This window comes from Pseudoalteromonas sp. Xi13, assembly GCF_003952205.1.
Lineage (GTDB): Bacteria > Pseudomonadota > Gammaproteobacteria > Enterobacterales > Alteromonadaceae > Pseudoalteromonas > Pseudoalteromonas atlantica.
The window spans coordinates 3542084-3657426 of the sequence record NZ_CP034439.1 but is presented as its reverse complement, the minus strand read 5'-3'; the positions used below and the strand labels follow the sequence as shown (position 1 = coordinate 3657426).

At 42.3% G+C, this 115343-nt stretch carries 81 protein-coding genes, 3 rRNA genes and 1 riboswitch (2 of these 85 running past the window's edge); of the genes, 44 read left to right on the top strand and 40 right to left on the bottom strand.

Going from position 1 to position 115343, the window contains the following annotated elements:
* From atpD to glmU, 3 genes are all read left to right on the top strand, one after another.
* Nucleotides 1–1379, top strand: the 3' portion of a protein-coding gene (gene atpD, locus EJ103_RS16440; RefSeq protein ID WP_004588076.1) for a F0F1 ATP synthase subunit beta. Its footprint begins 7 nt before the window's first position; 1379 of the gene's 1386 nt are visible here — the last part of the coding sequence; the start codon falls outside the window, past its left edge; it ends in the stop codon at nucleotides 1377–1379.
* Between the two features lie 13 nt (nucleotides 1380–1392).
* The gene (locus EJ103_RS16435; RefSeq protein ID WP_004588077.1) at nucleotides 1393–1815 is read left to right on the top strand and encodes a F0F1 ATP synthase subunit epsilon; all 423 of its coding nucleotides are present in this window, start codon (nucleotides 1393–1395) and stop codon (nucleotides 1813–1815) included.
* 248 nt (nucleotides 1816–2063) lie between these two features.
* A complete protein-coding gene (gene glmU / locus EJ103_RS16430) occupies nucleotides 2064–3422 on the top strand; it encodes a bifunctional UDP-N-acetylglucosamine diphosphorylase/glucosamine-1-phosphate N-acetyltransferase GlmU (RefSeq protein WP_126008684.1) in 1359 nt (452 codons plus the stop codon).
* Between the two features lie 28 nt (nucleotides 3423–3450).
* On the opposite strand, the gene EJ103_RS16425 is transcribed toward glmU, so the two are convergent.
* The gene (locus tag EJ103_RS16425; RefSeq protein ID WP_126008682.1) at nucleotides 3451–4293 is read right to left on the bottom strand and encodes a LytTR family DNA-binding domain-containing protein; all 843 of its coding nucleotides are present in this window, start codon (nucleotides 4291–4293) and stop codon (nucleotides 3451–3453) included.
* A 141-nt stretch (nucleotides 4294–4434) separates the two neighbouring features.
* Here EJ103_RS16425 and EJ103_RS16420 point away from each other — a divergent pair, with 141 nt between their 5' ends.
* The 5 genes from EJ103_RS16420 to rrf all read left to right on the top strand — a co-directional run bounded on the left by EJ103_RS16420 (nucleotide 4435) and on the right by rrf (nucleotide 13163).
* A complete protein-coding gene (locus EJ103_RS16420; protein WP_126008680.1) occupies nucleotides 4435–5646 on the top strand; it encodes an acyltransferase family protein in 1212 nt (403 codons plus the stop codon).
* A gap of 86 nt (nucleotides 5647–5732) precedes the next feature.
* Complete coding sequence (locus EJ103_RS16415) at nucleotides 5733–7526, top strand: choice-of-anchor I family protein (protein ID WP_126008678.1); 1794 nt, start codon at nucleotides 5733–5735, stop codon at nucleotides 7524–7526.
* A gap of 608 nt (nucleotides 7527–8134) precedes the next feature.
* Nucleotides 8135–9670: ribosomal RNA gene (locus tag EJ103_RS16410) — 16S ribosomal RNA — on the top strand.
* A 288-nt stretch (nucleotides 9671–9958) separates the two neighbouring features.
* Nucleotides 9959–12845: ribosomal RNA gene (locus tag EJ103_RS16405) — 23S ribosomal RNA — on the top strand.
* A 203-nt stretch (nucleotides 12846–13048) separates the two neighbouring features.
* A 5S ribosomal RNA gene (gene rrf / locus EJ103_RS16400) occupies nucleotides 13049–13163 on the top strand.
* The 16S, 23S and 5S rRNA genes sit together here, the layout of an rRNA operon.
* Before the next feature lie 356 nt (nucleotides 13164–13519).
* Here rrf and EJ103_RS16395 read toward each other — a convergent pair.
* Nucleotides 13520–14047 (bottom strand): sugar O-acetyltransferase, encoded by a 528-nt coding sequence (locus EJ103_RS16395; protein WP_126008676.1) that lies wholly within the window; start codon nucleotides 14045–14047, stop codon nucleotides 13520–13522.
* Nucleotides 14048–14240: 193 nt separating this feature from the next.
* Between EJ103_RS16395 and EJ103_RS16390 the strand changes: the two genes are divergently transcribed.
* From EJ103_RS16390 to EJ103_RS16370, 5 genes are all read left to right on the top strand, one after another.
* Entirely contained in the window at nucleotides 14241–17681 is a 3441-nt protein-coding gene (locus tag EJ103_RS16390; RefSeq protein ID WP_126008674.1) for a PKD domain-containing protein, read from the top strand.
* Nucleotides 17682–17865: 184 nt separating this feature from the next.
* Complete coding sequence (locus EJ103_RS16385) at nucleotides 17866–18630, top strand: DeoR family transcriptional regulator (RefSeq protein ID WP_126008671.1); 765 nt, start codon at nucleotides 17866–17868, stop codon at nucleotides 18628–18630.
* 46 nt (nucleotides 18631–18676) lie between these two features.
* Entirely contained in the window at nucleotides 18677–20497 is a 1821-nt protein-coding gene (gene glmS, locus EJ103_RS16380) for a glutamine--fructose-6-phosphate transaminase (isomerizing) (protein ID WP_126008669.1), read from the top strand.
* A gap of 112 nt (nucleotides 20498–20609) precedes the next feature.
* Nucleotides 20610–21797 (top strand): alpha/beta hydrolase-fold protein, encoded by a 1188-nt coding sequence (locus EJ103_RS16375; protein ID WP_126008667.1) that lies wholly within the window; start codon nucleotides 20610–20612, stop codon nucleotides 21795–21797.
* 206 nt (nucleotides 21798–22003) lie between these two features.
* On the top strand, nucleotides 22004–23302 hold the full coding sequence (locus EJ103_RS16370) for a DEAD/DEAH box helicase (RefSeq protein ID WP_126008665.1): 1299 nt from the start codon (nucleotides 22004–22006) through the stop codon (nucleotides 23300–23302).
* A gap of 100 nt (nucleotides 23303–23402) precedes the next feature.
* Here EJ103_RS16370 and EJ103_RS16365 read toward each other — a convergent pair whose 3' ends face one another.
* The 3 genes from EJ103_RS16365 to EJ103_RS16355 all read right to left on the bottom strand — a co-directional run bounded on the left by EJ103_RS16365 (nucleotide 23403) and on the right by EJ103_RS16355 (nucleotide 30623).
* Nucleotides 23403–26624, bottom strand: a complete 3222-nt coding sequence (locus EJ103_RS16365; RefSeq protein ID WP_126008663.1) for a S41 family peptidase — start codon at nucleotides 26622–26624, stop codon at nucleotides 23403–23405.
* Between the two features lie 154 nt (nucleotides 26625–26778).
* Complete coding sequence (locus tag EJ103_RS16360; RefSeq protein ID WP_126008661.1) at nucleotides 26779–28179, bottom strand: 5-methyltetrahydrofolate--homocysteine methyltransferase; 1401 nt, start codon at nucleotides 28177–28179, stop codon at nucleotides 26779–26781.
* A 32-nt stretch (nucleotides 28180–28211) separates the two neighbouring features.
* On the bottom strand, nucleotides 28212–30623 hold the full coding sequence (locus EJ103_RS16355; RefSeq protein ID WP_126008659.1) for a TonB-dependent receptor: 2412 nt from the start codon (nucleotides 30621–30623) through the stop codon (nucleotides 28212–28214).
* Between the two features lie 139 nt (nucleotides 30624–30762).
* Between EJ103_RS16355 and EJ103_RS16350 the strand changes: the two genes are divergently transcribed.
* A complete protein-coding gene (locus tag EJ103_RS16350; protein WP_126008657.1) occupies nucleotides 30763–31179 on the top strand; it encodes a MerC domain-containing protein in 417 nt (138 codons plus the stop codon).
* 448 nt (nucleotides 31180–31627) lie between these two features.
* Complete coding sequence (locus tag EJ103_RS16345; protein WP_126008655.1) at nucleotides 31628–32464, top strand: alpha/beta hydrolase-fold protein; 837 nt, start codon at nucleotides 31628–31630, stop codon at nucleotides 32462–32464.
* A 14-nt stretch (nucleotides 32465–32478) separates the two neighbouring features.
* Here EJ103_RS16345 and EJ103_RS16340 read toward each other — a convergent pair whose 3' ends face one another.
* The 6 genes from EJ103_RS16340 to EJ103_RS16315 form a co-directional block, all read right to left on the bottom strand.
* Nucleotides 32479–33381, bottom strand: coding sequence for a homocysteine S-methyltransferase family protein (locus EJ103_RS16340; protein ID WP_126008653.1), 903 nt, complete (start codon nucleotides 33379–33381; stop codon nucleotides 32479–32481).
* Between the two features lie 167 nt (nucleotides 33382–33548).
* Nucleotides 33549–33794 carry a DUF3297 family protein gene (locus EJ103_RS16335; RefSeq protein WP_024034014.1) on the bottom strand — a complete coding sequence of 82 codons (246 nt, stop codon included), beginning with the start codon at nucleotides 33792–33794 and terminating at the stop codon, nucleotides 33549–33551.
* 83 nt (nucleotides 33795–33877) lie between these two features.
* Nucleotides 33878–34882, bottom strand: coding sequence for a YeiH family protein (locus tag EJ103_RS16330; protein ID WP_126008651.1), 1005 nt, complete (start codon nucleotides 34880–34882; stop codon nucleotides 33878–33880).
* Nucleotides 34882–35877, bottom strand: coding sequence for a TauD/TfdA family dioxygenase (locus EJ103_RS16325; protein WP_004586031.1), 996 nt, complete (start codon nucleotides 35875–35877; stop codon nucleotides 34882–34884). The genes EJ103_RS16330 and EJ103_RS16325 overlap by 1 nt, the downstream gene beginning before the upstream one ends.
* Nucleotides 35878–35886: 9 nt before the next feature.
* Nucleotides 35887–36849: an aldo/keto reductase gene (locus EJ103_RS16320; protein ID WP_029773103.1), complete on the bottom strand. Its 963-nt coding sequence runs from the start codon at nucleotides 36847–36849 to the stop codon at nucleotides 35887–35889.
* A 216-nt stretch (nucleotides 36850–37065) separates the two neighbouring features.
* Entirely contained in the window at nucleotides 37066–37815 is a 750-nt protein-coding gene (locus EJ103_RS16315) for a GntR family transcriptional regulator (protein ID WP_004586029.1), read from the bottom strand.
* Between the two features lie 170 nt (nucleotides 37816–37985).
* On the opposite strand from EJ103_RS16315, the gene EJ103_RS16310 reads away from it, so the two are divergent.
* From EJ103_RS16310 to EJ103_RS16275, 8 genes are all read left to right on the top strand, one after another.
* A complete protein-coding gene (locus EJ103_RS16310) occupies nucleotides 37986–38753 on the top strand; it encodes a sulfite exporter TauE/SafE family protein (protein ID WP_241232285.1) in 768 nt (255 codons plus the stop codon).
* A 107-nt stretch (nucleotides 38754–38860) separates the two neighbouring features.
* Nucleotides 38861–40921 carry a TIM-barrel domain-containing protein gene (locus tag EJ103_RS16305; protein ID WP_126008649.1) on the top strand — a complete coding sequence of 687 codons (2061 nt, stop codon included), beginning with the start codon at nucleotides 38861–38863 and terminating at the stop codon, nucleotides 40919–40921.
* 101 nt (nucleotides 40922–41022) lie between these two features.
* On the top strand, nucleotides 41023–42762 hold the full coding sequence (locus EJ103_RS16300) for a solute:sodium symporter family transporter (RefSeq protein WP_206435486.1): 1740 nt from the start codon (nucleotides 41023–41025) through the stop codon (nucleotides 42760–42762).
* 212 nt (nucleotides 42763–42974) lie between these two features.
* Entirely contained in the window at nucleotides 42975–45401 is a 2427-nt protein-coding gene (locus EJ103_RS16295; protein WP_126008647.1) for a TonB-dependent receptor, read from the top strand.
* A 210-nt stretch (nucleotides 45402–45611) separates the two neighbouring features.
* Nucleotides 45612–47195, top strand: coding sequence for an alkaline phosphatase (locus EJ103_RS16290; RefSeq protein WP_054983876.1), 1584 nt, complete (start codon nucleotides 45612–45614; stop codon nucleotides 47193–47195).
* Between the two features lie 11 nt (nucleotides 47196–47206).
* Nucleotides 47207–48994, top strand: a complete 1788-nt coding sequence (locus EJ103_RS16285; RefSeq protein WP_126008645.1) for an alkaline phosphatase — start codon at nucleotides 47207–47209, stop codon at nucleotides 48992–48994.
* Nucleotides 48995–49155: 161 nt separating this feature from the next.
* Nucleotides 49156–49869, top strand: coding sequence for a hypothetical protein (locus EJ103_RS16280; protein WP_126008643.1), 714 nt, complete (start codon nucleotides 49156–49158; stop codon nucleotides 49867–49869).
* Between the two features lie 563 nt (nucleotides 49870–50432).
* Nucleotides 50433–50933: a hypothetical protein gene (locus tag EJ103_RS16275; protein WP_241232284.1), complete on the top strand. Its 501-nt coding sequence runs from the start codon at nucleotides 50433–50435 to the stop codon at nucleotides 50931–50933.
* A 116-nt stretch (nucleotides 50934–51049) separates the two neighbouring features.
* Here the strand turns inward: EJ103_RS16275 and EJ103_RS16270 are convergent, their stop codons facing one another.
* The 9 genes from EJ103_RS16270 to EJ103_RS16230 all read right to left on the bottom strand — a co-directional run bounded on the left by EJ103_RS16270 (nucleotide 51050) and on the right by EJ103_RS16230 (nucleotide 61832).
* The gene (locus EJ103_RS16270) at nucleotides 51050–52939 is read right to left on the bottom strand and encodes a monovalent cation:proton antiporter-2 (CPA2) family protein (RefSeq protein WP_126008641.1); all 1890 of its coding nucleotides are present in this window, start codon (nucleotides 52937–52939) and stop codon (nucleotides 51050–51052) included.
* Nucleotides 52940–53034: 95 nt separating this feature from the next.
* Complete coding sequence (locus EJ103_RS16265) at nucleotides 53035–53928, bottom strand: DUF4097 family beta strand repeat-containing protein (protein WP_126008639.1); 894 nt, start codon at nucleotides 53926–53928, stop codon at nucleotides 53035–53037.
* A 206-nt stretch (nucleotides 53929–54134) separates the two neighbouring features.
* The gene (locus tag EJ103_RS16260; RefSeq protein ID WP_086004321.1) at nucleotides 54135–56666 is read right to left on the bottom strand and encodes a TonB-dependent receptor; all 2532 of its coding nucleotides are present in this window, start codon (nucleotides 56664–56666) and stop codon (nucleotides 54135–54137) included.
* 590 nt (nucleotides 56667–57256) lie between these two features.
* Nucleotides 57257–58102 carry a DUF4198 domain-containing protein gene (locus EJ103_RS16255; RefSeq protein WP_126008637.1) on the bottom strand — a complete coding sequence of 282 codons (846 nt, stop codon included), beginning with the start codon at nucleotides 58100–58102 and terminating at the stop codon, nucleotides 57257–57259.
* A 34-nt stretch (nucleotides 58103–58136) separates the two neighbouring features.
* Nucleotides 58137–58646, bottom strand: coding sequence for a DUF2271 domain-containing protein (locus tag EJ103_RS16250; protein WP_126008635.1), 510 nt, complete (start codon nucleotides 58644–58646; stop codon nucleotides 58137–58139).
* Nucleotides 58646–59278: a PepSY-associated TM helix domain-containing protein gene (locus EJ103_RS16245; RefSeq protein ID WP_004586014.1), complete on the bottom strand. Its 633-nt coding sequence runs from the start codon at nucleotides 59276–59278 to the stop codon at nucleotides 58646–58648. Before EJ103_RS16245 ends, EJ103_RS16250 begins: the two co-directional genes overlap by 1 nt.
* A 122-nt stretch (nucleotides 59279–59400) precedes the next feature.
* Nucleotides 59401–59799: a YbaN family protein gene (locus tag EJ103_RS16240; protein ID WP_096740331.1), complete on the bottom strand. Its 399-nt coding sequence runs from the start codon at nucleotides 59797–59799 to the stop codon at nucleotides 59401–59403.
* A 128-nt stretch (nucleotides 59800–59927) separates the two neighbouring features.
* Nucleotides 59928–61247, bottom strand: coding sequence for a hypothetical protein (locus tag EJ103_RS16235; RefSeq protein WP_054983581.1), 1320 nt, complete (start codon nucleotides 61245–61247; stop codon nucleotides 59928–59930).
* Nucleotides 61248–61349: 102 nt separating this feature from the next.
* Nucleotides 61350–61832 (bottom strand): MarR family transcriptional regulator, encoded by a 483-nt coding sequence (locus tag EJ103_RS16230; protein WP_004586011.1) that lies wholly within the window; start codon nucleotides 61830–61832, stop codon nucleotides 61350–61352.
* Nucleotides 61833–62364: 532 nt separating this feature from the next.
* Here EJ103_RS16230 and EJ103_RS16225 point away from each other — a divergent pair.
* The 4 genes from EJ103_RS16225 (at nucleotide 62365) to EJ103_RS16210 (ending at nucleotide 68343) form a co-directional block, all read left to right on the top strand.
* Nucleotides 62365–63225 carry a D-hexose-6-phosphate mutarotase gene (locus tag EJ103_RS16225; protein ID WP_126008633.1) on the top strand — a complete coding sequence of 287 codons (861 nt, stop codon included), beginning with the start codon at nucleotides 62365–62367 and terminating at the stop codon, nucleotides 63223–63225.
* Nucleotides 63226–63246: 21 nt separating this feature from the next.
* Nucleotides 63247–63780: a PH domain-containing protein gene (locus EJ103_RS16220; protein ID WP_126008631.1), complete on the top strand. Its 534-nt coding sequence runs from the start codon at nucleotides 63247–63249 to the stop codon at nucleotides 63778–63780.
* Nucleotides 63773–65317 (top strand): PH domain-containing protein, encoded by a 1545-nt coding sequence (locus EJ103_RS16215; protein ID WP_126008629.1) that lies wholly within the window; start codon nucleotides 63773–63775, stop codon nucleotides 65315–65317. The genes EJ103_RS16220 and EJ103_RS16215 overlap by 8 nt, the downstream gene beginning before the upstream one ends.
* Before the next feature lie 206 nt (nucleotides 65318–65523).
* Nucleotides 65524–68343, top strand: coding sequence for a PD40 domain-containing protein (locus EJ103_RS16210; protein ID WP_126008627.1), 2820 nt, complete (start codon nucleotides 65524–65526; stop codon nucleotides 68341–68343).
* A gap of 84 nt (nucleotides 68344–68427) precedes the next feature.
* Here the strand turns inward: EJ103_RS16210 and EJ103_RS16205 are convergent, their stop codons facing one another.
* Complete coding sequence (locus EJ103_RS16205) at nucleotides 68428–69573, bottom strand: hypothetical protein (RefSeq protein ID WP_126008625.1); 1146 nt, start codon at nucleotides 69571–69573, stop codon at nucleotides 68428–68430.
* 48 nt (nucleotides 69574–69621) lie between these two features.
* Nucleotides 69622–70755 carry a PepSY-associated TM helix domain-containing protein gene (locus EJ103_RS16200; RefSeq protein WP_024033989.1) on the bottom strand — a complete coding sequence of 378 codons (1134 nt, stop codon included), beginning with the start codon at nucleotides 70753–70755 and terminating at the stop codon, nucleotides 69622–69624.
* 364 nt (nucleotides 70756–71119) lie between these two features.
* On the opposite strand from EJ103_RS16200, the gene EJ103_RS16195 reads away from it, so the two are divergent.
* Both EJ103_RS16195 and EJ103_RS16190 read left to right on the top strand, forming a co-directional pair.
* Nucleotides 71120–71734, top strand: coding sequence for a PQ-loop domain-containing transporter (locus EJ103_RS16195; protein ID WP_029773076.1), 615 nt, complete (start codon nucleotides 71120–71122; stop codon nucleotides 71732–71734).
* A 73-nt stretch (nucleotides 71735–71807) separates the two neighbouring features.
* Entirely contained in the window at nucleotides 71808–72596 is a 789-nt protein-coding gene (locus tag EJ103_RS16190) for a PhzF family phenazine biosynthesis protein (RefSeq protein ID WP_126008623.1), read from the top strand.
* A 42-nt stretch (nucleotides 72597–72638) separates the two neighbouring features.
* Here EJ103_RS16190 and EJ103_RS16185 read toward each other — a convergent pair whose 3' ends face one another.
* Nucleotides 72639–75149 (bottom strand): zinc-dependent metalloprotease, encoded by a 2511-nt coding sequence (locus EJ103_RS16185; RefSeq protein WP_126008621.1) that lies wholly within the window; start codon nucleotides 75147–75149, stop codon nucleotides 72639–72641.
* Between the two features lie 290 nt (nucleotides 75150–75439).
* Between EJ103_RS16185 and EJ103_RS16180 the strand changes: the two genes are divergently transcribed.
* The 5 genes from EJ103_RS16180 to EJ103_RS16160 all read left to right on the top strand — a co-directional run bounded on the left by EJ103_RS16180 (nucleotide 75440) and on the right by EJ103_RS16160 (nucleotide 83328).
* Nucleotides 75440–76624, top strand: a complete 1185-nt coding sequence (locus EJ103_RS16180) for an efflux RND transporter periplasmic adaptor subunit (RefSeq protein WP_054983590.1) — start codon at nucleotides 75440–75442, stop codon at nucleotides 76622–76624.
* An 11-nt stretch (nucleotides 76625–76635) separates the two neighbouring features.
* Complete coding sequence (locus EJ103_RS16175) at nucleotides 76636–79776, top strand: efflux RND transporter permease subunit (protein WP_126008619.1); 3141 nt, start codon at nucleotides 76636–76638, stop codon at nucleotides 79774–79776.
* A gap of 111 nt (nucleotides 79777–79887) precedes the next feature.
* Nucleotides 79888–79970, top strand: a riboswitch (cyclic di-GMP riboswitch).
* Nucleotides 79971–80065: 95 nt separating this feature from the next.
* Nucleotides 80066–80632 carry a hypothetical protein gene (locus tag EJ103_RS16170; protein WP_029772913.1) on the top strand — a complete coding sequence of 189 codons (567 nt, stop codon included), beginning with the start codon at nucleotides 80066–80068 and terminating at the stop codon, nucleotides 80630–80632.
* A gap of 161 nt (nucleotides 80633–80793) precedes the next feature.
* Nucleotides 80794–82869, top strand: a complete 2076-nt coding sequence (locus tag EJ103_RS16165; RefSeq protein WP_126008617.1) for a S9 family peptidase — start codon at nucleotides 80794–80796, stop codon at nucleotides 82867–82869.
* A 60-nt stretch (nucleotides 82870–82929) separates the two neighbouring features.
* On the top strand, nucleotides 82930–83328 hold the full coding sequence (locus EJ103_RS16160; protein WP_126008615.1) for a hypothetical protein: 399 nt from the start codon (nucleotides 82930–82932) through the stop codon (nucleotides 83326–83328).
* A 17-nt stretch (nucleotides 83329–83345) separates the two neighbouring features.
* Here the strand turns inward: EJ103_RS16160 and EJ103_RS16155 are convergent, their stop codons facing one another.
* Nucleotides 83346–84101 (bottom strand): LytTR family DNA-binding domain-containing protein, encoded by a 756-nt coding sequence (locus tag EJ103_RS16155; protein ID WP_126008613.1) that lies wholly within the window; start codon nucleotides 84099–84101, stop codon nucleotides 83346–83348.
* A gap of 242 nt (nucleotides 84102–84343) precedes the next feature.
* Here EJ103_RS16155 and EJ103_RS16150 point away from each other — a divergent pair, with 242 nt between their 5' ends.
* Nucleotides 84344–87286, top strand: coding sequence for a TonB-dependent receptor (locus tag EJ103_RS16150; RefSeq protein ID WP_029772910.1), 2943 nt, complete (start codon nucleotides 84344–84346; stop codon nucleotides 87284–87286).
* A 282-nt stretch (nucleotides 87287–87568) separates the two neighbouring features.
* Here EJ103_RS16150 and EJ103_RS16145 read toward each other — a convergent pair whose 3' ends face one another.
* Nucleotides 87569–88042: a Dps family protein gene (locus EJ103_RS16145; protein WP_126008611.1), complete on the bottom strand. Its 474-nt coding sequence runs from the start codon at nucleotides 88040–88042 to the stop codon at nucleotides 87569–87571.
* A 346-nt stretch (nucleotides 88043–88388) separates the two neighbouring features.
* Here EJ103_RS16145 and EJ103_RS16140 point away from each other — a divergent pair, with 346 nt between their 5' ends.
* Nucleotides 88389–88598, top strand: coding sequence for a hypothetical protein (locus EJ103_RS16140; protein WP_055015542.1), 210 nt, complete (start codon nucleotides 88389–88391; stop codon nucleotides 88596–88598).
* Here EJ103_RS16140 and EJ103_RS16135 read toward each other — a convergent pair.
* The gene (locus EJ103_RS16135; protein WP_004585990.1) at nucleotides 88595–89200 is read right to left on the bottom strand and encodes an alpha/beta hydrolase; all 606 of its coding nucleotides are present in this window, start codon (nucleotides 89198–89200) and stop codon (nucleotides 88595–88597) included. The genes EJ103_RS16140 and EJ103_RS16135 overlap by 4 nt on opposite strands.
* Nucleotides 89201–89217: 17 nt before the next feature.
* Nucleotides 89218–89754, bottom strand: coding sequence for a YaeQ family protein (locus EJ103_RS16130; protein ID WP_126008609.1), 537 nt, complete (start codon nucleotides 89752–89754; stop codon nucleotides 89218–89220).
* Between the two features lie 91 nt (nucleotides 89755–89845).
* On the opposite strand from EJ103_RS16130, the gene ylqF reads away from it, so the two are divergent.
* The 8 genes from ylqF (at nucleotide 89846) to fusA (ending at nucleotide 100271) form a co-directional block, all read left to right on the top strand.
* Nucleotides 89846–90790, top strand: a complete 945-nt coding sequence (gene ylqF / locus EJ103_RS16125) for a ribosome biogenesis GTPase YlqF (protein ID WP_054983594.1) — start codon at nucleotides 89846–89848, stop codon at nucleotides 90788–90790.
* 565 nt (nucleotides 90791–91355) lie between these two features.
* Nucleotides 91356–92597, top strand: coding sequence for a porin (locus EJ103_RS16120; protein ID WP_126008607.1), 1242 nt, complete (start codon nucleotides 91356–91358; stop codon nucleotides 92595–92597).
* Nucleotides 92598–92608: 11 nt separating this feature from the next.
* Entirely contained in the window at nucleotides 92609–93580 is a 972-nt protein-coding gene (locus EJ103_RS16115) for a tripartite tricarboxylate transporter substrate-binding protein (RefSeq protein WP_126008605.1), read from the top strand.
* An 11-nt stretch (nucleotides 93581–93591) separates the two neighbouring features.
* Nucleotides 93592–94059: a tripartite tricarboxylate transporter TctB family protein gene (locus EJ103_RS16110; RefSeq protein WP_004587461.1), complete on the top strand. Its 468-nt coding sequence runs from the start codon at nucleotides 93592–93594 to the stop codon at nucleotides 94057–94059.
* A 3-nt stretch (nucleotides 94060–94062) separates the two neighbouring features.
* Entirely contained in the window at nucleotides 94063–95604 is a 1542-nt protein-coding gene (locus tag EJ103_RS16105) for a tripartite tricarboxylate transporter permease (protein WP_064385956.1), read from the top strand.
* 11 nt (nucleotides 95605–95615) lie between these two features.
* A complete protein-coding gene (locus tag EJ103_RS16100) occupies nucleotides 95616–97238 on the top strand; it encodes a sensor histidine kinase (RefSeq protein ID WP_126008603.1) in 1623 nt (540 codons plus the stop codon).
* A 16-nt stretch (nucleotides 97239–97254) separates the two neighbouring features.
* Nucleotides 97255–97980: a response regulator gene (locus tag EJ103_RS16095; protein WP_004587464.1), complete on the top strand. Its 726-nt coding sequence runs from the start codon at nucleotides 97255–97257 to the stop codon at nucleotides 97978–97980.
* A gap of 206 nt (nucleotides 97981–98186) precedes the next feature.
* Complete coding sequence (fusA, locus tag EJ103_RS16090) at nucleotides 98187–100271, top strand: elongation factor G (RefSeq protein ID WP_126008601.1); 2085 nt, start codon at nucleotides 98187–98189, stop codon at nucleotides 100269–100271.
* A 355-nt stretch (nucleotides 100272–100626) separates the two neighbouring features.
* On the opposite strand, the gene mdoH is transcribed toward fusA, so the two are convergent.
* From mdoH to ubiE, 13 genes are all read right to left on the bottom strand, one after another.
* Complete coding sequence (gene mdoH / locus EJ103_RS16085; RefSeq protein ID WP_031289970.1) at nucleotides 100627–102588, bottom strand: glucans biosynthesis glucosyltransferase MdoH; 1962 nt, start codon at nucleotides 102586–102588, stop codon at nucleotides 100627–100629.
* On the bottom strand, nucleotides 102560–104179 hold the full coding sequence (locus tag EJ103_RS16080) for a glucan biosynthesis protein G (protein WP_126008599.1): 1620 nt from the start codon (nucleotides 104177–104179) through the stop codon (nucleotides 102560–102562). Before EJ103_RS16080 ends, mdoH begins: the two co-directional genes overlap by 29 nt.
* A gap of 325 nt (nucleotides 104180–104504) precedes the next feature.
* Complete coding sequence (locus tag EJ103_RS16075) at nucleotides 104505–107234, bottom strand: ExeM/NucH family extracellular endonuclease (protein ID WP_126008597.1); 2730 nt, start codon at nucleotides 107232–107234, stop codon at nucleotides 104505–104507.
* Nucleotides 107235–107364: 130 nt separating this feature from the next.
* Nucleotides 107365–108375 (bottom strand): porphobilinogen synthase, encoded by a 1011-nt coding sequence (gene hemB / locus EJ103_RS16070; RefSeq protein WP_029772896.1) that lies wholly within the window; start codon nucleotides 108373–108375, stop codon nucleotides 107365–107367.
* A gap of 12 nt (nucleotides 108376–108387) precedes the next feature.
* Nucleotides 108388–110235, bottom strand: a complete 1848-nt coding sequence (locus tag EJ103_RS16065) for a diguanylate cyclase (RefSeq protein ID WP_126008595.1) — start codon at nucleotides 110233–110235, stop codon at nucleotides 108388–108390.
* Nucleotides 110235–111020: a TatD family hydrolase gene (locus tag EJ103_RS16060; protein WP_126008593.1), complete on the bottom strand. Its 786-nt coding sequence runs from the start codon at nucleotides 111018–111020 to the stop codon at nucleotides 110235–110237. The genes EJ103_RS16065 and EJ103_RS16060 overlap by 1 nt, the downstream gene beginning before the upstream one ends.
* Nucleotides 111020–111550, bottom strand: a complete 531-nt coding sequence (locus tag EJ103_RS16055) for a hypothetical protein (RefSeq protein WP_126008591.1) — start codon at nucleotides 111548–111550, stop codon at nucleotides 111020–111022. Before EJ103_RS16055 ends, EJ103_RS16060 begins: the two co-directional genes overlap by 1 nt.
* 1 nt (nucleotide 111551) lies before the next feature.
* Nucleotides 111552–112292, bottom strand: coding sequence for a twin-arginine translocase subunit TatC (gene tatC / locus EJ103_RS16050; RefSeq protein WP_126008589.1), 741 nt, complete (start codon nucleotides 112290–112292; stop codon nucleotides 111552–111554).
* 48 nt (nucleotides 112293–112340) lie between these two features.
* Complete coding sequence (gene tatB, locus EJ103_RS16045; protein ID WP_232423994.1) at nucleotides 112341–112664, bottom strand: Sec-independent protein translocase protein TatB; 324 nt, start codon at nucleotides 112662–112664, stop codon at nucleotides 112341–112343.
* A gap of 11 nt (nucleotides 112665–112675) precedes the next feature.
* A complete protein-coding gene (gene tatA / locus EJ103_RS16040; protein ID WP_004587475.1) occupies nucleotides 112676–112930 on the bottom strand; it encodes a Sec-independent protein translocase subunit TatA in 255 nt (84 codons plus the stop codon).
* Nucleotides 112931–113009: 79 nt separating this feature from the next.
* Nucleotides 113010–114614, bottom strand: coding sequence for a ubiquinone biosynthesis regulatory protein kinase UbiB (ubiB, locus tag EJ103_RS16035; RefSeq protein ID WP_121638146.1), 1605 nt, complete (start codon nucleotides 114612–114614; stop codon nucleotides 113010–113012).
* A 9-nt stretch (nucleotides 114615–114623) separates the two neighbouring features.
* A complete protein-coding gene (locus tag EJ103_RS16030; RefSeq protein ID WP_126008587.1) occupies nucleotides 114624–115307 on the bottom strand; it encodes an SCP2 sterol-binding domain-containing protein in 684 nt (227 codons plus the stop codon).
* An 11-nt stretch (nucleotides 115308–115318) separates the two neighbouring features.
* Nucleotides 115319–115343, bottom strand: partial view of a bifunctional demethylmenaquinone methyltransferase/2-methoxy-6-polyprenyl-1,4-benzoquinol methylase UbiE gene (gene ubiE, locus EJ103_RS16025; protein WP_004587478.1) — the 3' portion only. The gene runs 731 nt beyond the window's last position; 25 of the gene's 756 nt are visible here — the last part of the coding sequence; the start codon falls outside the window, past its right edge; it ends in the stop codon at nucleotides 115319–115321.

Below are 115343 nucleotides of genomic sequence, written 5' to 3'. Positions count from 1 at the left end.
TAGGTAAGGTCGTCCAAATTATCGGTGCCGTTGTGGATATTGAGTTTTCTCAAGACAACGTGCCAGCCGTATATGACGCGCTAAAAGTAACAGATGGCGATTTAGCTGGTTTGACTTTAGAAGTTCAACAACAGCTAGGTGGCGGTGTTGTTCGTACTATCGCACTAGGTACTACTGACGGTTTACGTCGTGGCGCAGCGGTAGAAAATACAGGTGAAGCGATTCAAGTTCCAGTTGGTAAAGCAACGCTTGGTCGTATCATGAACGTACTTGGTGAGCCAATCGATGAAGCTGGCCCAATCGGCGAAGAAGACCGTATGTCTATTCACCGTGCAGCGCCTTCATACGAAGAGCAATCAAGTTCAGTAGAACTTTTAGAAACTGGTATCAAGGTAATCGACCTTGTATGTCCATTTGCTAAAGGTGGTAAAGTTGGTTTATTCGGTGGTGCCGGTGTAGGTAAAACCGTAAACATGATGGAACTTATCCGTAACATCGCAATCGAGCACAGCGGCTACTCAGTATTCGCAGGTGTTGGTGAGCGTACTCGTGAGGGTAACGATTTCTACCATGAGATGAACGATTCAAACGTACTTGATAAAGTATCGCTTGTATACGGTCAGATGAACGAGCCTCCTGGTAACCGTTTACGCGTAGCGTTAACTGGTCTTACTATGGCTGAGAAGTTCCGTGACGAAGGTCGCGATGTACTTTTCTTCGTAGATAACATCTACCGTTACACGCTTGCTGGTACAGAAGTATCTGCACTTCTTGGTCGTATGCCATCAGCGGTAGGTTATCAGCCTACACTTGCTGAAGAAATGGGTGTACTTCAAGAGCGTATCGCTTCAACGAAGACAGGTTCAATTACATCAATCCAAGCGGTATACGTACCTGCGGATGATTTAACGGATCCATCTCCAGCAACTACCTTTGCTCACTTAGATGCAACAGTAGTACTTTCACGTGATATCGCATCACTTGGTATCTACCCAGCGGTAGACCCACTTGATTCATCTTCACGTCAACTTGACCCATTAGTAATTGGTCAAGAACACTACGATACAGCACGTGGCGTTCAAACAGTTCTTCAGCGTTACAAAGAACTTAAAGACATCATTGCTATCCTAGGTATGGACGAGCTTTCTGACGAAGATAAGCAACTTGTATCTCGTGCACGTAAAATCCAGCGTTTCCTATCTCAGCCATTCTTCGTGGCAGAGGTATTTACAGGTGCGCCAGGTAAATACGTTTCACTAAAAGACACAATTGCTGGCTTTAAAGGCATTCTAAGCGGTGAATTTGATGACCTTCCAGAGCAAGCGTTCTACATGGTTGGCTCTATCGAAGAAGCTCAAGAAAAAGCTAAAAGCATGTAATTAGGAGGGTAGTATGGCAGCTATGACTGTACATCTTGACGTAGTAAGCGCAGAGCAGAGCTTGTTCTCTGGTCTAGTTGAATCGATTCAAGTATCTGGTAGTGAAGGTGAGCTTGGTGTTAATGCCGGTCACGCCCCACTACTAACTGCCCTTAAACCTGGTATGGTACGTTTAGTTAAGCAACATGGTGAAGAAGAACTCATCTACATTGCTGGCGGTACACTAGAAGTTCAACCGAACATAGTAACCGTACTTGCTGATACAGCTGTTCGTGGTGAAGACCTAGACGAGCAAGCCGCAGAGCAAGCTAAGCGTGACGCAGAAAGCCAAATGGCTAATGCGTCAGCAGCTGAATTTGATTATCAAAAAGCAGCTATGCAACTAGCAGAAGCTATTGCACAACTTCGCGTAATTCAGCAATTACGTAAAAAGTAAGCCTATCCGGTTTTTAAAAGCCCACGTTATGTGGGCTTTTTTGTGCCTGTAATTTGGCTTTACACTTATATCGGTTAGCAAAGCTAGTTACAATAAGTGTAATTATTATGAATAGTTTGTTTATGATAGATTCAGCCATTATTTTTTATAATACGGCTGAGTATGTATACATGGAGTGACATGCGTAATCTAGTTAAGCTACTTTCATTAACTCCTCACTAAAACAACGGAAAAAGGAAATTGTTTTAATGGCTCTAACAACAGTAATTCTTGCTGCGGGTAAAGGTACTCGTATGCGCTCTGCTCTACCAAAAGTACTGCATAAAGTGGCAGGTAAACCTATGGTGCAGCATGTTATAGATAACGCAAAGGCACTTGGTGCAACCACCACTAATTTAGTTTACGGGCATGGCGGCGAACTATTACAACAACAACTTGCCGATAACGACGTAAACTGGGTACTGCAAGCAGAACAACTTGGTACTGGCCACGCAGTAGCACAAGCAAGCCCTCATATTAATGATGACGACACTGTACTTGTTTTATACGGCGATGTACCCCTTACAAAGCAATCAACACTTGAGCGCTTACTAGCCGCAACACCTAAAAATGGTTTAGCTGTATTAACAGTTAATTTGGTTAACCCAAATGGCTACGGCCGCATGCTACGAGAAGAGGGCAAGCTTGTAGGTATTATTGAGCAAAAAGATGCAAGCGCTGAGCAGCTACTTATCAGCGAAGTAAACACCGGCATTATGGCGGTAAATGGCAAACTTTTAAAAACATGGTTAGGCAATCTATCTAACAATAATGCGCAAGGCGAATACTACCTTACAGATATCGTTGCTATGGCGCATAGTGAAGGTGTAGAAATCACCTCAGCACAGCCCGAACATGCAATGGAAGTAGAAGGTGCAAACAACCGCGTACAACTTGCAGGCCTAGAGCGTGCTTATCAAGCATGGCAAGCAGAAGAGCTAATGTTAAATGGTGCCACCCTAGCCGACCCTGCTCGTATTGATGTACGTGGCAATGTTAAAACAGGCGAAGACGTATTAATTGATATAAACGTTATTTTTGAAGGTAATGTAACCCTTGGCAATAACGTACAAATTGGCCCTAACTGCGTACTTAAAAACTGTACCATAGGCGATAACGTTGTAATAAAAGCGAATACCCTAATTGAAGATGCAAGCGTAGCGGCTAAATGTACGCTGGGCCCATATGCTCGCCTGCGCCCTGGTGCGGTAATGGAAGAAGACTCACACATTGGTAACTTTGTAGAGATGAAAAAAACCCGCTTAGGGAAAGGTTCTAAAGCAAACCACTTAAGTTACTTAGGCGATGCTGAAATTGGCGAAAAAGTGAATATAGGCGCAGGTACTATTACCTGTAACTACGATGGAGTTAATAAAGCAAAAACCATTATTGGTGATAACGCCTTTATTGGTTCAAATTCATCACTTGTTGCTCCTGTAAATATTGGTACAACAGCAACTGTAGGTGCAGGCTCTGTGATCACCAGTACCGTTGAAGATGAACAGCTTGCAATAGCACGTTCTAAACAGCGTAATTTAACGGGCTGGAAACGCCCGGTTAAAAAATAATTATAAAAGGCTACTTCGGTAGCCTTTTTTATTTCAGTTGAAGTTTAAACTGTTCTTTATAGCGCCTAGATAAGTTAAGCATCTTACCTGTAGTAAGTTTTATTTCACTATCGCCACTAGGTAACGGTGTTATAGATTCTATTCTATCTAGATTTACACCATGACTGCGGTGGATTCTACAGAAACCTTTCTCTTCTAGTTGCTCACTTAGCGCTGTAAGGGTCGTTCTTAAAGGGTAAATAGACGTGCCAATATACAAGTTTACATAGTTGCCCGATGATTCAAGCCAATCAACATCGTCTATTTTTACAATAAACTCTTTACCATGCTTTTTTACAAGCAACCGGTTTAGACTAGGTGTGGCTTGTTGCTCGCTTTCTTCTATAGAAGATGCCTCCCCAATTAATTGCTGAACGACATATTGATATACTTTTATGAGCGCAATAAAAAATATAAAGCTTATAGCATCTTTTTGGTATTCGTATATTAATTCAAACCAACTCAATCCAAAATCATAAGAGCGACCCCAAGCTAAATATACAAGCTTGCGACTGCCTACCATAATAGCAATATGTAACATGCTAAATATAATTGAAGCGCCAAAAAACATACCCAATGAAGCAGGTATTTTATGCCATTTAAAAGGTGTGTTATTCAAAAACCAAATTAAAGCCGGAAACATAAGCAAAGATCCTAGCGCGCTTGAATACTCCCATACAAATGGCTCCCAAATTAAAAATGTTAAATCTCCTGATCTTTTTATCTCCATGATTTGGGTTGTTGCATTTACGGTATTATTAATTAATACGTAAGCACACAGTAATACTGATGCGTATAAGGTTTGAAAACGCTGAAAGTGTTGTAGGTTCATAGTATGTGCTTATATTTATGTGGTGGGTTTATCCCTAAATACCACCGTTTATCACTATTATCTGTAATATAAGCACTTATGAATAGTTTTTGCGAGTCGTTTAAGTCCTACTAGTACCAATAGGTATACATTGGTTTTAGCATGAATAAACAATTACACGTAACAAACCGCCATTACTTTCTTGATTGGCTGAGAGTCATTGCGTTTGCTGTACTTATTTTTTATCACATTGGCATGTTGTACAGCGAAAACTGGGGCTTTCACTTTAAAAGCACTTATATATCTCACTACGTAGAGTATTTTTTGTTGGTGTTTGCTCCTTGGAGAATGCTACTGATTTGGTTTATATCTGGAGTAGCACTTCGCTTTATGCTCGATAAAGTGAGAGGTGTTAAATCAAATGCGTTATTTGTTTTAAATCGCTCTATTTTTATATTACTACCATTGCTGGTGGGGTTATGGTTAATAGTTCCCTTTCAGTTGTATGCAGAAATGTCGCAAAAAAGCGTAATAGACATAACGTATTGGCAGTTCTACTTAGCGTTTTTAGATATTAATAATGAGATTTTTGCTAATTACCAGTCTGGGGTATGGCCGCACGTAGACGTAAATCATTTATGGTATTTACGCTCTCTTTGGCAGTTCATGCTTATCATTATTTTATTTTCACTATTCATGAAGCTCCCTTTTTTTACGCCTTTACTCAAGTTAGGTAAAGTGAGGCTGCCATTACTGGTAAGCTTATTAGTCATAGCCATGTTGCTTACACATAACTACTTAGAGGGAGATGCTGTAAGGGAGGCTAACGGCTTTATATTTCTATTTATAGGGTTTCTGTTAGCCAAACACAATTATTTTTGGGCGAGCCTAAAACACTATTTTTGGGTGTTATGTGTAAGCTTTACCCTGCTGTGTATATACATATTAATGGCTTACCAAAACGTATTTGATTTACCTAGTTATATTTTTATTACTATATACAATATTCAAAGAGTATTGGGAGTGCTTACCATGCTTGCACTCGCACAGCATTTTTTAAACTTTAAAACTAATTACTTAAAAACATTTAATAGCTGGGTGTTTCCTTTTTATTTATTGCACCAAAGTGTACTCATAATCCTATGTTTTGTTTTGCAGCCTTTAGAGGTAGGTTCTTTTATTGAACCACTCTTGGTTGTTATTGGTACATGGTGTATTTGCGCGGTTATTACGTTAATAGTGACACGTATAGATATTTTAAGGCCTTTAATAGGTGTTAAAACTCAAAATAGCTATTCCCAGCCTTATAAATTATTAGGTTATACAGTAAGCCTTATTCTTGTATGTCCCTTAGCATTTAAACTCGTTTTTTAAGTTAAAAAAGCTTTATTAAAAGTGCAATAGCTTTGTCATACCTGTGTGTTGTTATTTTGTTCAATACCACACTAAGGAAAATAACAATGTTAAAAAGGTCTCTTATAGCACTTTCACTCATATCAATATTAACGGGTTGCTCACTAGATGGAGATGACGGCCAAGACGGCACGCAAGGTATCCAAGGGGAGCAAGGCACAGCAGGTCAAAATGGTACTAACGGCACCAATGCAAACTCTGCGTTAAATATAAGTTTAGTAGGCCGCGCTGTACTTAATGCCCAAAGCCCCGAAGGTGCAGCCGAAATAGTCGCATATCAAGCATCTAAAAAGTGGATTTACGCCATTAACAGCTCTGGTGATGAAGCCGTTGTTAATATTATACCCGCCGACACTTTTGATACGACGGCCCTTGTTCAAGATAACGAAGGGATAGTGAGTGCAACTAACCTAACATCAACCATTACCCTTACCTTAAACGACAACACCCCAGGCGATGCCAACAGCATAGCAATAGATGAAAACAACCAAATGCTAGCTGTGGCTATGGCTGCTAAAAATGTGGGCGAAGCGGGTCAAATTGCATTTTACGACATAAGCGGCGATGCACCCGCATTCATAAAAAATGTACCAGCAGGCTTTTTACCAGACATGGTGACTTTTAATCAAGACGGTACAAAAGTAGTTGTAGCCAATGAAGGTGAACCTAATGGCGATTACAGTATCGACCCAGAAGGCTCTGTAAGCATAATTAATATAGTAGAAGGTGTAGTAGCCGATACGGCAACTAATATTGACTTTACTACTTACAATAGTCAGCAAGCTGAACTTGAGTCTGATGGATTTGTGTTTGCTAACCCTACTGGGCGCACTATTAACGGAAATGTAATAAATACGACAGTAGCTATGGACTTAGAGCCTGAGTACGTCAGCATTTCTAAAGATAACAAATATGCCTACGTATCAATTCAAGAAAATAACGGTCTGGCTATTATTAACCTAGAAGATAATAGCGTAGAGCTAAAAGCGCTAGGCTTTAAAGACTGGTCAGATTTACAAATAGATGCATCAGATAAAGACGGCGGTGTTAATTTTAAATCGTACCCAGGGCTTTACGGTATGTATCAGCCAGATACAATCTCAAGCTTTAGCTGGAAAGGCGCAAATTTTATAGTATCGGCAAATGAAGGTGATGCACGCGAGTACTTCTTTGATGTAACAGATGAAGCAGACTGCGCAGCAAAGGGCGGCCTTGATTACGATGAAGATGATGGCTGTCTTGCCTATATAGATGAAAGCCGTGTTGAAGATTTAACGCTTGCAGCTAATTTTGACTACTTAAATAACGACGATGACGATATAGGCCGCTTGAAGGTAAGCACTGTAAAAGGTGATACGAATGACGACGGTCAATACGAATCGCTTTATGCCTATGGTGCACGCTCATTTACTATTTGGGACAGTAATGGGCTGGTGGTATTTGACTCAGGCGATGACATAGGTCGTATTACCGCATCGGTTCATGGTGAAGCCTTTAATAACAATGAAGATGAAAACGAAGGAGACACACGCTCAGATGATAAAGGCGCAGAACCCGAAGCGCTAACAATAGGTACGATAGACGAACGCACTTTTGCCTTTATAGGTCTTGAGCGCATGGGCGGGATTATGGTTTACGATATTACCAACCCTTACGATGTGCAATTTGAAGATTACTTTTATAACCGTGGTGTAATAGAAGGGGCAGATACAACCGGCGACCTTGCACCCGAAGGCATGGTGTTTGTACCTGCCGAACAAAGTGCGACAGGCGAGCCTCTGCTTATAATCGGTAATGAGATCTCAGGTTCTATAGCTGTATGGCAAATCGCAGCAAATTAAAACCAACAAAGCAGTACAGCGATTACTAAATGTACTGCTTTTTCTAACGCGCAAATATTAGCTGTAAAATAGCGGCTTAACATGCGCGTTTTTTAATCTAAAATCAGCCTGTAGGCCTTTATTAGTATGCGTTTCATACTAAATTCATTTATTTGTCAAAAAGCTGAAATAAAACATTGACCCCCGCTCGAATCTCCCTATAATGCGACCCCACTGAGACGGGAAACGCTGAAGCATAGCAAGGCACAACGGCTCAGAGAGTTAAGTAAAACTTCGGTTTTAAATCTTCTAAAAAGAAAGTTTAAAATTAAGTGTTGACTCAAAAAATAAAGGGTGTATTATACGCATCCCTAGCGACAACGTCGCAACGTTCTTTAACAATATAAAGCAATCATCTGTGTGGGCACTCGTACAGATTGAGTTCTAACAGCCAAGCTACTTAGGTAGTGAGGCAAACAAATTTAGAGTCTCAATTGAAACTGAGTGACCAACAGCAATAACTTACTTAGGTTTTACTTAAGGAAAGAATTGCAGCACAGTCAATTCAATATCGAAAGATATTAAATAAATTCAGAATTCATTGAGCTGTCGAAAGACACAAAACTTTTTAATTGAAGAGTTTGATCATGGCTCAGATTGAACGCTGGCGGCAGGCCTAACACATGCAAGTCGAGCGGTAACAGAAAGTAGCTTGCTACTTTGCTGACGAGCGGCGGACGGGTGAGTAATGCTTGGGAACATGCCTTGAGGTGGGGGACAACAGTTGGAAACGACTGCTAATACCGCATAATGTCTACGGACCAAAGGGGGCTTCGGCTCTCGCCTTTAGATTGGCCCAAGTGGGATTAGCTAGTTGGTGAGGTAATGGCTCACCAAGGCGACGATCCCTAGCTGGTTTGAGAGGATGATCAGCCACACTGGGACTGAGACACGGCCCAGACTCCTACGGGAGGCAGCAGTGGGGAATATTGCACAATGGGCGCAAGCCTGATGCAGCCATGCCGCGTGTGTGAAGAAGGCCTTCGGGTTGTAAAGCACTTTCAGTCAGGAGGAAAGGTTAGTAGTTAATACCTGCTAGCTGTGACGTTACTGACAGAAGAAGCACCGGCTAACTCCGTGCCAGCAGCCGCGGTAATACGGAGGGTGCGAGCGTTAATCGGAATTACTGGGCGTAAAGCGTACGCAGGCGGTTTGTTAAGCGAGATGTGAAAGCCCCGGGCTCAACCTGGGAACTGCATTTCGAACTGGCAAACTAGAGTGTGATAGAGGGTGGTAGAATTTCAGGTGTAGCGGTGAAATGCGTAGAGATCTGAAGGAATACCGATGGCGAAGGCAGCCACCTGGGTCAACACTGACGCTCATGTACGAAAGCGTGGGGAGCAAACAGGATTAGATACCCTGGTAGTCCACGCCGTAAACGATGTCTACTAGAAGCTCGGAGCCTCGGCTCTGTTTTTCAAAGCTAACGCATTAAGTAGACCGCCTGGGGAGTACGGCCGCAAGGTTAAAACTCAAATGAATTGACGGGGGCCCGCACAAGCGGTGGAGCATGTGGTTTAATTCGATGCAACGCGAAGAACCTTACCTACACTTGACATACAGAGAACTTACCAGAGATGGTTTGGTGCCTTCGGGAACTCTGATACAGGTGCTGCATGGCTGTCGTCAGCTCGTGTTGTGAGATGTTGGGTTAAGTCCCGCAACGAGCGCAACCCCTATCCTTAGTTGCTAGCAGGTAATGCTGAGAACTCTAAGGAGACTGCCGGTGATAAACCGGAGGAAGGTGGGGACGACGTCAAGTCATCATGGCCCTTACGTGTAGGGCTACACACGTGCTACAATGGCGCATACAGAGTGCTGCGAACTCGCGAGAGTAAGCGAATCACTTAAAGTGCGTCGTAGTCCGGATTGGAGTCTGCAACTCGACTCCATGAAGTCGGAATCGCTAGTAATCGCATATCAGAATGATGCGGTGAATACGTTCCCGGGCCTTGTACACACCGCCCGTCACACCATGGGAGTGGGTTGCTCCAGAAGTAGATAGTCTAACCCTCGGGAGGACGTTTACCACGGAGTGATTCATGACTGGGGTGAAGTCGTAACAAGGTAGCCCTAGGGGAACCTGGGGCTGGATCACCTCCTTATACGATTTAGAACTTATTTGTTCGTAGTGTCCACACAGATGATTGTTAGTTAGTTTTACCCTTTGGGTTTAACTGATTAATATGCTCTTTAAAAATTTGGAAAAGCTGATAATAAAATTCTGATAGATATTCGTATTTATCAAGAGTTTTCAAAAGTAAAAAAGAATGATAGCAGTATCATTCAGTGCCAATTTAATCATTTATGATTAATTGGTATCTACTTTAGTATTCAATATTAACTTCTGGCGAAGTTAAACTGTCACTAACAAAGACCCGTTTGGGTTGTATGGTTAAGTGACTAAGCGTACACGGTGGATGCCTTGGCAGTTGGAGGCGATGAAGGACGTATTAACTTGCGATAAGCCTAGTCAAGCTAGTAAAAAGCGCTTGAGACTAGGATTTCCGAATGGGGAAACCCACCTGCTTGCAGGTATCGTTAACTGAATACATAGGTTAACGAGGCGAACGCGGAGAACTGAAACATCTAAGTACCCGTAGGAAAAGAAATCAACCGAGATTCCGATAGTAGCGGCGAGCGAAATCGGAACAGCCCTTAAGCTTATTATGTGTTAATGGAAGGCTCTGGAAAGTACCACGATACAGGGTGATAGTCCCGTACATGAAAAGACATTTTAAGTGAAATCGAGTAGGTCGGAGCACGTGAAACTTTGACTGAATATAGGTGGACCATCATCTAAGGCTAAATACTCCCAACTGACCGATAGTGAACCAGTACCGTGAGGGAAAGGCGAAAAGAACCCCTGTGAGGGGAGTGAAATAGAACCTGAAACCGTGTACGTACAAGCAGTAGGAGCCTACTTGTTAGGTGACTGCGTACCTTTTGTATAATGGGTCAGCGACTTATATTTTGTAGCGAGGTTAACCGATTAGGGTAGCCGTAGGGAAACCGAGTCTTAACTGGGCGAATAGTTGCAAGGTATAGACCCGAAACCCGGTGATCTAGCCATGGGCAGGTTGAAGGTTGAGTAACATCAACTGGAGGACCGAACCCACTAACGTTGAAAAGTTAGGGGATGACCTGTGGCTAGGAGTGAAAGGCTAATCAAACCGGGAGATAGCTGGTTCTCCCCGAAATCTATTTAGGTAGAGCCTCGGACGAATACTTACGGGGGTAGAGCACTGTTAAGGCTAGGGGGTCATCCCGACTTACCAACCCTTTGCAAACTCCGAATACCGTAAAGTAATATCCGGGAGACACACGGCGGGTGCTAACGTCCGTCGTGAAGAGGGAAACAACCCAGACCGCCAGCTAAGGTCCCAAAGTCATAGTTAAGTGGGAAACGATGTGGAAAGGCCCAGACAGCCAGGAGGTTGGCTTAGAAGCAGCCATCCTTTAAAGAAAGCGTAATAGCTCACTGGTCGAGTCGGTCTGCGCGGAAGATGTAACGGGGCTAAACTATGCACCGAAGCTGCGGATTCATCTTAGGATGAGTGGTAGGGGAGCGTTCTGTAAGCGGTTGAAGGTGTACCGGGAGGTATGCTGGACGTATCAGAAGTGCGAATGCTGACATGAGTAACGATAATGCGGGTGAAAAACCCGCACGCCGGAAGACCAAGGGTTCCTATCCCATGTTAATCAGGGTAGGGTAAGTCGACCCCTAAGGCGAGGCCGAAAGGCGTAGTCGATGGGAAACGGATTAATATTTCCGTACTTGGTATAATTGCGATGGGGGGACGGAGAAGGCTAAGCAAGCATGGCGATGGTTGTCCATGTGAAAGTGAGTAGGCTAGCGACTTAGGTAAATCCGGGTTGCTGTTAGGCTGAGACACGAGACGAGCACCCAAGGGTGTGAAGTTGCTGATGCCATACTTCCAGGAAAAGCCTCTAAGCTTCAGATTATACCGAATCGTACCCCAAACCGACACAGGTGGTCAGGTAGAGAATACTAAGGCGCTTGAGAGAACTCGGGTGAAGGAACTAGGCAAAATCGTACCGTAACTTCGGGAGAAGGTACGCTCCTATCTGTGATGAGACTTGCTCTCTAAGCGGACGGGAGCCGCAGTGACCAGGTGGCTGGGACTGTTTATTAAAAACACAGCACTGTGCAAAATCGCAAGATGACGTATACGGTGTGACACCTGCCCGGTGCCGGAAGGTTAATTGATGGGGTTAGTTTTCGGACGAAGCTCTTGATCGAAGCCCCGGTAAACGGCGGCCGTAACTATAACGGTCCTAAGGTAGCGAAATTCCTTGTCGGGTAAGTTCCGACCTGCACGAATGGTGTAACCATGGCCACGCTGTCTCCACCCGAGACTCAGTGAAATTGAAATCGCAGTGAAGATGCTGTGTACCCGCGGCTAGACGGAAAGACCCCGTGAACCTTTACTACAGCTTGGCACTGAACATTGAACCTACATGTGTAGGATAGGTGGGAGACTTTGAAGCAGCGACGCTAGTTGTTGTGGAGTCGTCCTTGAAATACCACCCTTGTAGTTTTGATGTTCTAACGTTGGCCCCTGAATCGGGGTTACGGACAGTGCCTGGTGGGTAGTTTGACTGGGGCGGTCTCCTCCCAAAGAGTAACGGAGGAGCACGAAGGTTGGCTAAGTACGGTCGGACATCGTACGGTTAGTGTAATGGTAGAAGCCAGCTTAACTGCGAGACAGACACGTCGAGCAGGTACGAAAGTAGGTCATAGTGATCCGGTGGTTCTGAATGGAAGGGCCATCGCTCAACGGATAAAAGGTACTCCGGGGATAACAGGCTGATACCGCCCAAGAGTTCATATCGACGGCGGTGTTTGGCACCTCGATGTCGGCTCATCACATCCTGGGGCTGAAGTCGGTCCCAAGGGTATGGCTGTTCGCCATTTAAAGTGGTACGCGAGCTGGGTTTAGAACGTCGTGAGACAGTTCGGTCCCTATCTGCCGTGGGCGTTTGAGAATTGAGAGGGGTTGCTCCTAGTACGAGAGGACCGGAGTGAACGAACCGCTGGTGTTCGGGTTGTCATGCCAATGGCATTGCCCGGTAGCTACGTTCGGAACTGATAAGCGCTGAAAGCATCTAAGCGCGAAGCAGGCCTCGAGATGATTTCTCACTAGACTTTTAAAGTCTCTGAAGGGCCGTTGAAGACTACAACGTTGATAGGCAAGATGTGGAAGTGGTGTGAGCCATTAAGCTAACTTGTACTAATTACCCGTGAGGCTTAACCATACAACGCCAAACGCGTTTTGTGACAGAAACAAGCGACAGAAGTTAATAGCTAAAGTAGATAGATACTTAGACTTAAAAAATATTATCAGATATTTTCCAAATTTATGAGGTGACTCTTAGCGCGTAGCGTTAACATTGAGGCACCTTGCGCAAAGGAAAAAGAAGCACTACGTGCTTGTCATTAATCCTTTGCACCTAATTTGCTTGGTAACCATAGCGTTTTGGACCCACCTGACCCCATGCCGAACTCAGTAGTGAAACGAAACAGCGCCGATGATAGTGTAGCATTTGCTATGTGAAAGTAGGACATTGCCAGGCTCCAAATAAGAGAAACCCGTTACAGCGATGTAACGGGTTTTTTGCTGTCTGGGATTTAATAAATAGCCAGACCCATGGCTAACTCATCAGAGAAGTAAAACAGCTCGAAGGCGAGCCCCACGGAAGGCCGCCCCGACACAATGATAGTGTAGCATTTGCTATGTGACTCTCTACCGCTGTGGGCACTACGACATCGCCAGGCTCCAAATACAAGAAAGCCCGACTCGAAAGAGCCGGGCTTTTTTACGTCCACAGGAAAGTGAAAAAAGCACTCGTAATGAATTCACTTTTAAACCTATCACGTAGGTTGGGCGAGTAAAGCAGCGACTCCCGACGCAAAAAAACATCGATTAGAATTATAGGGTTCTTATCTCACGAGCTGGATTACCAGCAACAACAGTATCCGCCTCTACATTTTTAGTAACTACAGATCCCGCACCAATAACACTGTTATCCCCAATGCATACGCCCGCTAAAATAATTGCACCTGCGCCAATCCACACGTTGTTGTCTATTGTAATAGGAGCAGCAAAGTTTTCTTTATTCAGTCGCTGTGTAGGGTTAACAGCATGGGATACAGTCAATAGCTGAACATTAGGGCCAATTAAGCAGTCATCACCAATGCTGATAGCTCCTTCACTAATTGGGGCATCTAATACCGTACAGTTAATGTTTATGAAGCTACGATCACCAATAGCTATTTGATTACCATAATCGCAATGAAAACCAGATTCTATAATTACGCCTTCACCACATTGAGCGAATAGCTCTTTAATGCGTTTTAAATTACCTTTACTCGGGCTTTTATTGAAGAGTCGGCATATTTCGCCTGTTTGTTTACGTAGGGCTAAAAGCTCTTTGTTTAAGCTATTAAATGGCTGCATTAATTTCGCTCTTTGTTGGGTGTCCAATTACTGTTCTAGGTATTATCGCATGGTTATATATGTTTACTGAGATGATGTTGTAACTTTTATACTAAGGCCGAGGTGAAGAAGCTCCATGATCAATACTAGATTTTATTTTAAAGCTTTTAAAAAAAAGATAATGATGTAAAATTAATGTAACAGGGAGCAAGTGATGAAAATTAATAAATCAATCCAAGTACTATGTTTAATAACTCTTTTAAGTGGTTGTGGGGGAGGGGGTGGTGATACGAGTAAACCAGTTAATAATGATTCTGGCTCTTCAGGAAAAGCTGAATTTGTTAAGCCTGACTATCAAAATACGCCTATTTATAACGGTGAAACATCTTTATTCGAAATAACAGCAAGTAATGTAACTCAACTAACTACTCAGTACTCATATTTACTAGATAGTCTTAATTCCATTGTATTTGGTGAGGATTATCAAAATCTATTTCTCCACGACCCAGTGCTAAGTAATCAATCTGATCATTTCGGTTGTGTTACAGGCTCTACTGTAATGAAAGAGGAAGAGGCTAATCAGCACTATATAATTACTTATAACAATTGCTCTGCTGCTGGGTGGGTTTTTAATGGGCAATCTGATATTTATATCGAAAGCTCTAACGCTGAATTTGTTCTTGAATATGGAATAGTACCCAATTTAACAATTAGTAACGAAGTGCTCGGTGTTGTCTACTCAACAGAAGGTTTTGCTATTGCTAGTAGCGAAGAGGAAAATAGTGACAGTAGCGCTATTGTAAATATCCTATTCAAAGGTTCAGACGAAAGCTCGCATGATATTCTATTTTCGGATGTAAGGCTTGATGCAGTTTTAGATGCAACTAATATTGGATATGGAATTGGTTTTAATGGTGATATTTTTTTTAGTGATTTAGGAAAGTTAACAGTAAAAACGGACAAATTCTATCCCAATAATGATATAGCGTTGCCTCCGATTGTTGGTGCGCAATACAGCTTTGTATCACAAAATACTGCTTTAGCTGAGCTTAAGGGCAATGACATTTCGAGCATACGTTTAACTAATGAGTTTATACCACTAGAGTTTTATTTAGCAGATCTAGACGATGTTTATAACAATGAAGTCAACTCTGTTCCTAGGGCTGATATTTTAGCCCCTGACTCAATTAGAAGAAACTCTATAATTACACTTGATGCATCGCAGTCCAAAGACCCTGATTTAGAACCATTAGGTTATGAGTGGAAATTAACAGCTTTTCCTGAAAATGCTAGCTGGCAGATTAGCACAGGGAGTAAAATAGAATTTCTTGGAGATCTACCTGGTCTTTATCGTATTTCGTTAACAGTTGTAGACCCAAGTGGCGCAGAAAATACTGCAGAGCATGAGTTCAAATTAGAAAAACTCCCTGCAATTGTTTCTGATATTACTGCATATGATGAAATAGAATTAGGTGAACACTATACAGCCATTATTAATTTGTCTAATGATGAAGTCGATGGTCCTTTTGAGTACAAAATAGCTTATGGGCCTAGTAATATCTCGATTTCAGAGCAAGGAGAGGTTAATTGGTTAAGCAACGCGCCTGACTTTGGTAGTAATTTAAAGGTAAATTTTGCTGTTGATATATCAAACTCTGATACTCAAACAAGAGCTAAGCATCAAATCAACCTTCACTCACGTGGTGGCGTAGATAATCACTCAGTTGGTTATTTGAACAACTCAACATCCGGTGTAGCTTCAATTAAGCTTTCGAACAATAAAAGGGGTGTATTACGCAGTAATGATGATTATGTCTTAAATCTCAGTGAGACAGGGTTTCTAGAATACAATAAATGGATACCTCCCTTACCTTTAAATGCTGAGCATGTAGGTGCATTTCTTAATCAGTCAGGGACGCAACTAAATTGGCTCAGTATTACTTACAACCAAGAGGCAGCTAAACATCAAATATTTTTAAGTAATGAGGACTCGAGTAGTTTGCTCATAGATGATGTTTCGGCTGAGAATTATAACTCTATGGTATTTGATTACAACGGCGATGATATTGAAGATATCCTCCTTTCGGCGGGTCATTCATATGATAGTTATCTTATTAATGGGAATGATCTTTCTATCACTAAGCTTATTGTTGCGCCGGACCTTTCACTTAATTATTCAAATAGCTTGATTCAAGTTTGTGATTTGAATAATGACGGCTTTAAAGAGTTAATTGATAGGGGAAATATATTTGATGTCAAACAGAACAAATACCTGATAGAGCCATACTCTGAATATGAATTTAAGGCGTTTACCAGTGGTGGTAATTGTCGTGTAACTAGGTATAAAGCCTCCGATCACTATAGTGAACTAATTTGGTGGGAAGATGGTGAACTGCAGGTTAGTATTGAAAAGTTTGAGACTAATTTCCATGATGGAATTTCAATCGGCCTTGAGGTAGATAGTCCCTATAGTCATGTTTACTTTTCTAATTCAAAAGAGCTTCATTACTTTGATCAGCAGTGGCAACTGTTCTCTGTATCTATTGATGAAAACCCCTTTGGGAGAGTAATAGGAGCTGTTGATTTTGATAATGATGGAGTACAGTCTTTATTAGTAAGCAAAACAGATAGTTTAGAAGGAAGTTATTTATACGAAGAATATACGATGCAAAGCTTTAGCTATGAGAATGGGCGATGGCAGCTTGAATATTCATCAGTGCCTCAAGGTCAACTTCCTAATCTTCATATAGTTGGTGCTGTTAATGATACGGTTAGCGTTTCAGATTTTGGCCGTTCGGCTCAGATAACGCACAATAATGCACCTGTTACTTTCACTGGAGAGATGCTGTTAACGCAAGATAATGAAAATCAAATTGAGTATTCATTAACTCAAATCAATAACGAGACATTTATTGTTAAACGCAATATAGGTTCAACCAGTGTAATTTGGCAAACTAGCGTTTTAGAAGTGACTTTTTCTAATTCGTATGATTTTTCTTTTACAGAGTCCGAAACACACTTGAGTTTTAAAAGTGGTACTAGATATTTCACAATTGTAAAACAAACAGGTGAAGTCGTATCAAGAGTCTTCTTTCCTTACTTGCCGTCTGAAGAGATGTCAAAAATAATAATAGGTTATTACGATTTAGGTATAGCTTTTTACGAAAACCCTAGCTTATCACCCATTTCAATTGACAGTAGCAATTGGCCTGTTCCTTTAGATTTCTTACAAGAATCAACAAGCCATGTAGCGCATGTACACGCTATCCAGCTAGATTCAGATCCTCAACTAGAGCTAATAATTGATTATCGTACTTTTGGTAGTTTCGATGAGGAAGGTGGTTTAATAGTATTAGATACGAAAACGAAAGCATTAGAAATTTTGGATGGGCAACAAACTAAGGGCTTTACAATTTACCACAAAGAGAAAATCCTCGATGAGGCTATAGGTGGCGTTTATGGCCGTAACTATTTGGCGCAGTACTCTATAGAAAAAACAATTAGCCTAGTGGATAAGTTATCAAATCAAGTTATTTGGGAGAGTCCACAAATCTCGAATAATTACCACGATGTACTAATTCAAAAAGATGAGCGTGATTCTTGGAGTTTATATATTTTAGGTAGTGAGTTTTTAACATACCCATATTTGAACTAAAAAATAATAGCGTGCTCAGTAATCTAGTTTCTAGCTCATTGAGCAAGCTAGAATGTTTCACCACATCTACATACTGTTAAATTAAAAAGCGCACATTGCGCTTTTTTTACTCGTTCACTTGCCATTTAACTAGTTTCGTTTAGAATTGCACATCTTTCGAAACGAAACTTAACCTACGAGCTTTATGACCAAACGAAACACCCAGCAACGCCGTCATTTAATACTTACTCAGGTAAATGAGCTAGGTGAAGTGGCTGTTGAAAAGCTTGCGGAGCAGTTTCAAACATCTGAAGTCACCATTCGTAAAGATTTAACCGCGCTTGAAAAAAGTGGCTTATTACTGCGCCGTTACGGTGGTGCTATTGCACTGCCTAAAGAAATTGTTAGCGACGAAATAGACTCTAAGCGCAAAGTAGCAATAGCAAAAGCGGCAGCCTCACTTATAAAAGATCATAACCGCATTATTATTGATAGCGGGCGCACTACGGCCGCTATGATTCCAGAGCTTGCAAATAAGCGCGGGTTAGTTGTAATGACCAACGCGATTAAAGTGGCGAGCCGTTTACTATCACTTGAAAACGAGCCAACACTTTTAATGACTGGCGGAACATGGGATCCGCATTCTGAGTCGTTTCAGGGGCAAGTTGCCGAAAACGTATTATGCTCTTATGACTTTGATCAGCTATTTATTGGTGCTGACGGCATAGATGTAAAACGCGGCACTACTACCTTTAATGAGTTAGTCGGCTTAAGCCAAGTAATGGCAAAGGCCGCCCGTGAAGTAATCGTTATGGTTGAATCAGATAAGATTGGCCGAAAAATACCAAATTTAGAATTACCGTGGAAAGTAGTAACCACATTAATAACCGATACTGGCTTAGCAGCAGATAAACGCAAAGCGATTGAGGCGTGTGGTGTAAAACTAATTTGTGCAGAGATTATTGATTAGTAACTACAAAGTGAGTTACTAGAATTAAAAAATTAATGGAGACACTATGTGTGGAATAGTTGGGGCAGTTGCAGAACGTCCAGTAAACAGAATATTAGTTGAAGGTCTTAAACGTCTTGAATACCGTGGCTACGACTCTGCCGGTGTAGCACTTTTAGAAGGCTCTACGCTAAATACTATAAAAGCCGTCGGTAAAGTAGTAAACGTAGAAGCCGCACTAGAAAAAGCAGGCGTTAGCGGTCATACAGGTATTGCACACACACGTTGGGCAACACACGGTAGTGTTACAGAAGAAAACGCTCACCCGCATGTATCAAATAACCAGCTAGCACTTGTGCATAACGGTATTATTGAAAACCACGCAAGCCTACGCGCATCGCTTAAAGAAGAAGGCTACGAGTTCTTATCTGAAACCGATACCGAAGTAATGGTGCACTTAATTCATAAGCTTCGTAAGCAACACACTACGTTACTTGCATCTGTTCAAGCAGCGGTTAAGCAATTTGAAGGTGCATTTGGTACAGTTGTATTTGATAAAGCAAACGACAACGAAATCATTGTAGCGCGTTCAGGTAGCCCACTTGTTATAGGTTTAGGCCTTGGCGAGAACTTTATTGCCTCTGATCAGCTAGCACTATTACCAGTTACCCGTAGCTTTATCTTTTTAGAAGAAGGCGACGTAGCCCGCATTACGCGTGATACAGTAGAAATTTTTGATGAAAATGGCGATGCTGTAGAGCGTGAAGTTGTTGAATCAAACATCACGCAAGATGCTTCAGGCAAAGGCGATTACCGCCACTACATGCTAAAAGAAATCTACGAGCAACCACTTGCGGTACGCAATACCCTTGAAGGACGTTTAAACGACGACCGTGTAGCAATTGATGCCTTTGGCGACAGCGCTCAGCAAATATTTAAAGACGTAAAACACGTACAAATTATTGCCTGTGGTACGTCATACCATTCAGGTATGGTTGCACGTTACTGGCTTGAGCAATTTGCGGGTGTTAGCTGTAATGTAGAAATAGCTTCTGAATTTAGATACCGTCAGTCGTATGTACATGAAAATAGCTTACTTGTGACTATTTCTCAATCGGGTGAAACTGCCGATACGCTAGCGGCATTACGCCTAGCTAAAGAGCAAGGTTACATGGCATCAATGACCATTTGTAACGTACCGGGTTCATCGCTTGTACGCGAATCTGACCTTGCATTTATGACTAAAGCGGGCGCTGAAATTGGCGTAGCTTCTACTAAAGCATTTACAACACAATTAGTTGGTTTGTTAATGCTTACTGCGTCTATAGCGCAAGAAAAACAGCTTGATCAAAGTGCTATTGTAGATGCTATAAAAGTACTACCTGCTAAGCTTGAAGAAACATTACTGCTTGCTGATGGTATTGCAGACCTTGCAGAAGAGTTTGCCGATAAACATCACTCACTATTTTTAGGTCGTGGCTCGCAATACCCAATCGCAATGGAAGGTGCGCTTAAACTTAAAGAGATTTCGTACATTCACGCAGAAGCCTACGCAGCGGGCGAACTAAAACATGGGCCACTTGCGCTTATAGATGCCGACATGCCAATTATTGTTGTAGCACCAAACAATGAGCTATTAGAAAAGCTTAAATCAAACGTAGAAGAAGTACGCGCACGTGGCGGCATTATTTACGTATTCGCAGATAAAGATTCACACTTTGAGTCAGACGACACAATGCGTGTAATCAACGTAAACCACACTGACGACATTATTGCGCCAATTGTTTACACATTGCCATTACAGTTACTGTCGTACTACGTAGCGGTAATTAAAGGCACTGACGTTGACCAACCACGTAACTTAGCTAAATCGGTTACTGTTGAGTAAAATCAAAAGGTTGGTAATTACCTGTTAAAGATAAAAAGGCGCTTAATGCGCCTTTTTTTGTACCTTAAAGCCTGTTAGATTAAATAACACACTATTTTCAAAAGGATTAGTCATGCGTATATTTACCGCTGTTTTTATATGTAGTTTATTTATATTTTATTCTAGTAGCACACTTGCAGAGCCTGATTTAAAACAGCAAACCATTAGCTATACGCAACAAACACATACTATTAATTCAGCCGTTTTAAACGAAGAGCGCACAGTTGTAGTCCAGCTTCCAAAGAGTTATCAAGCTAATCCAAACAAAGTTTATCCGGTCATTTATCGCCTTGATGGCGCGGGTAACATACCACTTATAAGTGCAGTGATGGAGCGTTTACAAAATGATAATCGTGCGCCTGAGGTTATTATTGTCGCTATTGAAAACACCAATCGACTCAGAGATTTTTACCCCACAGTTAATAAAGAACCACAAGGCCCGGTAGGTGAAGGCGGTGGTGCAGCAAAGTTTTTAGCATTTATTGAGCAAGAGCTTATGCCCTTGATTAATAAAAGTTATCGTACGCATAATTATAATGTGATCGCAGGGGCCTCTGCAGCAGGCGTGTTTTCACTTTATACAATGCAAGCTAACCCTGAGCTTTTCCAAGCGCATATTGCGTATAGCCCTGCCGTTTGGTGGAACTATGGTGCATCGGTAAAAGCAACTAAGACCTTTATTAATAAATCAAAAAACCTAAATAACTATGTTTACATTAATATAGGCGAAGAAGCAGGCATAATGCGTGAGCGATATAATGAGCTGCAACAAGCTTTAGAATCCAATAGCTTGCCAAGTCTACGCTTCTTTAGTGACGCGTTTGATAGTGTCTCGCATAACCTGACTTCGGTTGCTGGTTCATTTAATGCCTATCACAACTTATTTTTGCCTAAACAAATGCCCATAAGTGCTTTAACTGACGATGTAACCTCTATTGATGCTTATTATCAAAAGTTATCTCAGCAATGGGGGGAGCAGATTGCGCCACCGGATCGCGCTGTTAGATCACTCGGTTATAATTTAACGGGCAGCAAGCAATTTACCCGTGCTATTAAAGTGTTTAAGTACAATATAAAAAACCACCCAAAATCAGTCGATGCGTTTTCAGCCTTATCTTATGGCTATGAAATGCAAGGCGATACTCGTCAAGCGCTTGAACAGATGGAGTCTGCTTTAGCCATTACAAATGACTCATATCCTTATATAAATTATTTAAGAGAAACAAAAGCTAGGTTACAAGCAGAACTTAGCAAGAACTAATAATATTGCTAACTTAGTTGTTGGCTTTTTATGAAAGCCTCTTTAAGTTTGGAGTGTTCAGGGTGACAGTCAAATTTCCTCGAAGCTTGTAGCTCGACGCTCGCAGCCATTACTTAAACCACATTAAAATCACTAATCCCTACTTAATAAGTGCTAAATACGCTAAAATTACAGGCTACTTTTTTAGCAATGAGCCCGTAATATTCATGACCTCAGCAACAAGCCCTAGTACCTTTAACGATCTTGGCCTTATTCCAGAGCTACAAGCTCGTTTAACCGATTTGGAATATAGCCAACCTACGCCAATTCAAGCTAAGGCGATTCCAAGTGTACTTGCTGGTAGCGATTTAATTGCGGGGGCAAATACCGGCTCAGGTAAAACTGCAACGTTTGCTTTACCTATGCTACAAAAGTTATTTTTAGAGCAAGGCGCTAAAAAAGCAGCGAGCAAAGGTAATTTTGTCACTGGGCTTATTTTGGTACCTACGCGCGAGCTTGCTACGCAGGTGGCCGATAGTGTTAAATCGTACTCTGCAAACTTTAATGGCGCCATTAAAACGGTGGCGGTATTTGGTGGTGTGTCGGTTAATACACAAATGCAGGCTCTACGCGGCGGCGCCGATATTATCGTGGCAACACCAGGGCGTTTGCTCGATTTAATCTCAAGCAATGCTATTAAGCTCGATAAAGTAACTACCTTAGTGCTTGATGAAGCCGACCGCATGTTAAGCCTTGGCTTTACCGAAGAGCTTGCTGAGTTATTAGCGTTAATGCCTGCTAAAAAACAAACTATGTTGTTTTCAGCAACCTTCCCAGAGCAAGTCACACAATTAACGCAAGAGCTGTTAACCAACCCTGTTGAAATACAAGTTCAAAGTAAAGACGAAAGTACCTTAGTACAGCGCGTATTTACGGTTAATAAAGGCGAAAAAACCACGGTTTTAGCGCATTTAATTAAAGAGCATAAATGGCGCCAAGCGCTTATTTTTGTAAACGCTAAAAAAGACTGTGAGCACTTAGCAGGTAAGCTTGAAAAGCGTGGTATTAACGCACAGGTATTTCATGGTGATAAAGGCCAAAGTGAGCGTACTCGCGTAATTGAAAAATTTAAAGCGGGCGAAATAGAAGTACTTATAGCCACCGATATAGCAGCCCGAGGTTTAGATATTGCCAAACTGCCTGTTGTTATTAACTTTAACTTACCGCGCAGCCCCGCTGATTACATGCACCGTATTGGCCGAAGCGGCCGTGCCGGTGAAGTTGGCCTAGCGTTATCGTTAATTGATTACGAAGACTTTCATCACTTTAAAATAATCGAGAAAAAAAACAAACTGCGTTTAGAGCGTGAGGAAGTAACGGGTTTTGCGGTAAACCAAGCAAACCTTGATGCGGCCCTTGCACTTAAAAACGAAAAGCCAATGGCAAAGCCTGAAGGCACAGGTAAGAAAAAGAAGAAAAAATCCAACCAAGAAGATGACGTATGGAGCGGCTGGAGAAAAAGATAAGCCTTAATACATATAAGTTATTAAACTCGAATTAATAAAAACCCTGCAAATTATGCAGGGTTTTTTTTATTGGTATTAGATTGTTTAGCTATGCAGCAAATTAAAACTTAGACGGTGCTGGTGGCACTACTAAAGGTTGCTTAGGGTTTTCTTTAAGCTCCTTTAATAACTCTTGTACAGCACGTTCTATTGATGGATCTTGGCCTTTATAAATAAGCTCTGGGCGATCAACCACTTTAATATCAGGTGCAACGCCTTCGTTTTCTATAATCCAGTTACCTTGAGTATCTAAAATACGGAATGTAGCAGCAATTACTTGCCCGCCATCTACAAGAGCAGGGTTGCCAGAAATACCAATTAAGCCACCCCATGTACGCGTACCAATTAGCTTACCTAAACCCGCTTGGCGGAAGTAGTAAGGAATTGCATCACCGCCTGAGCTTGAATAGCCGTTTATTAGCATTGCTTTAGGACCGTCGTGCGCAAACTGTGGCGTTTTAGTCGGCTCGGTGCCTCGGCGTTTCCAATAGTTAAGTGGTTTACGTGCAAGCCAGGTGATCATGTGCTCAGGAATATAGCCACCGCCATTGTAACGGTCATCAATAATCATGGCGTCTTTGGTGGTTTGCGGCATGTAATTTTTAAACATGGCGCGGTTACCTTCATACGCTGTATTTGGCAGGTGTACGTAGCCAATACGCCCATTTGATAGCTTATTTACGTAGGCTGCACGCGAGTTAACCCAATCTAAATAACGTAGGCCTTGTTCACTAGCTACTGGTTTTACAGTTACTTGCCATGCGCCTTTACTATGCGGTTTGCTGTTTAGCACTAGCTCTACTTGCTCGCCTTGGGTGTTTTCAAGGAGTTCGTAAAAGTTAGCAACGTCTTTAACCGAGCGGCCGTTTACCGCAATTATGTAATCGCCGTTATGTGCTTTTACGCCTGTGGTGCCTAGCGGAGAGCGGAAATCGTCATGCCAGTTTTCACCTTTAAAGATTTGCTCTATTTTTACATAACCCGATGGATCGCTTGCAAGCTTAGCGCCTAATAAACCATGGTTTTTACGCTCGGCTTTTGGCATATCGCCCGATTGCACGTAAATATGGCCTGAGTTAATTTCGCCGGCAATTTCGCTAAGTATGTAATCAAGGTCACTACGATGGCTAATAGCATCAGCCATAGGTTGGTATTTAGCTAAAATAGCATCCCAATCTTGGCCGTGATGGTTTTCGTCGTAGAACCAGTCACGCAGTGTGCGCCAGCCTTCTACGTACATTTGTTGCCACTCAGCTTGCGGGTTAATTTTAAGTGTCATTTTACTTAAATCGAGCTTGTTGGCGTCTAAGTCTTGCTTTAGTTTAGGCTCTATTAAGCTGTAACCGCCACTTGTATGTACAAGCAGGTGCTCGCTATTGCTCGATATAGTGTAATTGCTAACGCCTTTAGCCACGGTTTCTAGCTCGCTATCGTGTTCGGTGCCTATAAGTTGTAATCCGCCATTGGCAAGTGTCAGTACGCCGTCTTTTACTGCGGTTAAGCCACGGTAATCGCCCGCAGGGGCATTAAGTGCGGTAACACGTTGCATAAAGTCGTTGCTTTGCAGTGCGTTTTTAACTTTTTTGTCGTCTTCTTTTTCGTCTTCTTTATCTTTTACAATCGTGGTTTCGTCACTTTGTAAGGCAATAAGCGGTTTAACACTGTCGTTTACTGCAGCCGCATAAATACGGGTGGCGCGGTTAAACATGTAGTCAAACTCGTAACTGCTAAACGCAAGGTTAAAGTCGCGCTCAGAGCTAAAGTAAAGGTATTGGCCATCTGGCGAAAAAGTTGGGTTTTGCTCGTTACTCATTTCGTCTGTTAGGCGCGTTACCTCTTCTTTTTTAAGGTTGTAGTGCCACAGTGAGGCATAACGATTTTCGTTATTTTTAACATACACAATGTCTTGGCTGTTAGGCGACCACGTATACTGAGTAATGCCGTCTTCGTCGTAAATGCCGGTATCAATTTTGTGTTGCTTACCCGATTTTGCATCTAACCACCACAGTGTGTGGTTTTTATCTGCAAACAACAGCTTAGTGCTATCGGGTGACCAAATAGGCGTAAAGCGCCAAATAGTGCCATTACTAGTGAGTTGTTTAATGGCATTATTTTTACTGCGATCTTTTAGGTAAATTTCGTACTCGCCGCTTTCATCGCTCATGTAAGCAATGTAACGCCCATTTGGCGACCAGCTTGCGTCTATTTCACGGCTCTTATCTGTGTACGATAAGTTACGCGTAGGGCCTTGTTTAACAGGTACACTAAATAGCTCGCCACGGGCTGTAAATACAGCACGTTTGCCATCGTGAGAAATCGACATAGAATCAATAAAGTCGCTCACATTTTTGCTGTACGGCATAGCGTATTGGCGCACACCTGCAATGTTAATGCTCAGCTTAGTGCTTTTTTGTGTTTTTGCGTCAAAGCGATATAAGTAACCGCCGTTTTCGAACACAATCGCATTAGGGCCTGCTGAGGGCCAAAGTACGTCAAAGTTTTTAAAGTTGGTGAGCTTTTTAGGCTCACTGCCTTTGCGATATTGGTAAAGGTTTAGTGTGTAATCACGATCAGATACAAAATAAATATTGTCGCCAACCCAGGTAGGTTGCTGGTCGGTTGCACGGTTAGTGGTAAGTTGCTCTGAAGTGTTATTTTCTAAATCGTAAATCCATACGTCTTGCGCACGGCCGCCACGGGTGCGTTTCCAGGTACGAAGCTCACGGTCAATGGGTGTGTAAACATACTTGCTACCATCAGGTGAGAGCATACCGCCGCCAGTTTCTGGAATGGCTAAAGGCTGCTCAAGGCCACCGTCGGCAGGGACCATATAAGGGCGACCCATACGTTTGCCCCATGGTGTGCGGTTTGCTCTAAACACCACATTTTTACCATCGGCGGTCCAATCTAAAACGCGGTAATCAAAACCACCACGCGGCGGCATTGGGCCAACATCGTTGTAGTATGTAAGCTGCTTTAGGCCTGAACCATCGCTGTTGATCACATATACTTGGCGGCTGCCGTTATACTCAGCCGAAAACGCAATGCGCTTACCATCAGGAGAAAACTTAGGAAATGTTTCAAAACCAATATGGTCGGTTAAGCGTTTGCTTTCGCCGGTTTGTGTATTAGCAATATAAATATCGCCGCTGTAAACAAAGGTCACGTTTTGGTTATGAATATCAGGAAAGCGTAGTAAGCGAGTGTCTTTAGTTTCATAGGCCGATACGCTCGGTGCAATAACCGCAGCCAAGGCAAGCGCCAATGTTGTTAATTTTTTCATGGGATTACATCCTATATTAATAGCTGTTACATCATAACAATAAGGTTATAAATAGCGATGCACTTGCGATAAAAGGTCTGTTACAAAATGTGAATAAAAAAAGGTTGGCATTAAAACGCCAACCTTCAGGGAGTACTCTTCTTAAAGAGTGAAATTAGTGGTCGTGATCGTCTTCTTCTTCCTCTTGCGCAATACCAAGCCAAGTAATTGCACTAGGAGCAAAAGTAAGCTCAACCTCACTTTCAATTTCTAAGTCTTCAAGGTGTACTTGCACAACGTGCTGAGCAATAGGGTCGGCTACATAAGCAAACTGACCATTTTGCGCCACTGTCATGCTAAAGCTCATGCCCTCTGGCATGGTTGATACATCTTGCTCGGTAATATCAACTTGGCCTTTAAGCTCCCAATGCATTTCGCCATCATGGTCGTGTGCACTAAATACATTTAAAAAGCCTAAGCTGTCTAATATTAAAAAGTGCTCGCCATGGGCAGAAAAAGAGTACGACACAGCACTTGCGCCATCGGCTAGTTGCCATTCTAGTTCTTCCATTTGTGCTGTTGCTGGGTTAATAGTTACAATTACGGCTTCGCCGCCACCATGGCCAGATGCTACGCCAATAAAGCTCTCGCTATTTTCGTGGCCATAAATACTACCAATGCGTAAATCGCCAACGGCTGCAATGTTCGCTATTTTTTCAGCTTCGTATTCATCATCGTGCTGGTGGGCTAATAACACGCCATCGCTACAACCAAATGCCACGTAGTCGTGGTTTTGTGCAGCACCGTGTAAATCAGGGCACGTAAGGTCTAAGGTTTGTTCTAGCTCATATTCACCATCATGAAAATGATAAACACCTACTTGGTCTGGCAGTACTTTAGCAACCGATGTGCTTTCGCTGTCATCACGGCGAAGTGTTGATAATAAATGCTCGCCGCGAGGCTCTGCTACGCCATGCATATTAATATCGTAGCTAATACCCGGTAGCGTTGCTGTTGCGCTGGTTATGTCGTTATCTGTTAATACTTCAACAGAGGCAACCGTGCCTGAGTCTGCATCACCATCATAAAAAACAGCTAATTGGCCATCGTGTTTTACAAGGTGAGTAGGGCGGCTGCCACTTGTTAGCTCATAACTGCTAGCTGCTGGGCTTTGCTCATAGTCGTGTAAATGCTCGCCATGGTCTTCACGCCATAAACCACCATCAATAAAGCCTAAGTAATCTTGTGCGCGGCTTGCAATAACGGCATAACGAAAATCAGGTGATGACGATAGCGTGTTTGAATCATTCGTCAGGGTAAATGTTTCAAGTAAAGCGTTGTCATCTAGGTCATAAAAGCTGGCTTCGTTGCTATCGCCTGCAAGCACAGCTAATCTGCCCAATGAATCAATTGTGTAGCCATCATCATGGTCGTGATCATCATCGTCATGATCGTGCTCGTCTTCTACAACAATAGGGTCTTTTTCTACAATATTGGTCTGGGCATCGCCACAGGCTGTAATAAATGTAATGCTAATAGCCAGTGCAATAAGCTTTAATTTGTATAGTTTTTTCATGTTTATTTCCTTTAATTATAATTTTTTAATGCTTAAAAATAACCGCGAATGCCTAGCGCAAAGCTACGTCCTGGACGTGGTGCTATATCTTTTACAAACGAGCTGTGCACGCGTGCTTCTGTATCTGTTAAGTTGGTGCCTCGCAGGTACACAGACATATCTTGGTTTAATACTGAAAGGTCGTAAGAGATGCTTGCATCAACCAATGTGTAGCCGTCAGTTGATGTTTCTTGTGGGGCTGTGCGGTCTTGCTTTTGATAGCGAGTAACGTGAATATGTGCACTGAGTTTATCTGTTTGATAGCTTAACTCGCTGCCAAAACGAAGCGGTGGAGTACGGGGTAAATCGCCGCCGTCTTTAAGGCGTGCACGAACGTAATCTGAGAATAAATCCACTTTAAATTCATCGGTTAACTGCCACGCAATTTGCGCTTCAAACCCGTGTAAAATTACGTCGTCTGTTTTAAATAAATAAACCGGCAGTTCTGATGAATGGTCGTGTTCGTCAGCGCCTTCTTCTTCATCGCCATGGTCGTGGCCACTTTCGGCGAATAAACCGGTATCTATTTGGTAATAGTAATTATCTACTTGGTTGTAAAATGCATTTAAAATAAAGCCAACATCACCTTGGGTTTTACGCAGGGTTAAATCGATATTATTGGCTGTTTCTAGGTCAATTGTTTGATCAGATAAACCTAAATGGCCGTCTTCATCTAAATCAAACAGTGCGCCTACTTCGTAGGTACCAGTACCAATGTGTGGCCCAAACGATAACAACTCAGAAGCAGAAGGCGCACGTTCAGAGCGCGATACAGAAAGCCCTAAATTATAGTTAGGTGTAAAATCCCACACTACGCCTGCAGATAAACTGATTGGCGTAAATTCATGCTCTACGTCAAATACACGAGTGGTCTCTGCGCTTTCTTCGTGGTCGTGATCATGCTCGTCGATTTCTTCTGCTTCATCGTGTGCGTGAGCGTCAATATTTGGTAGTAATACGTCGCCTGCTTCAATGGTTACACGCTCAATACGCCCACCTAACTGCACTAAAAAATCACCAAAGTGCCTTTCTTCCATTAACGCTACAGCAAAGCTTTCGGTTTCTGATGGAGGGGTAAAGGCCTCTTCACCTTGTGCTTCAACATCGCTTTGTTTGTAATGAAAGCTAATGCCGCCATTCCACTCGCTAAATTGGTTATGCAGTAGGTCTATGCGTAATTCGTTGGTTTCGTTTTTAAAGGTAGTGCCAACAGCGCCGCTCTCAATTTCAGCGTGTTCGTAGTCGGTATGGCCAGCGCGGAGATTTATTTTGTTTAGCCATTTATTATCTAGGTTGTACTCACCTAATAATTGCACTTTAGTTTGCTCTAAATCAGCAAATACGCTTTCTTCTTCGTCGTTGTGTTCTTCCTCTTCTTCCTCGCCATGCGTATGACCAGGAATACCGTATTGACGATTAAATTGCTCTACTGCTAAGCCAATAAAGCCGTTATCCATTAAATAGCTAGCGCCAACAGTAAAACCGTCAGACTCTTCATTACTGTTTTCAACTTTGTAATCGCCGCGATGCTCTTCACCATCGCTATCTATATCAGCCGCTACAGGCACCTCGTAGTCATCGGCTTCACGCCAAAATGCATCGGCGTAAAAAGCTACCGAGTCTGTGCCTGTGGTGGCATTAAACGAGGCCACTTTTTGGTTATCAGCAGAGTTCTGTTCTAGGTTCCACTCGCCGCGTGTTGTGCTGTCGGTTGGTACGCGGTTATCTACCACATTTACTACGCCACCAATGGCGTCACTGCCATAAAACAGTGTTGCAGGGCCGCGCAATACTTCAATTTGTTGTGCGGTAGACGCTTCTGATGCAACAGAGTGATCAGGGCCAACGCGCGACACATCACTTACATCAAGGCCATTTTGAGTAATAAGTACACGCGGGCCGCTTAAACCACGAATAATTGGTGTACTGGCTACCTTCCCGTGAAAGTTAGTATTAACGCCTGGAAGTTTTTCAAGGCTGTCGCCAAGGGTTGCAGCTTGTTGGCGCCTTAGTTGTTCGCCAGATAAAACACTAACAGGCGACGCAGATTCCATTGCCGACATATGAATAGGGGTTGCTTCAATATCAATAACTTCAATAGGTGAGCGCTTTAAATTAAACGTAACTGATTGGTTTTCATCATTCGTTATTGTTATATCTAGATGGAGATGCGCATAACCAGGCGCTACAACGTGAAGCTCTTTTAAGCCATTTTTTAGCTCGGTTATTACAAATTTACCGTTTTCATTGGTGGTTACTTTAAGGTCTGAGCCTTCAACTTCTACCGTTGCATTGGTAACTACTTTACCTTTGTTGTTTAGAACAACGCCTTCAATTGTGGATGCAAGCACACTTGCAGGTAATAAAGCTGCAATGAGCACAGCTAATTGTGATCTACGTTTCATTTGACTGCCCTGTTGGATGTTATATTATATCAATTATGCGAGAAATGTTATAATGTATCAATAGTAATTAACTGTTGTTACTAAAATGCCTTTTAAAACGTAAAGCCGTTGTTTAAAAAATTGATTAGTAGAGGAAATAATGAAGTCGAGTCAAAGTGTTATGGATCGTATGGCGATTGGGTTATCGTTAATGTGCACTGTACATTGTTTTGCAACCCCGGTTATTTTAGCGCTATTGCCAAGCTTTGCTGTACTGCAAATAGATAGTGAACAATTTCATTTATGGATTCTTGCGGCGGTATTGCCCACCAGTTTATTGGCATTAAGCTTAGGCTGTAAAAAGCATAAACGTTTACGTTATATGGCCTGCGGCGTTATTGGGCTGTCTTTTATGATATGTGCGGTATTGCTAGGGCATGAAATAGCCGAAAAAGCGCTAACCTTAATAGGCTCAGCGTTTATTGCTATAGCTCATTGGTTTAATTACCAACAATGCCTTAAACATAATGACGATAACTGCCCGTGTTCAAGCACCGAATCTGATCAGGTAGCTTAGTGTTATCAGTGCTACAAATAGCTAACATGTAGCACCGCCTTTCAAAGCCTAGTGTTTAAGTTTTTTAATAGCCTAAAGCTAAAAGTGAGTTAAAGTAACCATCCAATATTGGTTTATTACGCTTGGCTTAGGCTAGGGCGTGCTGATCTTTGCGGATTGAAATTTGTTCAATCTAGGGGCGATTAAATCGCGGCGCGAGGTTTGCAACCTAGTGGGCTAAGTAAAAACCGAGTAAAGCTTCCGCGTCCTGCTCACGCCCCTTACCTACATCCATGTAGGCAACAAAGAGTTTATCGCCCCTAGGCAGAACCCGAAGGGCAGCGCATGTTTGGCATTTATGCTGCGTTATCGCCTATTTATGGGGAGTAACCACACTTCATAGGCTCTGCCTTGCCTAAAAACCAAACATACTGCTGAAAATTCAACCATCAAGGATCAACACGCCCTAATGAATACTGCTTTAAAATCCCTGCTGTTACTTTGCGCTTTTATGTGTTTTAAATTAAGCGCAAATACTCCGTACCAAATCCCTAGAAGTAGTGTTATTGAACTCACTGAGCCTATGACCAACCGGGTATATCCTGTTTTTATTCAGCTCCCTAAGTCATATAAAAAGCATCCTGAAAAAATATATCCAGTTATTTATTTAACCGATGCACCGTATACGTTCCCTATTGTGGCGGGTGCTACACGGTTTCCTATGAATAGCGGTAAAATGCAACAGGCTATTATAGTGGCCATTAGTTACGAAAAAGGCTCTAGAGGGTCTAATAGCCGAATTAGAGACTACACACCAAATAAGGCGCAAAGCTGGAAAAAACAAACAGGTAACGCGCAAAACCATGCGCTGTTTTTAAAAAATACTGTACTGCCATATATAGAAAATAACTACCGAGCAAGTAGCACACAAAAAACTTATATAGGTAACTCTTTAGGCGGGTTATTTGGCGTGACTATTTTATTTACGATGCCTGATTTATTTAACAATTATATTATTGGCAGTCCATCGGTTTGGTTTAATAACAATGCGATTTTAGCGCTACAAGCACATAAGCCTAAAGTGCCTACAAAGGTTTATATATCGGTGGGAGCAAAGGAAACGCCACGCTTTGGTGAAGGACAAAATATGGTGGAAGGGGCAAAGCAATTAACGCAAAAAATTAATGCACTTAGCAGTGACAATATTGAACTAAAAAGCGTTGTTATTGAAGGGGCGAGCCATGCAACCGCTTTTCCTACTACAGCTATACAAGGGCTTAATTGGGTAACAGCAAACAAGCCCTAAAAGGCACTAAAAGCTTAAGCGCTTTCAAGTTCCTGTTTCCAGTTTACTAATACTTCAATAAACTCTGGGCCAATACCACAGCAGCCGCCAATAACACTTGCGCCTTGGCTGTACCACGTTTTTGCAAAATCTAGGTATTCTGCAGGTGAAATATCACGATACGCCTGCGAGCCTTCGTTGGCTTTGTAATCGCTTGCGATAGGTGTAAAGCCGTTAGCAAACGCGCCTAAAACAACGCTTTTATTTTGTTTAGCTAATACTGCGTTGGTATCGCTAAAGGCTTGCTCTATAACCTCAGGTATTGAGCAGTTAAAGAAAATACCAGTAACATTTTGTTCAAGCAAAGCCGCTACAGCGTCACTTACCAGCTCACCAGAGCGAAGTGTCGCTTGCTCGCTTACCACATCATTTAAGGTAAATGCGTAATAACATGGCTTGTTTGAGCTTTTAAGTACATTTGCCATAACGTGCGCTTCTTCAATGCTCGATATGGTTTCGCCAATCCATACATCTACGTGCTCGTCTTGCGCTTTATATAACGTATCTAAAATAGTAAAAGCGCGTTCGCTCTCAAATAGTTCTGGGCGGTAAGAGCCAAAGGCGGGTGGTAATGAGCCTGCTACTAATACATTTTGTGTAGCCTTTTGAGCTACATCTTTTGCAATAACGGCTGCTTGCTGCGCAAGGGCTGCGCCTTGAGCTTGGTATAGCGCTTCACCTAAATGAAAGGGCACACAGGCATAACTATTAACGGTAATTATTTCAGCGCCTGCATTAATAAAACCTTGGTGAGCCTGCGTTACAAAATGTGGGGCTTCTATTAGTGCTTGTGCACTCCACAGTGGCTGTGTAAATGGCGCGCCAATGCGTTTAAGCTCGCGTCCCATGCCGCCATCTAAAATAGTTACTTTATTCATAAAGGATTTCTATAGAACTAAACAATATGGCGCTATTCAACCATAATTTTTTTAGATTCATAATGAAACTTCGTCACCTTTAACATGAAAAAAGCTCAATGCTTTTTTACAGTCATAAAAAAAAGCGACATCTCGCAGGAGAGTCGCTTATTTAAGTAGGCTAAACCTTACTTATAAAATACGTCTACCGTGCCTTTTACTTTCATAAGTAAAGGCTGGCCGCGGCGGTCTAGCGCTTTAGGCGCGGCAATTTTAATCCAACCTTCGCTAATGCAGTACTCTTCTACGTCAAAGCGTTCTTTGCCATTTAAGCTTACGCCAATTTCGTGTTCAAACACTTCTTCTACGTAATGCTTGCTACGTGGGTTAATCGAAAGCTGATCAGGTAATGCTGGTTTTGTTGAATCGGTCATGGTTTTAATCTTTATTAAAAAGTGATGCGCTATTGTAGGCAATCCACTCAATACGCTCAAGGTTTAATGCTTAGCTACTCAACTTAGCTACACAATACAAAGCCAAGTATTAACAGTGCTATCCAAATGGTTTCGGCAACAATCATAATTATTGGCTTTAAGCCCACCTCGGTGAGTTTGCCTAGGTTTGTTTTCATACCAATGGCGGCTATAGCGGCAATTAAAAAGAATCGAGAAAGTTCATTTGTGGTTTCAAGCACAATAGCGGGTAGGTTAAAGGTGCTGTTTATAATCATTAAAATTACAAAGCCAATTAAAAACCCCGGTACTTTTGGCAACTCGCCATGGTTACCTTTATTTGAGCGGTTAATAACCACCATCATAATAAGTACTACAGGCAACAGCATAGCCACGCGTACTAGTTTGGTAAGTGTTGCTATATCGCCAGTTTCGGGCGATACCGAATAACCGGCACCCACTACTTGGGCTACATCGTGTATGGTGCCACCTAAAAATACCCCGGCGTTATGTGCATCAAATTCAAGGTAGTTAACCACAATAGGGTATAAAATCATTGCAATGGTCGACATGGCCGTTACGCCAATTACGGTAAGTAAGGTATCGCGCTCTTTATGCTCGCTGTTTGGCATAATAGATGAAATAGCCAGTGCTGCCGATGCACCACAAATAGCAACTGAGCCACCGGTGAGTGCGCCAAAGCGTTTTTGTAACCCAAATACCCGGGCAAGTACAACGCCTAAAATAATGGTGGTAAATATAGCGCCAGCTAACATTAGCGCTGTTTGCCAGCCCAATGTAACCAAATCGCCCAGCGCTATACGGGTGCCAAGTAATACAATGCCTACACGTAAAACCGTGGTACCGGTAAAGTCTATGCCTTTAGCGCACGGGCTGTTGCTTTGATATAAAAACGACACCGCCATCCCCAATAATAAAGCAAACAACATAGCGGGCGCGCCATAGTGTTCACTTAAAAATAAGGCAGCAAGACCAGTCATTGCAGCAATGCTGGCCCCTTGCCATAACGGGGAAGCTTTTACCTTTAGTGCACCGGTTAAGCTTTGCATTAGGCGTTAGCTGCTGTCAGTGCAACAAGCACTTGGCGTTTACGCTCGCCAGTAAATGGGCGGCGGCCATGCATAGCCATTTCGTTATCAACTAAGGCTACATCGCCATCTTGCCACGCTAAATCAAAGGTAAATTCTTTTGATAGCTCAACAATTTTTTCAAGCCCTTGTTTAGGAATGGCGCTACCATCGCCAAAGGTAATAGCAACCGATGGGTTTTCGCGAACGCCTTTCCAGCCCATGTAAGCGGCAATAAGTTGGTTATAAAAAACCTGTACGCCGTTTTCAAGGGTAACTACTGCAGGTAAAACCGGAGTAATTGCTTTTAAAGAGCCATCTTCTAGCCATTCCCACTCGTAACCTAGCTCGGTAAGTTTGCTGTGTGCTTCTTCTTTGGTTTCAACACTTAGGGTGCTTTTCCAGCTGCGGCCTTGACCCGATGTCGCATCGTCGGCTGCGGGCATGTAAGTGGTGTACTTTAAGCCTTTTTGTTCAAAGTCATCGGCTAATTGGCTATCAAACTGCTTTAATGCGCTAAATAATTTATCTGAGCGGCAAAGCGGTGTCGCGCCGCCTTCCTCTGCTGCCGATTTACAAAAAAAGAACAGCTTACTTGGCGAAATAGGCGTTTGTGCCATTTCGTGATGAAGGTAAATTTCAACATCTTTGGGTGCTTCGTTAGCGGTAAATACACGCTCGGTAAAGTTAATACGTACCGCGTTAGATAGCGACTCTTGGTACGTAAAGTTGTCGTAATCAAACCCTGCTGAAAATGTATCAAAGGTTTCGGCGCTATCAACAGGAAAGCCTCTAAACAATACCGCGCCTGAGCTGCGTAGTTTTTTAGCCAACTCGCTTTTGTTAGCGCGAATAAAAGCTACCGCTTCTTCAACGGTGCTGGCGTTATTGTTATTAACTACAATGCACGGAAAAACCGAGTCATCAAACGTTAATTGAGTAGGCACTTGGGCATAGTTAAGTTCGGTAGCTGACATTTTATTATCCTAATCGTAAATAGGGTGAAAACGGTTAAAGGCAGCTTCACAAAAGTGCCCAGGGTCGTTAAAACGGCGGTTGCTATTAAGCGCAGAGATTTGCGCCATTTCTTGCTCTGTTAATTCAAAGTCGAACAGCGCGAGGTTTTCTTTCATGCGTTCAAATTTAGAGGTTTTAGGAATAATGGCGGTGCCGCGTTGCACACCCCAGCGCAGCACAACTTGTGCTGGTGTTTTGCCATGATTTTGCGCCGCAGCTTTTACTACGCTTTGCTCAAGCACCGACTCAGTTTGATCGGCCATTTCAAGCTCAAGGTACGAAAGCGCACCGAGCGGCGAAAACGCAGTAACCGGAATATCGTACTGTTTGGCAAGCCTTACTAAGCGCTCTTGCGTTAAATAAGGGTGCGACTCAATTTGCAGCATGGCGGGTTTAATTGTGGCGTAAGTCATTAAATCGTGAATAAGCGCGCTTGAGTAGTTACACACACCAATGCGTTTTGCTTTGTTGTTATGTACTTGCTCTTCCATTGCTTGCCACGTTAAGTGCAGCGGCACTTTTGCCAGCTCCATTTGTGGGTTTTGTGCATCTGGGTCTACAAACCACTCTGGTGGGTAGCGCGTTTCGATTGGTACAAACGTTTGCGCAATCGGAAAGTGAATTAAGTATAAGTCGAGGTAGTCGAGCTTTAAATCGCTCAAGGTTTTATCAATGGCAAGCTCTACATGCTCTGGCGCATGAAAGGTGTTCCATAGTTTTGATGTTACCCATAACTCTTCGCGAGTACAAAGGCCGTCTTTTATTGCTTGAGCAATGCCATCGCCTACTTGTTCTTCGTTACCGTAGTCTGATGCGCAATCAAGATGGCGGTAACCTGCTTTAATAGCTTGGTACACCGTTTGCGCGCAATCTTCTTGTGCTACTTTCCATAAACCGAACCCGACTGGCGGGATGTTATTTAATGAACTCATTGGGAATTCCTGTTAAAATTGCATAATGACTTTTGTCTTGTATAAGACATAAGTTATTATACGAATCTAACAGTGTCAACACTGTGTTAACTGTAAGGCAATAAATGAAAGGTGTTAAAAAACCTACAGGCAGCAAAAAGGCAGCGTTTGCTGCCTTTAAAAAATATTTAATAAGTATGCGCTAATATAACTTACTCGCGGCTAAAGCGCGGTCAATTAATCAAGTTCTATTTGGTAGTGGTAATGATCGCTACGGCATTTACTTAACCGGTATTCAATGCGTTTACCTTCGATGGATTCGGTAATGCGCGATACCAACAATAAAGGGTCACCAGCTTTAATAGCGAGCATTTTAGCGTCGGTTTCATCTGCTAAAACGGCTTTAATGCTGTCTTGGGTTTTATGCACGGTTTGGTTAAATTTGGTTTGGTAGTAATGATACAATGTGTGCGGAATATCACTACTTTGATGTATATCAGGAAAGAAACTTTGTGGTAGATATATAGTTTCGCTCATACAAAATTCGTTATCGAGAATGCGTCTGCGTACAAGCTTAGTAACTTTGTCTTTTTTATTAAGTTGCAGCGCATCAATAACATCTTGTGGTGCAGGGCAAAGCTCAACCGACAATAGCTCGGCTTTAGGTAGGTCGGCGCCTTTACCGTCGGCCTGTAGCGGAAAAAACCTAAACAGGGCATCTTGCGCGGTATGCTCAGATACAAACGTACCAACACCTTGGCGGCGAGTAACTATTTTATCGTCGGTTAATAAATTAAGCGCTTTACGCACAGTGCCTTGGCTTACGTTAAACTCTTCAGCAAGGCGAAACTCGCTCGGTAATACTTCGCCAGGTACCCAGCGTCTTTCAACAATGAGCTGTTTAATATAATCAGCCACTTGTAAGTAAAGTGGTTGAAAAGCCAAGCTTGGGCCACTTAATTTGTGATCAAACATAGAGTTACTCATTGTTATTTACCATTAAATTTAATCCACCTGTATTTATATCATAGGTGAAACTTTTTGCGCAGTTTTGCGCAAGCTCAATTAATTGTGAACTATTGCCATGTAGTTTGTTTTTACATTATGCCTAAAAACAAATCGTTACACTACAATAGCGCACACGTAGGATATTTAAAGTGCTCAGTATTTCGTTAGAACTCATCTTGCTTATGGCGTTATGCCTAAGCCTTGCCACCATAATGCAAACGCTTAGCGGGTTTGGCTTTGGGTTGCTGGTGGTTGCAAGCTTTACGTTGCTAGATGTTTTACCGCTCACTGCCACCACCTTTTTAGTGAGTTTATTGGGTTTAGTTAACTCAACCACTGTGGTGGTTAAAAATCGCAGTACAGTAAAAGTGCCCGAGCTTAAACTTATGTTGTATACCGGTATTCCGCTAATGCTGTTAGGTTTTATATTGCTTGAATATATGTCGGCGCATTTAACGCAGTTCTTAAACTTTATTTTAGGTATTAGTATTTTGCTATGTTGTGGCTTAATGCTAATTGGCCGTGATAGAGCAAATAAACAAAGCGGGCATGGCTCGTTTTTAATTGCCGGCGGCGTAAGTGGCTTGCTGGGCGGGCTGTTTTCAACGTCGGGGCCGCCGCTGGTGTTTCAGTGCTATAAACAAGCTTGGTCTATTGAGGCCATACGTAGCACCTTACTTGCGGTATTTACCATTGGTGGCTTAGTCCGTGTTGGTATTGCCTTATTTGGCACCTTACCCGAGCTCGACATTATGTTTTTAATTGCAGCGGCCATACCGCTGGTATTATTAGTAACGCAATTTGCTCGTAAATTAACGCCTTACGTTGATGCAAAATGGATTCGTATAATAGCAATTGCATTGCTTGGCCTAAGCGGCGTTTCGCTGGTGGCAACATCGGCACCGGGCATATTTTAAAAGTAACGATGTAAATAATTCATCTTAGGGTTATTTACATTGACATGGGGATTACAATTATTTAACTTGTGTCTTATACAAGACTAATAATTGGTTAAGGAACTCCCATGAATGCATTTGAATTACGTGAGCCAGACTGGAACGCAATAGAGCCAGCACGCTTAACTGCAGAGCCTAAATTACAAGGCCATGTGCTAGTTTTACCAACTCAATTTGGCGAGGTTAGCGTTACCATAAGCCAGTTTGGTTTACGTTTAAATGCAGGCTCCACGCATGACGAGACGTTTAAAATATTAACCACCACCCCTTCAAACTTACCGCTATCACTTAATAAATTAGACCAAGGCTTTGCAGCCACCGCCGGTGAGTACCGCTTAGAATTTTACAGCGACCCGTTTTACTTTAAGCTTTATAAAAACGATAAATTAGTACAGCAATCAGCAACTGATGGCCACTTTGTGCGCCAGCATCGTTTACCGCCACTGGCTAAAACCGATAACGGTTGGATTTTAAGCCTAGAGCTTAATTATGACGAAGCCGTATACGGGCTTGGCGAAAAATGGGGCAAGCTTGATAAACGTGGCCAGCTTATTCGCTCATACAACCACGATGCGCTGGGCGTAAACGCCGAAAAGTCTTATAAAAATACGCCATACGCGTGGAGCCCAGAGGGCTGGAATTTATTTGTACACACGCCGGCGCCCGTTACACATGGCGTAGGCTACGCACTTTGGTCGCAACGTGCTTATGTGTGTTTAGTAGAAGACGACGCATTAGATGTATTTTTATACCAAGAGCAAACGCCTGCACAAAGTATTAATCGCTACTGCGAGCTAACTGGTTTTGCGCCGGTGCCACCGCAGTGGAGCTTGGGTGTTATTTTATCAAAAGCGTACTACAAAGATGCCGACGAGCTATTAAGTGTCGCCCGCGAAGTACGCGCTAAAAACATGCCGTGCGATGTAATTACCCTTGATGGCCGCGCATGGCAAGACACCGACACCCGCTTTGCCTTTGAATGGGACCCAACACGTTACGCCGACCCAAAACCTGTGCTTGATGAATTAAAAGCCATGGATTTTAAAATTTGCGTGTGGGAATACCCGATGATCTCGGTAAACAACCCATTATTTGCAAAAGCGGCCGAAAATGGCTGGCTAATAAAAGACAAACGCACAGGTAAAGCGTATCAATATGGGTGGGATTTAAGCCCCTTTGGCGAAGTACTTACGCCATTACCAGAGTCGGGTATTTTAGATTTTACTCACCCCGATGCTTACGAATACTGGCTGGAGTCGCACAAGCCATTGTTTGAGCTTGGCGTAGATATGATAAAAGCAGACTTTGGCGAACAGCTAGAAGACGAAAACATGGTATCGCACAGTGGCGACAGCGGTATTAGACTGCATAATGTTTATAGCATGCTGTATAACCGCTGCGTTTATGAAGCCGCCGAAAAATACTGTAAGACAGGTCCCTTTTTGTTTAGCCGTTCAGCATGGACTGGCAGCCAACGCTTCCCAGCACAATGGGGCGGCGACCCACAAGCCGATTGGCAAGGCTTAGCGGCGAGTATTCGCGGCAGCTTAGCGTGGGGCATGTCGGGCGGGCCATTTTTTGCAACCGACATTGGTGGTTTTTATAAAGATACGCGTGATGCAGAGCTTTATGTACGCTGGGCGCAAGCGTCGGTATTTAGTGCACACATGCGTTTACATGGCATTGGCCCACGCGAACCGTGGTCATACACCGAGCAAGCAAGTGACGCAGTATTTGCAGCGCTTAAATTACGCTATCAGTTAATTCCGTACTTACAAGAATGTGCAGAGCAAGCGCAGCAAACAGGGCTGCCTATTCAGCGTGCTATGGCACTGGCGTTTCCTGATGACGTACTGGCACATAGTTTTGATCAGCAATTTATGTGCGGCGAAAAACTCCTTGTGGTGCCATGTGTTGTACCAAACGGTAAAGTTAAATTTTATTTACCACAAGGCGAGTGGGTGCGATTCCCTGATGGGCAGGCGTACCAAGGCGGCAAGTATTACGAAGAAACACTTGAGCTTACACAAATGGCCGTATTTGTTCGTAAAGGCGATACGCTCATGCTAGGCCCTGAGGTTCAACACACAGAGCAAGACATGAGCCAGCTAACAGCATGGCCAAAATAAAACTCGGTTAATAGCAAACACACACAACACACGTAACACACACAATAATAAAGATATTAGCTTACTTTTTACCGAGTAAAGTAAGCTAAAAGGGGCGCAAGATGGAAGGTATGAATATTACCATGACACTGCTATCGTGCTTGGCGTTTATGGCGCTGGTAGGATATATCTCGTACCAAAAAACCAAAGGGGAAGTTAACACCCAAGACGGCTATTTTTTAGCGGGGCGTGGTTTAACAGGTACATTTATAGCGGGGTCGATGATCCTCACTAACTTATCGGCCGAGCAACTTATTGGCCTAAATGGCTCAGCGTATGGTTATAACCTAAGTTCAATGGCGTGGGAAGTAACGGCTGGGATATCAACCATTATAATGGCGCTGATCTTTTTACCACGGTATTTAGCCGGCGCGTTTTCTACCTTGCCTGAATTTTTACGGGATCGTTTTGACGATACCGTACGCCGCATGACGGTGATCTTATTTATGGTAGGGTATTGTTTTATAACGATCCCTTCTGTTTTGTACTCAGGATCAATCGCCGTTCTTAGGCTGTTTGATGTGCCCACCTTATTAAACTTAAGCTATCAAGCAAGCTTAATTGTCACCATTATTATTGTGGGCTCTGTGGGCGCTATTTACGCGGTATTCGGCGGTTTAAAGGCAGTTGCAGTATCAGATACCATTAACGGTGTTGGGTTATTAATTATTGGTATTTTAGTGCCTACCCTTGGCCTTATTGCCCTTGGCGATGGCAACTTTGCCGATGGCCTAAGCACACTGGTAAACACCGATACCGAAAAGCTCAACGCCATTGGTAGCAGTGATGATCCCGTGCCTTTTGGCACCATTTTTACCGGTATGATCCTCGCTAATTTATTTTATTGGGGCACCAATCAGTACGTGATCCAGCGTACACTGGGCGCTAAAAACTTAGTAGAAGGCCAAAAGGGCGTGTTGTTTTCAGGGTACTTTAAAGTGCTAGTACCCTTTATGATGATGATCCCAGGCGTAATTGCGTATCACCTTTATAAGCACGAAAGCTTACAAACCATAGATTTAGCTTACCCACATTTAGTTAAAGATGTACTGCCTCAGTACTTATCTGGGTTCTTTTTAGCGGTGCTATTAGGTGCGGTATTTAGCTCGTTTAATTCGCTGTTAAATAGTGCCGCCACGTTGTTTTGTTTAGATGTATACAAACCCATGAAAAAAGACAAAGTAAGCGACGAAAAGCTGATTAAAGTGGCCAAAATTACCAGTATTGTAATTGCTGTTTTATCGTTTATTACCGCGCCATTACTGATGTTTGCGCCAGAAGGTTTATGGCACATAATTCGTGTATTTACCGGATTTTACAACATTCCGGTCATCACAATTGTGCTCGTGGGGTTATTTACTCGCAAAGTGCCTGCACTGGGCGCTAAAGTGGCTATTGTTTTTCATGTTATTGCCTACACTTTGCTTAAATTTGTGTGGGATGTAGATATTAACTTTATCCATATTTACGCCATATTATTCTTTATTGAGCTGGCCATTATGTTAGGTATTGGCTACTACAAACCTCTTGCCACACCATGGAACTTTACCCGCAAAGCCGAGGTAAACCTAAGCCCGTGGAAATACGCACTGCCTTGCGCGATTGTATTAGTGAGCTTAATTATAAGCTTGTACATATTGTTTTCTCCGCTTGGATTGGTGGGTGGCACCAGCGTGTACTTTGTACCAAGCTTAATTGCTGTTTGGACTAGCGCCTTTGTGCTTAGCTGGTGGAGCGTACGCCGATGGCATACACGCTATACAAGTAGCTTGGCGCATATTGGCGTGGCTAAGGCGGCATAACGCGCCGTTATATTCTTTATACAAATTTTAAATCACATTTTATTCACATAATGTTTGCAATAGAACATAAGTTTGTTTAAGTTTATATCTCTTATATAAGACATAAGAGATATAAGGAAAATAACTACAACACTCTGGCACCGCTTTTTAGCAACCCACACATTTGCTAGCGCGGTAATTTAACAGCACACACGCACAATTTGGAGAATGACATGAGAGCTAAAAAGTCCGTCTTAAGCTTGGCAGTCACGTTAGCAATGACAACGGGTTTAGCACTAAGCACGCAAGCACATGCGCAGCAAGAGCAAACGGAGCAACAAGCAGAGCAAAACAATAACGACCAGTTTGAAAAAATTGTTGTTACCTCACAAAAACGAACGCAAAGCCTAAATGAAGTACCGCTTGCGGTGTCTGTGCTTAATAGCGATCAAATTGATTCGGCGTTTGCTAATAACATGGAAGGCCTGCAGTCACTTGTACCTTCGGTGAGTTTTAGAAAAGGCACCACAACCCGTAACTCAGCGCTAACAGTGCGTGGTATTGGTACTATTTCGTTTAGTATTGCTGCTGAGCCAAGTGTGGCAACCGTAGTTGATGGCGTGGTGCTAGGTCGCTCTGGTCAAGCCTTTGCCGATTTATACGATGTATCTCGCATTGAAGTACTGCGCGGCCCACAAGGTACCTTATTTGGTAAAAATGCCTCGGCGGGTGTGGTAAACATTACAACCAAAGATCCTTCGTACGATACTACCGGCAGCGTAGAAACCTCGTTTTATCAAGACAACGAATACCGCTTTAAAGGCGTGGTAAGCGGCGGCTTAACCGACGACTTAGCAGCAAGCTTAACCGTGTTTAAAGGTAAGTTTGATGGCTACATTGATAACGTTTACAACAACGAAAAAGTAAACGGTTACGACCGTGAAGGCGCACGTGCTGTATTTAAATACGAGCCAAGCGATGACTTAAACGTTAAATTTATTGCCGAATTTTATAACGCCGACGACGACTGTTGTGCCGATTTAGAAGCCCTGCCAAGTGGCCGCAACCCAGATTCAGACGCAGCCCCTAACAGCAACGGTATTGTTGATGGTGTTGCCGATATTGACCTAGACCAGCGCAAAGTTGATCACGACTATGAGTCGCGCACCATTGACGAACACAGCGCGTTTTCGGTACAGGTTGATAAAGCCATTGGCGACTACACATACACCTCTATTACTGCGCAGCGCTCGTGGGATAACACCGAATACCGCGAAGGCGACTTTACCTCAATTGCTGGCGACAGTAACGAACCTGTATTTGGCGCGCCCTTTCAATTACACGATTTAGGTGCCCAGCAGTGGGATCAGTTTTCACAAGAATTTAGAGTCACCTCAAACCTAGCGGGTCCGTTTAACTATGTGGCTGGCTTATTTTACTGGAACATGGACTCGCAACGTAACTTTACCCGTGACGCAAGTTGTCAAAATAACGGTGGCCAACTAGACGCTGCAATGGCGTATTACGCACAAAATAACCTAACCGGTGCAGAGCTAGATGCCGCATTGGCCGACTTAGACGGCTATACACAAAGCTTAGGTGTAAGCTGTAATGCTAACGATATTGTATCGGCAACCGCGTACATGAGCACCGAGTTTAACAACTGGGCAGCCTTTGCCGATGGTACTTACGATTTATCTGAAGACTTACGTGTACTGTTTGGTATTCGTTATACCGACGATGAAGTGTCGTACACACACCGCCGCGTAAGCAATGACGAATTTGGTCGCACCGGTGTAGGTGTACGCTCAGCAGCACTAAATACTGACGAATCAGGCAGTGCAGAAGAAACCAATGTGTCGGGTCGTTTAGGTATGCAATACGACCTAGGCGATGGCCAAATGGTTTACGGTACTTACTCGCAAGGCTATAAAGGTCCTGGTTTTAACGTGTACTACAACTTTAATCCAGATAACGATAGCCGCGAAATATCGCCAGAAGAGTCAGACGCGTACGAGTTAGGCTACAAATACGCAAGCCGCGACTTTGTATTTAACTTTGCTGTATTTAGAACCGAAATTGAAGGCTTTCAAGCCAATAACTTTGACTGTTCAGACGGCACCTGTATTACCCGTTTAACCAATGCCGGCGATGTAAGTACACAAGGTGCTGAGGTTGACTTTATGTGGGCGGCTACCGACTCACTTACTTTAACCGGTGGTATTGCGTACATTCAGGCCGAAATTGACGAGTTTAATTGTCCGGCAGAGGTAGAAGCAGGTTCATGTACTGACCGCTCTGGCTTAGATGTCCCGTTTTCGCCAGATTTAAAATACTCACTAAGTGCTGATTACTTTATTGAAACAGAGCACGACTTTAATATTCATATTAACGGCTCTTACATTTACACCGACGAGCAATACTCAGACCTACCAAACAATGTAGGCGAGTTTAACCCAGCAGCGTTACTGCCAGATTACGGTATTTTAAACGCAAGTGTGGGTTTATCGTTTAAAGATGATGCATTTAGAGTATCGCTTATTGCTAAAAACTTAACCGATGAAAGCTACGTAACCACCTACAGTGGCGACAACTTCCGTTACCAAATTCCGCGTGATGCAGAGCGCTACTTTGGCGTATCGTTTAAGGCGCGTTTTTAATTATATAAATACATCCCTGTGAAAATTGTGCTAAGCGCAGCGTTTAACCGCTGCGCTTTTTTGTGTCTTAATTTTGTCATGGTTTAGTCATTGTTTTTTAATTAAAAGTACTCTTAGAGGTCACATCTATTTTCTATAGTGCAGCGGTTACTTATTTGAGGTTTACGCTTCAAGCAAAAAATAACCACTACACAATGGGAATAATAAAGGATGAAAATTAAAAAAGTTGCTGCGGCAGTTGGCTTAACGTTTATGTTAAGTGCTGCAAGTCATGCCGATGTATTACCACAAAGCCAAACAGACAATGACTGGTATACAAATGCCCAAACCACACTCGCCACAAAAACTGCGCTTGCACAAAGCCAGCAAACAACAAAAGCTAAAAACGTTATTTTGTTTGTAGGCGACGGCATGGGTGTATCTACCCTTACCGCAGCACGTATCTTAAAAGGACAAAGAGCGGGCGATTTAGGTGAAGAAGGTTATTTAAGCTTTGAAGAGTTCCCGTACTCAGCACAAGTAAAAACATACAACGTAGATGCTCAAACACCAGACTCTGCAGGCACAATGACCGCGATGATCTCAGGGGTTAAAACCGATGTAGGCGTTATTGGTGTAGACGAAGACATAGAGCGCGGTGTGTGTTCAACTGTATCGGGTAATGAGCTTTTAACAGCAACAGAACTGGCTGAAATTAAAGGCCTAGCAACCGGTGTTATTTCAACAGCGCGTATTACCCATGCAACGCCAGCGGCAACCTATGCAAAATCGGCAGACCGTAACTGGGAAGATATCTCCGACATGCCAGAAACCGAAACTGCATGTGAAGACATTGCCTCGCAATTGGTTAATTTTGAGAAAAACCTAGAAGCACGTTTTGTAGGTACCGACGTAGACGGCCTTGATTTTGTAATGGGTGGCGGACGTCGTCATTTTTTACCAAAAGATGAAGCAGCTAACTCAGCAGATGCACTTAGCGCTGTAGAGGGCGATCGTACTGATGAGCGTAACTTAGTTACTGAGTGGCAAACACAATACCCACAAGGTACTTATGTTATGGACCAAGCAGGCTTTGATGCTATTGCTGATGATGCCACTAAAGTGTTTGGCTTATTTAACGAATCGCACATGCAATACGAAGCAGACCGCGCAAACGATATTGCCGGCGAGCCATCGCTTAGCGAAATGACCAGCAAAGCAATTGATGTATTAGGTAAAAACGAAAACGGCTTTTTCTTAACCGTTGAATCGGGCCGTATTGACCACGCACACCACGCGGGTAATGCCTACAACGCACTTAACGACACCATTGAATTTGCTAAAGCCGTGCAAGCTGCGGTAGATAATACCAACCCAGAAGAAACCCTTATTTTAGTAACCGCCGATCACAGCCACGTATTTACTATTGCTGGTTACCCTAAACGCGGTAACCCAATTTTAGGCCAAGTAGTTGCCGTAGGCGAAACCACACCAAGCCTTGCTGCCGACGATATGCCATACACCACAGTAGGCTATGCAAATGGTTTAGGGTTTAGAAACTTAGTTGATGAAACAGATGCCGATGCAGCGTATACAACTGGCCCAGTTGCTGGACGTGTAGAGCTTAGTGGCGTTGATACTACCAATGTTGGCTTTCACCAAGAAACCACTGTCCCTCTTGGCTCAGAAACTCATGCCGGTGAAGATATTTCGCTGCATGCAAAAGGCCCTGGCGCACAGCTAGCTCAAGGCGTAATTGAGCAAAACGTAGTATTTCATTTAATTAATCAAGCTCTTGAACTAACTCAGCAATAATGGCGGCTAACATGAACAAATTAACAGTACTTTCTTTAGCAGTAATGGTCGCGCTAGCAGGTTGTAGTGACGACGACAAAGACGAAAATAATATTCTCGCGGTAGATAACACCATTACAGTAGGCTCTGAGCAATGTGTTAATGGCGGCGTAGAAACCCAAACTGGCGTAGATACAAACGGCAACGGCGTGCTAGATAGCGACGAAGTTACCTCTTCAAACTTAGTGTGTAATGCACCTGCTACGTCACTTACCAGCGAACAACTTGCCACCTTAACGTCTAACGCATGGTATGGCGATGCACAAACAAAGCTTGCGGCAACACAGCAAGCTAATAGCGAAGTGGTTACTGAATCTGGCAAAGCGAAAAACGTTATATTATTTGTCGGCGACGGCATGGGTATTTCTACCGTAACAGCTGCACGTATTTTAGCAGGCCAGCTTGAAGGCGGTTTAGGTGAAGACTACCAGTTAAGTTTTGAAAAAATGCCGTACTCAGGTTTTGTTAAAACTTACAACGTAGATGCGCAAACGCCGGATTCAGCAGGCACAATGACGGCAATGGTATCAGGTGTTAAAACCGATGTGGGCGTAATTGGCGTAGATGAAGACATTGAACGCGGCGACTGTGCCACGGTAACAGGCAACGAACTGGTTACCTCGTTAGAGCTTGCTGAAATTGCCGGTAAAGCAACTGGCCTTATTTCAACCGCACGTATTACCCATGCAACACCTGCAGCAACGTATGCTAAATCGGCTGACCGTAACTGGGAAGATAACTCAGATATGCCAGAGGGCACTGAAGCCTGTGAAGATATTGCATCGCAGCTTGTTAACTTTGAAGCCAACTTAGAGTCGCGTTATGCAGGTATTGATGTAGATGGCATTGATGTTGTAATGGGTGGCGGACGTCGTCACTTTTTACCAAAAGATGAAGCAGCAAACTCAGCCGATGCAGTAAGCGCCGTAGAAGGCGACCGTACTGATGGCCGCAACCTAGTAACCGAGTGGCAAACAACTTACCCAAGCGGCACTTACGTTATGGACCAAACTGGTTTTGATGCAATCAGCGACGATGCCACAAAAGTATTTGGTTTATTTAACGAATCGCACATGCAATACGAAGCCGACCGCGCAAACGATGTAGCGGGCGAGCCTTCGCTTAGCGAAATGACCGAAAAAGCAATTAACGTACTAGATAACAACGACAATGGCTTTTTCTTATCGGTAGAAGCAGGTCGTATTGACCACGCGCACCATGCGGGTAATGCCTACAATGCCCTAAACGACACAGTAGAGTTTGCAAAAGCTGTGCAAGTGGCAATGGAAAACACTAACCCAGAAGAAACGCTAATAGTAGTAACTGCCGATCACAGTCACGTATTTACTATTGCAGGCTACCCTAAACGTGGTAACCCAATATTAGGTAAAGTTGTTGCCGTAGGCGAAACCGAGCCAAGCCTAGCTGCCGACGATATGCCATACACCACAGTTGGCTACACCAACGGTGGCGGCTTTAGAGATTTAGGCGATGAAACCGATGCCGATGCAGGTTATGCATTTGCACCTGTTACAGGGCGTGTAGATTTAACCGATGTTGAAACAACTGCACCGGGCTTTCACCAAGAGGCACTTGTACCACTTGGCTCAGAAACTCACGCAGGTGAAGATGTTGGCGTATACGCAATGGGCCCAGGCGCTCACTTAGTGACAGGCACTAACGAGCAAAGCTTTTTATTCCATGTAATGGACTTTGCAGCAGACTTAGTAACTACCGCTGATAAAAAAGTAACGCCATAAGCAATTTAATACGTACGTTTAGCACATAAAGTACGTATAAAAATGGGGTATTTAAAAACAACTCGTACGCTGTGCGAGTTGTTTTTTTATGTCATAAAAATGCCACTGTAAATGGGTATGGTAATGCCTATTACAGTGACGTTTAAATAAGAGATAATTTAATGAAACTAGCATTATTTTTAATGGCAACACTTGCCAGTACCAGCACCCTAGCACAGCAATGTAATATTGATAGCGCGCATTTAAAAGCCGACTATAAAATTACCAATACTCATAAAAACGAGCAAAGCACGCAGTCACTTACGCTTTGGCGAAACAACTCACAAGTAGCGCATCAGCGTGAGGTTATTACTGAGCTTTGGCAGCACTTAGCTAACAAACAAATTCGCCCAATTCGTTATTTTAATGCTCAGCAACGCGGTATTGAGTATCAGCCATCTGAGGTACGCGGTGTACAAAGTTGGAGCGCTAAAAATCAGCTGGTGGATACGCATTTAATCGAAAAAATGACCCTAGTTAACACCCAAGGCAGCGGCTGCGATGAAGTAAAAAACTACACACTTTCTGAGGGCGACAACCAATTTAAGCTCGCTTTATTTACCAAATCAAACTTGGTTAAAAGCTTTAGCGTAACCAATAAAAAAAGCCACACTCACACTGAGCTTAACCTAAATGATGTAAGCAGCAATAAAGCAGAAATAACCGCACAGTTTGCCAAGTGGGATCGCTTTCAAACCACCGACTACGCCGACATAGGCGATAACGAAAACGACCCGTTTTTAGCAAAAATGATCAACCTTGGTTTTATAGAACACGGCGCAACGGGGTTTTATAATCAGCAAGGTAAAGCGATTCAAGGTGGGCACCACCATTAGGTTTTAGACTGTTTAAATGTAGTAGCTCATAGCTGGAAGGGTGACTGGCTATGAGCTAAATGTAACACTGAAAGAGCTTTCCTAAATTCCTGCCACAGATATACCCTAATCAAATACCTTTCTCGTATTTTCAAAGTTAACATATCGCAGGAGGTTCTTTTTTGATAAAACATACGTTACTTAAAATCGGTACGCGACCAAGATTTAAAGCATCTTTATAATAAAAAATAAAGCTAGAGACTCATTCATTAATTGAGTTTATGGCTTTTTGCTTCTATAAACGGACAATCATTCAGTATCCTGTCCGTGACTATATTTAGCCAAGCATCATAATGGAAACTAATCCAATATAAAGAGGCTAATTAGTTATGGAAAAGTTGATTATGAAACTATTAAGCGTAGTGAGAGTTGAGAATGTTTCAACAGTTACTGTTTGTATTTGTCTTGTTTTATTAGTGTTTAAATTAGGGTGAAAAAATGGATATTGATGAGTTGACTGGGTTAGTTCAAGGGAAAGCTTTTTTTCAGGCGCTTATAAAAATACACTTGAAGATGTAGTGGAAGTGAGAGAAATTTTAAAAGCTTCTTATAAACATAATGAGTTTCCATACTATTCAGAGTTTGAACATAGCTGGAATATTCTTAGGGAAAGCTCATCACATAATGTAATTGAGCGTGAACAAGTAGAAAGCAATCCATTAAACAGCTTTTTATACCTTATAGAATCTGGACTCTATCCACCCCCTGAGTTATTAATTGTTGTCGCGAGTTGTTTTAGAGCTCATATGATTAGCGGAGGGAAAACTAATCTATCTGAAGATTTCTTCGGAAAAGATAAGCAGTTCGATCATTGTATAAACGTGTCTAAGATTACTAAGTACATGGATTTTGAATTAAAATGGGTTATTGATAAAAAAGAATCATTGCAGGACGTTGCGGAACAATACTTACTAGAATGCTCAGAAAAAAATAATAACACATTCGGTGAAAATACTGATGTTGAAAGCTTCTTAAGGGGTTATCGTCGTTGGAAAAATGATTCAAAAAAACAAAAATATTATTAAAAATTATTTAGGGATTGAATGTGATAGCTACAGGCTTAATAGAGCATTTAGCAATCATATCCCAAATTTATGTGCTGCCAGCTATTGCCAACAGCACAAATATAAAAACCTTAACACTACTCCAAATGAGAATCATCAGGCTTTTTAGGCCTATCAGCTCGCTCTGTTAGGCCGTCTTCACAGTCGCCGTTGTCGCAGGTGTTTAAATCACTTTGTGCCTGCTTGTCTTGTTGCAGTACTTGTTTTAAATCTTCCATGCGTTGGCGCACGGCTACGCCGTAGCTGGCGTCGTCGCCCCACAGTTCGGCAAGTTGCAATACAGCAGCGCGGTCGTGGTCTCTAAATAGTTTTCCGGCGCGCTGGGCATCTTCTTTATTGTTACCTAATAACTCTAATGCATCTACCGCTAGGTTAATGGCCGAGTCGACCGTTTCGCGGTTAAAGGCATCTACTTTTAAATTAAGTAATTGATACGCGTGGCGGCGGTCGATAGCGCGGGCAACAATTTTGAGCTGCGGGTAGTTTTTATGTGCAAGCTTAATAATTTCGAGGGTTTTGTCTGCATCATCTATTGCCACAATTAGCATTTGCGCGGTGTGCGCGCCTGCGGCTTCTAGCAGCTCTTGGCGGGCAGCATCACCATAAAATACGGTATTGCCAAAGCGGCGTAGGAGTTCTATTTGGCTTGGGCTGTGATCAAGTACAGTAATTTCGTAGCCTTGGGCGTGTAATAAGCGACCCATAATTTGCCCAAAGCGACCGTAGCCTGCAATTATAACGTGTTTAGCGCTGCTAATTTGCTCGGGCTTATCAAACTCGGGCGCGCTGTTACTGGTACGTTTTTGTAGCTGCTCGTAAGCCATTAATAACAGTGGCGCAACCAACATTGAAACAGCCACCACTAACGTGACTAAGCTTGTTTGCTCTGGCGTTAATATGCTTAATGTAGTGGTTACGCTTAAAAGTACAAAGGCAAATTCGCCGCCTTGTGCCAGCGCTAGTGCAAACAGTAAACGCTGCTTTTTACTAATATTAAAGGTGATTGCAAGGGCAAACAAAATGCAGGCTTTTATTACAATAAGCAGCGCAACGAGTGCAATAACGGTTGTAAATTCATCCGCTAATAATTCAAAGTTGATTGATGCACCAACAGTGATAAAAAACAGCCCTAACAGTAGGCCTTTAAAGGGTTCTATATCGGCTTCTAGCTCGTGTCTAAACTCGCTTTCGGCAAGGACTACACCGGCTAAAAATGTACCGAGTGCCGGTGATAAGCCAATACTTTGCATTACAAGGGCAATAGCCACCACTAAAAATAGCGCAAAAATAGTAAATATTTCACGCATGTGGGTTTGCGCTATGTATCTAAATAACGGGGCCGACACATATTTTCCGCCGGCAATAATAGCGGCGATAACCGCTACCGATACGCCAACTTGTTGCCATACCGGCCAGCTTGCAATAATGGAGTCGCTAATTTCTTTGGAGCTACTTTGCGGTGCAAAAGCCAGTAGTGGCAGGAGCGCTAAAATAGGAATAATGGCGATGTCTTGAAACAGCAAAACCGAGAATGCGTTTTGCCCGGCTTCTTGCTTTAGCCAGCCTTTTTCTTCAAGGCTTTGCAGTACAATAGCGGTTGATGACAGCGCCAGCATTAAGCCAATGGCGAGGGCGGTTTGCCAATGCATGGTAAAAACCCAATAACAAAACGCAAAAATAGCCGCGGCGGTAAGTACGACCTGTAAGCCGCCAAGCCCTAATATTGAATGGCGAAGCTTCCATAAACGGGCTGGTTGTAGCTCAAGGCCAACTAAAAACAGCATCATCACTACGCCAAATTCGGCGAAGTGCATTACATCTGTTTGATCGCCCACAATACCCAGGGCGTAAGGGCCAATTAGTATGCCCGCAATTAAATAACCAAGTACCGAGCCAAGTCCCACTCGCTTGGCAATAGGTACAGCCACTATGGCCGCCGCTAAGTAAATTAAAGCTATTTCTAACACGCGTATATCCTAATAGTATCAAGGCTTTTAGCATGGCTTAGTGGCTTTAAAAATACAATGGGTCATGTGGCTGAAAATGGATCATTTAGTCATAATTAATCGGCTACTTTTACAGGGCCGTTAATGTTATCAATGCTTACATCGCCAGAGCCCGATTCGGTAATGGTAAGCCCCTTAGCGTGGTTTACACGAATATTGCCCGAGCCATCTTCAATGGTTACGCTTGCTTGCACGTGCTCAATGACTAAATCGCCAGAGTTATCGTCTACATCTACTGCGCCATTAATATTGTTAATAGCAATGCTGCCTGAGCCGTCTTCAACAGTTAAGGTGCCGCGCACATTACTAATGCGCATATCGCCCGAACCATCATCAACTACGGCGTTGCCGCTAACATTATTAATATTTACGCTGCCAGAGCCATCGGTAAGCGCTAAGTTACCGGTGATGTTTTCAAGAGTAATATCGCCTGAGCCATCTTCAATAGTAAGGTTTTTAGCACTGTTGATAGATAAGCTGCCAGAGCCGTCTTCTACGTTAATGTTATTTTGCATGGCGCTTATTGCAATGTCGCCAGAGCCATCATCAATATCGAGCATTAAATTACTTGGCACAGTAACCACTAAATCAATGTGTGGCGATTGGCCGCTGTAAAAACGCATACCGCTGGCAGTATTGTTGTTTGCAACTAGGGTAGCTTGTTTGCCATTTTGCTCAAGGGTGAGTGTGTATTCGTCTTCAATGTCGGCGGTAAAAATTGTGGCATCTACACTGATGCTGGTGGCATTGGGCGAGCCTTTTATTTCAAGAGAGCCTGCACCGCTTAATACGTTTAAGTATTCTAGGTTATTACTTGGCAGTGATAACTGCTGAGTTTGTTTTACTGAGGCAACGCTTGGCGATATATGAAACACACAGCCGCTTAATAATAAAATGCCGCCAATAAGTGAAAGTGGTTTTGTAATGCCTGATACAGTTGATGAACTCATGTTTAGTCCTTTGTGTTTGTTATTTATGCATGTTTTGTATAAGCATAGTAGAGCAAAAACGAGACCAACTGTAAGTTATTGATTTTATTGGGGAGAGATGTGTTTATGAAAAGTGGATTTACTAATAAGTGGTTAAATACACTAAGAAGTAATTAAAAAAGGATGCACATGGCATCCTTTTTAAGTGTTTGCTTTTAGGTTATTTATTAAAAGCTGTAAGTAATATTACCGTATAGGAAACGCCCGTCTAATCCGTACGGTGCATATGGCGTGTACGGGAATATTTGGCCAAAGTCAGAGTAACCAATGTTATCTACCGTTGCTTGCGGGTACTGATCAAACAAGTTATTTGCACCTACTGCAAATTTCCAGTATTCGTCTGGGCGGTAGGCTACTTCTAGGTCGGTGATCCATTTAGGGTCTATGTACTCATCGCGATCGGCGGTAGTTGAAATATCAGCCACTTCACCGTAGCGCGTTGCACGAAGGGTGGTTTGCCATTCGTTAAAGTTCCACACTGCTGATAGGTTCCATTTGCTATCTGGCGTACCTTCTTCAAAGCGGCCTACTTCGCGGCGTGCAAATACAACGTAGTCATCGCCTAGTGAATTTAGCTCGCTTGGGTTGTCGTCTACGTGCGTTACTTCGGTATCGTTAAAGTTAGCCGCTACGTTTAAGCGTAAGTCACCTAAATCGCTTAAATCTAAGTTGTAGGTAGCAACAATATCAACACCTTGCGTGCGCGAGTCGATAGCGTTAGTAAAGTAACGTACGCTTTCTGTGTTTAGCTCGCCGGCATTTTGCAGTATTTCTACTACAGCATCGCCCTCTAGGTTTTCAGACAATACAATACGGTCATCAATATCAATGCGGTAGGCATCTACAGTTAGGCTAAAGCTGCCTTGTGTGTACATAAAGCCTGCCGTTACGTTTACAGACTCTTCGGCATCAAGTTGTTCTGCACCAAGTGCCTGCGCTGCCGCTGAATCGGTAGGGAATAAACCTACTTCAAACGGTTGGTTGTTCTCAAGCACGGTAGAGATTTGACGGTAGGAGCTTTGCGCAAGTGATGGAGCACGGAAACCTGTGCTAATTGCACCACGTAGTGATAGGTTTTCGTTAATGCTATAACGCGACGCAAGCTTTGATGTAAACGTATCGCCAAAGTCGGTGTAATCTTCGTAGCGACCCGCTAAAACAAGGTTCCAGTCTTCTGTTAGGTAAGTATCAAACTCAACAAATACAGCTACGTTATGGCGGCTTTCGTCGGTTACGCTTTCTGGGCCAAAACCAGCTAATACTTGTGCGCCACCGGCAGCAATTGGATTGCCATCGCTATCTAAAGCGGTAATGTAAGAGGCTTCTTCGCCTTGCTCAATTTTGTAGCTTTCGTGGCGGTACTCTGCACCTACAGTAAAAAATACGTCATCTGGCAAGCCAAAATCTAGCACTGTATTTGCCGTAGCGTTTACTAAAAACTGATCGTAAACCAATGCACCGTTGTCAAATTCGGTTGGGCTGTCGGCACCTAATGATGTATTTATACTATTTACAACGCCGAAACCAAAGTCGTTACGGCCGTAGTTGGTACTTACATCCCAGGTCCATTCGCCAGTTTCGCCTTGCAGGCCTAGGGCAAATGAGTAATCTTGTACGTCGGTTTCAATTTGCGGTAAAAAGCCGTCTGGGTACACTTCTAACACGTTGCGGCTGTCGTTTGCACGGCGGTAAAAACCACCTGAGTTACCTTCGCGTTTTGAGTAGCTACCAAACGAGTACAGGTTATAGCCGTTATCAAAGTCGTAACCCATGTTGTAAAACAGTGCGTAGTCTTCAAGCTCTGCTTTACCAAAGCGGTGGTTGTAACGGTCGATGGTAAATTCGCGTGGGTCTAGGCTGCCATCTTCTAAGCGGTCGTATTGCTCGCGCGGGTCAAAGCCTGAGCGCTGCGTAGAGTCGTTATCACGATACTCAATTGATACGTTTACAAAGCCGTTATCTAAAAGCTCAAAACCAGAGTTTGCGCTAATTGTACGACTTGCGCCGTCGTTTACTTCGCGGTCGGCGCCGGTATTAAAGGCAAGGTTGCCATCGGCATCTGCGTAAGTGCTTTCTAGCTGAGGTACGCCAGCCATTTGGGTGTCGTACTCGCCGTAGGTTACGCTTACGCTGCCCCCTTCTGAGGCATCTTTAAGTACAATGTTAATTACACCGGCAATGGCGTCTGAGCCGTATTGCGCTGCTGCGCCATCACGTAGTACTTCTACGCGTTTAATGGCTGAAGTTGGGATCATGTTTAAGTCAACAGCGGTAGAACCACGGCCAACAACACCCGCTAAGTTTAATAGCGCGCCAGCATGGCGGCGTTTGCCATTAATAAGCACTAGGGTGTGATCGGGTGCTAAACCACGTAATACAGCCGGTTTAGCGTGGTCTGTACCATCACCCATGGTGGCGCTTGGGTAGTTAAAGCTAGGTACTTGGTTGGCCAGTATTTGGCTAATTTCTAGCTGACCCGTGCTTTGCATATCACCACTGGTAATAATATCTACAGGTACGGTACTTTCGGCAATACTGCGCAGGCTTCTGCGGGTACCGGTAACCGAAATCACTTCAATACTTTCTTGTGCTTGAGTGTCTTGTTCTGCAGCAAATGCAGGAGAATAAGACGCGCCAAGCGCAGAGGTAACGGCCAGGCTAAGTGCTACTTTTTTGGCTGATAATTGCTTTAACATGATGTTGATTCCCTTAAGGGCTGCTGACTATTGATTTTTCAAAGGAGCGCATAATATAGAAGGCACTACCTGTGTGCAAAGATAAAAACTGTCTAAGTTATTCTAAGTTGTTAACAACTAAAATGACAGTTTACGCCCGCTATAGACGTTTAGATCGCTCGAGTTGCAATCTTGTGTCGAATGGCTGCAAATTCAAGGTAAGTTGTCGGTTTTTTTGAAAAACAAAAAAGGCCAAGTTAGGGCGTGTTGCACTTTGCGGATTGAAATTTGTTCAATCTAGGGGCGATTAAATCGCGGCGCGAGGTTTGTAACCTAGTGGGCTAAGTAAAAATCGAGTAAAGCTTCCGCGTCCTGCTCACGCCCCTTACCTACATCCATGTAGGCAACAAAGAGTTTATCGCCCCTAGGTAGAACCCGAAGGGCAGCACATGTTTGGCATTTATGCTGCGTTATCGCCTATTTATGGGGAATAACCACACTTCATAGGCTCTGCCTTGCCTAAAAACCAAACACACTGCTGCAAATTCAACCATCAAAGCTCAACACGCCCTGAAAACTTGGCCTTAATTTATTGTGTAAATTGCGTGAAAAAATTATTCAGGCGCTACTTCTAACGTCGTGAATAAAGCATAACGACCGGCATCTACGCCTTCTTCGTTTACTTTAACTTTGTTAGAGGTTTCGATTAGGTATAGGCCTGGCTCTTTCCAGGTTGTGCTAAACATGCCGTTTTTATCGGTTGTTACTTTTATTTCGCCACGTTCGTTACGGTAGCGTGTATCGCCTTTTAAAATGCTTACTTCAATGCCTTCGCCCGCTGGCTTGCCATCTTGTAGTAACTGAAAACGTGCTTGCTCGCCAACAAATAAATCGTTTGGATGCGTTGGGCCGCTAAGCTCAAGGCCTAAACCAAGTTGTGCAGGCTTAGAAGTACCGTTACGGCTTACAAATGTATCTACTGTAGATATAACTTTAGTTGTGGTTACATCTTTTGCATTGCTTGGTAATTTAGCTTCTGACTTTTTACCAAATACGCGCTGGCGCTTACCTTCTTCGTTTTTGTAGAAGGTCATGTACATTGGCTTTTGCGTCATGGCAATGTGGTAAGTACCTTCTTCTTTTAGGCTTACCGCCGCTGAGCTTTTACGCTTTAGGTAATAAGCACGAATGGTCTCAGATACTTCTTCACCGTTTGGTGCAAGGGCCATAAGTAGAGTGTCGTCGTACTCTGCGCCTTTTTCTTTTGGCTTAAAGGCTTTGTCGGGTGCAAACATTTCATTAGAAATACTCGCATCAATCATTACGTAGTGCGCTTTGTCACCAGATAATGACGTGTGCGAAGGTAATAACCAGCGCCCATGTGCACTTGCCGATGTAGATACCAGCGCCGATAAGCTAAGTGCGCCAATTAAAGCCGTTTTTAATAAATTAATTTTCATTGTATTTCCTTAAATTCAAATGATTAAGTAGCAGCTACTTAGTGCTTACGGTTACAAAACTTGTCGAAAATTCTTTTTTACCTTCAATGGTCACTTTGCCAGCTTGTGATAAATCAAGCTCTATGCGGCTGTAATCACGGCCGCCTTCTTCGCGCACAACCTCAATGTTTAAAAGGTATTTGCCAGGCTTTACGGCATTGCCGTCTAAATCTTTACCTTGCCAGTCAATGGTGTAAGTACCTGCGCGCTTAGTTGCGCCGCTTATGCCGTCAAAGTTAATGTCGGTTTTACCTGCTTTACGCCACCATTGGCGCAAATCTTTAAACCATTCTGCTTTTTGAACCCATAGCGCAAGCGTAGTTACGTGTTTGCGCTTTGGCGTTTCTAGCCAAACAGCTACGTATGGGCGGTGGTAAGGTTGTACATCAAGATCGGGTAGGGTTAATTCAATCTCTAGCTGTGGCGTTTGTGCCTGCGCAGTTGTTTGAAATAATGCGGCAACCATTAATAGTGCTGCACTTAGTACCGTACTTACTTTTAACATTAAGACACTCCTTTAATTTGTGGCACCCAACATAAATAAATAACCAAAGGCGTTGCTATGCCTAAAACGGTTATCCATATTCCTGCTAAGCGTTTTTTTCTGTTTTGAAATAAAATAATCATCCCGGTGATTGAAAAAATAATCATCAATACCGCTGAAATATCAATAACCCAGCTCCACACCGCGCCACTGTGGCGGCCTTTGTGTAAATCGCCAATCAGGCTTAAAAAGCCACCGGTTTGGTAATCTAGGTTTAGCTCACCGGTTGTAAAATCAAGCTCTGCGTAAGCAAAACCTGCCGGTAGTGGGTAGTCGAGCATAACCAGCGCGTCTTCTTTTTCCCACTCAATGCTTTTAACTTTAGTGAGCGCGTATTGCTCGGCAAAAAACGCTTCTATGTCTGGGTAGAGGGTGGGTAATGTATCTAGTTGAGTATTCGCTTTAGCCATTAACGCTTGAGGAATAGCGGTACTTACTTGGCCGTTGCTTTTGTCGTTTTTAAGCCAATCAACATGGTTAAGTACAATGCCGCTAACGCAAAATAAAATAAGCAAAAAAAACAAAGCTGTAGAAATATAAATATGGAGCGCACGGCTTGTGCTGTACAAAGCCCGCTTATTAATAAACGCCATAGAAACAGTAATTAAATTAAATTTAGAACATGATAATCATTTGCATTAACCATTACAAATTTACTTACTTAACTTTACATTAAATTTTTGGCTAAACGGTGTGTGCATGCAAAAAAGGGCGGTTATTTAGCACTTGGTGGGTGCGAGGGCCTTAAAATTAGGTAAATCATAACGGCTATTTCAATTACGCCAACAAGGTAAATAACCCAAACAGGGGCGTTTGAGTAAAGCAAAAATACAAAACCAATAAGCATACCAATCGCGGCGTAGCATTTTGCTTTTACAGGCACTACTTTATGCGCTTGCCATTGTTGTAAGGTAACGCCGTAACGAGGGTGGCTAAGTAGCCAGTGTTCAAGCGCCGGTGATGAGCGAGTAAAGCAGGTAAGCGCAAGAATAAAAAAAATGGTGGTAGGCATAACCGGCAGCACAATACCAATAATACCAAGAGCCACTAACAATAACCCAAGTGCTTTAAGCCATAAGTTTTTATAACAAATAAATACTGCTTTTATATTCACTTAGGCTCTTTTAAGTAATGGCTGTTAGTTAGGATTGTAGGCCAAATAGTTATAAAATCGAACCCTATAAACGCAAAAAAGGGCAAACTAAGTCTGCCCTTTTAAAATACTAAATATGTTTTACTTATTTAGAAGTAGTAACCTACGTTGATGTTAAAGCGACGTTCTGTGTCGCCATCACCTGCAACAGAGCCACCAATAAATGGCTGGTTACGTGCTTGAATAAAGTCAAAGTAAGTAAATAATGCACCGGCCGATACGCTCATGCCTGTTACGTTCATCCACGTATCTGGGCTGTCGTCAGACTTGTCGTAAATAATGCCGTAATCGTTGTAAAATTGAACGCCTGTTACTGGGCCCCAATCAAGCGATAGATCGTAAGCTACGTTAAAGTTGGTCATGGTTGCTTCGCTTGATACGGTATCGTAGTAATCAAACGCGCCAACTACAAAACGGTTGCTGTTGTCATCTAGGTCGTAGTCGTACTCGCCGTGCTGAAATTGAATATTCCAGTTATTAATTTGGCTATTTACATGAAACGCCCATGCGCCGTAGTTACCTGCACGGTCGTTACCGTCGTGCAAACCACCGCTTAGTAGTGATACGCCAATATCGGTTTTAGCGTTTTCACTGTGCTCAATTTGATACACTGTACGGCCAGCAAAAGTATTGTACTCACCAAGGCGCGAACCTGGTGCGTCGTAGGTGCCTTCGGTTGTTGCACGGCTACCAACAATATCGTAAGAGTAACGTTCGTTAACTTCTGAGCTGCCATCAACGCCGCCTACTTCATCATTTTTGAAAAAGCCGAGGTCTAGTTTCCAGTTGTCTTTAAGTTTACGGTTTACTGTCACACCTAAATCAAAGTCATCTTCTAGGCCAACGTAGTAGTTGGTGCTAAAAAAGTAGCTGTGTGAGTTGTATGGGCCGTTACCAAACGGTACAGGTGCAATACCGGCTTGCGCTTCCCAGCCATCTGTAAATTCGTAACCTAAGTATGCATACTTAACAATGGTCATGTAATCGTAAAAACGAAAATCACCATTTACAGAAATGTCGCTAATTTCACCCGATAAGTTAAGGCGAAATACTTCAAAGTCTAAATCGCCGCCACGGTCTTGCGTGTCTTCATCGTAGGTGTTTGTGCTGTAGTTAAAACGTACGGCACCGCCAATTTTAATGCCTTCATCTTCTTGTTCAGGCGCAGCGGCGGCAACAACAACTTCTTTGTTGTCGGCCTTTTTACTGATCTCGGCAACTTGTTGTTCGTGTTGCTTGTTGATTTGGCTTTGCTTTGATTTTTCATCAGCAAGCTGCTGTTCAAGCAACTGCATTTGTTGCTTAAGCTGCTTTAATTGGCTTTGCAGTGTGTCGAGATCGGCTGCATTAGCTGTGCTTGCTGCACCGCCAAGCATTAGTGCTAGCGTTAATTTTGAGAGTTTAGTCATTGTTGATGCTCAGGTTTTGATTAAAAAATAAAAAAATTCAAGGTGCCCAAAGGCCCCTTACGAATGATGTAAGAACTAATTTAAATTTATTTTTTATTTTTTTTATTTATTTGGTGTTTGAGTTAACGCGCCTACCTCTAACAGAGGTGATGCGTCTAACTTATCAGCATCCATCATTGCTGCAACGCGTTGCATAGATGAAAGCAATAAACTTTGCTCCCACTCTGCAAGTGCAGAAAACTTTTCAATAAAGTGTTCTTGCAGTGGCTGAGGTGCTTTTTCTAGTAACTCTTTCCCTTGCTCGGTGAGGTATAAGCTCACTCGGCGTTTATCCATTTGACTACGAACGCGTGTTACAAGGTTTCTGCTTTCTATTCTATCAAGAATATTAGTTACAGTAGCCGGGCTTAAGTTAACATTCTGAGCGATACGGCTTGCTGTTATTCCATCGGTGTGCGCTACTTCTTGCATTATAAGCAATTGTGGGCCTGTTAAACCTGATGTTTTATTTAGCTGCTTAGAATGTAAGTCAATCGCGCGGATTACTTTACGTAAAGAAACTAATAATTCGTCATATTTTTGCATTTGCTTATCTCGTCGATGGGCCAAAGGTGTGCCGTAATCGCGAAATGTTACACATCAAATAAATTGAATTCAAATAATAAATTAAGCTTGAGCCCATGTTTATTGGTTTTTATTAGTTTGAGCAGAAACTAAAATAGTATAATTTTGTTTAAAACTTATTAAATGTTATTAGCATATTGTTTGCATTGTGGTGCGCACACTACGTATGTTGTGAATAATTGGCAAGTCTTATGGTTTAGACTTTAGTATTATACCCACCTGCATTAATACCTTAATAAATTTAACATGCGTTTGCCTAAGCTTAGCCGCGGTTTTACTGCCTTAAAGCATGGCCATTATTTATACGCATTAGTGTTATTTATAACAGCTGTTATTAATTGGTAATTGTTTGTAAGTTAGCTGTGTATGTATTAATCGCCAATGAACAAATTATGCACGCAATGTTTAGTGAGTATAGCGTATACTTTGCACATGCATTATTGTTTATATGCACATGTTAAAAATCTTTAATATCAGCATTGTAGGGAAAAACATGAAATTATCGCCATCAGTTAGCATTGAACAAAGCGAAACCGGCCTAGAGTTTATAAAAGTTGCGAGCTCAAAGTGTGATGCAAAAATATTTTTGCAAGGCGGACAAATTACCGAGTTTATTCCAAAAAATAACAAGCCACTTATTTGGATCTCTAAAAACGAGTCGTTTCAAGAAGGGGTGAGCATTCGCGGTGGTATTCCTATTTGTTGGCCTTGGTTTGGTAATCATGAAAACCAAGATTGGCCAGCACACGGCTTTGCACGTACCAGTTTATGGCAAGCTGATGCTGTGCATGAAGATGATGAGCACATTACAATTAGCTTAAACTTACCCATGAAATTAGTTAACCCAACGTATTGGCCGCATCAATCGGCGTTAAAGGTTGAGTTTGTTTTGAGCGAGCAATTACAGGTGCGTTTAACAACCACTAATTTAAGTAATAGCCCTTTTAGCTATACGCAGGCTTTGCACAGCTATTTTCCTACCTCAGATATAAATCACACCCATGTAGAAGGTTTACAAGGCGCGCAATATATTGAGTTTGGCGAAGGGCCGTTTGCGCAAAACGCGCCAGTGAAGTTTACCCGCGAAACCGATATGGTTTATACCCAGGCCGCTAAGCAGCAGCACATTCACACCCCAGATGGGATTATTAATGTAAGCCGCGAGAACTCAAGCTCGTGTGTGCTGTGGAACCCATGGATAGAAAAATCTAAGCGTTTATCTAATTTTGCTGACGATGAATATCTGAGCATGGTGTGTTTAGAAGCCGCCAATGTGTTAGAAGATAACGTGACACTTGAGCCTAAACAAAGCCATACGTTAGTTACTACAATCAGCTGGGCTAACAGTCAGTAAATAGGAAAGGTACTTAAAATCGTGTTTGATAATCAGCAAGTAATGGATTTACCAAAGCATAGCGAAATACAGCTCAACCCCTTGGCCGATAAAGCGTTACTACATGTGCAACTTAATTGGCTGGCGTTTTACATTCCTTTTTGCGCGGTACTGTTTGTTGTTTGTTACTTTAACGAAGCGTTTGCTAACAAAGCGCAAACCTACTTGCTGATAGGCGTGCCTATTTTAATATTGATTTCAATGTTTTATAACGCCCTGAGTATTAAGCTGCAGGGCTTTGCGCTGCGCAATCACGATATTGCGTTTAAAAAAGGGGTTATTTGGCAGCAAATAACTATTTTGCCCCTCGCGCGTGTACAGCATATGGAAATTCACCAAGGCCCCATTGAGCGAAAACTAAAGTTAGCCAGTTTAAAGTTATTTAGTGCCGGCGGGGTCAGTGCTGATTTACAAATAAGTGGCTTAACCCACGAGCAGTGCAAAAACATACGCCAATTTGTACAAAATTATCGCCAAGACGGCACACCCGCGCAGGTTGAATTAGCAAATGAGTAATACCATTAGCGAGGAGCAAAGTAGCTCACTACATTGGCAAAAAGTATCGCCTTGGGCGGTATTGTATTTTGTGGTGTATTTTAGTGTGCGCTTTGTAAAAGACGGGCTTTTAAACCTGCTGCCTATGCTTGTGGTGTTTGTAACACAAGTAGAAAACAAGCTGTTTTGGGCGCAAGTTGCAGGTGCTATTGCGATAGTGACACTGCTAATATATTCAATTTTATATTACATAAATTTTAAGTTTTGCATTAGCGACGATCACGAAATTTTGCTTAACAAAGGGGTGTTTAAAAAAGAGCGCCTAACGTTAAAATTTTCGCGCGTGCAAAACGTTAATATTGCTGAGCCCTTTTATTTTACGCCCGTTAATTTGGTTAATTGTATTTTTGATGCCGCAGGCAGCGTAACCCAAGAGGCGGTATTGCCAGGTGTTACCAAAGCCTATGCACAGCAAATGCGTAAACAAATTTTTGCCTTTAAGGCGCAGCAGCAACCCGACGAGCAAACACCCTCCAGCGAGTATTTTGAAGCAGAAAATAGCTTACGTATCAGTAATAAAGAAATCGCTAAATTTGGCTTAATGTCTAATATGGCTATATTAGCAATGGCCGCTATTGCGCCTTTTATAAATGTGTTGGTAGATTTTTTAGAGCAGCAAATTATTGCTAAGGTAGAAGGGTTTTATCAGCAAGAGCTTGGTTTACTGGCAAGTGCTGCAACCTTTGCCATGATAACGCTTATTGCTTTGCTTGTTTTAACGGCTGTGATGTTGTCGGTAGGTATGTCGCTTATTCGTTTTTATAACTTTGAGCTTTACTTTAAAGGCCAAAAATTTAAACGTATTGCCGGCTTATTAGAGCGCCATCAGTTGTCTATGAGCATGGATAAAGTGCAATCTATAGTTATAAAACAAAACCTAATGGGGCGGTTACTAAAGCGTTTTACCGTTGAGTGCTTACAAGCAAGTAGCGGCGGTATAGCGGCGGGCGTGGCTGCTAAAAAAAATAAACAAACCTTAGTGTTACCCGTTTTAAATAACGAGCAAGTAGATAGCGTTTGCCAATGGATTTACCCGTGGTTTAATAGCAAAAAATTGCAGTTTAACGGCGCAGAACGTGCCTTACTTTATAAAAACTTGAGCTTTTATGCCTTAATTCCAAGCGCTATTGTACTGTTAGGCTGTTACTTAGGTGACTTTAATGCCTGGCTTAGCTTGGGAGTATTACTTGTTTTAGCGGGGTTAGTAACGCTTGCTTATCAGCGTTATGGCTATTATTTGCATGAAGACAACGGCCGTTTTTACATGGTGGTACGCAAAGGTATGATAGGTGTGCATTACCGTGTGTTTGAACTGTATAAAGCACAAAGTGCACGCAGTATTAGTACCTACTTTATGCGCCGCGCAGGGCTTAAAAGCCTGTATATACAACTTGCATCAGGGTTTGCCTTTATGCCCTATATAAAGCAGCAAGATGCTGATTATATAATTGATTTTACTCTTTATCAGGCGGAGTCAACGCAGCGCAACTGGATGTAGATATACCAATCGACTTACATATTTAGCCTTTTTAGGTTGCCAAATAAAGCGTTAACGGCGTTATTGATTTTTCATGTAAAACAAGGCATTGCTTAATTTAAAAGCTTATAAATTATACACTTTCATAAGCTTTGTTACATTTTTTTACTGCAACATTAGTTGGTTTAATAATACTCTAAGTGGTATCAATCATTTAAAGGATTATTATGAAAAAATCACTCATCGCTGCCTCTTTGTTATTAGCCACACCTACCTTAGCTGCTGATTGGCAAACTATTCATACCGAACACTTTAATGTGCATTACAGCACCGAAAACGCCGATTATGCTAAATCGACAGCGGTCGAACTTGAAATAGTACGCAGTAAAGTGCTTGAACAGCAAAACCGAGCGCTTGATAAAGTAGTTGATGTGGTGGTGTTTGATCCCCTAAATGCGCCCAACGGCTTTGCTTTACCTACTTCTAATAATCCTTTAATGGCCCTTTTTACCACGCCCCCGCAATCAGACACGGTGATTTCTAACATTAGTGGCTGGCAGCAATTACTGATATTGCACGAATATATTCACTTAGTGCATTTAGCGCAGCCAACACGCAACACGTGGCAGCAAAAAATACGGGGTGTGTGGGATATTTACGACTTAACTTACAGTGATATGCCGCGCTGGGTAGCCGAAGGTTATGCAACCTTACTTGAGTCAAAAATGACGGGCCGAGGGCGACTATTTGATAACTACACTGAGTCAATGCTCATTGAGTTTGCCCAGCAGGGGGCATTGCCTAGCTATAGCCAGCTAAGCGATACAGAGGGCGGTTTTATGGCTGGCTCTATGGCGTATTTAATGGGCAGCCGGTTTTTAAATTGGCTAGAGCAAACTTATTCAGCGCAAATGCTCGATGCTGTTTGGACACGTATGCAGGCAGTTAAAAAGCGCGATTTTAACGAGGCCTTTACTGGGATATTTGGCCAAAGTGCGGCTAAGTTATATGGCCGCTTTATTGCACAATATACCTATAAAGCGATGGCAAAAGAGCAGTCAGAGCCTGCGCTTAACAGCGAGCTGTGGTTAAAGCTTAACTTATACGCAAGTAACCCTGCGCTTTCAAAAGATGGCAGTAAACTTGCGATTGTTGAGCGCGATAAAGATAAAAAAACCAAGCTTATTATTTATAGCACGCAGGATAATACTAAAGCTGAAGATGAATTTACAAAAGCACAAAAAGCGCTATTAGAAAACGATGCATTGGATATACCCGATAACGCCCCGAGTGTATTTAAACGTGAGAAAAAGCACATATTAAATCAAATAAACAGAGCGGGAATTGCTAATCCACAATGGGTAAATAACAGCACACTCTACTTTAATGCTTATACACGTGAAGAGACGGGTATTTATAACAAAGTGTCTGATATTTTTAGTTATAACACCGAAACCGGAAAAGTTGAGCAGTTAACTAAACTTTCTGGCTTACGCCGCTTTAGTGTTACAAACAATGGAGAAACCCTTTACGCCGAGCAAGTACGTGGTGGCTACTCAGAATTAGTAAAAGTAGACTTAGCAACGCAAACCATTACCCCTTTATTTACTAAAAGCTTAAAAACAGCTTACGACTACCCAATTTTTAGCCCTGATGAAACCCAATTAGCTTATGTATCAGCCAATTTAAATGAGAATTGGCAATTGTATATACAAGATGTTGCCAATAATACTCGCCAAGCCGTGCCTATGCCAAACGGGTATCAATACCTAAGCCAACCCAGCTTTAGTAAAAACGGAGAAAAAATTTACTTTGTAGCCGGATTAAAAGGCTCAACTGATATTTATAGCTACCATATTGCAAGTAGCACATTAACTAAACTTACCCAGGGCCAAGAAGCCGTTGCCCACCCACTAGAAACAAACGAAGGGGCATTACTTTATTTATCTATTACTGCTGATGGGCCTAATGTAAAGCAATTACCGAGTACGCTAGAGGGTGAAGTAATCACCGATTTAGCACTTGATAATAGCGCGCCACTGCTTTTAGTTGATCAGTACACTTTGCCTAAAGCAAAAATATATAGCGACAATGTAGGTAAACAAAGCAGCTACGATGTGCTTGATCAGCATCCGAGTTTAGCGCTAGGCGCACAGTATTACTCGGCCGCTTCAAGTGCTTTAAATATAAATATTAAAAGTAGTGACTTACTTAAACAGTTAGACCTTCAAGCGGGCTATAGTGTTGATTTAAATGATGATGCTTTGCACGGTGGGTACGCCCAAGCAAAATATAATGCACTGCCAGTTAAGCTTAAATTGAGTGTATTTGATTATGATTTAAATACTGCAAAACAATACCAAGTGAGCGAAAATGCAGATGTATCTGCACGAGGTGGTTTTGCAGCCTTAAGTTACCCGATTAAATACGCGGCGTTTAGCATAACGCCAGAGCTGGCTTATAACTATACCGATTATAAACAAGACTATAATAAATGGGCACGCATAGGCATTACACAAAGCTGGCAGTACGACCGCCAAGCATTTGCTATAGGGCAAAGTGTTAATGCCCAGTATTACGATGGCAGCAGTAAAAACAATAATTGGGATGGCTACGATTTAGCGGCCAAAGTATTTGGTAAAGCGTTTGATGTGCCGCTTTATATTAATTTTACTCAAAAGCAGCGCGATGATAGCAGCTTAGCGCTAGGCGGATTTAGCTCAAACCTAATTAGCGAGCACCAAAATAGTGAGTTTGTGCTTTCACCAGAGCTGCCATTTTATAGCACAACTGCTGAGCGCTACATGGGTTATGGCGGTGGTTTTAGCTTTAAAGAAGGCATGCCGTGGCTTTATTACAAACAGCATCAGGTAGATGATGCGGTATACGCACAAAGTTATGGTTTAAAGTATCAAGGCAATTTTAGCTTTGGATTAGGCCCCGTCGGTGTGAACGATTTAACTTTTAATATGGGATTATCGCGCGTAGAGGGCGATAGCTTTGAGGATGAAATGCGCGGCTGGTTTAGCTTTTACTACTCGCTTTAAATAAATTGCGATAACACGCTAATGCACTTGTGTAATAAGTGCATTAGCAAAAGCCGCGTTTAAACTAATTTAAAATAAAGATGATTAATTGTGCTTGTTTAGCGACGCAAGCTTAGCTTGATATACGTTTAGCCTTTCTTTATTGCGCTCATATTGGATGGCTTTTTCAAGCAAGCTTTGTGTTTGCGCTGTGTTACCTTGTTGGTAGCGAATTTTAGCCAGCTCTAAATAGAGCTCCGATATATAAGGGGCTTTTGCAATGGCAAGTTCGAGTTGTTTTTTAGCTTGAGTGACCTTGCCCTGATGTAAGTTATTTTTAGCAATAACGAGTAGCTCGTAGGGATCTTTTTCTTTATCAACAAGCTGGCTTGTTAGGCGTTTTTCTAGTGTTTTATCTCCCAGCTCTTTTGCTAATATTCGATAGTTATTAATTAAATTTATACTTATATCGTTTCTATCAAGCGCGGTTTGGTAAATCATGTGAGCGCTTTTTAAATCGCCTGCACGGCGGTGCAGCACGCCGGCTATATTAAACAGTTCTGCATCGTTTGGCGTAAAGCGGTTGGCTTGCATAATTAAAGAGTAAGCCTTATTAAGGTTGTTTTCGGCTAGTGCCGTAGCGGCTAAGTTGCTATAAAAATTAGAGAGTAAATCGTTATACGTAGCGCTGCCTGAATAAAAGCTGCCGCGAGTGGGGAAGTAATCAATTAACGTGCCTGCGCGAATTATTACAATAATATCTTCATCTGTTTCTTTTTTTGGGGCGTAAATTTTCGTTCTAAAGTGGTTAGCAACATAAATTACATTGCCCTCTTTGGCATACACAGGTTCGCTCGTCATTTCTTGAAAGCTGGTTTCGAGGTTTAAAAGCTGCGCATAGCTTTGCGTAAGTATGGCTAAACTAATGCAGTTACCTTCTGAGCGTTCAATCGCTTGTTGGGCTGTGAGGGTGGCGCCATCATACTTAAAGTTGGTGAGCTGGTTTTGCAGGTAATTAAAAATAATTTCATCAGCGCGTACATTGTTTAAACGCGAGTGTGCGTAGGTTAAAAATGCGCTTTTTTCAGGCTCCGACAGCTCAAAAATACTGTGCTCGCTAGGTGTTTTAACCTGCTCGAAAAGCGAGTGATTTATTATATGGGTAAGTTGTACTTTTTTAATTGGCGCTTCGGGCGGGGTGCTACTGCAAGCAGTTAGCAATAAACTAAGTGTAAAAACTAAATATTTCATATATCACCTCACTGTGATTTTTAACATTACAGTGAGGTGATTTTTTAATCAAGCACTTACAGTGCGGTGTTTACTTAAGCGGTTTTTTTGAGACTGTTTTTTACGCTTACGGCGAGTAAACCATAAATAAAAGCCAGTACCGCCAAGCCAAACAGGGCTTAAACCAATAACACACCAAATTATTTTACTAATGAGCCCTGCAAAATAACCAAAGTGTAGTTTTCTAAAGCTATCAATTACTTGCCAACCTACACCCACTTCGCGAATGTCCCAGTTAGCCATATGCTCGCCCGTTAGCTTATTGTAAGTCACGGTATTTGCATATTCACTGGCAAGCGGGTTGCTGGTATCAACCTCACCAAATAACGTTATGTTTTCGTCTGGCTCAAGCGGCATTACTAAAAACGTACCATTAAAGGTGGGTATTTGCTTTTGGCTGTCATCAAGTACGTGCTGAAAAGAAATCTCTTCATTATATAAATTTTTAGTTAATACAAAGTGCTCTTCTTCTGCGTGTTCAATTACTTCGTGATACCACACCGCGCCGTTAAAGTAGCCGCCGGTGATGGCTAAAATTATAATAATTGGCGAGCCAATTACGCCGGTCATTTTATGAATGTCGCTAAGCACTATTTGCAGTGTGGCGCGCCAGCGTACACTAAATAACCGCTGCCAAAACTTACGATAAATAATAAGACCTGTAATACCCAGTACTAAAAAAAACACCGCAAAAAAGAACCCTAAAACAGTGCCAGTTTGCCCTGGTAAGCTTTTTAAATCGTTAAGTAAAAAGGTGTAATGTAAGTCTAAAAACCAGTCGGTAAAGTAATGGCTAGTGCCTACTGGCTCCGATAAAATATTGCCCGTGTATTGATCTAAATGAAATTTATACCAGTCCTCTGTACCGCGTTTAATTAAATAAACCCGATCAGCAGTATCATCGTTAAATATTTCCCAGCTACCAACAACATACTCAGGGTAGGTTTTTTGAGTTTTTGTTATAAGTGTATCAATAGGTAAGCGGTTGGCTTGTTGTTGTACAACAAAGTGACTGTCTGGCATTAGTAAGCCGTCAATCTCGCTTTTAAATACCAAAACGCTACCAGTTATACTGATAACAAGCAGCGGAATAAGCGCTATAAGGGCTACCCAGCTGTGAATTTTAAAAAGTGTTTTTCTCATAGTTTATTTTTTGTGTAATTGCCACGGACCTGCGTATGATAACAATTATCAGTTCTATTTCATAGTTGTGCGATGAATACACAATAATTGTTTTAGAGCGAGCCGATCTCTAGAGTAAAATGCGTTTAAGCTGAGGTGTAAGGTTGGTAACTTTTAGATGTAAAGGGGCTCTGGTGTTCACTTAAAGTAACGCTTTTTGTACAGCTATCTTGCCAGTGCCTAATATAGGTTTACGCTAATTTGTTGAGTAAAATGTATTCATCATTACAATGCGCGCTCACTTTAAAACCCTTTTAAAAACATATGTTTATTTATTGTTTCAGGCGGGTTTTATATTAACATTTAAGTAACGAGCGAGGTTGTTTTGGCGCACTATCTACCTATTTTGTCGGCTTTTATTTTAGTTTTTAGCTTTTTACCGCTATTGAGCAAAATTAGAAAGAATCGCAGTGTGTCGGGGTTATCACTATTAATGATGACCTTTGGTTTAGCGCAAAGCCTCTACTTTATTACTTACAATATTTATTTTGAACGCTACTTTATTGCTTTACCATTTTTTGTAACTGGGGCGCTAAGTGGTTTAATTTTATATTACTTTGCACGCTATAACGCCGCAAAAGCTGAACGTATACAGCTTGTGGCTATGCTTGGCTTTTCGTTATTACCTTTTTTATTGCTTTTAAATAAAAGCCTAGAAACATCATCGGTGCTCAACGCCCTTACATACGTAGGGCTGGTAATGAGCTCAGTGCGGGTTATGCCGCAAACGTATAAAACCTTACGCAGTGGCAATATTAGCAATTTAAGCGCCCGCTACTTTAGCTTGCAATTTGTAGCAGGTACCTGTGGCTTATTTGTAGAGCTAAGCAGTGCTATGCCCAGCACCTCGCATATTTTAATGTTTGTTATGCTACTACTTACAAATGCCGTGCAATTTGCATGTATGCAATATTATAAAATGCGCCCCGCAATGGCTTAACTATAAAATTAATAGTGAATATTTAATGGCTATGTGGCAGGTTTAAACTCTAATTAATTTAGGGGGTTAACCTATGCAACTCACCATCCATCAAATTGATGCGTTTACCAGCGAGTTATTTAAAGGCAATTACGCGGCAGTGATCCCGCTTGAGTCATGGCTTAGTGATGAGTTAATGCTTAATATTGGCGCTGAAAATAATGTTTCTGAAACTGCGTTTACTTGCCCTTTGGCAGATGGCAGTTTTGCAATACGATGGTTTTCGCCATTAATGGAAATAGATTTTTGCGGCCACGCTACGCTCGCTGCCGCGTATGTTTTATGCGAGCAGCACAGCCTTAGCCAAGTGCGCTTTAACGCCGCGGCTGTAGGGGAGCTTATTGTTAATAAAAATAGCGATGGCAGTTTTGCTATGACCTTTCCTAAACAAGCGCCAGATGAAGTAAAAACCATACCCGATGCGCTATTGAAAGGGTTGTCTATACAACCTATTAAGGTGCTTAAAAACCGCCAAGCATATTTTGCTATATACGAAAATGCTCAACAAATTCATGATTTAACCACTGAGTCTGATTTGTTAAAAACCTTATATCCACTTGATGTGGTCGCTACAGCCAGTTCTGCTGAGTACGATATTGTGTCTCGTTATTTTTGGCCAGCAAGTGGTGGCGAAGAAGACTTTGCTACGGGCTCTATTCATACTGGCCTTGCCCCTTACTGGGCGCAGCAATTAGGTAAAAATAAATTAAACGCGTATCAGGCTTCAAGCCGTGGTGGTTTTATACAATGCGAAGTAGGCGAAAATACAGTGACCTTAACCGGTAACGCTGTGCGGTATTTAAAAGGCACAATTTATTTATAAATAAACAGGCCACGTATTAGGTGGCCTGTTTGATTTAGTTAATTAAGCTTCTAACGCTTTAGCAATTAAGTGATCAATATACTTTTTATGCGCTTTAGTTGCTGTATCGGCTCCCCATCCTACGCTTGTATCAGCTATTTTTGTTAACTGATAGAGCGCGGCAGTTTTTGCCAAATTGTCGTGTTTACTGGCTTTGCCTAGGCCTGCAATAGCAATAAGCTGATTTACATACTCTATTTGTAGATTGCGGCTAATAGACGTGATCTCTTTGCTATCAACAAAAATACTGGCAGTTAGGTCGTCCATAAATTGCGTTAGGCTATATTCGTTACCGTACAGTGCGGTGTCTGAAATACGCAGCATAACAGCAGGATGCAGCAATTGCGCAAGTACTGTTTTTTGCATGCCTAAAATCATTTTGTGTGCTTTAGGGTCTTCATTTTTACCATAATGGCTAAAGCCGCGACGTTGTTGCTGTAAATAGTTATACAGTGGTTGCATGCTAGTGAGTACATCTGGCGCAAATACATATTTAGCAAGTATGTTCATTGCTTGTGTTTGGCGCTCAAGCGGTACGGGGGTAAAGGGTTTATCAGCATGCTGGTCGCCCACAACGGCACGTTCAACATATACACCACCTATTTGGCGAGAAACAATGCCTGCTTGCGAGCGGTATTGGCCAAATAAACTATTAGCTGAGGTAACCAGCTGTTGGTAAGACTCACCTTTTACTGTGGCTTTATCTTTTAGCTCAGTAAATAACGTATTAATTAGCGCCATACGATCGGCGCCATAGGCTGCAGGGTTTGATGAAAGGTCGCCTATCATTACGCGTGGGTCTATATGGCGACCTGGTGCACGCATGTCGTCGGCATCGTTACCAAAGGCAAGCGCATGCTCGCTAGAGCGCGCTAATATAGTATTCAGGCGTGCGCGCTCTGCGGCTTCATCTTCAAGGGCTGTGCTGTAGCCATAGTTTATAGCCCAGTCGTCATAAGGGCCTGGCTTGGTTTGAAAAATATCGCCTTGCTGCACACCAATGGGTGCTATGTTGGCCGGCGCATAATCCATCACTGAGCCTGTAACTATGCCTTGGGTTTTGGTTTTATCATGAACCTCTTTTTCATCCCACAAAATAGACGATTTCATATTGTGGTTTAAGCCTAGTGTATGGCCTACTTCATGAAGAATTAACTGAGTTAAACCTTGGCGAATCATTTCATTGTCATCAATGGAGGCACCTGTTGCTAAGCCTTTAGCAAGTAATAGGTTTTGTTGAATTTCATGGCCTAGTGAGCAATTTAAATCGCCACTTGTGTGCAGGTTTTCGCCGTGGCTCATTGTGCCTTGTGTGTAAAGCGTGTCGTAAATCCAGCGGTTTTTCATAAACACAAACTCAAGCATAATGTCTGAGCCAAGTATTTCACCGGTTAGCGGGTTGGCAAGAGCTGGCCCGTAGCCACCAAATGGCGGTTTAGGTGATGATGTCCAACGTAATACGTTGTAGTTAATATCACCAGCATCCCAGGTTGCGTCATCGGGTTGTACTTTAACTTCTAGTGCGTTTTTAAAACCGGCTTTTTCAAAAGCGCTATTCCAGGTAAGTACGGCATCGCGTATTGTGTCGCGCCACTCTACTGGGGTGGTATTTTCTATCCACCAGGTAATTGGCTTTACTGGCTCAGAAAGCTCAGCACTAGGGTTTTTCTTTTGTAGGTCCCAGCGTTTAATAACATCTTCATATGGTGCCCAATCGGTCGAGGTCATTAGATCAAATTGATTGGTAAAATAGCCTATGCGCGCGTCATCTTTACGTGGTTTATAGTCGTTTTTTGGTAATGCAACAAAAGAGTGCTGCACCTTTACAGAGACATTGCGCGGGTCGCTTACTGCGCTTGTACCACGCACGGTGGGGCTGGCATTACTAAATACGTAATCTACAACCACATCTAAGTTATTTGGGTAAGGACGCTGCTTAACAATACGCGACTTTTTACTGTTTAATTTACCTACTTTAAAGCGTTTTTTAGCTTTTTTATCGGCTGGGTTTGGCGTTGGCGATACCTTGTGTAGCGCCTCACTTAAAAATAGCTTGTTGACCTTAAAGGCTATTTTTCCTTGCTCTTCTTTTTCTATTTTAATGCTGGCTAAAACGGCTTCGCTAATATTGGCATTGCTTGCTTTGGCAATGGCACTGTTTTGATCAAATTTATAGCGAGGGGTTTTGCTAACTATATCTATGCGGTCAAAGTATTTTCTAAACTCAATAAGCTTGGTTTCTCTATAGGCACCGCGATAATGCCCAGCATCAGTGACACCGTCCACTGTATGAGCAAAGTATACAAAAGGGGTGTTAAGCTGCGATTCGGTGAGCACCATTAAGTGCTCACCGGTTTTTGGGTCTTGGTATAAATTAAAAATACCTGAAAATTCGGTTTGTCCTTCGACCATTTCGCTTAGGGTTTGTGGTTTTTTGTCTTCTTTTTTATCGCTAGCCAATGCGTGGCCGCTAAGCGCTACACCAAGTGTTAGCGCAAGGGTTGTTAATTTCATTGTAATAATCTTTTTCGCTGTTATTTATTTAGTGTGACTGTACGTAAATTAAAATTTGTTCGCACATCTTCTCGATGAAATAATAGCCTAAAGCTGTAATTTGTTGATTTTAAATAGTAAAAGTTTGTAACAAAATATAATAAATGCGATGAATAGCAGGTGTTTGTTAACGGGTACACAGCTATATTTAGTTCTCAATTTGATTTGTAACAGTTGCTTACAAATGTCAGGTTAATGTTTTATTGCGCTCTGTTATTATAGTGTTAGTAGAAATATGAGGTAATTAGGATATGCAATCAAATTCACTGAGATGGGTGTTCCCATTTGTAGCATTAGCCATTGGTGTAGTGGGCTTTATGGGAATAAACGCTATTGCACAAGAAGATCAAAGTAAAACAGCAGTAGATACACGCCCCACCGTGCAAGTTGAGCCTGTAGAAGCTAATAATCATCAAGTAATAATAAACAGCTATGGCGAAATAAAACCATTAGAAAATACGCAGTTGGCGGCGCAGGTGTCGGGCGAAGTAATTAGCTGGCACCCTAACTTTGTAGCGGGTGGCGTGGTTTCTCGTGGCGATACACTTATTAGCATTGAAAAAGACAACTACGAAGCAGCCGTATTGGTAGCCGAAGCCGATTTAGCGCGTGCCAAAGCGGCCTTAATTGAAGAGCAAGCGCAGGCAAAAGTAGCCGAAGACGAAGCAAAGCGTTTTCCGAGTAAGGCACGTACCGACTTGTTTTTACGTAAACCGCAGGTGCTAAGCGCCCAAGCAGCGGTTAAATCGGCGCAAGCCGCATTAAAAAGAGCGCAACGCGATTTAGAAAACTGCGATATAAAAGCACCTTACGATGCGCTTGTTATAAGTCGTAATGTGGGGGTAGGCCAGTTTGTGGCTATGGGCGCACAAGTGGCCGATTTAAATAATATAGAAACAGCAGAGGTTATTATTCCTATTGCTGGTTTTGATAGCGTATTTTTACCGGAGCGAATTAAGGGCATTAAGGCCACTATTATTCAAAAAGGCTTAAACAGTTTTACACGTGAAGGCGTGATTGACCGCGACCTAGGTATTGTAGATAACGCGACGCGCATGAGCAGCTTAGTGGTACGTATTGAAGACCCATACGGCTTAAAAACACAGCAACCGGCTATTAAATTTGGCAGCTACGTGCAGGTTAATTTTGCAGGCGCCATGCTTAATAATATTTACCGTTTGCCGCAATCATTAGTTAATAACCAAACGGTGTGGATAGTTAACGAAAACCAAGAACTTGAACCGCGCAAAGTAACCGTAGTAAGAGAAGAAGGCGAGTACTTTTATATTAGCAGCGGACTTAACGCCGATGATAAATTGGTTACCACGTTACCTGAGTACCCACAAAAAGGCATGCAGGTTAAAGTGGCTGGCATGGGCGAGCCAAGTAACGCTAATACAAACACCGAAAGTAGCGCTGATGCGCAACAGTTGTAAGGTGTAAATTAATGAGCGAATCAATTGAAAAAAAACAAACAGGGTTAATAGCTTATTTTGCTAAAAACTCAGTTGCAGCCAACCTAATGATGGTTTTTATCATCATCATGGGGATTATTAGCTACTTAACCATTCAGCGCCAAATGTTTCCTAATGTAGAAATTAACTACATTAATGTTGAGGCAAATTACCCCGGTGCCTCACCACAAGAAATTGAAGAAAGCATTCTTATAAAAATTGAAGAATCACTAAAGGATGTGACCGAAATTAAAAAGGGCGTGTACCGCGCCTTTAGAAATGGCGGTAGAGCAAGCCTTGAAATTAACACTGATGCAGAGCTTACCGATGTACTTGATAAGGTAAAGCTGCGTGTTGATGGTATTGCAACCTTTCCTGCGGGTATGGAACCGGTCACCATAAGTCAGATTGAGTTTAGGCAAGATGTTATAGGGATGACCTTAGTTGCTGATTTGCCGCTGACAGAACTCAAACCAATTGCCAATCAAATTGAAGATGAGCTATTACAGCTATCAAACGTGTCGTTGGTAGAAAACGATGTGCCGCTTGATGAAATTGCCATTGAAATCGACCCAGACACTTTGCGCCAATACAACTTAACCCTAAGCGATGTAATGACCGCTGTGCGTAATTACTCTGCTAATTTTTCGGCGGGACAACTAACAACAGATGCAGGGATTATTTCTGTTCGGGTTGAAAACCAGTATTACTCTGGTGATGAGTTTAGACAAATTCCGGTAAAAATAGGCGAATACGGCGCTAAAGTATTGTTGCAAGACATTGCTGTTATTAAAGACCAATTTACCGAAGGCGAGCGCTACTTTAAATTTAATGGCGAAAACGCAGTGTATATGTCGGTAAAGGCAACGCAAGATCAAAACATGATCCCCGTTGCCGATTCGGTTAAAGCATTTATTGAACAAAAAAATACCCAGCTGCCACCGGGCGTTAGGTTAGAGCCATTAATGGACATGACGTACTACCTAAATGCGCGCCTTGATATGATGAAAGCTAACTTGTTTCAAGGAGCAATATTAGTCGCTATTATGCTTTCATTATTCTTGCGCTTTAAATTAGCGCTTTGGGTAATGATTGGCTTACCAGTGTGCTTTTTAGGCGCCATGATGCTAATGCCTTTATTTGGTATAAGCATTAATATTATTTCGTTGTTTGCTTTTATTATGGTGCTCGGGATAGTGGTAGATGACGCCATAGTAATAGGTGAGGCCGCCTATACTGAGGTTGAAAAAAGCGGAGGCGGAGTTGAAAACGTCGTCCGTGGTGCTAACCGTGTAGCAACTCCTGCTACATTTGGTGTACTAACAACCATTGCAGTGTTTGCCCCGTTTACACTTTCAAGCGGGCCAGAAAGCGCCTTCTTTTACGGTATTGCTGTAGTAGTTATGCTGTGTTTAGTATTTAGCTTAGTTGAATCAAAACTTATTTTACCGGCGCACATTGCCCACACGCACTTTTCACCTATTAAAAAAGGGGGCTGGCGCGATAGGTTTAATACCCGCTTTTTTGGTTTTGTAAATGGCCCTTATAAGCGTTTTATATCGCGTTGTGTAGATTGGCGTTGGACAGTATTGTTTGGCTTTATTGCTATGTTTTTTATAAGCATTGCGCTGATCACATCAAATAAAGTACGCACTGTACCCACTCCTAAAGTGCCGCATGATTTTCCGCAAATTCAAATAGAAATGAATGACAATGTGTCTGATTTACAAACTATTGCAGCTATTCGTGAAGTAGAAGCCATGGTGTTAAGAGTTGATGAAGAAACAGAGCGTGAATTTGGCCAAAAAATAATTCGTGATGTACTGGTATTTAACCAAGGCAGAACGGAGTCTCAGTTACTTGCGCCGTTGGTTGATGAAGATTTACGCCCTTATAACGCGTTTGAACTTTCGCGCCGCTGGCGAGAAGCTATGCCAACCATTGCCGGTATTAAATCACTCACTATTGAAGATGATGTTGGCGGCGGTGGCGGCACCGGCGAAGGCGAATTTGGTTATTTACTGTTTGGCTCTGATATAGAAACGCTTAATGCGGCAGGCCGTCGTTTTATTCAGCTATTGCAGCAACAAAAAGGCTTGTTTGATATAAGCTCAACCATTGACCCTGCTAGCAAAGAAGTGCAAATGAGCTTAAAACCTGTAGCTTACGATTTAGGGCTCGACCTTGCTAACATTGCAAACCAAGTAGGCGCTAGTTTTTATGGTGGCGAAGCGCAGCGTGTAATACGTAACGGCGAAGAAGTAAGAGTAATGGTACGTTACCCTAAACTGACTCGCGAAGCGTTTTCATCGCTAAAACACACAGTAGTTACTACACCGCAAGGGCGTGAAGTACTTTTAGGTGATGTGGTTGAATTAACCGAAACGCCGGGTATTAGCTATATTCGCCGTGAGGGCGGTTATCGTACTGTTTATGTGTACGGCAGTATTGATGAAGAAGTTATAGAGCCAGGCGAAGTGGTTTCGCAAGTAAAAGAAAACTTACTGCCACAACTTAAAGAAGAATACCCAAGTGTTAAATCAGAGCTAGGTGGCGCAATAGAAGAGCAACAGGCGCAAGCTAATGAGCAGCTGCTGTTTTTTGTAGGCGGCATGATTTTAGTTTATATATTGCTTGCTGTACCACTTAAAAGTTATGCCCAGCCGCTTATTGTTATGTCGGTTATTCCGTTTAGTTTAACGGGGGCTATTTGGGGGCACTTTTGGTTTGATTTAGACATTAGCTTAATGTCGGGCTTTGGTTTAATAGCCGCGGCTGGCGTTGTAATAAACGACTCGCTGGTAATGACCGACTACGTAAACCAAGTACGCCGAGAGGGTGTAAGCGTTAAAAACGCGGTAATAGAAGCCGGTTGTGCACGCTTTAGGGCAATATTATTAACCTCTATTACAACCTTTGCAGGGGTTCTGCCCATAATGTTTGAAACCAGTTTACAAGCTAAATTTGTAATCCCTATGGCAGTAGCGCTAGGCTTTGCGGTAATGTTTGCAACACTAATCACCCTTATATTGGTGCCGTGCTTGTACATTATTTTAGGCGATATTGGCGGCGTGTTTAAAATGGCTTTTCGAAAAGTATTTAGGCGAAAAGCCCCTATAAACCAAACCTCTTAAACTATTAAAAGCCAACTTTAACAAGTTGGCTTTTTAGTTATTTAGGATTATATAAAAATCTCGGTTACATTCTTTTGTTTGAATAAGCTTTGCGCACGTTTTATAATCACTTTTTTCTGTTGGCAAATTAGTCGAAAGGCTAAGACGCAAAGTTTCCGGTCTAAGGTGTAAACTACGATAGCGGGGCTGCTGCATAATTTTTATACGGTATTGCTTGCCCTCAGTGTCGTTTTTGTGTATCCATATGATATGGATAAAATTTTGTGACTCTTAAGGTGTTACTGTGTTTATGCATACGTCGTTGGCCTGTGGAAAATGGTCAACTATAGGTTGTTTAAACCATCATACTCAATTATTCATTGGGGATGTGGTTAGTGTAACCTTTTCAGACATGCAAGGAGTGCTTGTTGATTTATCGTTTGATTATAAAATTACCTCTTTAGAACAAGGTGAGCCTCATGCTTGGCCACGCTTAGTTGCTGAGTATATAAACGTGCATGTGCCCCTGGTAAGTGCAGGTAGAATGACCAAGCAAGGGTTGGTTGTTGGCTATCGAGATAACGAAATATTTGCCCTAGAAAGTAGTGGTATTAACAAGGCAAAGGTTGATTTTCATTGCATTGCAAAGTGCGATACCCCCGCTAAGTGTACCAACCAAGCATATGATTTTGTATACCCTAATGGGGGCGAACAATACAATGCGGGGACTCGCGTACTGCAGCCTAAAACAGGTTATATATACCAATGTAAGGCATGGCCATTTAGCCAATTTTGCAGAACCAATAATGATAAAGACCCAAGCTTTGAACCTGGTATCGGAAAAAGCTGGGCAATGGCCTGGACTAAGGTCTCTTAGCGCTTTTAAAATAAAAACCATCTTCCCATGGGTGTAATGACAAGAATAAAATTGCAGTAATTTTAAAATTTGGACTTATACCTCAAGCCCACTCTCTATGAGTGGGCTTTTTTATTTTTATGATAAACTGCCTGCATTGTTATTTTTTATACGGTTTTGTTGTGTCTTTAAGTGAATTTTCTTCTCAATCATTAGCGCGTTTTCCTGTTGCTAAAAAGCAACCTCATCAATTAACTATGCACAATAAAACGCGCACCGATAACTACTACTGGATGCGCGATGATGAGCGCGAAAACCCAGAAATACTCGCCCATTTAGCGGCCGAAAATACATACTGCGATGAGCAACTAGCCGCAATAAAACCACTTCAAAGCAGTATTTTTGAAGAACTAAAAGGGCGCATCGTAAAAGATGACAACACGGTGCCGGTTAAAGATGGCAAGTACTGGTATCACTCAGAGGTACGTGGTGACGATGAGTATTCGCGTCATTACAGAAGCACAAGTATTAACACCGATAACAAGCAGTTACTACTTGATGTAAATGCTTTAGCTCAAAACCATGAATTTTACGAACTAGGTGAAGTCGCGCTAAGCCCATGCGAGCAATTAATGGCGTACAGCGAAGACACCGAAGGGCGCAGAATTTACAGCGTACATTTTAAAAACCTGCAAACAGGTGAAATGCTCAGCGATGTTTTAGAAAACACTGAAGGGCAAATTGTTTGGGCTAACGACAATAAAACCGTATTTTACGTTAAAAAAGACTTACAAACGTTACTGGGTTTTCAGGTGTTTAGGCATGAACTAGGCACAGCGCAAAGCCAAGATGTTATGGTGTACGAAGAGCACGATAAAAGCTTTTTTATGGGCTTGGGTAAAAGCCGTGACGAGAGCCTTATTATTATAGATTTGGCCACCACCGAAACAAACGATACCTGGGTGCTTGATGCCAATAACCCGCAAGGAGAATTTAACGCATTACTACCGCGCGAAGAAGGGCATGAGTTTGATATAGATAAACACGGTGATACTTTTTACATAGTAACCAACTGGCAAGCTAAAAACTTCAGACTGATGACGGCAACAAGCGAAACGATTGCAGATAAAACGCAGTGGCAAGAGCACACTGCGCACCGTGAGCATGTGTTGCTTGAAGGCGTAGAGATATTTGACGACTTTTTAGTATTAACTGAGCGCGAGCAAGGTCAAGCTCGCTTTGTTGTTATTAACCATGCTCAAGAGCGCATGGCGCTTGAATTTAGCGACCCATGTTACTATGCCGCTGTGGCGATGAACCCCGAGCCACAGGCACGCTCGGTACGTATTTATTATTCAAGCCTAACCACGCCTGGAACGTTGTACGATGTTGATTTAGCCACGGGCAAAAAAACATTGTTAAAACAGCAGCAAGTACTGGGCGGGTTTGATAGTGCACTTTATGCCTCTGAGCGCTTATTCGTGACAGCACGCGATGGCGTGCAAGTACCTGTTTCGTTAGTTTATAGAAAAGACACCTTTACCAAAGATGGCACTAACCCGCTGTTTCAATATGGCTATGGTGCATATGGTTACACGATAGATCCGAGCTTTTCGAGTACCTCATTGAGTTTGCTAGACCGCGGTTTTGTGTATGCGATTGCACATGTTAGAGGCTCAGAAATGCTAGGACGCCATTGGTACGAGCAAGGTAAAAAAGAGCATAAACAAAATAGCTTTAGCGACTTTATTGATATTACAAAGGCTCTTGTAGAGCAAGGCTACGGTGATAAAAACAAAGTATTTGCCTCTGGCGGCAGTGCAGGTGGTTTGTTAATGGGCACTGTATTAAACCAAGCGCCAGAGCTTTACTTAGGTGTAGGGTGTCATGTGCCATTTTTAGATGTGTTAACCACCATGCTAGATGAAAGTATTCCACTTACCACTAACGAGTATGATGAATGGGGCAACCCAAACGATGAACACTTTTATGATGTAATAGCCGCGTACTCACCGTACGATAATATTAGCGCCCAAGATTACCCGCACATTTTAGTCACCACAGGCTTGCACGACTCTCAAGTACAGTATTGGGAGCCTATGAAGTGGGTAGCAAAAATGCGAGAACTCAAAACCGATAACAATATACTGGTATTCAAAACCGACATGGATGCAGGGCATGGCGGCGCATCTGGGCGTTTTAAAAGCCTTGAAGAAAAAGCCCTCGAAATGGCCTTTTTTATTGCGCTTATAAATTAACTGCAAAATACGCAAAATGTATTAAGCTTTAATGAAGCACTGATATATAAAAGGTTATTTATGTTTGGAGCACATGGAGAGTTTTATATTTGCTCTCAGCCACCCACCATGTATTTAAAGCTAATGGGTAGTTTTAATAATGAAGGAATTACTTTACTAACTAATGGCGTGGTGAACGAACTAAGTATGCACCCCAAAGGCGCGGTAAAGTGTGTTGTGGTTAATTTAGAAGAATTTGAGTTAATAACTGTAGATAGCATGGACTCGTTAGAGGCGTACTTTGCCAGCGTAAAAGAGCGTGGCTACGAACGCGTAGATTACTTATATGCAAACATTATTGCTAAAAATATGTTCGAGAAGGTCTGGAACAACAGCGATATTGAAGTTAACTTTTATAAAGACTCAGAAAGTTACCTACAACAACACCCAGACGATGAATACATTAAAACCTACTGGTAAATAGTCATTACAAGCCCCTATGCTACGGGGCTTATAATGCTCTCTAGGCAGTTTTTGTACCTTCTTGATAAATTTAACGAGATATTGTTTTTAAGCTTCACTTTATAGTCGCCGCTGTCTGTTGGCATAAGCTCTTTTATGGCATGTTTTCTAACTAGCGTGGAGCGGTGAATACGTATAAAACCTTCAGGCCCTAGCTGTTGCTCAATGTTTTTCATGGTTTCACGGTGTAAAACGGGGGCGCTGTTACCATTAAAGTGTAGCTCTACATAATTACCCGCACCGTTTATCCATACAATATCGTTAATATCTATTAAACGTACCTTTCCTACATCTTTAACAACAATATGTGCAGCAATGGGTTGCTCGTTTTCAGATGCGGCTTTAAACAAGCGCTCGGCTTGTGTGGCTAATGGGCATAAATGAATAAGCTTATCGAAGCATTTTTCAAGCCTTGAAGCGGTTGCATCGACGGTTAAAAAATCGACTGCGCCGACTTCAAACGCAAAATTAGCAAATTCAGCCGACCTAGCAATCACCACCACTTTCATTGTTTTAGCCAATTCAGTTAGGTGCACTATTTGAGTAGGATCATTTAAATTAGATAATTCGTAAAAAAGCACATTAAAACGAGAGGTATCTATTTGATCTAAACGCTGCTCGGGCAGTTGCGTTTGCGAATCAAAGTGACGGTGAGCTTGCACCTGCTGAGTTAAGAATGTTGCAAATTTGCTCGTGCTAACTCTAATGAGTGCATGAAAGTAAGTAATCATAAAAAAATCCATCTCTAGAGTGTGTAGTTATAAAGACCGTGTATTTAATAAAAAATGTTAAAAAAAATTTAATCTAATTTATAACAACCTGGGATAAGTACCTTCATCCCATATATCCTGCTGTTTGTACCTGACTAAATGCCTATTAAATAATGCGCATAGTGTCTTAAAATTATTCCACTTAATGTTGAAATGTTTGTAACCAACCAGTTACAAAAATAACATTTCAGGGACATTATAGTATGAAAAAAATAAATAACTTAGATAGTCGTACATTTAAAAAATCTTCATTGTCTTTAGCACTTAGTGCGACAGTGCTTGCTGGCTTTTCTTTTCAAGGTATAGCCGCAGAAGAAGACGAACTAGAAAAAATAGAACGCGTGCAAGTAACGGGTTCTCGTATTCGTTCAGCCGAGGCGATGTCATCTGCACCTATACAGGTTGTAAGTGGCGAGGCAATTGATGCATCGGGTTCTTTAAACATTCAAAACCTACTGCTAGAAAACCCAGCATTTGGTTCTCCAGCTATTAGCCGTACTAACTCTAACTTTTCAACTGCAAGCGCGGGTGTAGCTACTGTTGATTTGCGTAACTTAGGTTCAAACCGTACTTTAGTACTTGTGAATGGGCGCCGTTATGTATCGGGTGTACCTGGTAGCTCGGCAGTTGATTTAAATACCATTCCTAGTCAATTTATTGAGCGCGTGGAAATTATGACCGGTGGCGCATCATCAGTATATGGCTCTGATGCGGTTGCAGGTGTAGTTAACTTTGTACTAAAAGATGACTTTGAAGGCGTAGAGTTTGAAGGCCAATACGGCGAATCAAGCGAAGGCGATGATGAATCGCGCCAGTTTTCTTTTACCTCGGGTTTAACTACGGGTGATGGCAAAGGTCAAGCCATGTTCCACTTAGGCTACTCAGACCAAGGAGCCGTGTTTTCACGCGATCGTGAGCGCTCTGCAGTAGACCAATTTTCAGGTATTTATTTTGAAGACGATCCGGCGGCAAATCCGGGCTCTATTTTTGAAGCCGTTAACCCGTTTTTCTCATCATTTCCGCCACAAGGGCGTTTTGATGCAGGCGATACACGCTTTACTTACGATCCAAACAACAACTTACAAGACTCGTTTAGCACCAATGGCGGTGATGGTATAGATGCCAACGGCTTTAATCGAAGCGGCGTACGTACCATTGCTATACCAACAGAGCGCTACTTATTTGCCTCAAATGGTAGTTACGAGCTAACAGATAAACACAGCTTCTTTTTTGAAGGGACGTACGCATCTAGTACCACTATTTCAGAGTTAGAGCCTTTTCCGTTTGCCTCAGATGACATTTATGCCAATGGCCGCGTGCCAATTGAGTTTGACGTAAATGGTGAAATGCTCAGAAATGCCTTTGTGCCAGATGATATTTACAATGCAGCAACAGACACCGACGGTGATGGTGCTAGAGATATCTTTTTTGCAAAACGTTTAAGTGATGTAGGTAACCGTGGTGCCCGTGCAGAGCGTGATACATTCCGCTTAGCTGTGGGCTTTCAGGGTGAGATTAACGACAGCTGGTTTTACGATACCTACTATGTGTACGGTAAAACGAAAGAGTCGCAAGTATCAGGTGGCTTAGTAAATGTACAAAGCTTTCGCCAAGGTTTAGAGGCGGTAATTGATAGCCAAGATTTAGATGCGGATGGCATTACCGATGAAGCGATTTGTATTGATGCAACAGCACGTGGCTTTAATTGTGCGCCAGTAAACATTTACGGATTTAATTCACTATCGCAAGGTGCAATTGATTTTGTTAGTGCGCCAAGTACGCTTTCTACGTCGGTGGAGCAAGAAATTATTGGCGGTAATGTCTCAGGTGATTTATTTGAGCTGCCTGCGGGTATGGTAGGTATTGCGGCTGGTTTTGAATACCGCGAAGAGTTTTCTCGCAGTGAATTTGATGCCCTACAGCAAGCAGGCTTAAATGCCGGTAATGCAATTCCTGCAACCGAAGGTTCTTTTGATGTAACTGAATACTATGTTGAGGCTAACATTCCAGTGCTGGATGCGGTAACAATGAACGCCGCAGTCCGTTTATCTGACTACTCAACAGTAGGTAATACAGAAAGCTGGAACGTAGGTGTTGATTGGGAAGTGATGGATAGCTTGCGCCTTCGTGCTACCCGCGCCCGCTCTACACGTGCGCCTAATATTGATGAGTTATTTTCACCGCCTTCGCAAACCTTCCCAAGTGGTTTAAACGATCCATGTATAGGTGTTACAAACAGTGGCGGTGGCGCTGTAGGTGATGCGTGTCGTGCCGATGCAGGTGTTGCAAATAATATTGCATCAAACGGTGAGTTTACCCTTAACCAGTCTGATTTACAGGGTATTAGTGGTTTTAACCGTGGTAACCCAGACTTAAAAGAAGAAGTGGGCGACTCTGTGACTGTGGGTGTGGTATTTACCCCAGAGGAGCTAATTTCGGGCCTTGACGTTACCCTTGATTACTTTGATATAGAAATCACAGATGCGATTGTATCTACACCGCGCCAATTTATTTTAGACCAATGTTATGGCGGTGGTGACGATAGCTTCTGTAGCTTTATAACTCGTCGTAGCGGCCCTTCTGGTAATAATAGCGCAGGGTCACTTGAGTTTATTGACAGTGGTGTATCAAATAGTGGTGGTTTAGGAACTGAAGGTGTTGATTTAACACTAACTTACTCTGCCGATATTGGCCCAGGCGCATTTAGAACTCGCCTTGCATACACTTACTTGATTGACGGTTACACTATTCCGTTACCGGGTGCGGATAAAGATGAGTTTGCAGGTGAAATTGGCGCATCTGAGCACAAAGCTAACTGGAACTTAGGCTATAAGCTTGATGACTTTGATTTTAACTGGAGCATGACCTACATAGGGGCTGCTGACTTTGATGATCAATTCTTAAGTGGCTTTGGTATACCTGCTGGCGGCGTGGGTATTGGCTCAGTAACCTACCACGATGTACAAGCAAGCTATCATATAAGTGACGCGGTAGAGCTATACGCCGGCGCTAATAACCTATTTGATAAAGAGCCTCCGCGTATACTTTCAGGTGTAAGTGGCTCAAGCACAGGTACTGAAACCGACGCAGGTACGTATGACCCAATCGGACAAACCTTCTATATTGGTTTTAGAAGTAAATTTTAAGCAGTTAATACTGCACAATTGTAGTTTTTCCAGCTTCACTTAATTAAGGAGCTGGTATTAACAAAAGCCCCAGCCGTTGCTGGGGCTTTTTAATGCAAGCGCGAAAAGGGTGGGCTAGTTTGCTTTAAAATTATTTATGCTCCGCTTAAACCAAAAACAACGCCACTGGTAACAGTGGCGTTGTTTAGTCAATAGGGGGCGCTAATATAGTATCCGAATCGCAAAGAAATTTACGATTCTCCCTATTTGTAGCCCTCCCCTTTTGAGGGCTTATTTTTTAGCTTAGTCTAAGTACGCTTTTAACATCCATACTAGTTTTTCTTGCTCTGAAATATAATCACCCATTAATGACGCTGTACCTTCATCATCTGCATCACCTGCTTGAGTTAGTATTTCACGTTGCATTTTAATTAGAGTGCTGTAGCCAGCTAATAGGTTTTCTACGGCTGCGGTACCATCGCTAATGTTTTTAGCTTCTTTAATTTCACTTACTTCTAAGTAATCAGAAAACGCATGTAGCGGCGCGCCATCTAACGTTAAAATACGTTCAGCAATTTCATCTACTTTTTCAAGCAGAAGATTGTAAATCTCTTCAAATTTAATGTGTAATTCAAAAAAGTTACGGCCTTTAATATTCCAATGAAAACCGCGCGCATTCATATATTGAATTTGGTAGCTGCTCAATAATGTATTGAGTGACTTAACAATGTCTTCGCTTTTTACGCTGTTTAAACCAATTGCATTTACCTGTGACATACCTTGCTCCTTGATGAACCGTTTATTTATGAACTGATGATCATTATTGCTCAGTGCTATTAATTAGTAAAATTGTTTAAACCAGTCAATGCAATAGGTTTTAACTATTAATAACGTGCAGCGCAATAAATCACTCATACAATATAGATGGGTTGAATTTATTAAAATTCTACCCCTTAACAATAAAATAAAGACAAAACATGGATAAATTATGATCTAAAACAAGTTTTCTACAAGGTTGAATATTGGCTATTTGATGTATTGATCTAAATCAGTAAATGCTTATGGCTGTAGCGCATAATTCACTCAAGCAAAATAAATATCTTAAATTTATTGGAGAGCGATTATGGATGCAAAAACAGTAAAACAAAATAAAGCAGAGTTAATAGTGGTAGGTATAGCCGTTATAGCATTTGTATTGGGGCTGGTGGCGCATTTAGCAGGCGCAAGTTTTGCCAATGCCGACACGTTTGGCTACATTGCCGCACCCATGCCACTTATTTTGGGGGTGATATTTTTAATCAGTTATAAAATAGCAGAGGCGGGCGAAGGCTAGGCTGCTTCGTTAAGGCACTTAATAATGTATTCAAGCACTTGGCGAGAGTAAATCATACTGGTATGGCTTAAATGAAATACTTTATGCTCAGCCATGCCTTTAAGCTTGGTTTCGTCTAGTAAAACGGTGCCATCGGACTGACTGCCTTTGACAATTAACGGCATTAACCCAATGGGCAAATCGCCAGCAATACTGTAAAGCTTGGCCTTAAACGGCCAGTTACCATTTTTAGTGAGTAAAAACTCGACGCTGTTTTTTAAAAAGGTTTCAAACCCTTTTTGCTTCATCTTTTGCGCTATGTGGCTGCCTTGATGGGGTGTGCCAAGCGTAATCACTTTAGTGACATGGTGACTCGCTGGCGTGCCTGCCTCTAAGTAGGCGCGGGCAATTAATCCGCCCATAGAGTGACATACTAATGCAGAGGGCTCATCACCAATAAACTCATCAATTTGTTTAAATATGGTGCTTAAGTTAGGGTCGAGCGTATTGTAAGTGAGATTCAGTACTTTAACTCCAGACTGTTCAAGACGAGAGCAGAGCGGGCGCATAACAAAGCCCGACATATAAAGGCCGTGTAATACAATAACGTGGTTTATTTTCATACGCCCTTACCTACAATTTACATTAACTGTTGCGGTTTTATTTCGATATTAGCCGTATCAGAACTGACCCACACTTCACCATCTTGAACGGTAATGGTAAGTTTTATATTGCGGTCGGCTAAATCTGCAAGTGCCTGAGTAGCGGCGTAATCAAGGCTAAAAATACTTAAGTTTTTAAAATCGTACAATTTAGGTTGATGTTTTTGCCACCAAATAGCTTGGTTGTTTTCGCCATAGGTATAAAGCACCACTTTTTTAGCTTTATTGCAGGCTTTTTTAAGACGCTTTTCATCTGGCAGGCCCAGCTCAATCCACAGCTCTATCTCTTCACTGTAGTTTACATGCCAAAGCTCAGGTTCATCGTCGGCACTTAAGCCTTTGGTAAACTCTAAGCCATCACAACTATTTAGCGCATAGGCTAATAAGCGAATCATCAAGCGTTGCTCGGTTTCAGAGGGATGCTGTGCCAACGTTAAATTAAAATCTTGGTACACGTGGCGGTCCATATCGCTTAACGATAATTGCGCTTTAATAATGGTAGATTTAAGAGCCATAATATCTAATCTAAAAAAATTTGCGCCAGTATAGCGCAATTAAATGAATTGCCAGTTAAAATAGCGTCAAATTATATGTTAGGAGTTAAAAATGGCTATCCAGTGGTTCCCTGGGCACATGAATAAAGCCCGTAATGAGATTAAAGAAATAATGCCGCAAATGGATGTGATCATTGAAGTGCTTGATGCACGCATTCCTTACAGTAGTGAAAACCCTATGGTAACTACGCTTCGTGAAGGCAAGCCGGTCATCAAAATTTTAAATAAGGCGGATTTAGCCGACCCTAAAATGACCCAAGCGTGGAAAGACTATTTTGAGCAAGAAAGTGGCGTTAAAGCCATCGCGTTTGGCCATGATAAAGCCGCTGAGGTGCACCGCATTAATGAGCTTTGTAAAAAATTAGTGCCACATAAAGTGGGCGCCGATAAGCAAATTAAAGCCATGATCATGGGTATTCCAAATGTGGGCAAATCAACGTTAATTAACGTATTAGCTGGGCGCATAGTTGCAAAAACGGGTAACGAGCCTGCGGTAACAAAAGCGCAGCAACGTATTAAGCTTGAAGACGGCATTATGCTTTACGACACGCCAGGTATGCTGTGGCCTAAAGTAGAAAACGAGAACTCGGGTTATCGTTTAGGTGCCACCGGTGCAATACGTGATACAGCGCTTGAATACGAAGATGTGGCAAGTTATACCGCAGAGTATTTATTAAAAGCCTACCCAGAGCTTTTAAAAGCACGCTATAAAATAGATGAATTGCCAGAAAGTGACTGGGAGTTTGTAGAAATGGCCGGTAAAAAGCGTGGTTGTATTCGTGGCGGTAACCAAATAGACACCTATAAAATGTCTGAAATACTGATTAACGAATTACGTGATGGGATTATCGGCCGTATTACCATGGAAACCCCAGCCATGCGTGAAGAAGAAGAAATTATGGTAGCTGGCTTACGCGCCGCTGCAGAGGCCAAAAAAGCCGCTAAAGAAGAAGAGAAAAAACAGCGCCGTGCACGTGCACGTAAAAACCGCCGTTAATATGTGAGTTTATGTGAGTATATTACTTACTAAATTACAGACATAAAAAAAGCCCGTAAGGGCTTTTTTAGTTTCATATCTACCGTCACCGATATGAGCAATGTAGCAAGTAAAATAGTAGGGCGGTTACTTATCATCAACATCAAGGGGCGTTGCGGTTCATAACAAGTAACCATAGCTGTTTACGTGCGCCACACGTTGTTTCAGGGTCGAGAAACAAATTAGTTCATTCCGTCACAAGTGGGTATGCATTCCCGTCTTGTTGATATTGATTATCAGTTAGATCTAATAAACTGTCAACACCTAAATGCAAATAATTCTTATTTTATTGAGTGCGTTTTTTAGTCATCGCATAGGTGTACTTCACTACCCTTCTTATTAATTTTTGTTTATGTCTATTTTGTTCATGGTTTTTATGAACAAAATGTACTTTACCGTCATCAATGCACCTTTCCCTCAAAATATTTCGTTAATTTCACGTTAACAATAAGCTGCGCTTTAGATAGCAGTTTGTCGTCGCTTATCTACCTGACAATAAAGATACAAACACAGCGTGGAGAAAATAATGAAAGCAAGTAACACACAGCTCGCTTTAGCAATTACAGCAGCGTTGGCTAGCACATCAGCTTTAGCCGATAACGATACTCAAAAACTACAAGCACAATTAGATGCATTGCAAAAAGAAGTTAACTCTTTAAAAACATCAAGTGGCTTTAATTTGGAGTTTGGAGGACGAGTACAGCTTGATTACAACTATTTTGAAGGTGCCTATAACGCAGGCAATGATGGCTCAGGTGGAAGCGACTTCTTCCCTCGTCGTATTCGTACCTACGTAGAGAGCGAGCATGGAAACTGGGATCACAAATTACTTTTAGAATTTGGCGAAGGGGATGCCGAAATTGTACTTGCCCGCGTGCGTTACGCCTTTGAAAACGGTCTTAAAATTAAAGCGGGTAAAATCCGTGAAGACATGTCGCTAAACGCACTTACTAGCTCAAAGCACATTAATACTATTGAGCGTAGTACGCTTGCTAATACTTTCTCGCCTTTTTTCCGTTGGGGCGTATCTGCTTATCAATACTTTAAAGACTCAGGCTTTCGATATGCCGTTGGGGTTTATAAAAATGATGCCTTTGGTGCAACGGGTAACGATGAAAACGACCGTCTAACGCTTGCTATTACAGGGCGTGCTACGTGGTCAAGTGCAGCACCTGGTGACGTGATTCATTTAGGTGCATGGCATTCATACCGTGATATGGGTGGCAATGAACTAGGCGAGCGTTTTGCGCGTGGTGAAGTGCGCGAAACTAATGTACGCCTTGTTAATTATGCTACAGGCGGCACAGCGGTAGCACTGGATAGCTTATTGCAGTCTGGGCTTGAATTTGCTTTTCAGGCTGACTCTTTAACATTAGAGGCAGAATACGCAAGCCGTGCTTTAGATGCGCTCAATAGCAGCGATGATCTAGATGGCGAGCGCTTTGACGGCTTTCATATCTCAGCAAGTTACTTTTTAGGGGTTGAGCAACGACAGTATAAAGCTGGCTCTGCACTATTTGTACAACCTAAAAATATTAAAAATGCATGGGAGTTAGTTGCTCGAGTTTCGCAAATGGATGCAACGAGTAAAAACCAAGGTAGCGAAGTAACTACCTACACACTTGGTACAAGCTATTACGTTAGTAGTGACATTAAATTTATGGGCAATCTTATCTATAGCGATGTAGATGGCCCAGGTACCGCTGCGCTTGTAGGTGATGAAGACTCTGGTATGGGATTTAGTGCACGTATGCAGTATTTATTTTAAGGGGACACACAATGAAATTATTTAAGTCAGTTAAAACAACATTATTAGCGGCATCATTAGTACTAAGCAGCCCTATGGCATTGGCCGATATTCACTTTTTAGTACCAGCAGGCCCAGGTGGCGGATGGGATACAACTGCGCGCGGTGTAGGTGAAGGTTTAGTAAAAGCAGGCATTGATAATAATGCGTCTTTTCAGAATATGTCGGGCGGCGGCGGCGGGCGCGCCATTGCCTACTTAATAGAATCAGGTACTAAAAAAGGCGATATATTAATGGTTAATTCAACGCCTATTGTATTGCGCGCCTTAACGGGGAAAATTCCCTATAGCTACCGAGATTTAACTCCCGTAGCCAATATGATTGCTGATTTTGGTGCCTTTGTTGTTCGTAACGATTCGCCCTATAAAACCTGGCAGGATGTTATTAAAGCGCTTAAAGAAGACCCAAGCTCAATTAAAGTAGCGGGTGGTTCTGCCCGTGGCAGTATGGATCACTTAGTTGCTGCACAAGCGGCTAAAGCAGGCGGGGTTGATGGCCGCAGAATTCGTTACATTCCTTACGATGGCGGTGGTAAAGCAAAAGCTGGTTTACTCTCTGGTGAAGTAAACTTACTTTCTACCGGTTTAAGCGAGGCGTTAGAAGTTGCAAATGGCGGGCAGGCGAGGGTGTTAGCAGTTACATCGCCAGAAGCTTTAGCGGATTACCCTAAAATACCTACGTTAAAGTCGATGGGTTACGATATGGAGTTTGTTAATTGGCGCGGCTTTTTTGCTGCTCCTAATTTACCTGCCGATAAACTTGCTCAATACACCGAGAAACTTCGTAAATTACAATCAACTCCTGAGTGGGAAACTGTTCGCGCACGAAATGGCTGGTTAAATCTCTTTCAAGAAAAAGATGAATTTATCCAGTCACTCGAAAAACAAGAAGCGCAGCTTAAAGTGGTAATGCAAGAGCTTGGCTTTATTCGTAAAGCGGATTAATCGAGGTTTTTATGATGAATCGCGAACTACTAGGGCCAAGTTTATTCTTGGCGCTATTTACACTCTACGCCATTGTGGCGTGGCAAATTCCACTATTACCATTTGAAGAGTACGAAACGGTTACTTCTGCTACATTACCAAAAGTATACGCAGCTTTTGGCATTGTGGTGTGCTTGCTTTCTATCGGTTCTACTTTGCTTAAGCCAAACGAAAAAGCGGCAGAAAACCAGCCTCTAGAAAAGTCGCATGTTGTACGAACTTTAGGCTTATTAGTTTTAATGGTGATTTATAGTGCAATGTTGGAGCCTGTTGGCTTTTTAATCTCGACCAGCGCCTTTTTATTAGCGGGTTTTTTTGTAATGGGTGAAAGGCGCAAGAAGATTCTATTGTTTGCCTCTATTCCTGTTGCCGTAGTGTTTTGGTTTTTGATGACTCAAGTATTAGGTATTTACTTGGTTCCGGGCGATTTATGGAGTTAAGTTATGTTTGATGGAATTATGCTTGGTTTGTCGACCGTGCTCGACTTTAATAATTTAATGTACGTGATAGCAGGCTGTTTGGTGGGTACTTTTATTGGTATGTTACCTGGGCTTGGGCCAATAACTGCTATTGCATTGATGATCCCTATTACTTACAGCATAGGTGCTGATTCAGGGATGATTTTAATGGCTGGGGTTTATTATGGCGCTATTTTTGGTGGCTCTACATCATCCATTTTAATAAATGCGCCAGGGGTGGCGGGTACGGTGGCTTCATCTTTTGATGGTTATCCGTTAGCAAAGCAAGGGCATGCTGGTAAAGCCTTGGCTATTGCCGCTTACTCCTCATTTATAGGTGGAACTATAGGCGCCATACTACTTATGGTTGCCGCACCTCTACTAGCAAAGGTGTCGTTGAGCTTTCAATCTCCTGATTATGTTGTGCTAATGTTTTTAGGTTTAACAGCTATTGCTGCATTTTCAAATAAAGGCCAATTTTTAAAAGCAATGATGATGACAGTATTTGGTTTAATGCTGGCAACGGTAGGTATAGATCCATCCTCGGGCACCGAGCGATTTACCTTTGGACAAGCCGACTTACTCGATGGTATTAGCTTTTTATTAATTGCAATGGCAACGTTTGCACTTGCTGAGGCATTAATTAATGTTGTTAAGCCAGAGAAGAAAGATGCTAAAAGTCTTAATGATTCAGATACGCCGCAAATAGGTTCAACTAAATTAACAAAAGACGAAGTTAAAGATATGGCGCCGGTTGTTGGCCGTTCGTCATTTTTAGGATTTATTGTTGGTGTTTTACCTGGCGCAGGAGCCACTATTGCAAGCTTTATGGCCTATGCCACTGAGCGAAATTTGGCACCTAAAGGCCTAAAAGAAAAATTTGGAAAAGGCTCTTTACGTGGTCTTGCCGCTCCTGAGTCTGCAAATAATGCAGCATGCACAGGCTCATTTGTACCTTTATTAACATTGGGGATTCCTGGCTCTGGCACGACGGCCATAATGCTAGGAGCATTAATAGCGTATGGTATTCAGCCAGGCCCTATGCTCATGCAAGAAAACCCAAGTGTATTTTGGTCTGTCATTGTAAGCATGTATTTTGGCAACATTGTTTTATTGATTTTAAACTTACCTCTCATTCCTTATTTTGCAAAAGTATTGGCAATGCCAAAGTCGGTATTAACCATTATGATTTTGTTCTTTAGTTTAATAGGCGTGTACTTGGTGTCGTTTAACACATTCGACTTATTTATGATGGTTGGTGTTGCCTTGGTTGCGTTAATATTACGCCTATTGGCCTTTCCAATGGCTCCTTTGTTACTTGGCTTTATTTTAGGCGATATGATTGAGCGAAACTTTCGTCGCTCAATGATGATTTCGGATGGCTCTTTAAGCTTTTTATGGGATAGGCCACTCACATTAAGTATTTTTATACTTTCTATTTTAGTGTTGTTGTTCCCATTAAAAGATTATTTGAAGCAGCGCCGTGCGGATAAAACAGCTTCTAGGTTACAGCAAGAGCAAGCTTAATAAGGACGTTAATGACAAACACCAACAAACCAAGCCCATTGCAGAGCATGGTAAAAAAACCTAAAAGATTAGAAACACGTTTAATTATTTGGGTAACTGGGCTATGTGTTTTACAAGCAATATTGTTTGGGGCGTTGGTGTATCAGCTTACGGCGCAAAGTTTACATAATCACATAGGTGATAAAGCACTCGCTGTAGCAAGTAGTGTCGCAACACGAACTGATGTAATAAATGCGTTAGAGGGAAAAGGTGATTTAACAGCATTTAATTTGCAAATAGAAAGCCTTACGGAGCTAACAAGCGCTGATTTTATAGTGGTTGGCGATATTAATGCACTGCGTATTATACATCCTGATGAGCACAAAGTTGGCAAACCTATGGTTGGAGGTGATAGTCAGGAGGCCCTTCAAGGCGAGCGCTATATATCGGTAGCTCATGGCAGCATGGGGGAGTCAATTCGCGGTAAAGTACCTGTATATAATGCTAACAATGAAATTATAGGCCTAGTGTCTGTTGGTTTTTTGGTGCAATCAATTGATCCGCTTATTTTATCTCGTAGTGCTGAAATACTTATTTGGGGGCTGATGCTTGTTGGTTTAAGTATTATTGCCGCGGTTTATATTGGTCAACGAGTACGTAATGCTATATTTGGTTTGCAACCAGATGAAATAGCAAGATTATTTTCAGAGCAGGATGCTATTTTAAATACTGTTCGTAGCGGCATTATTGCACTGGAGCCTGATGGAACCGTGCGTAAACTAAATCAACGTGCCTGTGAAATTCTTGATAAGCCTACATCTACAATCCATAAAAACCTTACTCTAGAAGACCTATTGCCTGAGCATGCTGAGTTTTTACTGCGCAATCAAAGCCGCAAAATTGTTGGGTTTGAGTTATTTGCTGCAGATAAACGAATTATTTTGTCGCGGTTTTCTTTACAAGTTCAAGGTCAGGATGATGGTATTTTGCTCAGTATGCGCCCGTCTGATGAACTGGAATATTTAAGCCAGCAGCTAACAAAAGTACAAGCATTTGCTGAGTTACTTCGTGTTCAAACACATGATTACTCGAATAAATTAAACCTAATTGGTGCTTTAGTACAAATGGGCAAAAACGAGCAAGCAATTGAACTTATAGGGCAGGAAAGTCAGGGTTCTCAAGCACAAATTCACAACTTACTTGAGCGGATTCAAGACCCCGTATTAGCTGGTTTATTGGTGGGAAAATACCACAAAGCACGAGAGCTTAATGTTGCTCTTGAGCTTAACCAAGATAGTTTGCTTGGTGTTATAGAACGTAAGGATATGCTTGAACGAGTGGTTTCTATTTTAGGCAATTTAATAGATAACGCCATTGAAGCTGCTATTAGAGCATCTGATACTCGCCCTGCTAAAGTAAGGGTAACAGTTGACGAAACCAGTCAAACTTTATTGTTTGATGTGGAAGATACAGGGTTTGGTTTAGGCTCTGATCATGAAGTCATTTTTACGCCTCAATTTAGTTCTAAGTCTGGGGCGCAACACGGTATTGGTTTGTACTTAGTAAAAACCAATTTGGACTCCTGCCGTGGTAGTTTAGAAATTGGTGAGTCGGATTTATTAGGGGCGCGGTTAAGTGTTTATATTCCAAAATAATAAGAGTAATTAAGCAATGACCTATTCTGTAATTATAATTGAAGACGAAGTTGAAGTTGCACAGCTAATTGCCCAGTACTTATTACTGCCGGGGGGCGCTGCGGGAAGTCAAATTGCAAAACAGAGTTTACGCCAAGGACAGTACCAAGTGGTTGGAATTGCAGGTAATTTAAGTACTGCAACAGCTCTGTTGCAAGCGATAGAGGCAGATCTTATTTTACTCGATATACATTTACCTGATGGTAACGGACTCGATTTATTATCAGATTTACGGCGTCGTGAAATTAAGAGCGAAGTGATGCTACTAACGGCTGCCAAAGAAGTTGAAACACTTGAAAAAGCAATGCAACTTGGTGCCTGTGACTTTTTAGTTAAACCGTTAATGTTAAATAGATTAGATCAAGCTCTTTCGCGCTTTGAGGCGCGTCAACAGTGTTTTTCTGATGCAAATGAAGTGACCCAATCAATGGTTGATGTGTTATTCGGCTCAAAAGAGAAAAAGCAGGGTGCTATTAGGCTGCCCAAAGGCGTTGACCAACTTACATTGCAAAAAATCCATGATGCATTCGTACAGCATGATTCAAGTGCATTTACTGCTCAGCAAATGGGCGATTTAGTGGGGGTAAGCCGCTCAACTGCTCGTCGCTATTTAGAGTTTTTATTAGAGTCTGAAAAGTTAAGTGCTGATCAAAGCTACGGTAGTATAGGGAGGCCAGAGCGTTGTTACAAAATAATTAAGTAACTGAGTGTCCTTCAGATTACAAGAATAAAACATAATATTTTCAATGGGTTACATAATAATCAGTGCTATTTAACCAGTGCTTGATGTAAATCTAGAAAAATTTTATTGAATTGATTGCATTTTAAGCGACTTGTATGGTGATGTTCGCTTTAAGTAATGCTATACTCCCGCCGAATAATTTATCGACTTTATTAAGAGTAAAATTAATGGCAGATTTATCGAAGTACAGAAACATTGGTATTTTCGCGCACGTTGATGCGGGTAAAACCACAACTACTGAGCGTATCCTAAAGCTTACAGGTACAATCCACAAAAGCGGTGAGACACATGATGGTGAGTCTACTACCGATTTCATGGAGCAAGAAGCTGAGCGCGGTATTACTATCCAGTCTGCGGCAGTAAGCTGTTTCTGGAAAGATCACCGTTTCAACGTTATCGATACTCCTGGACACGTTGACTTCACAGTTGAAGTTTACCGTTCACTTAAAGTATTAGATGGCGGTGTGGGTGTATTCTGTGGTTCTGGTGGTGTTGAGCCACAATCAGAAACTAACTGGCGCTACGCGAACGAATCAGGTGTTGCACGTATTATTTTCGTAAATAAATTAGACCGTATGGGTGCTGATTTTTACCGTGTAACTGAGCAAGTACAAAAAGTACTTGGTGCTGTTCCATTAGTTATGACTTTACCAATTGGTATTGAAGACGAATTCGTAGGTGTTGTAGACGTTTTAAACAAACAAGCATATGTTTGGGATGAGACCGGTCTTCCTGAGAACTACTCAATTGTTGACGTTCCTGCGGACATGGTAGAAAAAACTGATGAATACCATGAGTTCCTAGTTGAAACTGCTGTAGAGCAAGACGATGACCTAATGGAAGCGTACATGGAAGGTGAAATGCCTTCAGTTGAAGATATCAAGCGTTGTATCCGTAAAGGTACTCGTGACCTTGCGTTCTTCCCTACATACTGTGGTTCTGCATTCAAAAACAAAGGTATGCAATTAATCCTTGATGCTGTTGTTGATTACTTACCAGCTCCTACAGAAGTTGATCCTCAACCTCTTATGGATGAAGAAGGTAACGAAAACGGCGAGCACGCAATTGTATCTGCAGACGAACCTTTCAAAGCGTTAGCATTCAAAATCATGGATGACCGTTTTGGTGCGTTAACATTCGTACGTATTTACTCTGGTAAGCTTAACAAGGGTGACACTATCCTTAATGCATTTACTGGTAAAACTGAGCGTGTTGGCCGTATGGTTGAGATGCAAGCTGATGATCGTAAAGAGCTTACTTCAGCGCAAGCGGGCGATATCATCGCTATCGTTGGTATGAAGAACGTGCAAACTGGTCACACTCTTTGTGATCCTAAGCACCCAGTAACACTTGAGCCAATGGTATTCCCAACTCCAGTAATCTCGATTGCTGTACAGCCTAAAGATAAAGGCGGTAATGAGAAAATGGGTATTGCTATCGGTAAAATGGTTGCAGAAGATCCGTCTTTCCAAGTTGAGACTGATGAAGATTCAGGCGAAACTATCCTTAAAGGTATGGGTGAGCTTCACTTAGATATCAAAGTAGATATCCTTAAGCGTACTTACGGCGTAGACCTTATTGTTGGTCAACCACAGGTTGCTTACCGTGAAACTATTACTCGTGAAATCGAAGATAGCTACACGCATAAGAAACAATCTGGTGGTTCTGGTCAGTTCGGTAAAATTGATTACCGCATCAAGCCAGGCGAAGCGAATTCAGGCTTCACGTTCACTTCATCAGTTGTTGGTGGTAACGTACCGAAAGAATTCTGGCCTGCAGTTGAGAAAGGCTTCAAGTCAATGATGAACGAAGGTGTTCTAGCTGGCTTCCCAGTACTTGACGTTGAAGTAGAGCTTTTCGACGGTGGCTTCCACGCCGTGGATTCATCTGCAATCGCATTCGAAATCGCTGCTAAAGGCGCTTTCCGTCAATCGATCCCTAAAGCGGGCGCACAACTTCTTGAGCCAATCATGAAAGTTGACGTGTTCACGCCAGAAGATCACGTTGGTGACGTAATCGGTGACCTTAACCGTCGTCGTGGTATGCTAAGCGACCAAGAAGCTGGTTTAACTGGCGTTCGCATTAAAGCTGACGTTCCGTTATCAGAAATGTTTGGTTACATCGGTTCACTACGTACAATGACATCAGGTCGTGGTCAGTTCTCTATGGAGTTCTCACACTACGCAGCATGTCCACAAAACGTAGCTGACACTGTAATCGCTGCAGAAAAAGAGAAAAAAGCAGCTAAGTAATTAGCTCTGTAACTCTTTAAAAAAACCCGCACATGTTGCGGGTTTTTTATTGCCTACGATTTAATTACTCTTTGAGTTAGCGTCTCTCAAAAACAGTAATACCAACATTGGCAGCCTAAATAAAAGGCTGCTTAAAGCGGTGAGCTATACATGCTTTAATTAAAGCTGAAGTGACTGTAGGAGCAATGGTTGCTTAGTTTCGCACAAAGTGCGTAAGAGCGCTCACTTAATACAGTAAGTTACACATGGTTTAGTGAGGTGCTATTTAAGAAAGGGAAGTTGTATAGCGGCTTATTTTAGGTATAAAAAAAGGAGCAATCATGCTCCTTTTTGTATTTAGTGCGTGCCCATTGCGCTAATTAAACTTCTTAATTGCTTTAGCTCTTAGCGCTTTCATCTTTGGCAAGCGAGGCTTATTAAAGCTTTGTATTGGCATAACCACTAAATGCTCTTGTGGCAGGGCTGGCACCGTTTTAGGGTATTGCCCAGGCTCTGGTACCGAAATCTCTTTTAAATGCACTTTAAGGTTGTTTAGCATAGGGTCGTTATCAACTTCGCTAGGGCAAATAAATATTCCCATTTTACGCAGCTGCACACCTAACTTAATGCTACTGGTGTAGCGTATTATTGGCGCTCCAAGTAATAGACCAAGTAATATAGGCGATAACCACCAAAAGAACACTGGCGTAAAGTAATAGGCTGTAGCGCCCCATACTATGGCAACCAAGGTAGAAAATAGTGTGTAATTAAACGCTTCTTTCCACGGTACCATGCGGCCTTCGCGCGGTTGTGCATCCCACTTAACTTTTTTACCCAAAAATACACACACTACAAAGTAAGCATGAAACACCATCATAAGTGGTGCCACAATAATGGCAAATACAGTCTCTATTATTGAGCCTAGTATTAATTTAAACGAGCCGCCAAAGCGCTTATTTCTGTGCACTAGCGTGACAATTACACCCATTAATTTAGGCACCAATAATATAATAATGGTTAAATAAAGTAGTGAATCAATTAGGTCTGTTTTAGCTATTTGCCACGTTGGGAATAACTGATAAACCCGATTAAAGTACACATCGCTATTTAATGCACGTGTTACCGCATCTATGGTGCTTAGTGCCAGCATAGATAACCAAATAAGTGATGAAATATAAGCGGTTGCGCCTAATAAAAAGTGAAACTTACTCATTAACTTTAATTTAGACGAGCCTAATAAGCCAAGGTGCTGAATGTTACCTTGCACCCAACGTCTGTCGCGTATGGCATAATCTAAAATGTTACTTGGTACTTCTTCGTAGCTACCTTCAATATCGCTAAGTAATAAAACATCCCAGCCTGCACTGTGCAGTAGTGAAGCTTCTACAAAGTCATGACTTAAAATTTCGCCACCAAAGGGGGCATTGCCTTCAAGCGTAGGTAAACCACAATAGTTAATAAATGCTTCAACACGAATAATGGCATTGTGGCCCCAATAATTAGCTTTGTCGGTTTGCCAAAAAGCAGACCCCGTTGCCAGCATTGGGCTGTAAAGCACTGAGGCAAATTGTAAAAAACGACCAAAGTAGGTGTCTTGACGAACTGGAATAGGGATAGTTTGAATTAAGCCAGCTTGCGGGTTGTTGATCATGCTTGTGGTCAGCTCTAGCATACATTTACCCGTCATTACGCTGTCGGCATCAAGTACAATCATGTGATCGTATTGGCTGCCCCAGCGCTCGCAAAAGTCGGTTAAGTTACCTACTTTACGGTGCTTGTTATCTTCGCGACGACGATAGAAAACCTGTTTTGCGGTATCGCCTAAACGCTCACATAAAGCATGCCAAGCGCTTAGCTCGTTTTGTGCTATTTCAGGATCTTGCGTGTCGCTAAGTAAATAAAAGTCAAAATTGGCAAGTTGCCCTGTCTCTTTTAGCGATTGTAAGCTCACTTCAAAGCCGGCAATAACACGGTGCGTGTCTTCGTTATAAATAGGCATAACTACCGCTGTTTTTTGCTGTGCAAGCGCGGTATTGTCAAATTCAATAGGCTTAATGCGTCTTAGGGTGAGCGGGTCAATACGAAATAATTGCAGTACAAATCCTATCGTGCCGCTACAAAATGCCGTAACAATCCATGCAAAGGTTATTGAAAATAAAACCAATAGCGCGTATTCAAGCAAGGTCATTCCGTTTGAGCTTAAAATTTCAAACATAATGGAGATGCCGTACCCTGAAACAGTGAGTGCTGCAATAGCAAATAACCATACGCGCAGTGTTTTGAATGGCATTGGTGTGCCCTTTCCTTTATTACTTGATGTCATTTGGGTACCAAACATAGCTCCATACCTCACTAATTTCTTTATCACGAAGTTTTAACGATAAACGCATATCTACGGGTTGATCGTCCTGTGGTGCAATTTTAAACGCTACTCGCCAACCAAGAGATTTAGGAAGTTTTTGCACTGTTACATCTCTTACTTCACCTGTTGTTAGCTGAATGTCGGCTTCAAGTGTTAGCTTTTCAGACAGGTTGTTTAAATCGGGGCCTGCAAAGTCAACGGTAAACTGGCGATGGCTTTGCGGTGGTGGGCTATCTTCACCTGGCAGCGCTGCGCTACCAATACGCGTGCGTGTTACACGCGCCTTTTGGTGTTGAGTTAAATGGGCGTTAAAGGTGCTCATTTTGTAGCTTAGCTTTAATGAATCACCAGCTTTCATTGGCTTTTCAGGCACCCAGTAACTCACTATATTGTCGTTCGTTTCTGTGTCTGTTGGTATTTCTACTAGCTCAACTCGGCCATTTCCCCATTCACCTTTTGGCTCTATCCACAGACTTGGACGGTCGTGGTAGTGCGCTTCAGTGTCTAGGTAATTGTTAAAGTCACGGTCACGCTGTGCTAAACCAAACCCCTTAGGGTTGGTGTATGAAAACGACGTAACGCTTAACTGTGTTGGGTTGTTAAGCGGGCGCCATACCCATTTGTTATCAGCTGACTGTGTTAACAAGCCGTCTGAGTCATGCACTTCTGGGCGGTAGTCATCAAAAAACTTAGTGCTGTTTTCACCGTGGTAAAACATACTTGTTAAAGGGGCTACGCCTAGCTTTTTAATATCTTTACGGGCGAAAATTTGCATATCAACATCAACTAACATGCTGGTTGTTGGGTCAATATCAAATTTGTAAGCACCAGATACCGAAGGGCTATCAAGCAATGCAAAAATAGTGATGTTAGTTTGCTCAGCCTGGGGCTTAACAAGCCAAAACTCTTTAAACATAGGGAACTCTTCACCCGATGTTTCGGCGGTATCGATTGCTAGCCCGCGTGCTGATAAACCATATACTTGATTAGGGCCAACAACTCTAAAATAAGAGGCCCCTTGAAACACCATTACCTCATCTTTGTATTCGTTTGTGTTAATTGGGTAATGTAAGCGAAAGCCTGCATGGCCTAGTTGTGTGCCGGCTACGCTTTTTGCTATTTCGTCTTTTAAAGGGGCGGCTGTGCCATCGTATTGATAAAAATCAGTACTGAAAGGTAGGCGGTTACGTTTTGAATCACCTTCTACGGTATTAATTGTTACCGGTGTTTTATATAAAAAACCAGGGTGAAAGAGTTGTAGCTCATACAGGCCTTCATCTTTCCACACTGATTTGTCCTGCTTAAATCGAATTGAGCGGTAATCTTGGTAATCAATGTTATTTAATGCTTCTAGCTCTATATTTTTTGGAGGTGCATATTCTTGTTCGGCTAGTTTTTTAGCGCGGGCGCTTATTACTTCAAATAGGCTTTCTTGCGGAATTGCTGCATCAACACTTGCTGCTATTGCCTGCGTGCTATAGCCCCAGCCAGAAAAAATAAAAAGTAGACCCAATAATGGCGTTGCTTTTTTCTGCCAAGTAGGAGGTGTTTGGGTTAATTGTTTCATTTCCATTCCTTTATAAAAACACGACTTATTTTTACGCTTAGGGTTTGTTACTTAACTACTACACAAGGGTGACGAACTTATAGTGCAACTTTTAATCCGTAAATAAAGTGTTTACATTTCAACAGTTAAATTTATTAAAAAGGGTTTTAACTACGGCTTATGTGTAAAAAATACTCATTTAATGTATTTGTTGCGCGGCTAATTCTATTAATAGTTAATAAACGGTATGGAAGATATTAAGGGTTGTTTACTGAAGCTTGTCTGAATTACATTTTTATAAGCATAAAAAAAGCCGCAAAAATGCGGCTTTAATACAAATCACTCGTTATTTTTTCTTAAATCTGCGCACTAATGAAAGTGGCGCTAATAAAAGAGATAACCAAAACAATGAGCCTGAGTCGTTATCGTCATCACCACGTAGGTTGTTTACTCTTACTACAACCGTTTGTGCTTCAGATACGTTACCTACACTATCCTCTGCTTGTACTGTAAGGGTAATACGATTTTCAAACTCGTAATCTACTTCGCTTGCAACAATTAACTGACCTTGCTCGTTAATTGATACAGAATCGTTACCTGATACGATAAATTTAACCACAGGTGATACATCAGCATTAGGGTCGCTAAAATCAAGTGTGCCAATCACAGTGCCTACAGCGCTGTTTTCATCTACTGTGAATATTTGATCAGGTGCAACTACCGGTGTTTGCTCTTCAGGGGTAAGTACTACTTCAGATTTTATATCAACAATAACAGGGTCGTGATCAGATGCACGGTATGGCCCTTCTGCGTATAGCGTAGATTGATGACCTTCGCTCTTAAACTCTAGGTTGTAATCAAGCACGATAGGCTCATCAGCATTGATATGCCAATCATTTGCTGCAACAACTTTGCTTAGTAAAGACTCGGTTGCTAAAGCATGGTCAAGGCTACCTGCACGACCAGAGAAGCTATAAGAGTAGCTTAGTGTATCGCCATCAAGCTCTGCGACTACGTTTTTATAGCCTTTTTCATCAAACTTACGGATTGGATCTTCCATTGCATAAGCGTTCATATCACCAACAAGAATGATATCTTCGTCATCTACGCCAGTAGGTTTGTTGTCTAACCAATCAGTAAACGCATCAGCAGCTTCGGTACGAATTTCATTCCAACAGCCTTGGCCATCACCTAGGTCGTCGTTGTTATCATCACCACAGCTCCCTTTAGATTTAAGGTGGGCTACAGAAACAGTAAATACTTCATCTGTTGAAAGTGACTTAAAGCTTTGTGCAATTGGGGCACGGTTGCTGTAATCAAACGGGTAATCAGTAGTAATAGCGGCTGTGCCTACTTCTTCTACTTTATCTGCGCGGTAAATAAGGGCAGTGGTGATTTCGTCGCTACCAATTTGGGCTACGTTAAAATCTACAAACGCGTAGTTGTTAGCGCTGTCAGCATCGTTTAATGCATTTACTAAACTTGCTATAGCACTGAACTCACCAAAGCCATCATTTTCAGTTTCCATTAAGCCAACAACATCAGCTTGCATTGCACTAATAGCACTTACAAGTTTTGCTTCTTGACGTACAAACTCTTCTTCTGAGTCTGCACCACGGCTAGTAGGGAAACCACCGCCTTGACCATCACCGTTAAAGTAGTTAAGTACGTTAAAGCTGGCGATTCGTAAATCGGCTTCTTCACTTTGCTCAGGCGCATCTTCACGCGCATTAGTCGCTATAAACTGTGGTGTAACTGTTGGGTGAATGCGATACGTGCTAAAGCTGTATGTAACTACCCCTGTTACCGCATTTACAGTATCGCCGGTACGTAGAGTATTTTCTGCCGATAGGCCTGGCGCTGGGTAAGCCGTTGGATCTGAGTTTTGAGCTGTAGAGCCATCATCTAATAAGATTTTTTTAGTCAAGTTAGCCGCTTCAACAGCATTGGCTGCATCACCTGGCAATGCAACTTGAGTACCTTGGTATAAACGCTCAGTGGCTAGCTCTACTTCACCATAGCGACCTAAGCCGTAGTTGTTAGTAACTACAAGTGTTTGATCTAGGCTTACTAGCATACCTTCATAAGCTTCTAGGTCAGCTTGGCTCTCTAAAGGTAAGCTTATTGAGGTTGCAGAGGCCACTTCGTCAGTACCACATACTGCAATTTGTGTTACATCTGCAAGTTGTGTTGAATCATAGTATTCATCAACCGTACCCTGTACGCGCACGTGGTCACCTACATTTACATCGGTATCAGTAAAGTATACAAATAGACCTTCAGAGGTCATTGGGTCGTTATCTACATCTGCAGCAAGCGAGGTCACAAAGAAACCATCTAAGCCATCTTCACCTTGAAAATCGGCAGTGACAATACCTTCAATTTCAACAAGGGTATCTACTAACGGGCTTGCTTCACCAGAACCTTGCACAGCGCTAATTAGCGTTTTATCTGCGCCACATACAAGCGGTTCTAATGGTTCTGGCTCAGGGTCTGGCGCAGGAGCCGTACCACCATCGCCAGCATGCGAGCCTAAGCCGTCAAAGGTGTCAATATCAAACTGTTCCCATTCATCGCTAGGATTAAAAGTTGCAGTTGAGTCAGTTCGACCCGTTGTGATGCTATTTTTTCTTCGTAAGGTTTTATTTTGAGTTTGTACGGTATCATCAGACCAAAAAGAGCCAGGATCAACACCCACTTGGCCAAAGCTATCAACCACCACACCATCTTTAGTTAAAACAAGGGCATCGTCACCGTTGTAGTAAGTTACTGTGCTGGTTTCATCTGCAATATCAAGAATGGCAGCGTCAGCACTAGGGTTTGAAATTATATAGGTGGTATTGGCAGCCAATGTGCCTGATAAATCAATTGAGTTACCTACCGAACTACTACCATTTGAATAAAGTCCTAAAGTATAACCTTCAAGAGAAAGCTCTGTATCAGCATTGTTATAAAGCTCAATCGCTTTATTGTTGCTGCTGCCTTCGATGTATTCAGAAATGATTAGATCGGCGGAGGCTGGTGCACTGAGGCTTGCTAATACAAGCGCCAGTGGCGTTATTTTCGTTTTTAACATTTTTTATTATTCCCGTGTATTTAAATCCCAAAATGGGACACCAGTTTAGGCAATCTAAATGACAAAAAGAATACAAATATGTTAATGGTTGTAAAAAAATTAAGGCGGCGTACCGCCTTTGATAACATGTTTACTTATTTTGCAGCCATTGCGCGGCCTGCTTGGCAAAATACGTTAAAATACCATCCGCTCCGGCGCGTTTAAATGCCAGTAATGATTCCATAATTGTGGCCTCTTCACTCAACCAGCCGTTATCGATTGCCGCTTTGTGCATTGCATATTCGCCACTGACCTGATATGCGAAAGTAGGTACACCAAACTCATCTTTAACACGACGAACAATATCAAGGTACGGCATACCGGGTTTCACCATCACCATGTCGGCGCCTTCTTGTAAATCAAGTGCCACTTCACGAATAGCCTCATCAGAGTTGGCAGGATCCATTTGATACGTTTTTTTGTCGGCCCCTTTCAAGTTACCTGCAGAGCCAACAGCGTCTCTAAACGGCCCGTAATAGCTAGAGGCATATTTAGCTGAGTAAGCCATTATGCGTGTGTGAATATGTCCATCTGCTTCAAGTGCTTCGCGAATAGCACCAATACGGCCATCCATCATGTCAGAGGGCGCAACCACATCTGCGCCTGCCTCGGCGTGAGAAAGCGCCTGCTTAACAAGAATTTCAGTGGTTATGTCATTAATTACATAACCTTCATCATCAATAATGCCGTCTTGGCCATGAGTAGTGAATGGGTCAAGGGCTACATCGGTAATAACCCCAAGCTCAGGAAAAGCTTCTTTTAAAGCACGAACTGTGCGTTGTGCTAAGCCATCTTCACTGTAGGCTTCTTCGGCCATCAAAGACTTTTTGTCAGCAGGGGTTACCGGAAAAATAGCGACGGCAGGTACACCTAAATCTACAAGCTCTTTAGCTTCTTCAAGCAATAAATCAATTGATAAACGCTCAATTCCTGGCATTGATTCAATTGCTTCGCGGCGGTTTTTACCTTCAAGTACAAATACCGGAAAAATTAAATCGTTTACCGATAGTTGGTTTTCGGCCATTAAACGGCGAGAAAAATCACTGCGGCGCATTCTACGCATGCGGGTATATGGGAAAAGGTCGAGTCCTGATTGGGCCATGTTACTAAGCTCCTACTGTGGAATTGGAAAACTAATTACTTGATTTCGGCCATGTTGTTTAGCGAAATAGAGCGCTTTATCTGCGTCGTCTGTAAATAGCTCAGGGTTACTAATATCGTTTACTACAGCGCTGTTTACGCCAGCACTAATGGTTACTTTTACGGATGTTCCGGCTACGTTTACGGTATTACTCTCTACGGCTTGGCGAATTTTTTCAGCAATATCAACAGCCCCCTCTTTTGGGGTGTTAGGTAGCAAAACAACAAACTCTTCGCCGCCGTAGCGAGCCACTTCATCCAACGGGCGTTTTAAATGCTGTTTTATAATGTCGGCTACAGCGCGTATTACTTGGTCGCCGGTTAAGTGCCCGTAGTTATCATTTACGCGTTTAAACCGGTCTATATCGAGCATAATCATACTCAAAGGCGTTTGTTCACGCCGAGAGCGACGCAGTTCCATCACTAATTTTTTATCAAAAAAGCGACGATTTTTAACGCCACTCAGCGCGTCTTCCATATTAAGTAGCTCAAGCTCGCGGTTTTTATCTTCTAGTTCACGCAAAGTGACCTGTAGCTCAAAGGTGCGCTCATCAACTAACGACTCTAATTCTTTTTGTGTTTGGGCTTGCAGCGCGAGCCGCTCATTTAATAGTGTATCTTGGGCTGCATTTTCAGCAATCAAGGTTTGTTGAGCAATAACTTGTTCATCACGTTCTAAAATAAAGCGCTTCATAACGCCATAACATAGGCAAAATGTACTACCAAAAAAGCACATAAAAACAAAAGCTAAGCTACTTCTACCTAAAGGATATAAGCCAAATACAGCAATAATAAGGTACACCATAACAAGTAAAAATAGCATGAGTGCAATTAGCAGTGCTTGAATTGGTTTTGAAGGCGCGTTTTGCTGGCAGATGTAGGCGCTTACCAAGCAATAAATAATAACAATCGGGCTCGCCAGTAAGCTAAATGGGGTAAACACTGTGCTAGGTAAAGCCCACATAAACAGCAGGCTAATTGCGTAAATATTAGCAACAATGGTTTGCCATTTTAGTAGTTTAGAGGCTTTAGGTTGGCACAGTTGTTTTTGTAGCGGCACAAAAGCAAGCGTAGTGAGCATTAGTAAAACAGGTATCATTACTTGCTGTAATGAAGGCGAATTTGGATGAAAATAACGAGCGCCAAAACCGCATAAATAAGCCAGTAGCACACCTAAGGTCAGCGTAATAATGCCTGCATAAGCAAAATACAACTTGCGCGAAAACCCATACAAAACCAAGCAACTTATGGCCAATGAAAATAAAAAACCAATGAGTAAGCCATAAATTAAATTAAGTTTACCTTTATGCGCTAGGTAGGCATCTGGTTGCCATAAAGTCAGCGGGATGCGTAGCCCAGCACTGTTGTTAACCTTCATTATTACGGTGCTAATACTATTTGCCGGCAGCCTCAAGGTTGCTAATAAAGATTCACTTTTTATTAGCCGTGATGAGAGCTTAAAGTTATCGCCAGTTTGCATGTGTGAGAGCAGTGCTGAATTATAAAAATGAAAAATTTGCGCTTCATTTAACAGCGGGTTATCGAGCGATAAAATAGGGCTTATATTGTTATTTAAGGTATTTTTAACTGTAAACTTGACCCATACAGGGCGTTGTTCAAACCCTAAATTTAATGGCTTATCACTTACGGTTTGCCAGTCGTTAACCTCATGGTAGGCATTGTTTGCTGTGGTGGGCGTAAACGAATAGCTCAGGGTGTCTATTTTTATTGCTTTAAAATTTTCAGAAATTACGGGGTTTGCAACACTGCAAAATGAACAAAGGAGCATAAATAGGCTAAATAGCGCCTTTGGGCTTGTCATTAGCGACCTGCTATATCAAATAAGCTATAAAAGTTAGCCGTACTATGGGTGGCAATAGTACTTGGTTCAACGTTATAAAGCTTAGCGAGTGTTTCACACACATAGCTAAGATAAGCGGGCTCATTTTTACGTGATTTTGGTTTAGGGCTTATTGTGCGTGGAATTAAAAAAGGCGCATCGGTTTCTATTAATAACCGCTCAAGCGGGATACTTGGCACCAATTGTTGCAATGCTTTACCGCGGCGCTCGTCACACACCCACCCAGTAATGCCAATATAAAGGCCTAATTCTAAATAATCTTTAAGTGCTTGGGCATTGCCCGTAAAGCAATGCAGCACGCCACGTACGTTATAGTTAGCCAAAATATTTAGCATATCTTCGCTTGCGTCACGTTCGTGTAAATAAACAGGTAGGTTTAGTTTTTCAGCTAACGCTAACTGGCGTTTTAATACGCTGCGCTGAATATCGCGAGGAGAAAAATCGCGATTATAATCAAGCCCACACTCACCAATGGCCACAACGCAATCGTTACTAGCAAGCTGCGTTAAAGTGGTTTCAAGTTCATCGGTGGCGTCTTTGGCGTCATGTGGATGCACGCCAGCAGTAGAAAACTGATTATATTGTTTTGCTAATGTAAGCGATTGTTCGCTACTAGGCACATCGCAGCCGATCAGTAACATAGCTTGCACGCCCGCGGCATTTGCGCGGGCAATAATGGCCTGATGCTCACCTTCAAACTGGTGATTGGTTAAATTAACGCCTGCATCAACTAACGTGTAGGTCATTACTGAGTGCGCTTCACACGGATTGAGCGGTTTTGACCATCTTTACGAAGTAAAAAAGAATTAAATACACCGCGGCTAATAACTACTGTGTCTGACTCTTTTAATTTAAGACTGTCAGAACCAATTTGACGCCATTGCTGATCGTTATCAAGGGTAATAATGAGCTCGCCATAAGGGGCTTTTCTAACTGATGATACTGACGCTGTGATATTTTCGTCTTTATCTTTAGTGAGCTCTTTATGCTCAAGGCCAAAATCATCTGCTTTAGCAGCAGGCGCTGCTTTAGAAACAGCTGCAACAGGTGCACTTACGTTTGGCGATACATTGGTTACGGCTTTTGGTGGGGTAAGGGTTTTTTTCTCACTAGGCTTAGTAAGTGGTTTACCTGCCACTGTGTTGTCATAACATAGTAAACGGTTAAAGTCGTTTTCAATAAAGCTACATGCTTGCAAAGCTTGCACGTTAATTTCTTGCGCTGCAAACGTCGGTGCGCTTAGTAAAACCAGTAGTGAGAGTAGTTGTTTTTTCATTTTATTCCTCAGATTCCTGTTGTTCTTTAGCGCTATAAAATTTCGCTAAAATTAACCCTAGCTCAAATAAAAGCAGCATAGGAAGTGCTAATAGTGTTTGTGATAACACATCGGGCGGTGTTAAAAACATCGCCACAACAAATACACCAACCACAATATAAGGGCGTTTTTGCTTTAAACTCTGCGTGGTTGTAGCGCCACTCCAACATAGCAACATTATGGCTACGGGTATTTCAAACGCCACACCAAATGCAAAAAATAGCTTAAGTACAAATCCTAAATAGCTACTAATATCCGGTGCTAGGGTCATCATTTGCGGCCCTACACTAGTAAAAAAGCCTAATATAATAGGAAGCACTATAAAGTAGCAAAAAGCGATACCGCCATAAAATAGCAAAATACTCGAGGCCAAAATTGGCATTAGCATGCGTTTTTCGTGTTGGTATAAGCCAGGTGCTATAAATCCCCAAATTTGATGCAATATCCACGGAATAGAGCCAAACAAGGCGACAAATAGCGTTAGCTTAAACGGTGCAAAAAACGGTGCCGTAACATCGGTAGCTATCATAGTGGCAGTGCTTGGTAAATGTGCGACTAAAGGGGCGGCTACAAACTCATATATATCATTGGCAAAATACACTAGGCCAATAAATATCACTAAAATACTAAAAAGTGATTTAATAAGCCGATCGCGCAGCTCAATTAAGTGAGCGACGAACCCTGATTTAGCTTGTTCAGACATTATTTTTTATACCACGTAATAAGTTGACCACAAATAGGGGAATTAATTTCACTTTTTTTCATCGAGTTGTTCGTTAGATGACGTGCTTGAAGTGTTTTTATAGCTATGAGTAACCGACTGCGCTGCTTTTTGCAGTTCATCAACCGATTGTTGTAGCTCAGGGCTTAAATCTTTAAGCTCTTGTTGCTCTGCTTTTTTTAGGTTTTCGTGAAGCTCGTGTATGCGTAGCTCTTCACTCACTTCTGCTTTAACTGAGTTGGCCATCGACTTAACGGTTTTTACCCAGCGCATTACGGTGCGAATGGCAACCGGTAACCGCTCAGGGCCAAGTACCACTAGGCCAACAATAAAAACAACAACGAGCTCCCACATTCCCATATTGCTTAAACCTTAGTATCGTCTTTGGTTTTTTCAGTGCTTTGTGTCTGTGTTGGCGCTGCTTTTTGAGACTCTTGGATTTGCTCTGCTTTTTCGCTTTCAGTCTCTTTAGTTTGATCATCAGACATGGCTTTTTTAAACCCTTTTACTGCACCGCCTAAATCACCACCCATGCCGCGTAGTTTTTTAGTACCAAAAAGAAGTACGATAATCGCTAAAACAATCAATAATTGCCAAATACTAATGCCACCTAACCCCATGGTTATCTCCAACTGATAAATGCTTAAATGTTTATTTTAAGTACTAATTATACGCCCTGTGGCATAAATAGCACTTAGTTTATGTGTTACGCCACGCCACAATAAAGCTAATTGCAGACGCTGCTAATGTTACGCCTGCCGCTATGAGGTCGTGCTGCAGATAACACAGTGCCGATACAATCAGTGTAGCACTGCCAAATAGGCTAAGTACTAGCGCTTTGTGTGACACTTTACTTGGCTGAGAATGCTGTATTTGCGGACTACGTTTTAAATTTTGATAAATTAAATCAGGTAGTTCTGGCATTTTTTCAGCCCAAAATGGCAAGTTAGCATACATTTGTTTCATTACTGATAACGGTCCAACTTGTTGTTTTACCCAATCTTCTAAAAATGGCTTAGCGGTTTTCCACAAATCAAGCTGAGGATAAAGCTGACGCCCTAAGCCCTCAACGTATAATAACGTTTTTTGTAATAATACTAACTGCGGCTGTACTTGCATGTTAAAGCGGCGTGCGGTGTTAAATAAATTAACGAGTACATGGCCAAACGATATCTCAGCCAGCGGCTTATTAAATATAGGTTCGCACACGGTACGAATTGCAAATTCAAACTCTTCTATGCTGGTATCAGGTGGAACCCAGCCCGAGTCAACATGTAGCTGAGCAACTTGGCGGTAGTCACGATTAAAAAAGGCGATAAAGTTTTCAGCGAGATAGCGTTTATCTTCTTTGTTTAATGTGCCAACAATGCCACAGTCGATACCAATATACATGGGGTTTTCAGGGTGCTCGCGAGAGACAAATATATTGCCAGGGTGCATATCAGCATGAAAAAAACTGTCTCTAAATACTTGCGTAAAAAACACTTCTACACCGCGCTCAGCGAGTAATTTCATATTGGTATTTTGCGCAATTAACGACTCAGTATCTGAGACCGGGATTCCGTAAATACGCTCCATAACCAAAACGTTACTGCGGCTATAATCGCTATAAACAGCCGGGATATATAACGAATCAGAGCCTTCAAAGTTACGCTTAAGTTGTATGCCATTTGCGCCTTCGCGCATTAAATCGAGCTCATCTAACAAGGTTTTTTTATACTCTTTCACCACCTCGACAGGGCGTAACCTTTTTGCTTCGCTGTGTACATTGGCAAGTACTTTAGCGAGCTTTTCCATAAGTGCTAAGTCGGCATTAATTTGTGTTTTTATGTTTGGCCTAATCACTTTTATAACAACATCTTGGGTATTGTTATGGGCATCAACTAGCTTAGCAGTATGCACTTGTGCAATAGACGCTGAGGCCAATGGGGTTTGCGAAAACTCACTAAATAACTGGCTTATATCGCTAATTTCGAGCGCTTTTTCAATTATTTTTTGGGCAAGTTCGCCCTCAAAAGGCTCGACTTGGTCTTGCAAAAAAGCAAGCTCTAACGCAATGTCGTGAGGAAGTAAGTCTCGGCGGGTAGAAAGCATTTGGCCAAACTTAATCCACACAGGGCCAAGCTCTTGCAAGGCTAAGCGCAGGCGCAAGCCCGCGGGCTTATTTTTGTGCTGGTTACGTAACCAAAACAAGCTACCACGCGCAATTTTAGCGTACCAAGGTATTTTTTGTTTTGGTATTAACTCATCTAATCCGTAGCTAAGTAATGTTTTAGTGATGTAATACAATCGAGCAGTCGACACAAAAAATCCTTAGCGGCTGTTGGTGTTAGAAGAGTTGATTAATGCATTTATGCGTTGTTCAATAGCGGCCACTTGCCCTTTTAACACTCGGTTTTGTTGTTTAAATTGTTCAAGCTCTAAAGGGTGAATAGTTACAGCGAGCTCATCTTGGCATAGGCTGGTTAATGTGGTGCTAATTTGCTGACGCGCTTTACGCTCTTTACTGCGTAAAGCGTTTAGCTGTATGTAAAGTTGTTGTGCGGGCGCATCGCCAATATAGTGCGATAGTTGCTCAGGCCAATCTATATCTAGCCCAGAAAATGCGGCGCTGTACGCCTGAGCGACGTTTAAGTCGCCTTGCAGGTCTAGCTTATCTTGACGAATGAGCTGTGTAAGCATGGCTGGGTCTTTAAGCGCCATAAGTGTATCTATATCTGCGCTGATCATACACTCTGCGCTATCTTCATCGCTGGCACTGTAAAGGTGTAATAGTTTACCATCAAAGGTTAATACTATTTGCTGCTGCCAATTGCGGATTTCGACCTTTAATGGTTTGTGCTTAACGGCACTGAGCTTATCTATTAAGGTGGCGTCGAGTTGCAGTACCTTATTAAGCACTCGCTCTATAAGCGAAAGTACAAAATTAGGTAACATAAAAAACTGCGAATCGGGTTTTGCTGCGACCACTTGCTCGCTTTTTTGCTCAAACGCCATAACTGCCTGCCTTAATATTTAAAACCACGGTGCAGT

Excerpts from the sequence above, each read along its gene's own strand:
- EJ103_RS16435 (WP_004588077.1), top strand. The coding sequence starts at position 1,393 with ATGGCAGCTATGACTGTACATCTTGACGTAGTAAGCGCAGAGCAGAGC.
- glmU (WP_126008684.1), top strand. The coding sequence starts at position 2,064 with ATGGCTCTAACAACAGTAATTCTTGCTGCGGGTAAAGGTACTCGTATG.
- EJ103_RS16425 (WP_126008682.1), bottom strand. The coding sequence starts at position 4,293 with ATGAACCTACAACACTTTCAGCGTTTTCAAACCTTATACGCATCAGTA.
- EJ103_RS16420 (WP_126008680.1), top strand. The coding sequence starts at position 4,435 with ATGAATAAACAATTACACGTAACAAACCGCCATTACTTTCTTGATTGG.
- EJ103_RS16415 (WP_126008678.1), top strand. The coding sequence starts at position 5,733 with ATGTTAAAAAGGTCTCTTATAGCACTTTCACTCATATCAATATTAACG.
- EJ103_RS16395 (WP_126008676.1), bottom strand. The coding sequence starts at position 14,047 with ATGCAGCCATTTAATAGCTTAAACAAAGAGCTTTTAGCCCTACGTAAA.
- EJ103_RS16390 (WP_126008674.1), top strand. The coding sequence starts at position 14,241 with ATGAAAATTAATAAATCAATCCAAGTACTATGTTTAATAACTCTTTTA.
- EJ103_RS16385 (WP_126008671.1), top strand. The coding sequence starts at position 17,866 with ATGACCAAACGAAACACCCAGCAACGCCGTCATTTAATACTTACTCAG.
- glmS (WP_126008669.1), top strand. The coding sequence starts at position 18,677 with ATGTGTGGAATAGTTGGGGCAGTTGCAGAACGTCCAGTAAACAGAATA.
- EJ103_RS16375 (WP_126008667.1), top strand. The coding sequence starts at position 20,610 with ATGCGTATATTTACCGCTGTTTTTATATGTAGTTTATTTATATTTTAT.
- EJ103_RS16370 (WP_126008665.1), top strand. The coding sequence starts at position 22,004 with ATGACCTCAGCAACAAGCCCTAGTACCTTTAACGATCTTGGCCTTATT.
- EJ103_RS16365 (WP_126008663.1), bottom strand. The coding sequence starts at position 26,624 with ATGAAAAAATTAACAACATTGGCGCTTGCCTTGGCTGCGGTTATTGCA.
- EJ103_RS16360 (WP_126008661.1), bottom strand. The coding sequence starts at position 28,179 with ATGAAAAAACTATACAAATTAAAGCTTATTGCACTGGCTATTAGCATT.
- EJ103_RS16355 (WP_126008659.1), bottom strand. The coding sequence starts at position 30,623 with ATGAAACGTAGATCACAATTAGCTGTGCTCATTGCAGCTTTATTACCT.
- EJ103_RS16350 (WP_126008657.1), top strand. The coding sequence starts at position 30,763 with ATGAAGTCGAGTCAAAGTGTTATGGATCGTATGGCGATTGGGTTATCG.
- EJ103_RS16345 (WP_126008655.1), top strand. The coding sequence starts at position 31,628 with ATGAATACTGCTTTAAAATCCCTGCTGTTACTTTGCGCTTTTATGTGT.
- EJ103_RS16340 (WP_126008653.1), bottom strand. The coding sequence starts at position 33,381 with ATGAATAAAGTAACTATTTTAGATGGCGGCATGGGACGCGAGCTTAAA.
- EJ103_RS16335 (WP_024034014.1), bottom strand. The coding sequence starts at position 33,794 with ATGACCGATTCAACAAAACCAGCATTACCTGATCAGCTTTCGATTAAC.
- EJ103_RS16330 (WP_126008651.1), bottom strand. The coding sequence starts at position 34,882 with ATGCAAAGCTTAACCGGTGCACTAAAGGTAAAAGCTTCCCCGTTATGG.
- EJ103_RS16325 (WP_004586031.1), bottom strand. The coding sequence starts at position 35,877 with ATGTCAGCTACCGAACTTAACTATGCCCAAGTGCCTACTCAATTAACG.
- EJ103_RS16320 (WP_029773103.1), bottom strand. The coding sequence starts at position 36,849 with ATGAGTTCATTAAATAACATCCCGCCAGTCGGGTTCGGTTTATGGAAA.
- EJ103_RS16315 (WP_004586029.1), bottom strand. The coding sequence starts at position 37,815 with ATGAGTAACTCTATGTTTGATCACAAATTAAGTGGCCCAAGCTTGGCT.
- EJ103_RS16305 (WP_126008649.1), top strand. The coding sequence starts at position 38,861 with ATGAATGCATTTGAATTACGTGAGCCAGACTGGAACGCAATAGAGCCA.
- EJ103_RS16300 (WP_206435486.1), top strand. The coding sequence starts at position 41,023 with ATGGAAGGTATGAATATTACCATGACACTGCTATCGTGCTTGGCGTTT.
- EJ103_RS16295 (WP_126008647.1), top strand. The coding sequence starts at position 42,975 with ATGAGAGCTAAAAAGTCCGTCTTAAGCTTGGCAGTCACGTTAGCAATG.
- EJ103_RS16290 (WP_054983876.1), top strand. The coding sequence starts at position 45,612 with ATGAAAATTAAAAAAGTTGCTGCGGCAGTTGGCTTAACGTTTATGTTA.
- EJ103_RS16285 (WP_126008645.1), top strand. The coding sequence starts at position 47,207 with ATGAACAAATTAACAGTACTTTCTTTAGCAGTAATGGTCGCGCTAGCA.
- EJ103_RS16280 (WP_126008643.1), top strand. The coding sequence starts at position 49,156 with ATGAAACTAGCATTATTTTTAATGGCAACACTTGCCAGTACCAGCACC.
- EJ103_RS16265 (WP_126008639.1), bottom strand. The coding sequence starts at position 53,928 with ATGAGTTCATCAACTGTATCAGGCATTACAAAACCACTTTCACTTATT.
- EJ103_RS16255 (WP_126008637.1), bottom strand. The coding sequence starts at position 58,102 with ATGAAAATTAATTTATTAAAAACGGCTTTAATTGGCGCACTTAGCTTA.
- EJ103_RS16250 (WP_126008635.1), bottom strand. The coding sequence starts at position 58,646 with ATGTTAAAAGTAAGTACGGTACTAAGTGCAGCACTATTAATGGTTGCC.
- EJ103_RS16245 (WP_004586014.1), bottom strand. The coding sequence starts at position 59,278 with ATGGCGTTTATTAATAAGCGGGCTTTGTACAGCACAAGCCGTGCGCTC.
- EJ103_RS16235 (WP_054983581.1), bottom strand. The coding sequence starts at position 61,247 with ATGACTAAACTCTCAAAATTAACGCTAGCACTAATGCTTGGCGGTGCA.
- EJ103_RS16230 (WP_004586011.1), bottom strand. The coding sequence starts at position 61,832 with ATGCAAAAATATGACGAATTATTAGTTTCTTTACGTAAAGTAATCCGC.
- EJ103_RS16225 (WP_126008633.1), top strand. The coding sequence starts at position 62,365 with ATGAAATTATCGCCATCAGTTAGCATTGAACAAAGCGAAACCGGCCTA.
- EJ103_RS16215 (WP_126008629.1), top strand. The coding sequence starts at position 63,773 with ATGAGTAATACCATTAGCGAGGAGCAAAGTAGCTCACTACATTGGCAA.
- EJ103_RS16210 (WP_126008627.1), top strand. The coding sequence starts at position 65,524 with ATGAAAAAATCACTCATCGCTGCCTCTTTGTTATTAGCCACACCTACC.
- EJ103_RS16205 (WP_126008625.1), bottom strand. The coding sequence starts at position 69,573 with ATGAAATATTTAGTTTTTACACTTAGTTTATTGCTAACTGCTTGCAGT.
- EJ103_RS16200 (WP_024033989.1), bottom strand. The coding sequence starts at position 70,755 with ATGAGAAAAACACTTTTTAAAATTCACAGCTGGGTAGCCCTTATAGCG.
- EJ103_RS16190 (WP_126008623.1), top strand. The coding sequence starts at position 71,808 with ATGCAACTCACCATCCATCAAATTGATGCGTTTACCAGCGAGTTATTT.
- EJ103_RS16185 (WP_126008621.1), bottom strand. The coding sequence starts at position 75,149 with ATGAAATTAACAACCCTTGCGCTAACACTTGGTGTAGCGCTTAGCGGC.
- EJ103_RS16180 (WP_054983590.1), top strand. The coding sequence starts at position 75,440 with ATGCAATCAAATTCACTGAGATGGGTGTTCCCATTTGTAGCATTAGCC.
- EJ103_RS16175 (WP_126008619.1), top strand. The coding sequence starts at position 76,636 with ATGAGCGAATCAATTGAAAAAAAACAAACAGGGTTAATAGCTTATTTT.
- EJ103_RS16170 (WP_029772913.1), top strand. The coding sequence starts at position 80,066 with ATGCATACGTCGTTGGCCTGTGGAAAATGGTCAACTATAGGTTGTTTA.
- EJ103_RS16160 (WP_126008615.1), top strand. The coding sequence starts at position 82,930 with ATGTTTGGAGCACATGGAGAGTTTTATATTTGCTCTCAGCCACCCACC.
- EJ103_RS16155 (WP_126008613.1), bottom strand. The coding sequence starts at position 84,101 with ATGATTACTTACTTTCATGCACTCATTAGAGTTAGCACGAGCAAATTT.
- EJ103_RS16150 (WP_029772910.1), top strand. The coding sequence starts at position 84,344 with ATGAAAAAAATAAATAACTTAGATAGTCGTACATTTAAAAAATCTTCA.
- EJ103_RS16145 (WP_126008611.1), bottom strand. The coding sequence starts at position 88,042 with ATGTCACAGGTAAATGCAATTGGTTTAAACAGCGTAAAAAGCGAAGAC.
- EJ103_RS16140 (WP_055015542.1), top strand. The coding sequence starts at position 88,389 with ATGGATGCAAAAACAGTAAAACAAAATAAAGCAGAGTTAATAGTGGTA.
- EJ103_RS16135 (WP_004585990.1), bottom strand. The coding sequence starts at position 89,200 with ATGAAAATAAACCACGTTATTGTATTACACGGCCTTTATATGTCGGGC.
- EJ103_RS16130 (WP_126008609.1), bottom strand. The coding sequence starts at position 89,754 with ATGGCTCTTAAATCTACCATTATTAAAGCGCAATTATCGTTAAGCGAT.
- ylqF (WP_054983594.1), top strand. The coding sequence starts at position 89,846 with ATGGCTATCCAGTGGTTCCCTGGGCACATGAATAAAGCCCGTAATGAG.
- EJ103_RS16120 (WP_126008607.1), top strand. The coding sequence starts at position 91,356 with ATGAAAGCAAGTAACACACAGCTCGCTTTAGCAATTACAGCAGCGTTG.
- EJ103_RS16115 (WP_126008605.1), top strand. The coding sequence starts at position 92,609 with ATGAAATTATTTAAGTCAGTTAAAACAACATTATTAGCGGCATCATTA.
- EJ103_RS16110 (WP_004587461.1), top strand. The coding sequence starts at position 93,592 with ATGATGAATCGCGAACTACTAGGGCCAAGTTTATTCTTGGCGCTATTT.
- EJ103_RS16105 (WP_064385956.1), top strand. The coding sequence starts at position 94,063 with ATGTTTGATGGAATTATGCTTGGTTTGTCGACCGTGCTCGACTTTAAT.
- EJ103_RS16100 (WP_126008603.1), top strand. The coding sequence starts at position 95,616 with ATGACAAACACCAACAAACCAAGCCCATTGCAGAGCATGGTAAAAAAA.
- EJ103_RS16095 (WP_004587464.1), top strand. The coding sequence starts at position 97,255 with ATGACCTATTCTGTAATTATAATTGAAGACGAAGTTGAAGTTGCACAG.
- fusA (WP_126008601.1), top strand. The coding sequence starts at position 98,187 with ATGGCAGATTTATCGAAGTACAGAAACATTGGTATTTTCGCGCACGTT.
- mdoH (WP_031289970.1), bottom strand. The coding sequence starts at position 102,588 with ATGTTTGGTACCCAAATGACATCAAGTAATAAAGGAAAGGGCACACCA.
- EJ103_RS16080 (WP_126008599.1), bottom strand. The coding sequence starts at position 104,179 with ATGAAACAATTAACCCAAACACCTCCTACTTGGCAGAAAAAAGCAACG.
- EJ103_RS16075 (WP_126008597.1), bottom strand. The coding sequence starts at position 107,234 with ATGTTAAAAACGAAAATAACGCCACTGGCGCTTGTATTAGCAAGCCTC.
- hemB (WP_029772896.1), bottom strand. The coding sequence starts at position 108,375 with ATGGCCCAATCAGGACTCGACCTTTTCCCATATACCCGCATGCGTAGA.
- EJ103_RS16065 (WP_126008595.1), bottom strand. The coding sequence starts at position 110,235 with ATGACAAGCCCAAAGGCGCTATTTAGCCTATTTATGCTCCTTTGTTCA.
- EJ103_RS16060 (WP_126008593.1), bottom strand. The coding sequence starts at position 111,020 with ATGACCTACACGTTAGTTGATGCAGGCGTTAATTTAACCAATCACCAG.
- EJ103_RS16055 (WP_126008591.1), bottom strand. The coding sequence starts at position 111,550 with ATGAAAAAACAACTACTCTCACTACTGGTTTTACTAAGCGCACCGACG.
- tatC (WP_126008589.1), bottom strand. The coding sequence starts at position 112,292 with ATGTCTGAACAAGCTAAATCAGGGTTCGTCGCTCACTTAATTGAGCTG.
- tatB (WP_232423994.1), bottom strand. The coding sequence starts at position 112,664 with ATGTGGGAGCTCGTTGTTGTTTTTATTGTTGGCCTAGTGGTACTTGGC.
- tatA (WP_004587475.1), bottom strand. The coding sequence starts at position 112,930 with ATGGGGTTAGGTGGCATTAGTATTTGGCAATTATTGATTGTTTTAGCG.
- EJ103_RS16030 (WP_126008587.1), bottom strand. The coding sequence starts at position 115,307 with ATGGCGTTTGAGCAAAAAAGCGAGCAAGTGGTCGCAGCAAAACCCGAT.